The organism is Pseudomonas silesiensis (assembly GCF_001661075.1).
Taxonomy (GTDB): domain Bacteria; phylum Pseudomonadota; class Gammaproteobacteria; order Pseudomonadales; family Pseudomonadaceae; genus Aquipseudomonas; species Aquipseudomonas silesiensis.
Genome location: NZ_CP014870.1, coordinates 1,485,414 through 1,599,508 on the forward strand (window position 1 = coordinate 1,485,414; position 114,095 = coordinate 1,599,508).

At 60.0% G+C, this 114,095-nt stretch carries 99 protein-coding genes, 4 tRNA genes and 1 pseudogene (2 of these 104 cut by a window edge); 60 read left to right on the forward strand and 44 right to left on the reverse strand.

All coding sequences use genetic code 11. The annotated features are described in order from the left end of the window. From dgoD to PMA3_RS06765, 3 genes are all read left to right on the forward strand, one after another. Positions 1–692, forward strand: the 3' portion of a protein-coding gene (dgoD, locus tag PMA3_RS06755; RefSeq protein ID WP_064676433.1) for a galactonate dehydratase. It extends 457 nt beyond the left edge of the window; only the last 692 of its 1,149 coding nucleotides appear in the window; its start codon lies off the left edge, out of view; it ends in the stop codon at positions 690–692. Between the two features lie 169 nt (positions 693–861). Next, complete coding sequence (locus tag PMA3_RS06760) at positions 862–2,172, forward strand: MFS transporter (RefSeq protein ID WP_064676434.1); 1,311 nt, start codon at positions 862–864, stop codon at positions 2,170–2,172. A 60-nt stretch (positions 2,173–2,232) separates the two neighbouring features. After that, positions 2,233–3,036, forward strand: a complete 804-nt coding sequence (locus PMA3_RS06765; protein ID WP_064676435.1) for an IclR family transcriptional regulator — start codon at positions 2,233–2,235, stop codon at positions 3,034–3,036. Here the strand turns inward: PMA3_RS06765 and PMA3_RS06770 are convergent. After that, the gene (locus tag PMA3_RS06770; protein ID WP_064676436.1) at positions 3,033–4,085 is read right to left on the reverse strand and encodes an NAD(P)-dependent alcohol dehydrogenase; all 1,053 of its coding nucleotides are present in this window, start codon (positions 4,083–4,085) and stop codon (positions 3,033–3,035) included. The genes PMA3_RS06765 and PMA3_RS06770 overlap by 4 nt on opposite strands. Positions 4,086–4,287: 202 nt before the next feature. Here PMA3_RS06770 and PMA3_RS06775 point away from each other — a divergent pair, with 202 nt between their 5' ends. Beyond that, positions 4,288–5,178, forward strand: coding sequence for an AraC family transcriptional regulator (locus tag PMA3_RS06775; protein ID WP_064676437.1), 891 nt, complete (start codon positions 4,288–4,290; stop codon positions 5,176–5,178). A gap of 185 nt (positions 5,179–5,363) precedes the next feature. Here the strand turns inward: PMA3_RS06775 and PMA3_RS06780 are convergent, their stop codons facing one another. Beyond that, the gene (locus PMA3_RS06780; protein ID WP_064676438.1) at positions 5,364–7,028 is read right to left on the reverse strand and encodes an electron transfer flavoprotein-ubiquinone oxidoreductase; all 1,665 of its coding nucleotides are present in this window, start codon (positions 7,026–7,028) and stop codon (positions 5,364–5,366) included. Positions 7,029–7,577: 549 nt separating this feature from the next. Here PMA3_RS06780 and PMA3_RS06785 point away from each other — a divergent pair. The 10 genes from PMA3_RS06785 to PMA3_RS06830 all read left to right on the forward strand — a co-directional run bounded on the left by PMA3_RS06785 (position 7,578) and on the right by PMA3_RS06830 (position 17,352). Beyond that, positions 7,578–8,327, forward strand: coding sequence for an electron transfer flavoprotein subunit beta/FixA family protein (locus tag PMA3_RS06785; RefSeq protein ID WP_064676439.1), 750 nt, complete (start codon positions 7,578–7,580; stop codon positions 8,325–8,327). A 2-nt stretch (positions 8,328–8,329) separates the two neighbouring features. Next, positions 8,330–9,259 carry an electron transfer flavoprotein subunit alpha/FixB family protein gene (locus PMA3_RS06790; protein WP_064676440.1) on the forward strand — a complete coding sequence of 310 codons (930 nt, stop codon included), beginning with the start codon at positions 8,330–8,332 and terminating at the stop codon, positions 9,257–9,259. 212 nt (positions 9,260–9,471) lie between these two features. Further along, positions 9,472–10,296 (forward strand): substrate-binding periplasmic protein, encoded by an 825-nt coding sequence (locus PMA3_RS06795; protein ID WP_064676441.1) that lies wholly within the window; start codon positions 9,472–9,474, stop codon positions 10,294–10,296. Positions 10,297–10,305: 9 nt separating this feature from the next. Further along, positions 10,306–10,662 (forward strand): DUF4398 domain-containing protein, encoded by a 357-nt coding sequence (locus PMA3_RS06800; RefSeq protein WP_064676442.1) that lies wholly within the window; start codon positions 10,306–10,308, stop codon positions 10,660–10,662. Beyond that, entirely contained in the window at positions 10,659–11,471 is an 813-nt protein-coding gene (locus PMA3_RS06805) for an OmpA family protein (RefSeq protein ID WP_064676443.1), read from the forward strand. The genes PMA3_RS06800 and PMA3_RS06805 overlap by 4 nt, the downstream gene beginning before the upstream one ends. 211 nt (positions 11,472–11,682) lie before the next feature. Next, positions 11,683–13,122, forward strand: coding sequence for an aminotransferase-like domain-containing protein (locus tag PMA3_RS06810; protein ID WP_064676444.1), 1,440 nt, complete (start codon positions 11,683–11,685; stop codon positions 13,120–13,122). A 77-nt stretch (positions 13,123–13,199) separates the two neighbouring features. Next, entirely contained in the window at positions 13,200–13,679 is a 480-nt protein-coding gene (locus tag PMA3_RS06815; protein ID WP_064676445.1) for a hypothetical protein, read from the forward strand. 162 nt (positions 13,680–13,841) lie between these two features. Next, positions 13,842–14,096, forward strand: a complete 255-nt coding sequence (locus tag PMA3_RS06820) for a YkgJ family cysteine cluster protein (protein ID WP_064676446.1) — start codon at positions 13,842–13,844, stop codon at positions 14,094–14,096. Between the two features lie 41 nt (positions 14,097–14,137). Further along, complete coding sequence (locus tag PMA3_RS06825; RefSeq protein WP_064676447.1) at positions 14,138–14,743, forward strand: START domain-containing protein; 606 nt, start codon at positions 14,138–14,140, stop codon at positions 14,741–14,743. A gap of 497 nt (positions 14,744–15,240) precedes the next feature. Next, entirely contained in the window at positions 15,241–17,352 is a 2,112-nt protein-coding gene (locus PMA3_RS06830) for an LTA synthase family protein (RefSeq protein WP_064676448.1), read from the forward strand. A 46-nt stretch (positions 17,353–17,398) separates the two neighbouring features. Here the strand turns inward: PMA3_RS06830 and PMA3_RS06835 are convergent, their stop codons facing one another. Further along, positions 17,399–17,557, reverse strand: coding sequence for a DUF3309 family protein (locus PMA3_RS06835; RefSeq protein ID WP_178084746.1), 159 nt, complete (start codon positions 17,555–17,557; stop codon positions 17,399–17,401). Between the two features lie 279 nt (positions 17,558–17,836). On the opposite strand from PMA3_RS06835, the gene PMA3_RS06840 reads away from it, so the two are divergent. From PMA3_RS06840 to csrA, 3 genes are all read left to right on the forward strand, one after another. Then, complete coding sequence (locus PMA3_RS06840; RefSeq protein ID WP_064676449.1) at positions 17,837–18,652, forward strand: SDR family oxidoreductase; 816 nt, start codon at positions 17,837–17,839, stop codon at positions 18,650–18,652. Positions 18,653–18,716: 64 nt separating this feature from the next. After that, complete coding sequence (locus PMA3_RS06845) at positions 18,717–19,049, forward strand: YnfA family protein (RefSeq protein WP_064676450.1); 333 nt, start codon at positions 18,717–18,719, stop codon at positions 19,047–19,049. 154 nt (positions 19,050–19,203) lie between these two features. Then, a complete protein-coding gene (gene csrA, locus PMA3_RS06850; protein ID WP_064676451.1) occupies positions 19,204–19,395 on the forward strand; it encodes a carbon storage regulator CsrA in 192 nt (63 codons plus the stop codon). Positions 19,396–19,400: 5 nt separating this feature from the next. On the opposite strand, the gene PMA3_RS06855 is transcribed toward csrA, so the two are convergent. The 5 genes from PMA3_RS06855 to mnmC form a co-directional block, all read right to left on the reverse strand. Then, on the reverse strand, positions 19,401–19,628 hold the full coding sequence (locus PMA3_RS06855; RefSeq protein ID WP_003199186.1) for a YheU family protein: 228 nt from the start codon (positions 19,626–19,628) through the stop codon (positions 19,401–19,403). Between the two features lie 188 nt (positions 19,629–19,816). Next, positions 19,817–21,007, reverse strand: coding sequence for an osmoprotectant NAGGN system M42 family peptidase (locus PMA3_RS06860; RefSeq protein WP_064676452.1), 1,191 nt, complete (start codon positions 21,005–21,007; stop codon positions 19,817–19,819). Positions 21,008–21,171: 164 nt separating this feature from the next. After that, positions 21,172–22,920, reverse strand: a complete 1,749-nt coding sequence (ngg, locus tag PMA3_RS06865; protein ID WP_064676453.1) for an N-acetylglutaminylglutamine synthetase — start codon at positions 22,918–22,920, stop codon at positions 21,172–21,174. A gap of 3 nt (positions 22,921–22,923) precedes the next feature. Beyond that, positions 22,924–24,696 carry an N-acetylglutaminylglutamine amidotransferase gene (locus tag PMA3_RS06870; RefSeq protein ID WP_064676454.1) on the reverse strand — a complete coding sequence of 591 codons (1,773 nt, stop codon included), beginning with the start codon at positions 24,694–24,696 and terminating at the stop codon, positions 22,924–22,926. Positions 24,697–24,820: 124 nt separating this feature from the next. After that, positions 24,821–26,803 carry a bifunctional tRNA (5-methylaminomethyl-2-thiouridine)(34)-methyltransferase MnmC2/FAD-dependent 5-carboxymethylaminomethyl-2-thiouridine(34) oxidoreductase MnmC1 gene (mnmC, locus tag PMA3_RS06875; protein ID WP_064676455.1) on the reverse strand — a complete coding sequence of 661 codons (1,983 nt, stop codon included), beginning with the start codon at positions 26,801–26,803 and terminating at the stop codon, positions 24,821–24,823. Between the two features lie 237 nt (positions 26,804–27,040). Between mnmC and pap the strand changes: the two genes are divergently transcribed. Further along, entirely contained in the window at positions 27,041–28,555 is a 1,515-nt protein-coding gene (pap, locus tag PMA3_RS06880) for a polyphosphate:AMP phosphotransferase (protein ID WP_064676456.1), read from the forward strand. A 101-nt stretch (positions 28,556–28,656) separates the two neighbouring features. Next, complete coding sequence (locus tag PMA3_RS06885; RefSeq protein WP_064676457.1) at positions 28,657–29,841, forward strand: thiolase family protein; 1,185 nt, start codon at positions 28,657–28,659, stop codon at positions 29,839–29,841. Between the two features lie 177 nt (positions 29,842–30,018). On the opposite strand, the gene PMA3_RS06890 is transcribed toward PMA3_RS06885, so the two are convergent. After that, a complete protein-coding gene (locus PMA3_RS06890; RefSeq protein ID WP_064676458.1) occupies positions 30,019–30,213 on the reverse strand; it encodes a DUF6316 family protein in 195 nt (64 codons plus the stop codon). Positions 30,214–30,426: 213 nt separating this feature from the next. Between PMA3_RS06890 and PMA3_RS06895 the strand changes: the two genes are divergently transcribed. Further along, positions 30,427–31,389, forward strand: a complete 963-nt coding sequence (locus tag PMA3_RS06895; protein ID WP_064676459.1) for a DMT family transporter — start codon at positions 30,427–30,429, stop codon at positions 31,387–31,389. A 131-nt stretch (positions 31,390–31,520) separates the two neighbouring features. Here the strand turns inward: PMA3_RS06895 and PMA3_RS06900 are convergent, their stop codons facing one another. Next, positions 31,521–32,915 carry a class II fumarate hydratase gene (locus PMA3_RS06900; protein WP_064676460.1) on the reverse strand — a complete coding sequence of 465 codons (1,395 nt, stop codon included), beginning with the start codon at positions 32,913–32,915 and terminating at the stop codon, positions 31,521–31,523. A gap of 191 nt (positions 32,916–33,106) precedes the next feature. Here PMA3_RS06900 and PMA3_RS06905 point away from each other — a divergent pair, with 191 nt between their 5' ends. The 6 genes from PMA3_RS06905 to PMA3_RS06930 are packed head-to-tail and all read left to right on the forward strand — an operon-like array spanning position 33,107 to position 37,541. Next, positions 33,107–33,628, forward strand: coding sequence for a DUF2059 domain-containing protein (locus tag PMA3_RS06905; RefSeq protein WP_064676461.1), 522 nt, complete (start codon positions 33,107–33,109; stop codon positions 33,626–33,628). Between the two features lie 12 nt (positions 33,629–33,640). Beyond that, entirely contained in the window at positions 33,641–33,940 is a 300-nt protein-coding gene (locus PMA3_RS06910; protein ID WP_008060866.1) for a BolA family protein, read from the forward strand. Positions 33,941–33,965: 25 nt separating this feature from the next. Next, complete coding sequence (locus PMA3_RS32620; RefSeq protein ID WP_064676462.1) at positions 33,966–34,151, forward strand: hypothetical protein; 186 nt, start codon at positions 33,966–33,968, stop codon at positions 34,149–34,151. After that, positions 34,148–35,089 carry an oxygen-dependent tRNA uridine(34) hydroxylase TrhO gene (gene trhO / locus PMA3_RS06920; protein ID WP_064676463.1) on the forward strand — a complete coding sequence of 314 codons (942 nt, stop codon included), beginning with the start codon at positions 34,148–34,150 and terminating at the stop codon, positions 35,087–35,089. The genes PMA3_RS32620 and trhO overlap by 4 nt, the downstream gene beginning before the upstream one ends. A gap of 39 nt (positions 35,090–35,128) precedes the next feature. Beyond that, on the forward strand, positions 35,129–35,731 hold the full coding sequence (locus PMA3_RS06925) for a DsbA family protein (protein ID WP_191654161.1): 603 nt from the start codon (positions 35,129–35,131) through the stop codon (positions 35,729–35,731). After that, positions 35,724–37,541, forward strand: coding sequence for an ABC transporter ATP-binding protein (locus PMA3_RS06930; protein ID WP_064676465.1), 1,818 nt, complete (start codon positions 35,724–35,726; stop codon positions 37,539–37,541). The genes PMA3_RS06925 and PMA3_RS06930 overlap by 8 nt, the downstream gene beginning before the upstream one ends. Position 37,542: 1 nt before the next feature. Here PMA3_RS06930 and PMA3_RS06935 read toward each other — a convergent pair whose 3' ends face one another. Next, positions 37,543–42,213 carry a deaminase domain-containing protein gene (locus PMA3_RS06935; protein ID WP_064676466.1) on the reverse strand — a complete coding sequence of 1,557 codons (4,671 nt, stop codon included), beginning with the start codon at positions 42,211–42,213 and terminating at the stop codon, positions 37,543–37,545. Positions 42,214–42,459: 246 nt separating this feature from the next. Here PMA3_RS06935 and PMA3_RS06940 point away from each other — a divergent pair, with 246 nt between their 5' ends. Then, positions 42,460–44,919, forward strand: a complete 2,460-nt coding sequence (locus PMA3_RS06940) for an EAL domain-containing protein (protein ID WP_064676467.1) — start codon at positions 42,460–42,462, stop codon at positions 44,917–44,919. A gap of 79 nt (positions 44,920–44,998) precedes the next feature. Next, positions 44,999–45,760, forward strand: coding sequence for an iron-containing redox enzyme family protein (locus PMA3_RS06945; RefSeq protein WP_373459900.1), 762 nt, complete (start codon positions 44,999–45,001; stop codon positions 45,758–45,760). An 84-nt stretch (positions 45,761–45,844) separates the two neighbouring features. Here PMA3_RS06945 and sugE read toward each other — a convergent pair whose 3' ends face one another. The 3 genes from sugE to rdgC form a co-directional block, all read right to left on the reverse strand. Further along, positions 45,845–46,159, reverse strand: coding sequence for a quaternary ammonium compound efflux SMR transporter SugE (sugE, locus tag PMA3_RS06950; protein ID WP_027922462.1), 315 nt, complete (start codon positions 46,157–46,159; stop codon positions 45,845–45,847). 120 nt (positions 46,160–46,279) lie between these two features. After that, on the reverse strand, positions 46,280–47,245 hold the full coding sequence (locus PMA3_RS06955; protein WP_064676469.1) for a bile acid:sodium symporter family protein: 966 nt from the start codon (positions 47,243–47,245) through the stop codon (positions 46,280–46,282). A gap of 145 nt (positions 47,246–47,390) precedes the next feature. Further along, on the reverse strand, positions 47,391–48,311 hold the full coding sequence (rdgC, locus tag PMA3_RS06960) for a recombination-associated protein RdgC (RefSeq protein ID WP_064676470.1): 921 nt from the start codon (positions 48,309–48,311) through the stop codon (positions 47,391–47,393). A gap of 161 nt (positions 48,312–48,472) precedes the next feature. Between rdgC and PMA3_RS06965 the strand changes: the two genes are divergently transcribed. The 10 genes from PMA3_RS06965 to PMA3_RS07010 all read left to right on the forward strand — a co-directional run bounded on the left by PMA3_RS06965 (position 48,473) and on the right by PMA3_RS07010 (position 52,723). Beyond that, positions 48,473–48,548: transfer RNA gene (locus PMA3_RS06965), tRNA-Val, on the forward strand. 19 nt (positions 48,549–48,567) lie between these two features. Continuing rightward, positions 48,568–48,644: transfer RNA gene (locus tag PMA3_RS06970), tRNA-Asp, on the forward strand. Between the two features lie 187 nt (positions 48,645–48,831). Further along, positions 48,832–48,907 (forward strand) — tRNA-Val (locus PMA3_RS06975). Positions 48,908–48,922: 15 nt separating this feature from the next. Next, positions 48,923–48,999, forward strand: a tRNA-Asp gene (locus PMA3_RS06980). A gap of 290 nt (positions 49,000–49,289) precedes the next feature. Next, positions 49,290–50,006 (forward strand): BamJ family beta-barrel-assembly machinery protein, encoded by a 717-nt coding sequence (locus PMA3_RS06985; protein ID WP_064676471.1) that lies wholly within the window; start codon positions 49,290–49,292, stop codon positions 50,004–50,006. Between the two features lie 293 nt (positions 50,007–50,299). Next, positions 50,300–50,755: a YkvA family protein gene (locus tag PMA3_RS06990; RefSeq protein WP_064676472.1), complete on the forward strand. Its 456-nt coding sequence runs from the start codon at positions 50,300–50,302 to the stop codon at positions 50,753–50,755. Positions 50,756–50,868: 113 nt separating this feature from the next. After that, positions 50,869–51,210, forward strand: coding sequence for a helix-turn-helix domain-containing protein (locus tag PMA3_RS06995; RefSeq protein ID WP_064676473.1), 342 nt, complete (start codon positions 50,869–50,871; stop codon positions 51,208–51,210). Then, complete coding sequence (locus tag PMA3_RS07000; protein ID WP_003223109.1) at positions 51,207–51,578, forward strand: hypothetical protein; 372 nt, start codon at positions 51,207–51,209, stop codon at positions 51,576–51,578. Before PMA3_RS06995 ends, PMA3_RS07000 begins: the two co-directional genes overlap by 4 nt. After that, the gene (locus PMA3_RS07005) at positions 51,579–51,986 is read left to right on the forward strand and encodes an SEL1-like repeat protein (protein WP_064676474.1); all 408 of its coding nucleotides are present in this window, start codon (positions 51,579–51,581) and stop codon (positions 51,984–51,986) included. 410 nt (positions 51,987–52,396) lie between these two features. Further along, positions 52,397–52,723: a hypothetical protein gene (locus tag PMA3_RS07010; protein ID WP_064676475.1), complete on the forward strand. Its 327-nt coding sequence runs from the start codon at positions 52,397–52,399 to the stop codon at positions 52,721–52,723. Between the two features lie 209 nt (positions 52,724–52,932). Here PMA3_RS07010 and PMA3_RS07015 read toward each other — a convergent pair whose 3' ends face one another. Then, complete coding sequence (locus PMA3_RS07015) at positions 52,933–55,014, reverse strand: carboxy terminal-processing peptidase (protein WP_167355112.1); 2,082 nt, start codon at positions 55,012–55,014, stop codon at positions 52,933–52,935. 138 nt (positions 55,015–55,152) lie between these two features. Here PMA3_RS07015 and PMA3_RS07020 point away from each other — a divergent pair, with 138 nt between their 5' ends. Then, positions 55,153–56,115 (forward strand): zinc-binding dehydrogenase, encoded by a 963-nt coding sequence (locus PMA3_RS07020; protein WP_064676477.1) that lies wholly within the window; start codon positions 55,153–55,155, stop codon positions 56,113–56,115. 105 nt (positions 56,116–56,220) lie between these two features. Here the strand turns inward: PMA3_RS07020 and PMA3_RS07025 are convergent, their stop codons facing one another. The 6 genes from PMA3_RS07025 to PMA3_RS07050 all read right to left on the reverse strand — a co-directional run bounded on the left by PMA3_RS07025 (position 56,221) and on the right by PMA3_RS07050 (position 61,653). After that, positions 56,221–56,874: an HAD family hydrolase gene (locus PMA3_RS07025; RefSeq protein WP_064676478.1), complete on the reverse strand. Its 654-nt coding sequence runs from the start codon at positions 56,872–56,874 to the stop codon at positions 56,221–56,223. 114 nt (positions 56,875–56,988) lie between these two features. Continuing rightward, complete coding sequence (locus tag PMA3_RS07030; RefSeq protein WP_064676479.1) at positions 56,989–57,978, reverse strand: ABC transporter ATP-binding protein; 990 nt, start codon at positions 57,976–57,978, stop codon at positions 56,989–56,991. After that, a complete protein-coding gene (locus PMA3_RS07035) occupies positions 57,975–58,775 on the reverse strand; it encodes an ABC transporter permease (protein ID WP_064676480.1) in 801 nt (266 codons plus the stop codon). The genes PMA3_RS07030 and PMA3_RS07035 overlap by 4 nt, the downstream gene beginning before the upstream one ends. After that, positions 58,762–59,598: an ABC transporter permease gene (locus tag PMA3_RS07040; RefSeq protein WP_162493649.1), complete on the reverse strand. Its 837-nt coding sequence runs from the start codon at positions 59,596–59,598 to the stop codon at positions 58,762–58,764. The genes PMA3_RS07035 and PMA3_RS07040 overlap by 14 nt, the downstream gene beginning before the upstream one ends. 5 nt (positions 59,599–59,603) lie before the next feature. Then, on the reverse strand, positions 59,604–60,410 hold the full coding sequence (locus tag PMA3_RS07045; RefSeq protein WP_064676482.1) for an alkaline phosphatase family protein: 807 nt from the start codon (positions 60,408–60,410) through the stop codon (positions 59,604–59,606). 175 nt (positions 60,411–60,585) lie between these two features. Next, the gene (locus PMA3_RS07050; RefSeq protein ID WP_064676483.1) at positions 60,586–61,653 is read right to left on the reverse strand and encodes an ABC transporter substrate-binding protein; all 1,068 of its coding nucleotides are present in this window, start codon (positions 61,651–61,653) and stop codon (positions 60,586–60,588) included. 360 nt (positions 61,654–62,013) lie between these two features. Between PMA3_RS07050 and PMA3_RS07055 the strand changes: the two genes are divergently transcribed. Then, positions 62,014–62,727, forward strand: coding sequence for a UTRA domain-containing protein (locus tag PMA3_RS07055; RefSeq protein ID WP_064676484.1), 714 nt, complete (start codon positions 62,014–62,016; stop codon positions 62,725–62,727). A 32-nt stretch (positions 62,728–62,759) separates the two neighbouring features. On the opposite strand, the gene PMA3_RS07060 is transcribed toward PMA3_RS07055, so the two are convergent. Further along, positions 62,760–63,527: a DODA-type extradiol aromatic ring-opening family dioxygenase gene (locus tag PMA3_RS07060; protein ID WP_064676485.1), complete on the reverse strand. Its 768-nt coding sequence runs from the start codon at positions 63,525–63,527 to the stop codon at positions 62,760–62,762. A gap of 103 nt (positions 63,528–63,630) precedes the next feature. Between PMA3_RS07060 and PMA3_RS07065 the strand changes: the two genes are divergently transcribed. After that, positions 63,631–64,287: a thiopurine S-methyltransferase gene (locus tag PMA3_RS07065; protein WP_064676486.1), complete on the forward strand. Its 657-nt coding sequence runs from the start codon at positions 63,631–63,633 to the stop codon at positions 64,285–64,287. Between the two features lie 196 nt (positions 64,288–64,483). Here PMA3_RS07065 and htpX read toward each other — a convergent pair whose 3' ends face one another. Both htpX and PMA3_RS07075 read right to left on the reverse strand, forming a co-directional pair. Further along, positions 64,484–65,371, reverse strand: a complete 888-nt coding sequence (htpX, locus tag PMA3_RS07070) for a protease HtpX (protein ID WP_064676487.1) — start codon at positions 65,369–65,371, stop codon at positions 64,484–64,486. A 316-nt stretch (positions 65,372–65,687) separates the two neighbouring features. Then, positions 65,688–66,899: a pyridoxal phosphate-dependent aminotransferase gene (locus PMA3_RS07075; protein WP_064680628.1), complete on the reverse strand. Its 1,212-nt coding sequence runs from the start codon at positions 66,897–66,899 to the stop codon at positions 65,688–65,690. Positions 66,900–67,125: 226 nt separating this feature from the next. Between PMA3_RS07075 and msrB the strand changes: the two genes are divergently transcribed. The 3 genes from msrB to PMA3_RS07090 all read left to right on the forward strand — a co-directional run bounded on the left by msrB (position 67,126) and on the right by PMA3_RS07090 (position 68,746). Beyond that, positions 67,126–67,521 carry a peptide-methionine (R)-S-oxide reductase MsrB gene (gene msrB / locus PMA3_RS07080; RefSeq protein WP_064676488.1) on the forward strand — a complete coding sequence of 132 codons (396 nt, stop codon included), beginning with the start codon at positions 67,126–67,128 and terminating at the stop codon, positions 67,519–67,521. Between the two features lie 281 nt (positions 67,522–67,802). Next, the gene (locus tag PMA3_RS07085) at positions 67,803–68,288 is read left to right on the forward strand and encodes a glutathione peroxidase (RefSeq protein WP_064676489.1); all 486 of its coding nucleotides are present in this window, start codon (positions 67,803–67,805) and stop codon (positions 68,286–68,288) included. Beyond that, positions 68,285–68,746 (forward strand): MarR family winged helix-turn-helix transcriptional regulator, encoded by a 462-nt coding sequence (locus PMA3_RS07090; protein ID WP_064676490.1) that lies wholly within the window; start codon positions 68,285–68,287, stop codon positions 68,744–68,746. The genes PMA3_RS07085 and PMA3_RS07090 overlap by 4 nt, the downstream gene beginning before the upstream one ends. On the opposite strand, the gene PMA3_RS07095 is transcribed toward PMA3_RS07090, so the two are convergent. Further along, positions 68,730–71,051, reverse strand: coding sequence for a hybrid sensor histidine kinase/response regulator (locus PMA3_RS07095; RefSeq protein WP_064676491.1), 2,322 nt, complete (start codon positions 71,049–71,051; stop codon positions 68,730–68,732). The genes PMA3_RS07090 and PMA3_RS07095 overlap by 17 nt on opposite strands. A gap of 165 nt (positions 71,052–71,216) precedes the next feature. On the opposite strand from PMA3_RS07095, the gene PMA3_RS07100 reads away from it, so the two are divergent. Beyond that, entirely contained in the window at positions 71,217–72,107 is an 891-nt protein-coding gene (locus PMA3_RS07100) for an ATP-binding protein (RefSeq protein WP_064676492.1), read from the forward strand. After that, positions 72,104–72,586, forward strand: coding sequence for a GAF domain-containing protein (locus PMA3_RS07105; protein WP_064676493.1), 483 nt, complete (start codon positions 72,104–72,106; stop codon positions 72,584–72,586). The genes PMA3_RS07100 and PMA3_RS07105 overlap by 4 nt, the downstream gene beginning before the upstream one ends. A 10-nt stretch (positions 72,587–72,596) precedes the next feature. Here PMA3_RS07105 and PMA3_RS07110 read toward each other — a convergent pair whose 3' ends face one another. From PMA3_RS07110 to PMA3_RS07140, 7 genes are all read right to left on the reverse strand, one after another. Beyond that, on the reverse strand, positions 72,597–76,244 hold the full coding sequence (locus tag PMA3_RS07110) for a transporter substrate-binding domain-containing protein (protein ID WP_064676494.1): 3,648 nt from the start codon (positions 76,242–76,244) through the stop codon (positions 72,597–72,599). A gap of 8 nt (positions 76,245–76,252) precedes the next feature. Continuing rightward, positions 76,253–76,879, reverse strand: coding sequence for a response regulator transcription factor (locus tag PMA3_RS07115; protein ID WP_064676495.1), 627 nt, complete (start codon positions 76,877–76,879; stop codon positions 76,253–76,255). 254 nt (positions 76,880–77,133) lie between these two features. Continuing rightward, positions 77,134–77,526 carry a response regulator gene (locus PMA3_RS07120; RefSeq protein WP_064676496.1) on the reverse strand — a complete coding sequence of 131 codons (393 nt, stop codon included), beginning with the start codon at positions 77,524–77,526 and terminating at the stop codon, positions 77,134–77,136. Between the two features lie 179 nt (positions 77,527–77,705). Continuing rightward, on the reverse strand, positions 77,706–79,034 hold the full coding sequence (locus PMA3_RS07125) for a deoxyguanosinetriphosphate triphosphohydrolase (protein ID WP_064676497.1): 1,329 nt from the start codon (positions 79,032–79,034) through the stop codon (positions 77,706–77,708). 155 nt (positions 79,035–79,189) lie between these two features. Further along, positions 79,190–79,531, reverse strand: a complete 342-nt coding sequence (locus PMA3_RS07130) for a hypothetical protein (protein WP_064676498.1) — start codon at positions 79,529–79,531, stop codon at positions 79,190–79,192. After that, complete coding sequence (locus PMA3_RS07135; protein WP_064676499.1) at positions 79,528–79,917, reverse strand: phage holin family protein; 390 nt, start codon at positions 79,915–79,917, stop codon at positions 79,528–79,530. Before PMA3_RS07135 ends, PMA3_RS07130 begins: the two co-directional genes overlap by 4 nt. Before the next feature lie 2 nt (positions 79,918–79,919). Next, on the reverse strand, positions 79,920–80,234 hold the full coding sequence (locus PMA3_RS07140) for an ElaB/YgaM/YqjD family protein (RefSeq protein WP_064676500.1): 315 nt from the start codon (positions 80,232–80,234) through the stop codon (positions 79,920–79,922). A 304-nt stretch (positions 80,235–80,538) separates the two neighbouring features. Between PMA3_RS07140 and PMA3_RS07145 the strand changes: the two genes are divergently transcribed. Continuing rightward, positions 80,539–81,747 (forward strand): ammonium transporter, encoded by a 1,209-nt coding sequence (locus PMA3_RS07145; RefSeq protein ID WP_064676501.1) that lies wholly within the window; start codon positions 80,539–80,541, stop codon positions 81,745–81,747. 1 nt (position 81,748) lies between these two features. On the opposite strand, the gene PMA3_RS07150 is transcribed toward PMA3_RS07145, so the two are convergent. Continuing rightward, the gene (locus tag PMA3_RS07150) at positions 81,749–83,464 is read right to left on the reverse strand and encodes a cation:proton antiporter (protein ID WP_064676502.1); all 1,716 of its coding nucleotides are present in this window, start codon (positions 83,462–83,464) and stop codon (positions 81,749–81,751) included. 209 nt (positions 83,465–83,673) lie between these two features. Between PMA3_RS07150 and PMA3_RS07155 the strand changes: the two genes are divergently transcribed. The 3 genes from PMA3_RS07155 (at position 83,674) to PMA3_RS07165 (ending at position 85,349) form a co-directional block, all read left to right on the forward strand. After that, on the forward strand, positions 83,674–83,910 hold the full coding sequence (locus PMA3_RS07155) for a glutaredoxin family protein (protein ID WP_064676503.1): 237 nt from the start codon (positions 83,674–83,676) through the stop codon (positions 83,908–83,910). Positions 83,911–84,071: 161 nt separating this feature from the next. Further along, positions 84,072–84,392: a hypothetical protein gene (locus PMA3_RS07160; RefSeq protein ID WP_064680629.1), complete on the forward strand. Its 321-nt coding sequence runs from the start codon at positions 84,072–84,074 to the stop codon at positions 84,390–84,392. Positions 84,393–84,458: 66 nt separating this feature from the next. Then, complete coding sequence (locus tag PMA3_RS07165; protein WP_064676504.1) at positions 84,459–85,349, forward strand: pseudouridine synthase; 891 nt, start codon at positions 84,459–84,461, stop codon at positions 85,347–85,349. Positions 85,350–85,432: 83 nt separating this feature from the next. Here PMA3_RS07165 and PMA3_RS07170 read toward each other — a convergent pair whose 3' ends face one another. Together PMA3_RS07170 and mobA are read right to left on the reverse strand one after the other, a co-directional pair. Next, the gene (locus PMA3_RS07170; protein ID WP_064676505.1) at positions 85,433–85,654 is read right to left on the reverse strand and encodes a YgdI/YgdR family lipoprotein; all 222 of its coding nucleotides are present in this window, start codon (positions 85,652–85,654) and stop codon (positions 85,433–85,435) included. 79 nt (positions 85,655–85,733) lie between these two features. Further along, positions 85,734–86,336 (reverse strand): molybdenum cofactor guanylyltransferase MobA, encoded by a 603-nt coding sequence (gene mobA / locus PMA3_RS07175; protein WP_064676506.1) that lies wholly within the window; start codon positions 86,334–86,336, stop codon positions 85,734–85,736. An 81-nt stretch (positions 86,337–86,417) separates the two neighbouring features. Here mobA and moaB point away from each other — a divergent pair, with 81 nt between their 5' ends. Then, positions 86,418–86,957 carry a molybdenum cofactor biosynthesis protein B gene (gene moaB / locus PMA3_RS07180; protein WP_064676507.1) on the forward strand — a complete coding sequence of 180 codons (540 nt, stop codon included), beginning with the start codon at positions 86,418–86,420 and terminating at the stop codon, positions 86,955–86,957. After that, positions 86,941–88,167 carry a molybdopterin molybdotransferase MoeA gene (locus tag PMA3_RS07185; protein WP_064676508.1) on the forward strand — a complete coding sequence of 409 codons (1,227 nt, stop codon included), beginning with the start codon at positions 86,941–86,943 and terminating at the stop codon, positions 88,165–88,167. The genes moaB and PMA3_RS07185 overlap by 17 nt, the downstream gene beginning before the upstream one ends. Before the next feature lie 107 nt (positions 88,168–88,274). On the opposite strand, the gene PMA3_RS07190 is transcribed toward PMA3_RS07185, so the two are convergent. Next, positions 88,275–88,586 carry a hypothetical protein gene (locus tag PMA3_RS07190; protein ID WP_064676509.1) on the reverse strand — a complete coding sequence of 104 codons (312 nt, stop codon included), beginning with the start codon at positions 88,584–88,586 and terminating at the stop codon, positions 88,275–88,277. Positions 88,587–88,814: 228 nt separating this feature from the next. Here PMA3_RS07190 and yegS point away from each other — a divergent pair, with 228 nt between their 5' ends. The 3 genes from yegS (at position 88,815) to PMA3_RS07205 (ending at position 91,795) form a co-directional block, all read left to right on the forward strand. Continuing rightward, the gene (yegS, locus tag PMA3_RS07195) at positions 88,815–89,729 is read left to right on the forward strand and encodes a lipid kinase YegS (RefSeq protein ID WP_064676510.1); all 915 of its coding nucleotides are present in this window, start codon (positions 88,815–88,817) and stop codon (positions 89,727–89,729) included. Between the two features lie 119 nt (positions 89,730–89,848). Then, a complete protein-coding gene (locus tag PMA3_RS07200) occupies positions 89,849–90,787 on the forward strand; it encodes a chemotaxis protein CheV (protein WP_064676511.1) in 939 nt (312 codons plus the stop codon). 201 nt (positions 90,788–90,988) lie between these two features. After that, positions 90,989–91,795 (forward strand): MOSC domain-containing protein, encoded by an 807-nt coding sequence (locus PMA3_RS07205; protein WP_064676512.1) that lies wholly within the window; start codon positions 90,989–90,991, stop codon positions 91,793–91,795. Positions 91,796–91,862: 67 nt separating this feature from the next. Here PMA3_RS07205 and ppnP read toward each other — a convergent pair whose 3' ends face one another. The 7 genes from ppnP to PMA3_RS07240 all read right to left on the reverse strand — a co-directional run bounded on the left by ppnP (position 91,863) and on the right by PMA3_RS07240 (position 100,388). Further along, positions 91,863–92,147, reverse strand: a complete 285-nt coding sequence (ppnP, locus tag PMA3_RS07210) for a pyrimidine/purine nucleoside phosphorylase (RefSeq protein WP_054614024.1) — start codon at positions 92,145–92,147, stop codon at positions 91,863–91,865. Positions 92,148–92,216: 69 nt separating this feature from the next. Next, entirely contained in the window at positions 92,217–92,759 is a 543-nt protein-coding gene (locus PMA3_RS07215; RefSeq protein WP_064676513.1) for a 3'-5' exonuclease, read from the reverse strand. A 71-nt stretch (positions 92,760–92,830) separates the two neighbouring features. Further along, the gene (locus PMA3_RS07220; RefSeq protein ID WP_064676514.1) at positions 92,831–94,798 is read right to left on the reverse strand and encodes an acetyl/propionyl/methylcrotonyl-CoA carboxylase subunit alpha; all 1,968 of its coding nucleotides are present in this window, start codon (positions 94,796–94,798) and stop codon (positions 92,831–92,833) included. A 70-nt stretch (positions 94,799–94,868) separates the two neighbouring features. Then, positions 94,869–95,666, reverse strand: a complete 798-nt coding sequence (locus PMA3_RS07225; protein WP_064676515.1) for an enoyl-CoA hydratase/isomerase family protein — start codon at positions 95,664–95,666, stop codon at positions 94,869–94,871. Next, positions 95,663–96,820, reverse strand: coding sequence for a citronellyl-CoA dehydrogenase (gene atuD / locus PMA3_RS07230; RefSeq protein WP_064676516.1), 1,158 nt, complete (start codon positions 96,818–96,820; stop codon positions 95,663–95,665). The genes PMA3_RS07225 and atuD overlap by 4 nt, the downstream gene beginning before the upstream one ends. Before the next feature lie 26 nt (positions 96,821–96,846). Further along, the gene (gene atuC / locus PMA3_RS07235; RefSeq protein ID WP_064676517.1) at positions 96,847–98,463 is read right to left on the reverse strand and encodes a geranyl-CoA carboxylase subunit beta; all 1,617 of its coding nucleotides are present in this window, start codon (positions 98,461–98,463) and stop codon (positions 96,847–96,849) included. Positions 98,464–98,585: 122 nt separating this feature from the next. Further along, complete coding sequence (locus tag PMA3_RS07240) at positions 98,586–100,388, reverse strand: acyclic terpene utilization AtuA family protein (protein ID WP_064676518.1); 1,803 nt, start codon at positions 100,386–100,388, stop codon at positions 98,586–98,588. 178 nt (positions 100,389–100,566) lie between these two features. Here PMA3_RS07240 and PMA3_RS07245 point away from each other — a divergent pair, with 178 nt between their 5' ends. The 3 genes from PMA3_RS07245 (at position 100,567) to PMA3_RS07255 (ending at position 103,192) form a co-directional block, all read left to right on the forward strand. Continuing rightward, positions 100,567–101,214 (forward strand): TetR/AcrR family transcriptional regulator, encoded by a 648-nt coding sequence (locus tag PMA3_RS07245; protein WP_064676519.1) that lies wholly within the window; start codon positions 100,567–100,569, stop codon positions 101,212–101,214. A gap of 70 nt (positions 101,215–101,284) precedes the next feature. Further along, positions 101,285–102,079, forward strand: a complete 795-nt coding sequence (locus PMA3_RS07250) for a substrate-binding periplasmic protein (protein ID WP_191637781.1) — start codon at positions 101,285–101,287, stop codon at positions 102,077–102,079. Positions 102,080–102,178: 99 nt separating this feature from the next. After that, a complete protein-coding gene (locus PMA3_RS07255; protein WP_064676520.1) occupies positions 102,179–103,192 on the forward strand; it encodes a GNAT family N-acetyltransferase in 1,014 nt (337 codons plus the stop codon). A gap of 151 nt (positions 103,193–103,343) precedes the next feature. Here the strand turns inward: PMA3_RS07255 and PMA3_RS07260 are convergent, their stop codons facing one another. Beyond that, positions 103,344–103,892 carry an RNA polymerase factor sigma-70 gene (locus tag PMA3_RS07260; protein ID WP_064676521.1) on the reverse strand — a complete coding sequence of 183 codons (549 nt, stop codon included), beginning with the start codon at positions 103,890–103,892 and terminating at the stop codon, positions 103,344–103,346. A gap of 273 nt (positions 103,893–104,165) precedes the next feature. Here PMA3_RS07260 and PMA3_RS33015 point away from each other — a divergent pair. Together PMA3_RS33015 and PMA3_RS07265 are read left to right on the forward strand one after the other, a co-directional pair. Beyond that, a pseudogene (locus PMA3_RS33015) lies at positions 104,166–104,279 on the forward strand (outer membrane lipoprotein carrier protein LolA); the annotation flags it as partial. A gap of 23 nt (positions 104,280–104,302) precedes the next feature. Next, positions 104,303–114,095: the 5' portion of a non-ribosomal peptide synthetase gene (locus PMA3_RS07265; protein WP_064676522.1), read on the forward strand. It continues 3,185 nt past the right edge of the window; the window shows 9,793 of its 12,978 coding nt (coding positions 1–9,793); the start codon lies at positions 104,303–104,305; its stop codon lies off the right edge, out of view.

Genomic DNA, 114,095 nt, shown 5'->3' on the forward strand with positions numbered 1-114,095 from the left:
TCCTCGATTCCTTCGAGAAAGTCGACCTGGCCCTGGCCAACGTCGCCGCCGTGCGCGACGCGGTGGGCCCGAACGTCGGCATCGGCGTCGACTTTCATGGCCGGGTGCACAAGCCCATGGCCAAGGTGCTGATGAAGGAACTCGACCCGTACAAACTGATGTTCATCGAAGAGCCGGTGCTCAGCGAAAACTACGAAGCGCTGAAAGAATTGGCGCCGCTGACCAGCACCCCGATTGCCCTTGGCGAGCGCTTGTTCTCGCGCTGGGATTTCAAGCGCGTGCTCAGCGAAGGCTACGTCGACATCATCCAGCCCGATGCCTCCCACGCCGGCGGCATCACCGAAACCCGCAAGATCGCCAACATGGCCGAGGCCTACGACGTGGCACTGGCGCTGCATTGCCCGCTGGGCCCGATTGCGCTGGCGGCGTGCCTGCAACTGGACGCGGTCTGCTACAACGCGTTCATCCAGGAGCAGAGCCTGGGCATTCATTACAACGAGAGCAACGACCTGCTGGATTATGTCAAGGATCCACGGGTGTTCGACTACGACAAAGGCTTCGTCAAGATCCCCAACGGCCCGGGCCTGGGGATCGAGATCAACGAGGAATACGTGATCGAACGCGCGGCCGTCGGCCACCGCTGGCGCAACCCGATCTGGCGCCATGCCGATGGCAGTTTTGCCGAGTGGTGATCACGGCGTGATCCCCGTAGGAGCGAGGCTTGCCCGCGAAGGCCACGCCTCGGTCTATCTGACTGTCGGCGGCGCCATCACTGACGCCTTCGCGGGCAAGCCTCGCTCCTACAGGGGGCAGCGCAAATCTTCAGCACGATCTCAATAAATATAAAAAGAGGCACCCCCCATGCAACCGCAAACCCTCACCGGGCAGGCGTCGTTGGTGACGCCCAGCCGCAAGCGTTTTTTCATCATGGTCCTGCTGTTCATCACCGTGGTGATCAACTACCTGGACCGCAGCAACCTGTCGATTGCCGCCCCGGCGCTGACCAGCGACCTGGGCATCGATCCCATCCATGTCGGGCTGATCTTCTCCGCATTCGGCTGGACCTACGCCGCCATGCAGATCCCCGGCGGCTGGCTGGTGGATCGGGTCCCGCCACGGATTCTCTATAGTGTCGCGCTGTTGTTATGGTCGATCGCCACGGTGATGCTCGGCTTCGCCGCCAGCTTCATCGCACTGTTCGTCTTGCGCATGGCGGTCGGTGCGCTGGAAGCGCCTGCCTATCCGATCAACAGCCGTGTGGTCACTACCTGGTTTCCCGAACGCGAGCGCGCCACCGCCATCGGTTTCTATACCTCCGGGCAGTTTGTCGGCCTGGCCTTCCTCACCCCGGTACTGGCCTGGTTGCAGCACCGATACGGCTGGCACATGGTGTTTGTCAGCACCGGTGCGGTGGGCATTCTCTGGGCGGTGATCTGGTACGCGGTGTATCGCGAGCCACGGGATTTCAAGGGCGCCAACGAGGCTGAAATCGAGCTGATCCGCGAGGGCGGCGGGCTGGTGGATATCCAGGCCGAAACCGCGAAAGCCAAGGCGAAATTCAGCTGGGTCGACCTCGGCATTGTCCTGAGCAAGCGCAAGCTCTGGGGTATCTACCTCGGCCAGTTCTGCCTCAACTCGACACTGTGGTTTTTCCTGACGTGGTTCCCGACCTACCTGGTGAAATATCGCGGCATGGACTTCATCAAGTCCGGCCTGTTGGCGTCGCTGCCGTTTCTCGCCGCCTTTGTCGGCGTGCTGTGTTCGGGGTTTTTCTCTGACTGGTTGATCCGGCGCGGCTACACGGTGGGTTTTGCCCGCAAGTTGCCGATCATTGGCGGCCTGCTGATTTCCACCTCGATCATCGGCGCCAACTTCGTCGAGTCGACACCCCTGGTGATCGCCTTCCTCGCGCTGGCGTTTTTCGGTAACGGGCTGGCCTCGATCACCTGGTCGCTGGTGTCGACCCTGGCCCCGGCGCGTTTGTTGGGGCTGACCGGCGGGGTGTTCAACTTCATCGGCAACCTGTCGGCCATCACCACGCCTATCGTCATCGGCTTCCTCGCCACCGGCAATTCGTTCGCCCCGGCCATCACCTATATCTCGGTGCTGGCGTTGATTGGCGCACTTTCCTACATCTTGCTGGTGGGCAAGGTCGAGCGTATCAAGTTGTAGTTGCAGCCGTCGGGCGACCATAATGCCGCCCGTTCACTCGCTCAACGGTAAAGGCTGGATATGCAGGAAGACGCCCCGAAAATCGCCAAGGACGCCGCACCGACCGGCACCCAGACACTGCTTCGCGGCCTGGGTGTGGTTCAGGCCGTGGCCAGTGGCGCCCGTGATCTCAAGGAAATCGCCCGGCTGATCGGCACCACGCGCAGCACCACCCATCGTCTGGCCAGCTGTCTGGTGGATGAACGTTACCTGCGAGTGGTGCCGCAAATCGGCTATCTGTTGGGGCCGAAGCTGATCGAACTGGGGTTCCAGGCGCGCGAAGAACTGCCGTTGGTAACCCTGGCCGGGCCGTACCTGGATCAGCTGTCGGCATTGACCGGCGACACCATTCACCTGGCGATTCGCGAAGGCGACGAGGTGCTCTATCTGCACAAGAATCCGGGACGCAATGGCCCGGAAATGCGTTCGCGGGTCGGCCACCGCATGCCGTTGGCGCGTACCGGGATCGGCAAGGCGCTGATGCTGGATGACACGCAGGAAGAATGGCAGCGGCTGTACGAAGTCAGCCTGCCGGCAGGTGGGAAAAATCAGTTCTGGCCGCAGCACCCGGAGCAATCCTGGGAGCAGTTTCAGCAGCGCATGCTCGAGTATGTCGCGGGCGGTTACGCCTTCGATCTGGAAGACAACGAACCGTCGATCCGCTGTGTGGCGGCACCGATCCGCGATGCCAGCAAGCGCATCGTCGCTGGCGTCAGTATCGCCAGCACCGTGCCCTACATGCCGCTGGACAAAATGGCCGAGCTGATCCCCCTGATCAAAGGAGTCACAGCCCGGCTGTCGGCGGAGTTGGGCCTGAAGGTTTAGACCTTCAACGTCGCCATGTCGATCACGAAGCGGTACTTCACATCACCGGCGATCATGCGGCTGTAAGCCTCGTTGATCTGGCGGATGTCGAGCATTTCGATGTCACAGGTGATGGCGTGCTCGGCGCAGAAATCCAGCACTTCCTGGGTTTCGGCAATGCCACCGATCAGCGAGCCGGCCAGTACGCGACGGCTCATTACCAATTTGCCGGCATGCACCGGCGGCTCCACCGGTTCGATCAGGCCCACCAGAATGTGCACCCCGTCGAACCGCAGGGTGTCGAGGTAGGGATTGAGGTCGTGCTGCACCGGAATAGTGTCCAGCAGGAAGTCGAAATGACCGGCCGCCGCTTTCATCTGTTCGGCATCGGTGGACACGATCACATGGTCCGCACCCTGACGGCGAGCTTCTTCGGCCTTGCTTGCCGAGCGGGTGAACAGCGTCACTTCGGCGCCCATGGCCTTGGCGAACTTGATGCCCATGTGGCCGAGGCCGCCCATGCCGAGAATGCCGACCTTGTCGCCAGCCTTCACCCCGTAGTGCTTGAGTGGCGAGTAGGTGGTGATGCCGGCGCAAAGGATCGGCGCGGCGCTGGCCAGGTCGAGTTTTTCAGGGATGCGCACGACGAAGTGTTCGCTGACCACGATGCTGTCGGAATAGCCGCCCATGGTGTTGCTGCCATCGATCCGGTCCGGGGTGGCGTAGGTCATGGTCGGGCCTTCGAGGCAGTATTGCTCGAGATTCGACTGGCAGGCTTCGCAGTTGCGGCAGGAATCGACCATACAGCCGACGCCGACCAGATCGCCGACCTTGTGTCGGGTGACGTTCGCACCGATGGCGGTCACTTTGCCGACGATCTCGTGGCCGGGCATCAGCGGGTACACGGCAATACCCCACTCGTTGCGTGCCTGGTGGATGTCGGAATGGCACACGCCGCAGTAGAGAATATCGATGGCAACGTCGTCGGCCCGTGGGCTGCGGCGCTCGAATTTTACGGGGGCGAGGGGAGTGGTGGCCGATTGGGCGGCATATCCGATGGCGGTGTACATGAGGAACCTCGCATTAGCAGTGACAGGTGAGGTGGCGCATTTTGGGCGCCGGGCCTGCCACCGGCCATGGCGATTCCTCCGGGTGTCATGCCTAATCCTCCGGCTTGCGCCGCGGCGGACTCGCATTGGCCATCAGACCTGCGATGATGCTTTCATCCCGATTCCATGACTTTTTCTGCGACTTTTTTGTGAAGAGCGGCCCATGCTGTTGACCCGTCATCTCGATGCCAATGCCACCCTGGTTTCATTGATCCAGCCGCTGACCACTCGCGATGGTTTCGCGCCCACCCCATTGCCGGGTGTTCAGGTTTTGCGCGCCAGTTGCGATGTGGCCCGAGGCCCGCAGATCTACGAACCGAGCCTGGTCATCATCGCCCAGGGCAGCAAACTGGCGTATCTGGGGCCGCGTACGCTGGAGTACGGCGCCGGGCATTATTTGATTCAGGCCTTGCCGGTGCCGTTCGAGTGCGAGACGTTTTCGGCGCCAGATGGCCCGATGCTGGGCGTTTCCATCGCGATCGACCGTGTGTTGCTGGGCGAATTGGTATTGGCCATGGGGCTGGTGGCGGGACGCACGATTGCTGCGCAGACGCCGGAGTCCATGACCTCGGCAGTGCTCGATGATGCGATGCGCGGGTGTGTCGAGCGGCTGTTGCGTTGCCTGCACGATCCGCTGGAATGCCAGGTGATGGGACAGGCCCGATTGCGCGAATTGTTGTTTGTCGCCTTGCGCGGACCGCAAGCCGATGTGCTGCGGGCGCTGGTAGAGCAGCAGGGCCAGTTCGCCCGGATCGCGGCATCGCTCAGTCACCTGCATGCGCATTACACCGAGCCGTTGAACGTCGAAACCCTGGCCGGCTGCGCGAACATGAGTGCGTCGACCTTTCACGAGCATTTCAAGCGCAGCACCTTGTTGTCGCCGGTGCAGTACCTGAAGCGTTTGCGTTTGCTCAGGGCCCAGCAGTTGTTGCTGGGCGAAGGGTTGGGCGTAGCGCAGGTGGCGCATCGGGTGGGGTATCAGAGCACGTCGCAGTTCAGTCGTGAGTACAAGCGCTATTTCGAGCGCAGTCCCGGCGATGAACGCGCCGCCTGATACACCGATAATCCCCATGTGGGAGCGGGCTTGCTCGCGAAAGCGATGTGTCAGTCGACATCAATGTTGGATGATAAACCGCTTTCGCGAGCAAGCCCGCTCCCACATTGGTTTGGTGGTGATGCCTGGATTTCGGGCAACAAAAAGGCCCCCGTTTCGGGAGCCTTGATGTTCAGACGTTTGACTTACATGTTCGGATAAGTCGGTCCGCCGGAGCCTTCCGGCGCCACCCAGGTGATGTTCTGTGCAGGGTCCTTGATGTCGCAGGTCTTGCAGTGAACGCAGTTCTGGGCGTTGATCTGGAAGCGCTTCTCGCCGTCTTCTTTGGTCACCACTTCATACACACCGGCCGGGCAGTAACGCTGGGCAGGCTCATCGTACAGCGGCAGGTTCTTGGCGATCGGGATGCTCGGATCGGTCAGCTTCAGGTGGCAGGGCTGTTCTTCTTCATGGTTGGTACCGGAGATGAACACCGAGCTCAATTTGTCGAAGCTGAGCTTGCCGTCCGGTTTCGGGTAGTCGATCTTCTTGCAGTCCGCCGCGAGCTTCAGGCACGCGTAGTCCGGCTTGGTGTCGTGCAGGGTGAACGGCAGTTTGCCGCCGAAGATGTTCTGGTCGAGCCAGTTGAAGCCACCGCCGACGATCGCGCCGAATTTGTGGATCGCCGGGCCGAAGTTGCGGCTGGCGAACAGTTCCTCGTGCAGCCAGCTGTTCTTGAAGGCGTCAACGTAGGTGGTCAGCTCTTCGGTGCCGTCTTTTTCAGCAAACAGTGCGTCAGCCACGGATTCAGCGGCGAGCATGCCGGACTTCATGGCTGTGTGGCTGCCTTTGATCTTGGCGAAGTTCAGGGTGCCGAGATCGCAACCGATCAGCGCGCCGCCCTTGAACACCATTTTCGGCAGCGAGTTCAGGCCACCCTTGCAGATGGCGCGGGCGCCATAGCTGATGCGCTTGCCGCCTTCCAGGTACTGCTTGAGCACCGGGTGATGCTTGAGGCGCTGGAATTCGTCGAAGGGCGACAGGAAGGTGTTGCTATAGGACAGGTCGACGATCAGGCCGACCACCACCTGGTTGTTTTCCAGGTGATAGAGGAAGGAGCCACCGGTGTTCTCGGTGCCCATGATGTCCAGCGGCCAACCGGCGGTGTGCACCACCAGGCCAGGTTGATGCTTGGCCGGATCCACTTCCCAGATTTCTTTGAGGCCAATGCCGTAGTGCTGGGCGTCGGCCTCGCTGTCGAGGTTGAAACGCTTGATCAGTTGCTTGCCGATGTGGCCACGGCAACCTTCGGCGAACAGCGTGTACTTGCCGCGCAGTTCCATGCCCGGGGTGTACAGGCCTTCTTTCGGCTGACCTTCGCGGTCGACGCCCAGGTCGCCGGTGATGATCCCGCGCACCACGCCGTTCTCGTCGAACAGCGCTTCCTGGGCGGCGAAGCCCGGGTAGATTTCCACACCGAGGTTCTCGGCCTGCTGGGCCAGCCAGCGGCACAGGTTGCCCAGGGAGATGATGTAGTTGCCTTCGTTGTGCATGGTCTTGGGCACAAAGAAGTCAGGGATTTTCTGCGCGTTGTCGGCGTTCTTGAGTACGAAGATGTCATCGCGGGACACCGGCGTGTTCAGCGGCGCGCCCAGTTCCTTCCAGTCCGGGAACAGTTCGTTCAGGGCGCGGGGTTCGAAGATCGCGCCGGAGAGAATGTGTGCGCCGACTTCGGAGCCTTTTTCGACCACGCAGACGCTGATTTCCTTACCGGCTTCGGCGGCCTTCTGTTTCAAGCGGCAAGCGGCGGAAAGACCCGCGGGGCCGGCACCGACGATGACCACGTCGAATTCCATGTATTCGCGTTCCACAGGTTATCTCCTACTCAAGGCTCAACAGTTTTTTTTCTAATTGGAGGTTGGGTGTCGCATCCATGAATGCCTGCACGAGGCAGGAAAAGGACAATCGAATAAACCACCTTTCTCTCTAAGGTGGCGCATTATATCTACACCACTCCCAGCGTCCAATACAAACGTTTGTTTGAATCGGCGCAAAGCCAGAGAAATCAAAGTCACGCGGCTAATGACTGGCCATTTTGCCGTATTGACCGGAATAGGTGTTCCGGTCAAGATACGGGCGGTTTTGCGCTCGCCGTAGGCTGACTGTTGGTTTCAAGAGCACCTCTAAAGACAGGGCGGTGGCAAGTTCAAGGTGATGCGTTTGCGACCCCTGGGGCGCAGTTTACACGCCGCGATAACGAATGACTTGTCGGTCACCACTGACGAACGGTCTTCAACCTCGTGAGCAAGGTTCACCTGATTCACCTGCCAGCGTTTTTAGAGGTGCCCTTGCGCCGATGAGTAACAAACCGCCAGGTTCGCCTAGGCGACTTCTTTTCACCGGAGAGTAACGAGGAATCCATGAAGGTTCTTGTAGCTGTCAAACGCGTTGTGGATTACAACGTCAAGGTTCGCGTCAAGGCGGACAATTCCGGCGTCGACCTCGCCAACGTCAAGATGTCGATGAACCCGTTCTGCGAAATCGCAGTGGAAGAAGCCGTACGCCTGAAAGAGAAAGGTGTTGCGACTGAAATCGTCGTCGTCTCCATCGGCCCGACCACCGCTCAAGAGCAACTGCGCACCGCGCTGGCTCTGGGTGCCGATCGCGCCATCCTCGTCGAATCCGCTGAAGATCTGACTTCCCTGGCCGTTGCCAAGCTGCTCAAGGCGGTTGTCGATAAGGAACAGCCACAGCTGGTGATCCTTGGCAAACAAGCCATCGACAGCGACAACAACCAGACTGGCCAGATGCTCGCTGCACTGAGCGGCTACGGTCAGGGCACCTTCGCGTCGAAAGTCGAAATCAGCGGCGACTCCGTTGCTGTGACTCGCGAAGTCGACGGCGGCGCGCAGACGGTTTCCCTGAAACTGCCGGCCATCGTCACCACCGACCTGCGTTTGAACGAGCCGCGTTATGCGTCCCTGCCAAACATCATGAAAGCCAAGAAGAAGCCGCTCGAAGTGCTGACTCCGGACGCTTTGGGTGTTTCCACCGCCTCCACCAACAAGACCGTGAAAGTCGAAGCGCCGGCTGCACGCAGCGCGGGTATCAAGGTCAAGTCGGTGGCTGAACTGGTCGAGAAACTGAAAAACGAAGCGAAGGTAATCTAATCATGACTATCTTGGTAATCGCTGAACACGACAACAAGGTTGTGGCTCCTGCCACCCTGAATACCGTTGCTGCTGCCGCCAAAATTGGTGGCGACATTCACGTTCTGGTCGCTGGCCAGAATGTGGGTGCTGTTGCTGAAGCCGCTGCAAAAATCGCTGGCGTGGCTAAAGTGCTGGTGGCCGACAACGCTGCCTACGCTCATCAACTGCCGGAAAACGTTGCTCCTCTGGTTGCCGAGTTGGGCAAGGGCTACAGCCACATCCTGGCTGCCGCCACTTCCAACGGTAAAAACATCCTGCCGCGCGTTGCCGCTCAGCTGGACGTTGACCAGATCTCCGAGATTATCTCGGTAGAAAGCGCCGACACCTTCAAGCGCCCGATCTATGCCGGTAACGCCATTGCTACCGTTCAGTCCAACGCTGCGGTGAAAGTGATCACCGTGCGTGCTACCGGTTTCGACCCGGTTGCCGCTGAAGGTGGTTCGGCTGCCGTTGAAGCCGTTGCCGCTGCCCACGACGCTGCGATCTCCAGCTTCGTCGGCGAAGAACTGGCCAAGTCCGATCGTCCGGAACTGACCGCTGCCAAAATCGTCGTTTCCGGCGGCCGCGGCATGCAGAACGGCGACAACTTCAAACACCTGTACGCCCTGGCCGACAAGCTGGGCGCTGCCGTCGGTGCTTCCCGCGCCGCGGTCGACGCAGGTTTTGTACCCAACGACATGCAGGTCGGTCAGACCGGCAAGATCGTTGCTCCACAGCTGTACATCGCGGTCGGTATCTCCGGCGCGATCCAGCACCTGGCCGGCATGAAAGACTCCAAAGTGATCGTTGCGATCAACAAGGACGAAGAAGCGCCGATCTTCCAGGTGGCCGATTATGGCCTGGTGGCGGATCTGTTCGAAGCGATCCCTGAGCTGGAGAAGCTGGTCTAATCCAGCGGCTTCACTTATAAAGAGCCCGACCTTTTGGTCGGGCTTTTTTTTTCGCTTTTTTCCTGTGTAAGAGCAAGCTTGCTCGCGATGGACGTTAACGATAATGCGTTCTGTCTGAATAAACGCGTTGCCATTGAGACCATCGTCGGAACGCCGCCCGGAGCAAGCTCGCTCCTACAGGAGATATAACCGGGTTAGGGGAGTGTACCGCCATGGAATTGCGCCGCATGTTCAGTTGGTCAATGCTGTTGGGCCTGACGGTGTTGCCGATGCTGTCTGTTGCCGCAGGCAAGTGCGAACGCCTGGTCGTCACCGGCAGTCCGGACGCACCCCCTTACCTGTGGCAAGACCCGCAGCACCCCAAACGGCTGATCGGCGCTGGTGCCGATCTGTTGCAGCAGGTGGCGGGGGAGTTGGGGATCAAGGTCGAACTGCTGTACGCCGGCAAACGCTCCCAGGCTTGGGACGAAGTACGCAGTGGGCGCATGGACATGCTGGCCGATGCGCCGTTGACGGTCAGTGGGCTGGAATCCCTGGATTACATTCATCCGCCATTGCTGGAAAACGATTACCTGGTCTGGACCCGAAAAGACTCGGCACTGGTCTACAACCAGGTGCAGGACCTCCACGGTCATCCTGGCGCTTTATCGGAAAAGGCCCGTTTGACCCCGGCATTCGGCACCTTCGCCGAGCAGCAATTGACCCTCGCGCGCACGGCCAATCTGACCCAGGCTTTTCAGAAGTTGCTGTTGGGCGAGGTGGAATTCGTCCTGGCGGGACGCTATTCGGGCATGGCGGCCGCGCAGTCACTGAGCATGGCCAATGACCTGGTCGCGCGTCCTCAACCGGCCGACAAACCCGGTCTGTTCCTTGCGGTCTCCCACAACTCCGCCTGCAACGATCCGTGGTTACGCGGACAGCTGGCTAAAAAGATGACAGAATTGGCCGCGTCCGGACTGACGGAAGCTGCATTGCAACGCAATGTCGAGCGCTGGAAGCTGCAGCAGCAACGACCCGCCAGTACCCCAAAACAGTAGGGATTTTTAGTGAGTATCCGACCTCTTTTCGCTGCCCTGGCCGTTCTGGCTCTGGCGGGTTGTGCAGCCGATCCGGCGCCGAATGAACAAATACGCCTGACCGAACAGGCGCTTGTACAAGCAAAAGCCGTGGGTGCCACCGCCGACGATGTGCCGGAGTTGAAACTGGCTGAAGAAAAATTCAGCCGTGCCCAGGGCGACATGGTCGATCAATCCTACAAACATGCGCGCATGCGGGCCGAACAGGCCGAGCTGGATGCGCGCCTGGCCGAAGCCCGGGTCCTGACCCGCAAGAGTGAAGAACAGTTGAACGTGCTCAATACCCGCATCACCCGTTTGCGCAAGCAACTGGGAGATGCCCAATGAGCTTCGATTGCAAAGTACTCGGGGGTTTGCTCCTGGTAGCCTGTGCAGGCCTTCAGGGCTGTGCCGGTCAGCACAGCGAGGCCGCGTTGCAGCAGGCGGGCGTTGATTTCCAGAAGGTCAAGGAAGACTCCAACGTCCTGCGAATTGCGCCCAAGGACGTGATTCGCGCCGGTGAGTCCCTGGCCCGCGCCGATCGCCTGTCCAGTTACTGGGGCAGCGGATCCGACGTGCAGCATTACGCTTACCTGAGCCAGCGCTACAGCGAAATCGCCCGTGAACACACCAACCAGGTGCTCAACGAAGAGCGCGCGGCGAAGCTTGAGCTGGAGCGTCAGCGCCTGCAACTGGCCTTGCGCGAATCCAAATTGCTCAGCGTGCAACAACAGGGCAAGTGGCTCGAAGAACAGATTCTCGCACTGGCCACCACCCAGACCGACCGTGGCCTGGTGATGACCTTGGGCGATGTGCTGTTCGATACCGGCGAAGCGGAATTGAAAAGTTCGGCCAACCGCGTGGTGTTGAAGATCGTGCAGTTCCTGCAGCTCAACCCCAAGCGCGTCGTGCGCATCGAAGGCTACGCCGACAGTACTGGCGGCAAGCAGGAAAACCTCAAGCTGTCCCGCGACCGTGCGCAATCGGTGGCGAACGTGCTGATGGACCTGGGCATCGACGACAAACGCATCCAGGTCGAAGGCTACGGCGATGAATACCCGGTGGACGTGAATGCCTCGGAACGGGGGCGCGCGCAGAACCGTCGGGTGGAAATTGTGTTCTCCGATGAAAACGGCCAGCTGGGCGCTACCCGCTAAGGGTTGCGTTACTGGAAAGCCCGGCCTGCCCAGCAGCGCCGGGTTTTTTTGCGCCTGACAATCGTTAGCGCCATGCCAATAAAGCAGTACAGATTTTGCTGACACTGGACTGTACTGTCGACTATTGTGGCAACTGTCCCCGTACACTTCTAAACTGTTCCGGTATTGTTTCACACAAGAATAAAATGCCCGTGAAATCGAGTGCTGCGTCATGACCAATCTTTTGCTTTACCAACGTATTGCTCAACAACTGGCTGAAGACATCCGCCGGGGTGTCTATCAACCGGGGGAACGCGTGCCTTCGGTACGCAAGATGAGCTCGCAGCTCAACGTCAGCCATGCGACGGTGTTGCAGGCCTACGCCAATCTCGAGGATCAGGGGCTGATACGTGCCCGGCCGCAGTCGGGCTACTACGTGCACCAGACCCCCGCGCTGACCGCGCCGACGCCGGACATCGCCAGGGTCGAGCGGCCCGGCCTGGTCACCCGCAGCAGCATCATTCAGCAAGTGTTGGTCGAATCCCGCCGCGAGGGCGTGTTCCCCTTGGGCGCAGCGGTACCGAGCGTCGATTATCTACCGGTCAGGGCGCTGCACCAGCAGTTGGCCAAAGTCACCCGTTTCCATAGTCCGCGGGCATTCAGCTACATGTTCAGCCCCGGGTTCGAACCCTTGCGGCGCCAGGTGGCGATTCGCATGCGTGATGCCGGCGTGGTGGTCGATCCCTCGGAAGTGGTCATCACCCACGGCTGCGTCGACGCCCTGCAGATGTCTCTGCGCGTGCTGACCCGGCCGGGCGACTTGATCGCCGCCGAGTCGCCGACCTACTACGGCTTGTTGCAGCTGGCTGACTTGCTGGGCCTGAAGGTCATCGAGATTCCCAGCGATCCAGCAACCGGCATGAGTCTCGAAGCCCTGCAACTGGCAGCCAACCAGTGGTCGATCAAGGCGCTGGTGCTGACCACTCGTCTGAGCAATCCCTTGGGCGGCACCATGCCCGAAGAGCGCCAGAAGCAACTGCTGCGACTGGCCTCGGATTTCGATATCCAGGTGGTCGAAGACGATATCTACGGCGAACTGATGTTCGAGCAGGGTCGCACCAAGGCGCTCAAGGCCTACGATCGGCTGGATCGGGTGATCTATTGCTCGAGCTTCTCCAAAACCCTGTCGCCGGGCGTGCGAATCGGCTGGATGATTGCCGGCAAGTACCAACAGGAAATCCAGCGCTTGCAGACCTTCAGCACCCACTCGGCCTGCAGCGTCACCCAGATGGGCATTGCAGCGTATCTGGAGAACGGTGGTTACGACCGGCACTTGCGCTACATCCGGCAGGAGTACCGCAAGAACCTCAGCGCCTTCCAGTTGGCGGTGCAACAGCATTTTCCCGAAGGCACGCAGATGACCCGGCCGACCGGCGGCTTCATTCTGTGGGTCAGTTTGCCGGGAAGGGTCAACACTCAGGAACTGCATGTGCGCGCATTGCAACAGGGCATCAGCATCGCGCCAGGGCTGATTTTCAGTAACACCGAACAGTTCAATCACTGCATTCGCCTGAACTGCGGCATCCCCTGGAACCGTGAAGCCGAGCGTGCATTGATGACCCTGGGCATGCTCGCCACCCAACTCTGTCAGGAGATGGCCGGCGGTTTTTGACGGGTGGACAGGCTGTGCTTGTCTTGTTGCGTGCAACAGGCCAGCATATGACTCCTGCCGTTTGTGCCGTTGGGTCCATGAAAGCGATTTTCCCCGCCGTGTGGCTGTCGATATGCCTGCTGATGACGTTTCCGGTGGCAGGCATCATGGCAGCTCCCGTCCCGGAAAAACCGGCAGCCAGCGCCACCTCGAAACAACCGGCACCGACCAGGAAGGCCGCAGCGACCAAGGTCAAAAAGAAAGCGGCCAAAGTGAAGAAACGCGCGCCGATTGCCTCCAAGTCCAAATCCGCCAGTGAAGTGGCGAAGATCAGGCTGCCTTCGGCCGATCTGGATTTGAGCCTGCCCGAGGAGATGGCCGAGGAATTCAAACCCATCGGGTCGGTACCCTTGCCGCGGCGCGATCCCGTACTGCCGCAAATGTTCGGCGACAAGGCCGACAGCACACCGTTCCAACTCAACGGCAGGCTGATCAGTAACGAAATGCAGTTACAACTGCGTAATGAGGAGCGCCGGGACGTGGAAGGCGCTGCGCTGGAGTTCGAGTTCAAGAGGTAATTGCCGCCATCTGTGACCCGTTGGCCAGACACTTTGTCGGAGACTGGTCAGTCACGTTCGTTTGAGCGAAAAAACCGGATCCAGGTAATTTAAAACGACCGTTTTAGCGGTTACCCTGTGCCTCGTCTTTAACCCATCGCCCGTCGCGAGGAGCTCGTCGTCATGAAATGCCGTGAAGGCTGTGGCGCCTGTTGCATTGCCCCGTCCATCAGTTCAGCGATTCCCGGCATGCCCAATGGCAAGGCCGCGGGAGAACGCTGCGTTCAACTCTCTTCAGAAAACCTGTGCAGTATTTTCGGCAAGGCGGAACGTCCCGCCGTGTGTTCGGCATTTGCAGCCGATGCCGAAGTGTGCGGAAACAGCAGTGAGGAAGCGATCAAATTGCTGGGATGGTGGGAGCGAATGACGGCGGCGTGATGGGGTCAACGAACGGAACTTCAACAATAAGGAATAAGATTATGGGTTCGCTGCATCGTATGGCTGTGCTCTGTGGGTTGACGGTTGTGCTGGCCACATCGGTCGCCCAGGCCGAAGACTGGAAAGTCGCCAAGAACGAAGACGGGATCAAGATCTCTCTCAGTGAAGTGGCTGGCTCCGATTACAAGGCTTACCAGGGCGTCACCCTGATGAAGACCACCATTGCCAAACTGCGTGCCTTGCAGGAAGACCTGCCAGGCACTTGCGCCTGGATTCACGAATGCAAGAGCCTGAAGTTGCTCAAGCGCGAAGGCAATCAGAGCTGGACCTACACCCAGTTCAATACGCCCTGGCCGGTTACCCCGCGTGACTCGGTGATGCATGTCACCACAGTCGAGGGCGCCGATGGCAGCCTGACCCGTAAACTCGAAGGCGTTCCGAAGTACCTTCCTGAGGAAAAAGGCTTCGTGCGGGTCACCAAGGTCGACGGTTTCTGGAAGTTCGTGCCCAAAGGCGACCAGATCGAAGTGATTTATCAGGTGCACACAGAGCCGGGCGGCAGCATTCCGTCGATGGTGGCCAACAAGTTTGTGGTCGATGCACCGTTCAATACCTTGAAAGCCCTGAGAGAACGTGCCGAGAAGTAATGGCCGCGCTCTTGATATAACGCCCCGATTTTTTCGGAGCGTTTGTTATTTGAGATCGAGGGTTACTTGATTCCTCGCGGATGTACCCCGATCAAACTGTAGGAGCCCGGCTTGCCGGCGAAGGCACCCTCAAGCCTTGCATCGCCCACGAGAACGCCTTCGCCGGCAAGCCGGGCTCCTACAGGGTTCGGCGTTTTTTTGGGGGGGCGGAACCCTAGGTAGCCGTTACCGCAGCAACGGATATGTACACAATCAAAACGGCATCAGATCTGGGAACTTTATTTTGTTTCCAGATATACGTTGCACAAAATTTTCACAACGCCTCCAAGACAATTCGCCCCGCGCCGCGCACACCGGTCAGTAATCAATGGCAATGCCGCAGACGATCGTGCAACATTTGCGCACCGCGCAAGCCCCGGGGCCGACAACCTGGCCAACAGAGGGCAAGGCGCCGCCGTATCTTTGAAACTTCAACTTCCAATGGGTCCTAAAACGACATGGCAAACCCGGACGCCCTGAGTCAGCAGCGAGCTTCTAGTCGCCTGCTGCAACCGACCGTCAAATCGCATCTGGCCTACACGCTGTTGTGTGCCCTGGTCATGATGGTCATGTTCACCCTGCTGCGCGTCGCGCTGCTGGTCTACAACCGCGAGATGATCCTCGACACACCGGCCTCGACCTTTTTCGAAGCGTTCACCAACGGTCTGCGTTTCGACCTGCGACTGGTGGTCTACCTCAGCGTTCCGCTGGTGCTGGCACTGTTCAGCGCCCGGGCCATGGCCGCCCGCGGGTTCTTCCGTCTCTGGCTGACCGTCGTCTCGAGCATTGCATTGTTCCTCGGCCTGGTGGAGATGGACTTCTACCGCGAGTTCCACCAGCGCCTCAACGGCCTGGTCTTCCAGTACATCAAGGAAGACCCGAAGACCGTGTCCAGCATGCTCTGGTACGGTTTCCCGGTGGTCCGCTACCTGCTGGCCTGGGTCGTGGGCACGGTGATCCTGACCCTGGCGTTCAAAGGCGCCGACCGCGCCACCCGTCCTCGCGGTCCATTCAGCGGCGGCAGTGTCAGCACCCGCCAGATCGCCCCATGGTACTCGCGCATCGCGGTGTTCGTGGTCTGCCTGCTGGTCTGCGTAATCGCTGCCCGTGGCACCCTGCGCCAGGGTCCGCCGATGCGTTGGGGTGACGTCTACACCACCGACTCCAACTTCGCCAACCAGCTGGGCCTCAACGGTACATTGTCGCTGGTCGCCGCGGCCAAGAGCCGGATGTCCGAGGACCGCGACAACGTCTGGAAAGCCACGCTGCCGCAGCCGCAAGCCCAGCAAATCGTGCGTGACCTGCTGGTGATGCCGGATGACAAGCTGGTGGATGGCGAGACTGCCGCCGTGCGTCGCGATTACACGCCTCCGGCCGACAAGACCCTGCCGATCAAGAACGTCGTCGTGATCCTGATGGAAAGCATGGCAGGTCACTCGGTGGGCGCATTGGGTGCCCCAGGCAATATCACGCCATACCTCGACAAGCTGTCGAAGGAAGGCCTGCTGTTCGACCGTTTCTTCTCCAACGGCACCCATACCCACCAGGGTATGTTCGCCACCATGGCCTGCTTCCCGAACCTGCCGGGTTTCGAATACCTGATGCAAACGCCCGAGGGCAGTCACAAGCTGTCCGGCTTGCCGCAATTGCTCAGCGCCCGTGACTACGACGACGTGTACGTCTACAACGGTGACTTCGCCTGGGATAACCAGTCGGGTTTCTTCAGCAACCAGGGCATGACCAACTTCATTGGTCGTAACGACTTCGTCAATCCGGTGTTCTCCGATCCGACCTGGGGCGTGTCCGACCAGGACATGTTCGACCGTGGTCTGGTCGAGCTCAAGGCGCGGGAAAACGGCAAGCCGTTCTATGCACTGCTGCAAACCCTGTCCAACCACACGCCATACGCCTTGCCGACGCCCTTGCCGGTCGAGCGCGTCACCGATCGCGGTAGTCTGAACGAGCATTTGACCGCCATGCGCTACTCGGACTGGGCGCTCGGCCAGTTCTTTGAAAAGGCCCGCAAGGAGCCGTATTTCAAGGAGACGCTGTTTGTCGTCGTGGGTGACCACGGGTTTGGCAACGAGCGTCAGATCACCGAAATGGACCTGGGCCGCTTCAACGTGCCGATGCTGTTCATCGCCCCGGGCATCCAGGAAAAGTTCGGCCAGCGTGACCATACCGTGGGCACCCAGATCGACATCGTGCCGACCATCATGGGCCGGATCGGTGGCGAAGTGCGCCACCAGTGCTGGGGACGCGACCTGCTCAACCTTCCAGAGGGCGATACCGGTTTTGGTGTGATCAAGCCGTCGGGCAGCGAGCAGACCACGGCCATTATCACGGCCGACCAGGTTCTGGTGCTGCCCAAGGATAAGGACATGGCGCCGAAAATGTACCGCTATGAATTCGGTGCTACGCCGGGTGCCGAGGTGGTTGCGGATGCGCCGCGAACGGCGGAGCTGAAACTCAAGCTCGAAGCGTTCCTGCAAACGGCAACCAAGAGCCTGATCGACAACACCGCCGGTGTGGTCGACGGCAAGCCGGACGTAATAGTCGAAGCGAAATAAAAAAAAGAGGCCCTTGAAAGGGCCTCTTTTTTTGCCTGTTAAACCTTTATATCTTGCCCAGCAACAGCAGGATCAACAGCACCACCAACACCACGCCGATGATACCCGACGGCCCATAACCCCAACTTCTGGAGTGCGGGAAGACCGGTAAACCACCTACCAGCAGGAGGATCAGGATAATGATCAGAATTGTGCCCATGTTTATTTCCTTGTTGGAAGTGTTCTGGAACTACCTGGCGTTTAACGCTCAGCCGTGATGCTATAAACCAGGCTGCTTAATAAATCCGACTGTTGCACATGAAGGAAAATTCCAAGTTTTTTTAATGTTTTTCGGAGATAGGCTTATTTCTTTTTTACTCCATTATTTGGTTGCGGGCACTTCCCCGGTTTGCCTGAGCCATTCAGCAATCTGATGGAGTGTGGGTCGGGCAATGTCCTTCGCTACACTCGACACATCTTCCCCGGAACAACAAGGCTGTTCGCTATGCAAAACCGCATGATGATCACTGGCGCAGGTTCAGGCTTAGGTCGCGAAATCGCGTTGCGCTGGGCGCGTGAAGGCTGGCAACTGGCTTTGTCGGATGTCAGCGAGCCCGGTCTGCACGAAACCCTGAAACAGGTTCGCGAAGCCGGCGGCGACGGTTTCATCCAGCGTTGCGATGTACGCGATTACAGCCAGTTGACCGCCTTCGCCCAAGCCTGCGAAGAGAAACTGGGCGGCATCGATGTCATCGTCAACAACGCCGGCGTTGCTTCGGGCGGGTTCTTCAGTGAGCTGTCCCTGGAGGACTGGGACTGGCAGATCGCAATCAACCTGATGGGGGTGGTCAAGGGCTGCAAGGCCTTCCTGCCGCTGCTGGAAAAAAGCAAAGGCAAGATCATCAACATCGCATCGATGGCCGCGCTGATGCAAGGCCCGGCCATGAGCAACTACAACGTCGCCAAGGCGGGCGTGGTGGCCTTGTCCGAAAGCCTGCTGATCGAACTGGCGCAGCAGGAAGTCGGCGTGCATGTGGTGTGCCCTTCATTCTTCCAGACTAACCTGCTTGATTCCTTCCGCGGCCCGACGCCGGCCATGAAGGCCCAGGTCGGTAAATTGCTGGAAAGCTCGCCGATCAGCGCTGCCGACATTGCCGACTACATTTATCAACAGGTCGGCGCCGGCGAATTCATGATTCTGCCCCATGAACAGGGCCGCATGGCCTGGGCGCTCAAGCAGAAGAACCCGCAACTGCTCTACGACGAAATGATGGTCATGGCCGACAAGATGCGCGCCAAGGCCAAACAAACCGCAGGCTGAACTTGCCCCCGGGCATCACCGTCGCTAGGGTGGCCGCAACCGGCCATCCTCGCGAGACGTTTGCATGCTCAACTACCTGTGGTTTTTCCTCGCCGCGCTGTTTGAAATCGCCGGCTGCTTCGCCTTCTGGGTGTGGCTGCGCCAAGGCAAGAGTGCCTGGTGGATAGTGCCGGCGTTGCTCAGCCTGACGCTGTTTGCGTTGCTGCTGACCCGTATCGAAGCGACCTATGCCGGTCGCGCCTATGCCGCTTACGGTGGCATCTACATCATTGCGTCGATTGGCTGGCTGGCGGTGGTCGAGCGGATTCGTCCGTTGGGCTCCGACTGGGTCGGCGTGGCGCTGTGCGTGATCGGGGCGAGTGTCATCCTGTTCGGGCCGCGCTTTTACCCATCCTGACAGATAAGTCCTACAACGCCGGTGATTTGTCAGACCCTTCCTTCACCGGCTTGCTTGATGAGCTGTAGGGGAGGACTGATTTGCCGTCCTTGCATTGAACACCCGCCGTGGGCCGGGCATCTTCAGGGTCAAACAATCCTGAAGGACGAATGCCATGCTTATACTCAGTCGCGTTGTCGGCGAATTGATCTCTATCGGTGACGACATTTCTGTGCGCATTGTCGCGGTCAACGGCGGCACGGTGCGCTTCGGCGTCGAAGCGCCCGAGAGCGTCAACGTGCACCGGTCCGAGGTCTACGAACGCATCCAGCTCAAACTGCCGAAGAAGAAAAAACAGGCGCGCTGAAGGTCTCAGTCGAACAAGTGCTTGGGCACGTCGTGCTTGAGCATCAACTGGCATTGCTCGCTTTCCGGGTCGAAGACAATCAGCGCCTGACCCTTGGTCAAGGCCTGGCGAACACGCAGTACGCGGGTTTCGAGCGGCGTGTCATCACCGTTGTCGGTGCCGTCACGGGTGACGAAATCCTCGATCAGACGGGTCAGGGTGTCGACTTCAAGTTGGTCGTGGGGGATCAGCATGGGCACCTCGGCTAAACAATGGCGGGATGCTACGGCGAATGATTGATTTCGGCTAGCCTGCGGCTTATCTGTCGCCTGATCTACAGCTTTCGCGAGCAAGCCCGCTCCCACAGTTGACGGTGTACCCCTATGGGAGCGAGCTTGCTCGCGAAGGCGATGGTGCAAGCGCTATACATCTCAAAAGAGACTCAGCTCTCCGACCGCTGCCCCACCAGGCTATCCACCGACGGCACCCGGGTATCGCTTTCCATCTGCGTGTCATGTTCGATCTGATGACTGAACCTGTCCAGCGATCCCTTCGCCGGCTGGGCATCGCTGGCGAATACCGGCGGGCTGAGGATGTAGGCACCCAGCAAACGACTCAGCGCGGCGAGGCTGTCGATGTGGGTGCGTTCGTAGCCGTGGGTGGCGTCGCAACCGAAGGCGAGCAGGGCGGTGCGGATGTCGTGGCCGGCAGTTACCGCCGAATGCGCATCGCTGAAGTAATACCGGAACAGGTCGCGGCGCACCGGCAATTCATTGTCACTGGCCAGTCGCAGCAGGTGGCGCGACAGGTGATAGTCGTAAGGCCCGCCGGAGTCCTGCATCGCCACGCTCACCGCGTGTTCGCTGGAATGCTGGCCCGGCGCGACGGGAGCGATGTCGATGCCGACGAATTCGCTGACATCCCAGGGTAACGCTGCCGCCGCGCCACTGCCGGTTTCCTCAGTGATGGTGAACAGCGGATGACAGTCGATCATCAACTCTTCGCCGCTATCGACGATGGCTTTCATTGCCGCCAGCAAGGCGGCAACACCGGCCTTGTCGTCCAGGTGACGGGCGCTGATGTGGCCGCTTTCAGTGAACTCCGGCAAGGGGTCGAAGGCGACGAAATCGCCGACACTGATCCCCAGGGAGTCGCAATCGGCACGGGTGGCGCAATAGGCGTCCAGACGCAACTCGATATGATCCCAGCTGATCGGCATTTCATCCACGGCGGTATTGAAGGCATGCCCGGAAGCCATCAGCGGCAACACGCTGCCGCGGATCACCCCGTTATCGGTAAACAGGCTGACCCGGCTGCCCTCGGCAAACCGGCTGGACCAGCAGCCGACCGGGGCCAGGGTCAGGCGGCCGTTGTCCTTGATCGCGCGCACCGCCGCGCCGATGGTGTCCAGGTGCGCGGACACGGCCCGGTCCGGGCTGTTCTTCTTGCCTTTGAGCGTGGCACGGATGGTCCCGCGCCGGGTCATTTCAAAGGGAATGCCCAGTTCTTCAAGCCGTTCGGCGACGTAGCGCACGATGGTGTCGGTGAACCCGGTCGGGCTGGGAATGGCGAGCATTTCCAGCAGGACTTTTTGCAGGTAGTTGAGATCCGGTTCGGGAATTTTGCTGGTCATGGAAACTCCTGATGAGTAACGAACATCGATGGTTTCGATGAGGGGAAAGAATCCTGGTTGCCTGAACCGACGCCTTCGCGAGCAAGCCCGCTCCCACAGGGGAATGCGGTCAAAAGTGTGGGAGCGGGCTTGCTCGCGAAGGCGCCAGTCCGGGCACTACATCTCTAAGAGCCCGCCGGCTGACTATGGGGAAACAACAAATCCACAAACCGCTCCGCCGTCGGCTGCGGTTCATGGTTGGCCAGGCCGGCGCGCTCGTTGGCTTCGATAAACACATACTCCGGCTGATCGGCCGCGGGCACCATCAGGTCGAGCCCGACCATCGGAATATCCAGCGCCCGCGCCGCACGCACCGCCGCATCGATCAAGGTCGGATGCAGGATCGCCGTGACATCCTCGAGAATGCCGCCGGTATGCAGATTCGCCGTGCGCCGCACGAACAGATGCTCGCCAGCCGGCAGCACGCTCTCGTAGTCGTAACCTGCGGCCTGCAGGGTACGCTCGGTCTCATGATCCAGCGGGATTTTGCTTTCACCGCTGGTGGCGGCCTGACGCCGTCGACTCTGCGCTTCGATCAGCGCTCCGATGGCATGCTGACCGTCACCCACTACTTCGGCCGGTCGGCGGATCGCGGCGGCGACCACTTCGAAACCGATCACTACGATCCGCAGGTCGAGGCCTTCGTGGAAGCTTTCCAGCAGCACGCGGCTGTCGAACTGGCGGGCGGCCTCGATGGCTTGCTGGACCTCTTCGATGGTCCGCAAATCCACCGCGACCCCTTGACCCTGCTCGCCGTCCAGGGGTTTGACCACCACCCGTTCGTACTCATCGAGAAACGCCAGATTGTCGTCCGCGTTACCCGCCAGCTGTTGCGCCGGCAGGTTCAGGCCGGCCTTTTTCAGCGCCTTGTGGGTCAGGCTCTTGTCCTGGCACAGCGTCATGCTGATGGCACTGGTCAGGTCGCTCAAGGATTCGCGGCACCGTACCCGCCGACTGCCATGGATCAAGGTGAACAGACCGGCCTCGGCATCATCGACCTGCACGTCGATGCCGCGCCTGTGCGCTTCCTCGACGATGATCCGCGCATACGGATTGAACTCGGCTTCCGGTCCCGGACCGAGGAACAGCGGCTGATTGATGCTGTTCTTGCGCTTGATGGCGAAGGTCGACAGGTTGCGAAAACCCAGCTTGGCGTAAAGACTTTTCGCCTGGCGGTTGTCGTGCAGCACCGACAGGTCCAGGTAGCTCAAGCCGCGGCTCATGAAGTGTTCGATCAAGTGCCGCACCAGCACTTCACCAACACCCGGTCGCGAACATTGCGGATCGACGGCCAGGCACCAGAGGCTGCTGCCGTTTTCCGGGTCGTTGAACGCCTTGTGATGATCCAGACCCATGACGCTGCCGATGATCGCGCCGCTGTCCTCATCTTCGGCCAGCCAGAATACCGGGCCGCCTTGATGACGCGGGGTAAGCAGACTTGGGTCGATTGGCAGCATGCCGCGCAGTTGATACAGCTGATTGATCGCCGACCAGTCCGCATCGCTCTGGGCCCGGCGAATGCGAAACCCGCGAAACACCCGGGTGGACTGCCGATAATCGCTGAACCACAGACGCAAGGTGTCGGACGGGTCGAGAAACAGTTGTGCCGGCTCCAGCCCCAACACTTGCTGAGGCGCGGCAACGTAGAGGGCGATGTCGCGTTCGCCAGGCTGCTCGTTGAGCAACTCCCGGGCGAGGCTCGCCGGGTCGGCAAAGGTGTGGCCGATCAATAACCGGCCCCAGCCGCAATGCACGGCGATCGGCGCCGCGCCCAATTCGCTGCCGTCTTCGGCCAGGCGCGCCTGCAAGCGTTCGTAGGAGGGCGCCTGACCGCGCAACAAGCGTTGGCTATAAGCCGTGGCATGGGGTTTCATCGATCAGATTCCTTGTTCACTGAGCCACAGGTTCAGGGCCGCCAATTGCCACAGCTTGGAGCCGCGCAACGGGGTCAACTGGCCTTGCGGGTCGGTCAGCAGGCGATCGAGCATTTCTGGCTTGAACAGACCGCGATCCTGGCTGGGATCGAGCAGCAGTTCCCGCACCCAGTTCAGCGTGTCGCCCTGTAAGTGCTTCAGGCCCGGGACCGGAAAATAACCCTTCTTGCGGTCGATCACTTCACTCGGAATCACCAGCCGCGCCGCTTCTTTCAAGACTTGCTTGCCGCCATCCGGCAGTTTGAATTTGCCCGGCACCCGGGCCGACAATTCCACCAGGCGGTAGTCGAGGAACGGCGTGCGCGCTTCCAGGCCCCAGGCCATGGTCATGTTGTCCACGCGTTTGACCGGGTCGTCCACCAGCATCACCGTGCTGTCCAGGCGCAAGGCCTTGTCCACCGCGGCATCCGCGCCGGGCTGGGCGAAATGTTCTTTGACGAAGTCACCCGCTGCGTCATTGGCGGTCAGCCATTTCGGCTGCACGGTGGCGGCGTAATCGTCGTAGCTGCGGTCAAAAAATGCATCGCGATAGGCGGCATAAGGATCGGCGGCGCCGTCGACTTGCGGATACCAGTGGTATCCGGCAAACAACTCGTCCGCGCCCTGGCCGCTCTGCACCACCTTGCAGTGCTTGGCCACTTCCCCGGACAGCAGATAAAAGGCGATGCAGTCGTGGCTGACCATCGGCTCGCTCATGGCGCGGAACGCCGCAGGCAGTTGCTCGATGATCTCTTTTTCGTCGATGCGCAGTTGGTGGTGCTGCGTGTTGTAGTGCTTGGCGATCAGGTCCGAATACTGGAACTCGTCGCCGCGCTCGCCGCCGGCATCCTGGAAACCGATGGAAAAGGTCGACAGGTTTTCCACGCCGACTTCCCGCAACAGCCCGACCAGCATGCTCGAATCGACACCGCCGGACAGCAGCACGCCCACATCGACCGCCGCCCGTTGCCGAATCGCCACCGCATCGCGGGTGCTCTCGAGCACACGGTCGCGCCAGTCTTCGAGGGTCAGGTCCATCTCGTCGGCGTGGGGGCCGTAGGGCAGGGTCCACCAGGTTTTCTGCTCGGTGGTACCGTCCGCATCGATGCGCATCCAGGTCGCCGGTGGCAGTTTTTCGATGCCCGCCAGCAAGGTGCGCGGCGCCGGGACCACGGCGTGGAAGTTCAGATAATGGTTGAGCGCCACCGGATCGAGGATCGGGTTGATGTCGCCGCCCTTGAGCAACGCCGGCAGGGACGAGGCAAAGCGCAGGCGCTGGCCGGTGCGCGACAGGTACAGCGGCTTCACGCCCAGACGGTCGCGGGCGATGAACAGGCGTTTGGCGTCGCGTTCCCAGATGGCGAAGGCGAACATGCCATTGAGCTTGGGCAGCAGCGCTTCGCCCCAGGCGTGATAGCCCTTGAGCAGCACTTCGGTGTCACCGCCGGAATAGAAGGCGTAGCCCAGGCTTTCCAGTTCGGTACGCAGTTCCGGGAAATTGTAGATAGCGCCATTGAAGGCCAGGGACAAGCCCAGTTGGTTGTCGACCATCGGCTGCGCCGAGCCGTCCGACAGGTCCATGATTTTCAGGCGACGATGGCCCAGGGCAATCGGCCCTTGGGCCTGGAAGCCCCATGCGTCAGGGCCGCGAGGGGCCAGGTGATGGGTGATTCGTTCAACGGCTGCAAGGTCCGCAGGTTGATGATCAAAGCGTAACTCGCCAGCTAATCCGCACATAAAGTCCTTACCGGTTTTTCCGTTGGGGAGGGTCAAGCGATACCGCACCAAAAACGGTGGGTACTCAGAAACTGACCCGGGTGAATCCCCGTAGTTTTAGACCGATAAGTTATAAGACAAGATTTCAGACTTTTCCGCGGATCAATTGGCGCAGGGCAAAGCGGTTGGGATGACAGGCCTCTGCGACTGAACGGGGCAGGGGCAACGGTTCGTTTTCGATCCATGCCGCGAGCAATTCGCCCGACAGTGGCGCGGTGATCAAGCCGCGGGAACCGTGGCCGCTGTTGAGGTAAAAACCCTCGAGCCAGGGGCAGGGAACGTCCGGTACTTGCCGGGCGTCCTTGCTCAGTACGGCGTAGGCGTCGACGAACGCTGCTGGCTCGGCCAACGGGCCGACGATCGGCAGATAGTCCGGGCTGGTGCAACGGAACGCGGCGCGACCTTCTAGCTGCTGCGGGTCCAGTTCCCGAGCCTGCAGTCGAGTGGCCAGGTCGGGGGAGATCTCCTCGAGCAACGCCAGGTTGCCCAGGTGCTCGGCGAGCGTCGGGGTCAGGTCATCGCTCTTGAAGTCGAAGCTGGCACCGAGTGTGTGTTCACCCAGTCGAGCCGGCGCGACATAGCCGTCGGCGCAGACCACGGTGGTCAGGCTCTGGCTTTGCGCTGTTTGCGCCAGTCGGGTGATCTGGCCACGAATGCGTTTGAGGGGCAGCTCGGCACTTTGTGGAAAACGCTTGATCTCGGCGGCACCGGCCAGGATCACCACGGGGGCGCTGGCCAGCAACTCATCGCCGCCCCAGGCTTGCCACTGATCATCAACCTTGCGCAGTTCCAGTACATCGCGATGGGGCAGCCACTGGATGTTCGCCGAGGACGCCTGCCAATGGCACAGCGCTGGCGGATGAACCCAGCCACCTTCCGGGAAGAATAATCCGCCGTGCTCCAGGGCGATGCCGGCCCGTGCCTGGGCCAGCGGTTGATCGAGCAGATGCACCAGGTCAGGCGCAAAGGCGGTGGCCAATTGCGCCTGACGCTCGGCTTCCTTGGCGTTGAACGCCAGTTGCAGGACGCCACAATCGTCCCAGTCGACGCCCCGCTGTAAATGTTCAAGCAAGCGTCGGGTGTAGCCAAAGCCGCTGACGATCAATTGCGACAACGCCGTGCCATGGGCCGAAAGCTTGAGATACAGCACACCCTGAGGATTGCCCGACGCTTCCTGCGCCAGCGCATCGTGGCGTTCCAGCAGGCTGACTTGCCAACCCCGTGCAGCCAGGCTGGCGGCCGTCGCGCAACCAGCCAGGCCGGCGCCGATCACCAGCGCCCGACGCTCGCCAGTCAACGGTGCCGGGCGGGCGAACCAGGGTTTGGCCACCGCGGGTGCCTGGGTTTGTTCAGGCCAGCCGAGGAAGGTGCCGCGCAGGATCTCCCATTTGTGGCCGATGCCCGGGGTGCGCTTCATCTTGAAACCCGCGGCATTGAGCAACCGACGCACCCAACCGGTGCTGGTAAAGGTGCTGAGGGTCGAGCCAGGCGCGGCCAGGCGTGCCAGCTCCGCAAACAGTTCGGCGGTCCACATGTCGGGGTTTTTCGCCGGGGCGAAGCCGTCGAGAAACCAGGCGTCGACCTGTGCGTCCAGCTGCGGCAATTGCTCCAGGGCATCACCGATCAGCAAGGTCAGGACGACCCGGCCATTGTCCAGGATCAGCCGCTGGAGGCCTTGATGGATCGCCCTATACTGCGCCAGCAGTTGCTCGGCAAACGGTTTGAGCTCGGGCCACAAAGCCAGCGCCCGCTGCAGGTCCGGCAGGCTCAGCGGATACTTTTCGACACTCACGAAATGCAGCCGCGCACCCGCCACCGCGTGCTGTTCGAACAACTGCCAGGCGCAGAGAAAATTCAATCCGGTGCCGAAACCGGTCTCACCGATCACCAGCCTCCCGCCCACAGGCAACGCGGCAAAGCGTTCACGCAGATTGTTTTGCTCGAGGAAGACGTAACGGGTTTCATCAAGGCCCGACTTATCCGAAAAATAGACATCGTCGAACACCCGCGAACGCGGGAGGCCTTGGTCGTCCCAGTCGAGCTGGGCGTGGGGCAATAGAGGTTTCATGGCAGGCTCGGCAACGGCAAGGCGGCCATTCTAGCCTGTAGGAGCGAGCTTGCTCGCGATGGTCGCCAACGATAACGCGTATCTGCCGGATAACACGCGGTGTTCTGGAGTCCATCGTCGGAACGCCGCCCGGAGCAAGCTCGCTCCTACAAAGTCATTACGAAACCATAGGGAATTTTCTCTGCGGACTCATGGCCCAATCCGCTAGTCTTGCTCAATCCGGGAAGGGAGCCGTCCATGTTCGAATCTGCTGAAATCGGTCACGTCATCGACAAAGACACCTACGACGCTGAAGTGCCAGCCCTGCGCCAGGCGTTGCTTGAGGCGCAGTTCGAACTTCAGCAGCAGAAACGCTTCCCGGTGATCGTCCTGATCAACGGCATCGAAGGCGCGGGCAAGGGCGAGACGGTCAAGTTGCTCAACGAATGGATGGACCCGCGCCTGATCGAGGTGCGCACCTTCGATCAACAGACCGACGAAGAGCTGGCGCGGCCTCCGGCCTGGCGTTATTGGCGGATGCTTCCGGCCCAGGGTCGCATGGGGATTTTCTTCGGCAACTGGTACAGCCAGATGCTGCAAGACCGGGTCCATGGCGTGTTCAAGGATCCGCGGCTCGATCAAGCCATCAACGCCGCCGAGCGTCTGGAGAAGATGCTGTGCGACGAAGGGGCGCTGATCTTCAAGTTCTGGTTCCACCTCTCCAGGAAACAAATGCGCGCGCGGCTCAAGGCCCTGGCTGACGATCCCTTGCACAGTTGGCGCATCAGCCCGCTGGACTGGCAGCAGTCGCAGACCTACGACAAATTCGTCAAATACGGCGAACGCATCCTGCGTCGCACCAGCCGCGACTACGCGCCATGGCATGTGATCGCCGGGATGGACCCGCGCTATCGCAGCCTGGCGGTGGGCATGATTCTGCTCGAGGGCCTGCAAGGCGCCCTGAAGCGCCCAACGATTCACCCGGATAAAGTCAGCGCCGCGCCATTGGTCAGCAGTGTCGACCAGATGAACCTGCTCGACAGCCTGGACTTGAGCCTGAATCTGGACAAGGACGATTACGAAGAACAGCTGATCACCGAGCAGGCGCGGTTCTCCGGACTGATGCGTGATAAACGCATGCGCCGACACGCCCTGATCGCCGTGTTCGAAGGCAATGACGCGGCGGGCAAGGGCGGGGCCATTCGCCGGGTCGCCGCGGCGCTGGACCCACGCCAGTACAGCATCGTGCCGATCGCCGCGCCCACTGAAGAAGAGCGGGCGCATCCCTATATGTGGCGGTTCTGGCGCCATATTCCGGCGCGCGGCAAGTTCACCGTGTTCGACCGCTCCTGGTATGGCCGGGTGCTGGTGGAGCGCATCGAAGGTTTTTGCAGCGCGGCGGACTGGTTGCGTGCCTATGGTGAAATCAACGACTTCGAAGAGCAGATCGCCGATGCCGGGGTGATCGTGGTCAAGTTCTGGCTGTCCATCGACAAACAGACGCAAATGGAGCGATTCGAGGCGCGTGAACAGACGCCTTTCAAGCGTTTCAAGATCACCGAAGATGACTGGCGCAACCGGGACAAGTGGGACGACTATCGGGCTGCGGTCGGCGACATGGTCGATCGCACCAGCACCGAAATCTCGCCCTGGACCCTGGTGGAGGCCAATGACAAGCGCTGGGCCCGGGTCAAGGTGTTGCGCACGATCAATGAGGCGCTGGAAGAAGCGTTCAGGAAATCCGACAAGAAGGCGAAAAAGGACAAGGGGTGAGTCAATGGTTGCGCATACGCAAGGTGAATGATTGTCGCGGTTGGTCATTTGATGGACTTATGCTCGGTCCACTCCAACCGACAACAACAATGAGGTATGCCATGCGTGAAGTGGTGATCGTCGACAGCGTGCGGACCGGCCTGGCCAAGTCCTTTCGCGGCAAGTTCAACATGACCCGTCCGGACGATATGGCGGCACATTGTGTCGACGCCTTGTTGGCGCGCACGGGAATCGACCCGGCCAGTGTCGAGGACTGCATCGTCGGTGCCGGCTCCAACGAAGGCGCCCAGGGCTACAACATCGGGCGCAATGTCGCCGTGCTCTCGCGGTTGGGCGTCGGCTGTGCCGGCATGACCCTCAACCGGTTCTGCTCCTCTGGCTTGCAGGCGATCGCCATTGCTGCCAACCAGATCGCCTCGGGTTGCAGCGACATCATCGTCGCCGGCGGTGTCGAATCCATCAGCCTGACCATGAACAGCGTCAACACCGACAACCTGATCAACCCGTTGCTCAAGGAGCAAACGCCGGGCATCTACTTCCCCATGGGCCAGACTGCCGAAATCGTCGCACGTCGTTACCAGGTCAGCCGCGAACAACAGGACCTGTACGCCCTGCAAAGCCAGCAACGCACCGCCCAGGCCCAGGCCGCGGGATTGTTCGACGATGAAATCGTACCCATGGCGGTCAAGTATCGAGTTGAAGACAAGGCCACCGGGCAAGTGCAGATCCTCGACGGCATCGTCGATCAGGACGACTGCAACCGCCCGGACACCACGCTGGAAAGCCTGGCCGGATTGAAACCGGTGTTTGCCGAAGACGGCTCGGTGACTGCCGGCAATTCTTCGCAACTGTCCGATGGCGCCTCCATGACCCTGGTGATGAGCCTGGAAAAAGCCCTGGAACTGGGACTGAAGCCGAAAGCCTTTTTCCGCGGCTTTGCCGTGGCCGGGTGTGAGCCGGATGAAATGGGCATCGGCCCGGTGTTCTCGGTACCCAGGTTGCTTAAGGCGAAGGGCTTGCAGATAGCCGACATCGATCTGTGGGAGCTCAACGAAGCCTTCGCGTCCCAGTGCCTGTACAGCCGCAATCGGCTGGAGATCGATAACGACAAGTACAACGTCAATGGTGGCTCGATCTCTATTGGCCACCCGTTCGGCATGACCGGTTCGCGGCAGGTGGGACATCTGGTGCGTGAGTTGCAGCGGCGCGGGTTGCGTTACGGGATTGTCACTATGTGCGTGGGCGGGGGGATGGGGGCTACGGGGTTGTTTGAGGCGGTGCGCTAGATTCGAAAGATATATTGCCTGATCAACCGCATTCGTCGGAACGCCGCCCGGAGCAAGCCCGCTCCCACATTTTGACCGAGTTCTCACAGAGGATTGCGCTCAAAATGGAGGATTGCGCTCAAAATGTGGGAGCGGGCTTGCTCCGGGCGGCGTTCCGACGAATGCAGGCGCCGCGGTTTACAGGTTCATCCGCAACAGCAGCATCCGCTCTATATAAGCCTGAATCTGCACCTCAGCCGTCTCCATGTCTTCAAACGGCCCCTCCAGGGTGTTTTCCCGGGTGCTGAAATACAACTCCCCGTTCACACGGCACATCCGGTCACTGCGAAAGTGGGTGGCGGGGGCATTGTCCTGGGCGCGCATGCCGTACATGGCGGTCTCCTTTGGCGGTGTTGCCGTTGATGGATCCAATGAGCTTATGCATGAACCTCCGGCTATGCCTCGCCAACCGATCGACGGCCTGTCGGCCCATTGAATGTTGCGACCTGCACAGTTTCATTCGCGGCCAGTCGCCAACTGTCCCTGTGTGCCGAGCGGCTCTGCGCCTAGAATGACGGTTTTCGCCAATCGGCTTCGGGGTTTTTCATGCACGTTTCATCGGGTCGCTGGATTTATGGTCTGTTCCTGGCCTTGTTGACCGCGTTGCTGTGGGGAATCCTGCCGATCAAGCTCAAGCAAGTGCTGCTGGTGATGGATCCGGTGACGGTGACCTGGTTTCGTCTGATGGTGTCCGGCGGGTGCCTGTTCATATTCCTGGCGGCGACCCGGCGCCTGCCCAGTCGCAAAGTCCTCGGCCCGCGCGGTGGCTGGCTGGTATTGATGGCGGTGCTCGGGCTGGTGGGCAACTACGTGCTGTACCTGATGGGGTTGAACCTGCTCAGCCCCGGCACCGCGCAGCTGGTGGTGCAGACGGGGCCGATCATGCTGCTGATTGCCAGCCTGTTTGTGTTCAAGGAGCGGTTCAGCGTGGGGCAGGGGATTGGCCTGCTGGTGCTGCTGATCGGCTTCGGTCTGTTTTTCAACCAGCGGCTGGTCGAGTTGTTCACGTCCCTGACCGACTACACGACCGGCGTCCTGTTGGTGCTGTTGGCCTCCACCGTCTGGACCTTCTATGCCCTGGGGCAGAAGCAATTGCTGACGGTGTGGAATTCGTTTCAGGTGATGATGGTGATCTACCTGTTTTGCGGGTTGTTGCTGACGCCTTGGGTGCACCCACTGGAGGCACTGCAACTCAGCCCGTTGCAAGGCTGGCTGCTGCTGGCCTGCTGCATGAACACCCTGATTGCCTACGGCGCGTTTGCCGAGGCTTTGGCGCATTGGGAAGCTTCGCGAGTGAGTGCCACCCTGGCGATCACACCCTTGGTGACCTTTGCGGCGGTGGCGGTAGCGGCGTGGTGGTGGCCGGAATATGTGCATGCCGAGACGATCAATGGTCTGGGGTATGGCGGGGCGGTGCTGGTGGTGCTGGGGTCGGCGCTGGTGGCGTTGGGGCCTTCGTTGATGGCCGGGATCCGGGCGCGGCGGGTGCGGATGGCGGTGGGTCGTTAGACCGAGTCATCGTTCATCGCGGGCAAGCCTCGCTCCTACAGGAGTTGCATCGTTCACCGAAATAGTGGTCGACACAATACCTGTAGGAGCGAGACTTGCCCGCGAAGGCGGACGGTCAGGCGCTACGGAACTCAGCCCTTGGCCCCAGCCTCCAGCATATTCTCCGGCCTCACCCACGCATCGAACTCTTCATCGGTCAGGTACCCCAACTGCAACGCCGCTTCCCGCAACGTCAGCCCTTCGCCATAAGCCTTCTTGGCAATCTCCGCCGACTTGTCATACCCGATATGCGGATTCAGCGCCGTCACCAGCATCAGCCCGCGTTCCAGATGTTCCGCCATTTTCGCTGCATCCGGCTCCAGGCCGGCGATGCAATGCTGTTGGAAGTTGCTGCAGCCATCCCCCAGCAGCCTGATCGATTGCAGCAGGTTGTGAATGATCACCGGTTTGAACACGTTCAGTTGCAGGTGACCCTGACTCGCCGCAAAACCGATGGCGACGTCGTTGCCCAAGACCTGGCAAGCCAGCATCGACAGCGCTTCGCACTGGGTCGGATTGACCTTGCCGGGCATGATCGAACTGCCCGGCTCGTTGGCGGGCAGTTTCACCTCGGCAAAACCGGCCCGCGGTCCGGAACCCAGCAAGCGCAGGTCGTTGGCAATTTTCATCAGGGAGACGGCGAGGGTTTTCAGCGCGCCGGACAGGGTGGTCAGTGGTTCATGGCCGGCCAGTGCGGCGAACTTGTTCGGTGCGGTGACGAACGGCAGACCGGAAAGGGCGGCCAGTTCGGCGGCGATCGCTTCGCCGAAACCGTGGGGCGAGTTCAGGCCGGTACCGACTGCGGTGCCGCCCTGGGCCAGTTCGCAGACGGCAGGCAGCGCGCTGCGGATCGCCCGTTCCGCGTAATCCAGTTGCGCGATGAACGCCGACAGTTCCTGGCCGAAGGTGATGGGGGTCGCGTCCATCATGTGGGTGCGGCCAGTCTTGACCAGCTTCATGTGCCGGGCGGATAACTCGGCCAGCCCACCGGACAGTTCGCTGATCGCCGGCAGCAAATGCTGCTGCACCGCCTGCGCCGCGGCGATGTGCATCGCAGTGGGGAAGCAGTCGTTGGAGCTCTGGGAGCGATTGACGTGATCGTTGGGGTGCACCGGAGCCTTGCCGCCGCGCGGGTTGCCGGCCAGTTCATTGGCACGGCCGGCAATCACTTCGTTGACGTTCATGTTGCTCTGGGTGCCGCTGCCGGTCTGCCAGACCACCAGCGGGAACTGGTCGTCGTGGCTGCCGTCGAGCACTTCGTCGGCGGCCTGTTCGATCAGCCGGGCGATGTCGGCGGGGAGGTCACCGTTGCGGTCATTGACCCGCGCCGCGGCTTTCTTGATCAGCGCCAGCGCATGCAGCACCGCCAGCGGCATGCGTTCGTCGCCGATGGCGAAATTGATCAGCGAGCGTTGCGTCTGAGCGCCCCAGTAAGCTTCATCCGGGACTTCAACCTGGCCAAGGCTGTCGGTTTCGATACGGCTCATCATGCACACTCCTGTTGGTCTGATAGCGAGTTTAGGCCCTGTTCGCCGGCCGTGGTTCCATCAGTCTGGAATTTGACCGTTCACCCCCTCTAAATCAGGCCCGACAAGGCTTGGGGTTGAGCCACACGGTTTTTTAGGCGCAGAATGGTCGCCCTTGGGGTTTTACCTCGCCTGCTAGAAAAGGAAACTCGATGACTCGTCTTCGTGCCATCTGTACCGCGGTTGCACTGGTTTGCGCCAGCGGCCCTGTTTTTGCCGATACCGCCAGCCACAACGCCAGTGCCGAGGCTTTCCTGACCCTGGCGCACGCTGACAAATTGGGCACTCCGGTGTACATGCAAGTGCAGCAAATGTTCGCTCAGCGCTTTGAACAGACCAAAGCCCCCGAGTCGAAAAAAGCCCTGCTGGAAACCTACCAGGCCAAAGCCAACGCCGCTCTGGACCAAGCCATTGGCTGGAACAAGCTGAAGCCGGACATGGTCAAGCTCTACACCACCAACTTCAGTGAATCCGAGCTCAAGGACCTGGTCGCGTTCTACAAGTCGCCACTGGGCAAGAAAGTCCTGGAAAAAATGCCGCAGCTGACCCAGCAATCGGCCCAGATGACCCAGGCCAAGCTGGAAAGCGCAGTGCCTGTAGTCAACAAACTGCTGGCTGACATGACGGCCGAGCTGGAGCCAAAAGGCGCCGCTCCAGCCAAGAAAAAGCCGTAAGCGGAGTCCGGTATGACCATGCAACAACGCATCGAATCGACGCTGGGCCTGTTACAGCCCGAGCACCTGCAAGTGCTGGATGAAAGCCACATGCACAGCCGTGGGTTGCAGACCCACTTCAAGGCTGTGGTGGTGAGTGCGCAGTTCGAAGGGCTTAACCGCGTCAAGCGTCACCAGAAGGTCTACGGCACGCTCGGCGAGCTGATGGGCGAGTTCCATGCGTTGGCGCTGCATACCTACACGCCAGAGGAATGGGCACAGATCGACGCGGCCCCGGCCTCGCCGACCTGTGCTGGCGGCAGCAAATCCTGATACACCCTCCCTGCAGGAGCCAGGCTTGCCGGCGAAGAACGATTATGCGGTACAGCAGTTGCACCGCAGCGCCTGGTTCGCCGGCAAGCCTGGCTCCTACAGCGATGGCGTTATTTTTGCTAGAATCCGCAACGCGCCGCTCACCCGGCGCGTTTTTTTTCGTATCCGGTTCACCCCTTACGAGGGTAGCCACCTGGAGAATCACCCATGACACAACAGATTGTCGTGGCGGCACTGTATAAGTTCGTCACCCTGGAAGATTACGTCGCTTTGCGCGAGCCACTGCTGCAAGCGATGGTCGACAACGGCATCAAAGGCACCCTGCTGATCGCCGAGGAAGGCATCAACGGTACCGTGTCCGGCAGCCGCGAAGGCATTGACGGGCTGATGGCCTGGCTTAAGAACGACCCGCGCATGGACGACATCGACCACAAAGAGTCGTACTGCGACGACCAGCCGTTCTATCGCACCAAAGTCAAACTCAAGAAAGAAATCGTCACCCTCGGCGTCGAAGGCGTGGACCCGAACAAAAAGGTCGGCACCTACGTCGACCCGCAAAACTGGAACGCGCTGATCAGCGATCCGGAAGTGCTGTTGATCGACACCCGCAACGACTACGAAGTCTCGATCGGCACCTTCGAAGGCGCCATCGACCCCAAGACCGCCAGTTTTCGCGAATTCCCCGACTACATCAAAGCCCATTTCGACCCGGCCGTGCACAAGAAAGTCGCGATGTTCTGCACCGGCGGCATTCGTTGTGAAAAGGCGTCGAGCTATATGCTCAGCCAGGGTTTCGACGAGGTTTATCACCTCAAGGGCGGCATTCTGAAGTACCTGGAAGAGGTACCGCAGGAAGAAACCAAATGGCAGGGCGACTGCTTCGTGTTCGATAACCGCGTGACCGTACGCCATGACCTCAGCGAAGGCGACTACGATCAATGTCATGCCTGTCGCACACCGATCAGCGCCTCCGACCGCGCATCCGAGCACTACGTGGCCGGCATCAGTTGCCCGCACTGCTGGGATAAGCTGAGCGAGAAGACCCGTCGCAGTGCCATCGACCGGCAAAAGCAGATCGAACTGGCCAAGGCGCGCAACCTGCCTCACCCGATCGGCTACAACTACAAGCAAACCCCTTCCGAGGCCTGAACCATGTCTGCGCAACGCCTGCTCTATGTGATGGACCCGATGTGTTCCTGGTGCTGGGGCTTCGCCCCGGTGGCCAATGCGCTGGTCGAGCAGGCGCGCGCAGCGGGGGTAGAGGTGCATCTGGTGGTCGGCGGTTTGCGCACCGGCAGTGGCTCCGCGCTGGAGCCAACCACCCGGCGCTACATCCTTGAGCATTGGCAAGCGGTCACCGAAGCCACGGGTCAACCGTTCAAGCTGGAAGGCGCGTTGCCCGACGGGTTTGTCTACGACACCGAACCTGCCTGTCGGGCGCTGGTGACCGCGCGCAGCCTGGCGCCGGATTGCGCGTGGACACTGCTCGGGCTGATTCAGCACGCGTTTTACGCCGAAGGGCGCGACGTCACGCACGCCAGTGTGCTGGTGGAGTTGGCGGAGCAGGCCGGTCTGCCGCGTATCGAATTCGCCGCCGCGTTCGACCGTGCGGATCAGCATGCCGCGACGGCGGCCGATTTCACCTGGGTCCAGGACCTGGGCATCGCCGGTTTCCCGACCTTGCTGGCTGAGCGTGATGGTCAGTTGGCGCTGTTGACCAATGGCTATCAACCGCTGAGTGTGCTGTCCCCGTTGCTCGGCCGCTGGCTGGAGCGCGCGGCCTGTGCATGACCTGCCCGATGACGCGCCAGTCCCCAAGCGCGTCGATCGACTGAGCTGGGCGGAAATCCGGCGGCTGGCCCTTCAGCATAAAAAGTCCCTGTGGATCGCCAACGGCGTGGCCGTACTGGCGACCCTGTGCAGCGTGCCGATCCCCTTGCTGTTGCCGCTGCTGGTGGACGAAGTGTTGCTGGGCCACGGCGACACCGCGCTGAAAATCATGAACCACGCGCTGCCCGACGTCTGGCAGAAAGCCGCGGGCTACATAGGCTTGATGCTTTTCGTGACCTTGGGCCTGCGTTGCGCTGCGCTGCTGTTCAACGTGGTGCAGGCGAAGTTGTTCGCCGCGCTGGCCAAGGACATCGTGTACCGCATTCGTGTACGCCTGATCGAACGACTCAAGCGCATCTCGTTGGGCGAATATGAAAGTCTGGGCAGCGGCACGGTGACCACGCACCTGGTCACCGATCTGGACACGCTGGACAAGTTCGTCGGCGAAACCCTCAGCCGTTTCCTCGTGGCCATGTTGACCCTGGTTGGCACCGCGGGCATTTTGATGTGGATGCACTGGAAACTGGCGCTGTTGATTCTGCTGTTCAACCCGCTGGTGATCTACGCCACGGTGCAGTTGGGCAAGCGGGTCAAGCACCTGAAGAAACTCGAGAACGACAGCACCTCGCGCTTCACCCAGGCACTCACCGAAACCCTCGATTCGATCCAGGAAGTGCGCGCCGGCAACCGTCAGGGTTTTTTCCTCGGGCGCCTTGGCCAACGGGCTCGCGAAGTGCGCGACTACGCGGTGAGTTCGCAGTGGAAAACCGATGCGTCGAACCGTGCCAGCGGCCTGTTGTTCCAGTTTGGCATCGATATTTTCCGTGCCGCCGCCATGCTCACCGTGCTGTTTTCCGACCTGTCGATCGGGCAGATGCTGGCGGTGTTCAGCTACCTGTGGTTCATGATCGGCCCGGTGGAACAGCTGTTGAATCTGCAATACGCTTTTTACGCCGCCGGTGGCGCACTGTCGCGGATCAACGAGTTGCTGGCCCGGGCCGACGAGCCTGAATACCCGGGTGGCGTCGACCCGTTCAACGGCCGCGAAACCGTCGGCATCGAAGTCCAGGGATTGAGTTTCGGCTACGGCGACGAACTGGTGTTGAACCAGATGAACCTGTCGATCGCCCCCGGCGAAAAGGTCGCGATTGTCGGCGCCAGCGGTGGCGGTAAAAGCACCTTGGTGCAGCTGTTGCTGGGCCTGTACACGCCGCTCGCCGGGACCATCCGCTTCGGTGGTTCGACCCAGCAGGAGATCGGCCTGGAAACCGTGCGGGAAAACGTCGCCGTAGTCCTGCAGCACCCGGCGCTGTTCAACGACACCGTGCGCGCCAACCTGACCATGGGCCGCGAACGCAGCGACGAGGCGTGCTGGCAGGCGCTGGAAATTGCACAGCTGCACGCCACGATTCGTGAATTGCCCAATGGCCTGGACAGTATCGTCGGCCGTTCCGGCGTGCGCCTGTCCGGTGGCCAGCGTCAACGCCTGGCGATTGCGCGGATGGTGCTGGCCGAGCCCAAAGTGGTGATTCTCGACGAGGCCACCTCCGCCCTGGACGCGGCCACCGAATACAACCTGCACCAGGCATTGGCGCGCTTCCTGAGCAATCGCACCACCTTGATCATTGCGCACCGGTTGTCGGCCGTGAAGCAGGCCGACCGGGTGCTGGTGTTCGATGGAGGGCAAATCGCCGAGGATGGCGACCATCAGCAATTGATTGCCGACGGTGGGTTGTACGCCAAGTTATATGGGCATTTGCAGCAGATGTAGGTCAGTTCCAGAGCACCTGAAGTGAGTCTTCCGCTCCATCATGTCCGAATTGTTTCATTACCACCGAGCACGACTCACAGGGGCGCATGGTCGTCGCTATATCGACGGAGCGGATTTCCGATGGGTCGGGATACTTCTCACGAATAACGTTGATCAATTTGCTTTCGCTGTCCAGCGATGTCGGCTTGGTCATCTGTCTCGGTTTATAGGTGTTGATATCCTTGATAGTGATGGGGATGGCCAATATCTTTCCCTCGGGCGTGACTTTGAGGTTCGTTATCGGGAAAGCCTGATTGAAATCAATATTGATGTAGGTCGTATCACCTATTCGTACATGATTGGCGCCCAAATGCCGGAACAGCGGCAAACGGGTGGTGCTACCCTGAGCCCCGGAAACGCTGACGTAGATTTCTCTATGCCCGGAAGTGGTCATCACCTCGGCGAAGGCAATGTTTCTGGGATTGGCCCGTTGCACGTTCCGGGGCAGTAGTCTTTGCAGTTTTCCCATCGCTAGTTCTATCTGTAATGCCGCGTCGGCATTTCTGGGGCTGATGGTCGGCGACAGAAAAAGCGTATCGAAGATTTCTGCTGTTTTTTGCCTAAAAGCTTGTGGCGCTTCCTTACTGCGTGTCCAGGCAGCAGCCCCTTCCGGTAGCCGGGTGACGATCATTCGGGTTGAATGATCGAACATCAAGGCCTCCCCTGGGCTGGTGTCCACCTTGACCCATTTCATATTGCTGGCCGGTGTACCCGTTGTACCAAGAGGAATCGCGATATCTTCCATGGTTTTTAAAGCGCGATCGACGGCCTCGATCCCGTGGATTCGGGCAGTGTTGTTCGCGTGCAGCGAGCCGGTATATACCCGTACCAGTTCCTCGCCGAGCGTGCCGTCGGCCATCTCGGTACTCTTCAGGCGTTTGAATACCAGTGGCTGGCTCAAACTGTTGTCCTTGGGTACCGTCGCGAGATAGTACTGGTCAGTGTTGACCCGGGTGAAAACATGGACAGCCTTATCATCGATGGCGGGAACCACAATGGCCCCGACCCGATGAATGTCTTGGGCACCCTCATAGGTTCCAAGGGCATTAATGCGAGCGTAGATGCCTTTTCGAAACTCTATAGTGGCGGTGATGTTCTGGCGGGGCACCAGACGGCTATGGGCGAAACCCAGGGATTTCAGATTGCCATGAAAGCGGCGCGCCACATTGTCCGTAACTCGGTAGACCGCGCCATCGAGCGTGAGGTACTGATGTTGCCGCCATGTTTCCGGTGTAGAGAGCCGGTCGCCAAACCACAATGCATAACCCTTACTTTCGTCGACTAAGCCGATCGAGGGGGCCGGAGCGGGAGTTGCACTGACATAACTATTGATGCAGACGGTTTCCCCTGGCGCTCGGCGAGGACGGCAGGGAACCAGTTTCAGTGCTTCACTATCATCGATCAGATGGACTCGGCGAAAGATGTCGCCATCCAGCCGGTAGGCGACGTCATCGAGATACACCGTGGTTCGGCCATCGACTTCAGGCAATTCTCGAATACGGGTATTTTCAGAAACCTCGACTATCGCGTGACCGTTATTATTTTCCAGGATGCTGTAATGGGATCTCCCCAACGAAATTTCGCCAGAATTGGTGGATAATGCCGGACCGTAGGGCTTTGAAGTTAATGGATCCAGAAGGCGATAATCGGGGTTGCCAACGGCGGCAATGTTGCGCATTGATACATTGTCGATTCCCTTGACCGAGGCTAACTGATCGCCGACTGCCAACGGCTTCCAGTTACTCACGTCGCTCAACTGAGCCAAGCTGCGCACGTACTTGTAGGGTTGACCTGTTCCCGTCAGCTTGGCTGTGTTAATGGCGAAGTTGCCTATTCCGCGCAATCCGTTTCCCAGACCTCTGAGTAATGAGGGAATGACATCAAGCGGATTTGCGGCCCTCAAAGTTGAGATCAACAGTTTTCTCGTCAGCGAGCTGAACGCTGGAAGGGCGGCGCCAGTGCCGATTTGGCCTGCGGTATTTATCAGTCTTACTGAACCTGCTGCAAATTTACCCATTGGAATAGCGAATGAAAGTATATCGAAGAAAATACCGATTGCTCCCCATTTTTGTCTACTTCTGTCGCCGGACAACAGGTCGTCAATACTGCCCCAGAAAGGCACGAACGATGTGAAAATTTTTACCACTTTTTCAAATTGTGCTCGCTGACGATCAATTTCGGTTTGTCCAAAGGCGTAACTACGAAGCGCTGTCGGATCAACGTACAATAGTTCGGTTGCGATATGATGGCTGATGTCCACTGAGCGACTGGACGATAGCGTTAGTGGGGTGGTTTGTGAATGTTGGGTTGTTTCTGGCACGGCGGCAAATGCACTGCCCAGCATTTCGACAATCGCCCCGCAGTGGGCATTTTTTCTTGGCGGGCTGCCGGTCGAATGAGCGTCCCAGTCAAAGGGTAACTCCTTTGCGGCTAACATATATAATTCAGTGCCATCAAGACGTCTGCCCTTTGGATGAACGACTCCTCCTATCATCGCGGAATTAAAATAGTCGAGACGGCGAATCACGCCTGCCTTGGGCAGTAGTTCATAATAAAGGCTTGTTCCCCTATGGGTCGCTTGTAGTATCAGACCATTACGCGTTCTAAGCGCAAGAATTTGTTCTGCGGTCTCCTCATGGGCATAGGTGTACTGGGTTTGTCCTCGCAGGCTGTAGACCTGCACCTCACCAAACTCCAACGCTTGACGATCGGTAAGTGGAAGCGAAGCCAGCAGCGTTCTGATCAGTGTTTCATAAGCTGCAGTGATCGATTCCAGATGGCGCTTGAAATCGGTGTCGAACAGCGCCCGCACATCGGGCATTTCAGCGTATGGTGACAAGACTGTTTTTCGACCATTCAAACTCGATATAACCCATAGTCCCTCGGTCCTTATAGATCGGTTTTTATCTATCATGATCCATCGATCGGTACGGGTAATACCATCGCCTTCTGTTACCCACCATTTTTGTTTAACGCCGAATCTGTCGGAGGCCAGGATGTCGACAATTGAGTATTTGAGGTATCCGCTAGCAGGACGGGCACCAACGGAAGGCTTTTTGCTCGCCAGTTTTCGACCTTTCGATAACAAGTCGCATTCTTTAAAGAGTTTTTTGATTTCTGCCTCGGCAATGGACAGCCGCTTGGGCGGCTCTTCATTGATTTGGGTAATTGCTGCATTGAGTGCGGCGGTGTGCTTATCCAGTTCGGATAGCGCTCGTTCAGTTTCGGCCTGTGTGTATTCTTCATAGGGTTTTTGAGGAATGACGCCTTGGGTTACCGCCCAGTCCACTGCTGGTAACAGCCTCGCCAGACTCACTGCGTGCAAGTGCTCTTCCGGCGCACCCTCACTGAGCTTCAGAGGCAAGTTAACTAACTTTTGAAAATTTTGTCTGTAGAGCGCCTTGGGGCTGGCAGAGTGGACAAGCGTTACCCCGGTCATAAAATTGACCCAAACAACGGAGCCTCTATAAGACAGTTCCGACGGAATGTCGGTGATGCAAAATTCGGCTGGAAACTGACAGAGGAACAATTTTGCAAGAACGGTGGCCTCTTTCTCGGAAGATGCCCGATTTGATATTAATAAATGATTTTCAAATTCCTTCCATATACTATTATAACTCTTTCCCCAGTTTGAGAGAGATTGCAGGTCGTAGCCGGCGATCCTGTCGGGATACTCGACGAGTCGCGAATGGAACCAGATACGCAGTGCGTTGGCGACCACTTTGACTCGAATGTGAGGCGCAGTCTCTTCACCGGGTTTCCCGCCGTACCAATTCAACATTGAAAGCAAGCAATCTCCCAGCTTTCTGGCTTCGACGCTTTGCAGGATTTTTTTTAGAAAAACCGTTGGCTGGGCACGAACCCTTTCAGGCTCGGCCGACACAAGAACGTCATTGGCCAGATAGGTCAGCGGGGATGTGACTCCCTCAGGCAGAAACGTCTGTATGACTCTTTTGACTTCGTTCGTTATGAATTGCCGTTGCATTTCTTCTTGAGAATCGGCGAGGATACCTTTAATAGAAACTTGGCGAAGTTTGTTGGTAAGATCTGCCTTCAGGTCCAGTAAGTTGAAATCTTCTTCAAGCCCCAGCTGATAGCTTGCGATCTTTTCTCGCAGAGCGTCGATAGCGGCCTGATGTTCAGCCGGTTGGGTCGGATCCCACGGGATCATTCCGTAAAAAATGGCAATCCTGGATGCCGAGATAAGTCTGTCATAGCGAATTTGTCCTCCCAACAAAGGGACAGACTGTTCGATCAGGGTACGCAGTGCTTGCCATTTCTCGTTTCCCGTCAGGTCCAGTTCGGTCTTGTTTACACCGTCTTGATTTGAAGTTTCATAAACAAAAGCTCCCTCTTTCATGGTGACGGTAAGGTAGTCCGGGGACACATTGTTGTATGCGCACAGCGCCCGGTAATCGGGGTCCTCAAGCAATTGCTGCAACGCGCCTTGCCCGGTTTCGTGTTCCTGGTCCAAGGGTGAAAAAGTGCTCGGCTTGAGCAGCATTTGTGAAAAATCATCCAGCGAACCAGAATACGCGCGCAGAACCGTTACCAGCAGTTCAAAGTCCTCGAGTTGACCCTGATGAACTTGAGCGGTGGTGGGGAATGAGACGCGAGGGGCGTTTGTTTGCATGATGTTGCTCTCTTGTCATGTTTTGGGCGTTCCCTGTGGTTCTACAGGGGGGATTGCTGCCGATTACAACGACTTGGAAGAGAGTCCGTGCGGTACATATGTGTCGCGAGGGGCTGGGGGGGGTATTAATGCGGGCACTTGCTGGTAACGATAGGTTCTCACTTGCAGGGACGTAGAACGCACCCTAGTCTAGCTGTAGCGATTTCGTCCGGACGACGAACGGGCAGTGCTAATGCAAGGGACCTCATGAATCAGACACGGACTCTCGGAACACCCCGGCTATTGGGCATCGTCTGGCCTTTTATCGCCGTCGTGCTGTTTCAGGCGCTGCTGGGGGGCGTCAGTCTGTACATGCTTTCCGCGGTTCGCGGCTACGTGGCCGGTGAAAGCCTGTGGTCCAAGGGCCAGAAAGACGCCATTTATTACCTCAATCTCTACGCCGACAGTCGTGACGAGGCGATATTCAACAAATACCAGAGTGCGATTGCCGTGCCTCAGGGTGGGCATGAGTTGCGTGTGGCGCTGGATCAACAGCCTCCGAATATCGAAGCCGCGCGCGTGGCGATCCTCAAGGGTGGCAACCACCCGGATGACATCGACGGTGTGATCTGGCTCTACCTGAATTTCCGGCACTTCCGTTACCACGAGAAAGCCATCGACCTCTGGAGGGTGGGCGATGCATACCTGGTGCAACTCGATGCCATTGCGCGGGAGATGCATCAGCGCATCACCACCGGCCACGCCTCCGATGCCGATATCAAGCGCTGGAAGGATCAGATATTCGCCATCAACGAAAATGTGACACCGGCGGCGAAGGCCTTCAGTGACGCCTTGGGCGAAGGCTCGCGGGTGATCCTGCGGCTGTTGTTGGTGATCAATCTCGCCACGGCCCTGGGCTTGATCGTCCTGGCGCTGATGCGCACCCACAAGCTGCTCAAGCAGCGCCATGCATTCGCCGACGCGCTGCAACTGGAGAAAGACCGGGCGCAGATCACGCTGCAATCGATTGGCGACGGTGTAATCACCACGGATGTCGAAGGCGCGATCGCCTACATGAACCCGGCCGCCGAGGCGTTGACGCACTGGAAGGCCGAGCAGGCGACAGGTTTGCCCCTGGCAGCACTGTTCAATCTGCTGGACGAGAATGCTCAGGCTGACGGTTTTACCTTGATCGAGCACATTTTGAGCGGGCAGCTCAGCGGTGGCAGCGAACATTCCAAATTGATTCAACGCCTGGACGGCAGCACGGTGTCGGTCACGCTGGTCGGTGCGCCGATCCGCAATGCCGGCAAAGTCAGCGGCACCGTGCTGGTGTTGCACGACATGACCCAGGAGCGCCAATACATTGCCAATCTGTCCTGGCAGGCGACCCATGATGCCCTGACCGGGCTGGCCAACCGCCGCGAGTTCGAGTATCGCCTGGAGCAGGCGCTGCACAACCTGACGCGGCTTTCAGGGCGCCATGCGCTGATGTTCCTAGACCTGGATCAGTTCAAACTGGTCAACGATACCTGCGGTCATGCGGCCGGTGACGAATTGCTGCGGCATATCTGTGCGTTGTTGCAATCCGGCCTGCGCGAGGGCGATACCCTGGCCCGATTGGGTGGCGACGAGTTTGGCATCCTGCTGGAAAACTGTGCCCCGCAAGCCGCGGAGAAAATTGCCGAGGTATTGCGCCAAACCGTACAGAACCTGCATTTTGTCTGGAAAGGCCGCCCGTTCGTGACCACGGTGAGCATCGGCCTGGTGCATGTCACGCAGAACCCGACCACCCTCGAAGCCTCGCTGCGCGCTGCGGACATGGCCTGCTACATGGCCAAGGAAAAGGGGCGCAATCGGGTTCAGGTCTATCATGCCGATGATTCTGAACTGTCCCTGCGCTTTGGCGAGATGGCCTGGGTGCAACGCTTGCACATGGCGCTGGAAGACAACCGCTTCTGTTTATACGCCCAGGAAATTGCGCCCCTTGGCCCTACGGAATCAGGCGGCGGGCATATCGAAATCCTGTTGCGCCTGCATGACGAATCCGGGCGGATGATTTTGCCCGACAGTTTTATTCCGGCGGCCGAACGTTACGGGCTGATGACGTCTCTCGACCGCTGGGTTGTGGAGAACGTGTTCAAGATCATTGCCCAGTGCATGGCTGAAAAGCGCAATTGTCCGTTGGCGATGTGTGCGATCAATCTGTCAGGCACCACGATCGGCGACGAGGCGTTCCTCGACTTCCTGCGGGAACAATTTGTTGCGTATGCGATCCCGCCTGAAATGATTTGTTTTGAAATCACAGAGACGAGCGCGATTTCCAATCTCGGGAGCGCAATAAAATTTATCAATGAACTCAAAGGGTTAGGTTGCCATTTTTCGCTCGACGATTTTTGTGCCGGAATGTCCTCATTCGCGTATTTGAAACATTTGCCTGTAGACTTCCTGAAGATCGACGGGAGTTTCGTAAAGGATATGCTGGACGACCCGATTAACCGCGCCATGGTCGAAGTGATCAATCACATCGGTCATGTCATGGGTAAGCGCACGATTGCCGAGTTTGTTGAGACACCCCAGATCGAGCAGGCATTGCTGGAGATCGGGGTGGATTACGCTCAAGGGTATGTGATTGAACGCCCGCATCCGTTTACCTGCGATAGTCTGCAACGTCGTCCTGCCCGGCCCCGGCCTTTGTTATTCAAGGCGCCTGGTACGTTCCGCTGAAAATCTCCCGCTGGTCCTTACAATCACAATCAAAAGGAGCCCGACAGTGATCGACACATTCATCAGAACCGGACCACTCATGGAAGCTGCAAGTTATCCCGCCTGGGCTCAGCGCCTGATCCAGGATTGCAGCGCGAGTAAGCGCCGGGTTGTCGAACACGAACTGTACCAGCGACTGCGTGATAACAAGCTCAGTGCAAAGACCATGCGCCACTACCTGATCGGTGGTTGGCCCGTGGTCGAACAGTTCGCTTTATACATGGCACAGAACCTGACCAAGACCCGCTTTGCCCGCCATCCAGGCGAAGACATGGCGCGTCGCTGGCTGATGCGCAATATCCGCGTGGAACTCAATCACGCAGATTACTGGGTGCACTGGAGCCGTGCCCACGGTGTCAGCCTGGAAGATCTGCAAGCGCAACAGGTTGCCCCGGAACTGCATGCCTTGAGCCATTGGTGCTGGCACACCAGTTCCGCGGATTCGCTGATCGTTGCCATTGCCGCCACCAACTACGCCATCGAAGGCGCGACGGGGGAGTGGTCGGCGCTGGTGTGTTCCAGTGGCGTCTATGCGGCGTCGTTCCCCGAGGAAGATCGCAAGCGGGCCATGAAGTGGCTGAAGATGCATGCCCAGTATGACGATGCCCATCCGTGGGAGGCGCTGGAAATCATCTGCACGTTGGCGGGCATGAACCCGAGCAAGTCCTTGCAAGTGGAGTTGCGTCAGGCCGTCTGCAAGAGCTACGACTACATGTTCCTGTTCCTGGAGCGCTGTATGCAGCTTGAGCATGCCGAGCGGGCCCCGGTAATGCGTGAGCGGATGGCGCTGGCGGAAAGCTGATCGGTTATTCGCTGCATTGAAAAAGCCCGCTCCCCCTGTCCGTTTCGCCAGGGGGGCGGGCTTTTTAGTGGCCGCTGCAAATGGCTAGGCGCTGACTTTCAGTCCAACCAGTCCGGCAATGATCAGCGCCACGCTGGCCAGTCGGAACAGCGCCATGGATTCGCCAAAGAGAATGATGCCGGCGATCACTGTCCCCACTGCCCCCACACCCGTCCAGATCGCATAGGCCGTGCCCAGCGGCAGTTCCTTCATGGCGAGACCCAGCAAGCCAAGGCTGATGGCCATGGCGGCAACGGTCAACGCGGTAGGGAGAGGGCGGCTGAACCCATCGGTGTACTTGAGGCCGACAGCCCAGCCGACTTCGAACAGGCCGGCGAAAAACAGAATGATCCAGGACATGAGAGACCTCCATCGATTGACGGGGTCGTCCCCAGATTAAATGACTCGATCGAGCCGCGAGGTCGTCCTCGCGTTGCGCAGAATAGTGCCCATTATTAACCCGGGGATCAAGTTCATGGATCAGTCAGTGGCCGCTTTGGCCGCTGTTGCTCTGTCTGCTTTCTCGCTCATGCGCCGGAAATACGTCGAGAGCAGCGCCCCGGAAATGTTGTGCCAGACGCTGAACAATGCGCTCGGCACCGCCGCCAGCGGCGAGAAGTGCGCGCTGGCCAGGGCGGCACCCAGTCCGGAGTTTTGCATGCCGACCTCCAGCGCCAGGGATTTACGCTGGGCCAGGGGCAACTTGAACAGCCGGCCGGTGAAGTAACCCAGCAGGTAGCCGAAGCTGTTGTGCAGCATCACCACGGCCATGATCAACAGGCCGGACTCGGCGATCTTCGCCTGGCTGGCGGCGACCACCGCGGTGACGATGATCACGATGCTGACCACAGACACCAACGGCAACACTTCCACTGCGTGGCGAACCCGATCACCGAGCACCCGCTGGGCGAGCACGCCGAGTACGATCGGCAGCAGCACCACTTGCAGGATCGACCAGAACAGCTCCATGAACGACACCGGCAACCACGCCGAGGCCAGCAGCCAGATCAGTGCCGGGGTCAGCAGCGGAGCGAGGAGGGTGGTGACGGCGGCGATGGCCACCGACAGCGCCAGATCGCCCCGGGCCAGCCAGGTCATCACGTTCGACGAAGTGCCGCTAGGGCAGCAACCGACCAGAATCACGCCGACAGCGATTTCCGGCGGCAAGTGGAACACTTGGCAGAGCAACCACGCCACACCGGGCATGATCACGAAATGGGCAACCACGCCCAAGGCCACGCGCCACGGATGGCGGGCGACTTCGGCGAAGTCTTCAAGCTTGAGGGTCAGGCCCATGCCGAACATCACCAGCCCCAGCAACGGGACGATGGCGCCCTTGAGGCCGATGAACCACGTCGGTTGCAGGAATGCCACGACGGCGAAAATCAGAACCCAGTAAGCGAAGGTGTTGCCGACAAAACGACTCAATGCAGCCAGTGCGCGCATGGCCCGATCCTTGTTATTTAGTAGCACCACCGATCGAATGTGGGAGCGGGCTTGCTCGCGAAAGCGGAGTGTCAGTCAACCTCATCGCTGAATGTCAGTCCCTATTCGCGAGCAAGCCCGCTCCCACATTATCAATCACCAACCTTTAGATCCCTTGCGGCATCTCTTCCCCGCCCAGCGCTTCAACCAGCGCCGGCAGGAAGTCGCCAAACGTCAGCATCATCAGGGTGAAGCTGGCATCCAGTTGGCCCAGGGCTTCTTCGCCACCGTCCTGTTCCGCCTGGTCTTGCAGCAGGTCTTCGAACTTCAGGCGCTTGACCACCATCTTGTCGTCGAGGACGAACGACAGCTTGTCTTGCCAGGCCAGCGACAATTGAGTGACCACTTTGCCGGTGCTCAGGTGCAGCTGGATTTCTTCGCTGGTCAGGTCCTGGCGCTTGCAACGCACGATGCCACCGTCTTCATGGGTGTCACGCAGCTCGCACTCGTCCAGCACGAAGAAGTCGTCTGCGGCTTTCTGGGTGGTGACCCACTCCGTCATGGTTGCCGTCGGGGACATCTTCACGGTCAGTGGGCGCACCGGCAGCGTACCGATCACTTCACGCAGGGTGGACAGCAAGTCTTCGGCACGTTTCGGGCTGGCCGAGTTGACCAGGATCAGGCCCTGTTTCGGCGCGATGGCGGCAAAGGTCGACGAACGACGAATAAACGCCCGTGGCAGGAAGGCCTGGATGATTTCATCCTTGATCTGGTCGCGTTCCTTTTTGTAGACCTTGCGCATTTGCTCGGCTTCGATCTCTTCGACCTTTTCCTTCACCGCGTCGCGCACGACGCTGCCCGGCAGAATGCGTTCTTCCTTGCGGGCGCTGATCAGCAGGAAATCACCGCTGACGTGCACCAGCGGTGCATCTTCGCCCTTGCCGAACGGCGCGACGAAACCGTAGGTGGTCAACTCCTGGCTTGCACACGGACGCGCCAGTTTGGTGGCCAGTGCAGCTTCCAACGCCTCGGCATCAACAGGCAGATCTTGGGTCAGGCGATAGAGAAGCAGGTTTTTGAACCACATGGGGTGAGTCTCTCCTTATATACAAAGGGGGGCATTATTCTCTTCGCGGCGCCATAGGCCAACCCTTAGCTAAGCCTTTGGAAGGCCTGCAAAAATTATTTAAAAAAGTGCTTGCCAGAGGTGGGGGTGCTCCGTAGAATGCGCGCCACACCGAACGTGAAGGGTGATTAGCTCAGCTGGGAGAGCGTCTGCCTTACAAGCAGAATGTCGGCGGTTCGATCCCGTCATCACCCACCATTCGCATTCAGTGTTACGCGCAGCGGTAGTTCAGTCGGTTAGAATACCGGCCTGTCACGCCGGGGGTCGCGGGTTCGAGTCCCGTCCGCTGCGCCATATTCGGTTACCTGGAACGCTGAACGCCAGGTCACCACGGAAAAGCCCGCTCACGCGGGTTTTTTTCTGTCCGAAGTTCCTGCAGGAAGCGTTGTTTCACCGGTTTTTAGATTTTTTTGATAATTTATCAATTAAATCAACACTTTATAAAAACCTGTGGCATAATGTGCCCCGCAACGAAGGTAAAGGGTGATTAGCTCAGCTGGGAGAGCGTCTGCCTTACAAGCAGAATGTCGGCGGTTCGATCCCGTCATCACCCACCACTTTCAACGCTACGCGCAGCGGTAGTTCAGTCGGTTAGAATACCGGCCTGTCACGCCGGGGGTCGCGGGTTCGAGTCCCGTCCGCTGCGCCATATTCGGTTATCTGGAATGCTGAACGCCAGATCACCAAACAGAAAGCCCGCCTAGTGCGGGCTTTCTGCTGTCTGGAGATTGGCTTTTTCGCTTTTCCCCCTGTAGGAGCAAGCTCGCTCCTACAGGGCGAAGATGACAGACTCTTCATCCTCCAATTCTAGAAATGCGTTGAAACACCTGAACTTATCAGGCATTTCCTGCTCTCATGCCGGTAGCCATTGGTCGTGGCCGCCTGATAAGCTCGCGGCTTTACTCGATTGCCCTTTAGGCGCATGAACAAGGAAATAGCATGAAACAGCATCGGTTGGCGGCGGCGGTGGCCCTGGTTGGCCTGGTACTAGCGGGTTGTGATTCGCAGACCAGCGTAGAGCTCAAAACCCCGGCGCAAAAAGCTTCCTACGGGATTGGCCTGAACATGGGCAAGAGCCTGGCTCAGGAAGGCATGGATGACCTGGACTCCAAAGCCGTTGCCCAGGGCATCGAAGATGCCGTCGGCAAGAAAGAACAGAAGCTGAAAGACGAAGAGCTGGTCGAAGCCTTCGCAGCTCTGCAAAAGCGTGCTGAAGAGCGTATGGCCAAGATGAGCGAGGAGTCGGCAACCGCCGGCAAGAAATTCCTCGAAGACAACGCCAAGAAAGCCGGTGTCACCACCACTGCTTCGGGCCTGCAGTACGAAGTGGTCAAGAAAGCCGATGGCGCACAGCCTAAGCCGACCGATGTAGTGACCGTTCACTACACCGGCACCCTGACCAACGGCACCGTGTTCGACAGCTCCGTCGAGCGTGGCAGCCCGATCGATCTGCCGGTCAGCGGTGTAATCCCGGGTTGGGTCGAAGGCCTGCAACTGATGCACGTTGGCGAGAAGTACAAACTGTACATTCCTAGCGAGCTGGCTTACGGCGCCCAGAGCCCGAGCCCGGCGATTCCAGCCAACTCGGTGCTGGTATTCGACCTGGAGCTGATGGGGATCAAGGACCCGGCAAAACAGGACGACGCTGCCAAGTAATCGGCGTCTGTTACAACGACAACGCCTCGCTTATGCGAGGCGTTGTTGCATCTGGCGTTCAGCAAGGGTAAACAAAGCGAACGGATGCTGAACGCTGGAGTCATAGCCATTGAGGGCGCCCGTGCTATCCGCGCCAGAGCGCCAAGTCAATGAAATCTTGGGTTTTTTTAGGTGAGTAAAAAACGCCCGATCTGAGCTCAGCCCTTATGAAACGGGGCCTTCAGCCGCGAAATGCAGCTCTGTTCACAAGGTTATCCACAATTTGTGTGGATAACATTTCAGCGGGAGAATTTATGAAAGCGCCCTGGAATTTCGCTCGTTTTCTACCACTCGCCGGACGTCTGCTCGCCCGTGGACGTTTGCCGACCTTGCTGTTCGCTGTCGCCAGCAAAGGTGCCACCCAAGGCAACCGGCTGGGCAAGCTCAAGGATGATCTGCGCTTGTTACAAGCGCTGTGCCTGGCCTATTGGCGAGGCGAGTACCGCGCCATCAGCCCGAAAGCGCTGATATCGGTGGTCGCAGGCTTAATGTATTTCCTCAGTCCGGTGGATGCAATTCCTGACTTCATTCCAATGTTCGGCATGCTCGATGACATCGCCGTGCTGGCCTGGCTGATGAAAGTCCTCGACGACGAACTTAACGCCTTCCGCGCCTGGCGCAAACGCCAGCTACCGGAGAAGCTCGCCATTGTCGAGCGCCTGCCCGATACCCCGGAGCAACTCAAGCTTCAGCACCCGAAAAAGCACTGAGCCCCTTCAAGACGTCCTTATATTCAAACCCCTCGCGACCTTAGCCGCTGTTAGGATTACACTTCTAGGGAAAAGTGCCGACTCGCTAAGTGTCGTTGTCCTACGGGGAAGTCATGGATATCCAGATAATCACACGCGAAGGCGAGCCCGAGTATGCAGTTCTGCCGTGGGCTCAGTATCAGGCTCTACTGAAAGCAGCAGGCATCAACCAGCAACCGCCGCAGATCGCCCCAGAGCGTCATGGGGCATCACCCGACCCGACGCTTCCGGGTCTGGATCAACTACGCAGTTTGCGCGAAGGGAAGGGCATCGCCATCGAGGCGCTGGCCCGCACGGTAGGCATCAGCCCGTCTTATCTGGCCTTGATCGAAAGTGGCGAGCGTCAACCCGACGCTGCGATTCGCCGCAGCCTGGCCTGGGAAATGACGGTGCCAGGGTGGAGGGATGAATCGTGAGCGTACGCATCAGTCGTCAACATTGGGATGGATTACTCGGCGAGCTGGATCAGGCCCGTCGTCAACGTCACCTTCTGACTTATCGCGCATTGCTGGAGCGTCTGCAGCTGCCGACGCCGGCCATGCAAACCTTGACCGCCGCCCTTGAGCACCTGGCCGCGCTGGATGCCAAGGCCGAACAGCCTTTGCGCAGTTCGCTGGTGATCAGCCAGGGCGCCAGTCGCCTGCCGCGCACCGGCTTTTTTGAATGCGTGGAACGTCTGGGGCGTTTTTCCGGACCATCCGATGGCGTCGCCGCCGCATCCTGGCATGCCTCGGAAGTGGTGCGAGTGTTCGAGTACGAATACCCCGAATCGGCGGAAGCCTGAGTGTTCCTGCGACTCAAGGCGCGGGCCGGTTACTGGCTGGCCCGGCGTTTGTTTCACTGGTCATGGTTCGTCCGCCAGCCCCGAGGCTGGAGCTGGCTCGAGGGCCAGTTTGCACGCATGGCCAACCTGGGGGACGTTGGCGCTCAAAGCTTCTACGGGCACATCCTGACCTTTCGCGGTGTTGGCCTTGGTGCTCGTGAGGAAGGCGTGCGCTTGTTGCGCCTGGCGGCGTTGGCGGGCGATGGCAAGGCGGCGTACCAGGTGGGTGTGATCAGCCTGGCGGGAACGGCGAGCAAGGCGCCGGATCCGGTTGAGGCGGCGCGGTTCTGGGAGATGGCGGCGAAGGCGGGGCATCCGTTGGCCGAGATCAAGCTTAAAGCGTTGGCGACACGCGGTTGTGCCGATTAGCCACCTGCGTATCTGGCAAACAAACATTGTGTCAGAGATACCTCTCGCCACGTTTTGCGTTTAGGTAGCGAAATTTCTGGGCAAGGTTGTCGGAAGTTTCCTTCAAAACGCGGCGACTTTCGTGAACTGGTGCGCGATGAGTTCAGTCGTTAGGCTTTGGGGGTCGCTGCATATCCAGCGGCAGGGTGTAGGAACCCTTCAAGACTTTTAAGGTGACATTGGCGTCGATACTTGATTGCGGCCGTTGAAATGCGTCCGTAAAATTCGTTGCGGCGGCTATGTGTGGGCACGCTTCGGCGTGGTCGAGTTTTCGCCCTAAAAGTCTCGATATTCCTACCCCACGCATAGCTGCCACCCTAACCAGTAGGAAGGTGGATGGCAGTTCCTATCTTCACTTTTAGGGTTTCCATATGACCACATTGCATCCCGATCCACCTTACGAAAAACCAACTCCTCATCCCGAAAACCGCTTCATGGCACTCACCAGCAACTGCGACGACATGCCCACGTTGTTCGTCGATACCCACGCGTCACTTGATGTTTTGTATGACACGGCCCACTACCGAATCCGCGCGGTAACCCAAGTGCTGGAGAACCTCTCCATGCGCGGTTCGATCGACTGTGAGTCGTTCATCCTCAGTGACTTTGCCTTACTCTGTGCCATTCCACTGCGCGATGGCTGCGATGTGCTGGATGTGATTGGGCGGCGGTTGCGGGCTCGGTCAGCGGCGAATTAGTTCAGCGATTTGTAGTGTCTGAGCTGGCCTCTTCGCGGGCTTGCCCGCGATGACTTCCGCCCAATCAGCGCTGCCCATCAGCAATTCACCCTCTCGCCCAGGCACCGCCTGGCAATAAAAAAAGGACTGAGTGCAAAAATGCACTCAGTCCTTTCTTCACGACTTTATGAAGACGCTCCTGGGAGCGTCAGTATTAAATCGCCATCACCTCAGTGCTTGGCCACCGCCGTATTGAGCTTCAAGTAATCCAGCAGAATCCGCCCGGTCTCGCTCAGGTAGGCATCGTCTTCTGGCTTGGTCTTGTCCGGCTCGGCTGCGATCAGGTCTTCATCTTCTTTCTTCAGCTCTTTGAGCGGCTCTTCGCCCTTGGCCTTGCGACGCAGATTCTCCATGGTCAGCTGCTTGGCTTCGATATCGGCGTGCTGGGCACGACGGTCGGCTTCATTGAGGCTGACGGTTTTCTCCGCCATCAACTTCTGCGCCAGGGCCAGCTTGTCGCGGATGAACACGAACTCCGCGTCCTTGGCCGTACGCACGTCATGCTCGGACTGGAGCTGGGTGATGTAGGGTTTGAACGGGTCGAGCGCAGGCTTGATCGCCGCCCGGATGGTGTCCCACGGCATGGCTTCCGGCAGGGCGCTTTCGCCGATTTCCTTGGTGTCGATGATCGACGGGTAGTCGATGTCCGGCAGTACGCCCTGATGCTGGGTGCTCTGGCCGGATACCCGGTAGAACTTGGCCAGGGTCAGTTTCAGCTCGCCATGGTTCAGCGGCTGGATGGTCTGCACGGTGCCTTTGCCGAAGGTCTGGCCGCCGATGATCAAGGCGCGGTGGTAGTCCTGCATGGCGCCGGCAAAAATCTCCGAGGCCGAGGCCGACAAGCGGTTGACCAGCAGAGCCATCGGGCCTTTGTAGAACGCCCCCGGATTTTCATCTTCAAGCACGTCGACCCGGCCATCGGCATTACGCACGAGAACGGTCGGCCCTTTGTCGATGAACAGGCTGGTGAGCTCGGTGGCTTCCTGCAGGGAGCCGCCGCCATTGTTGCGCAGGTCGATGACCACGCCGTCGACCTTTTCTTTCTGCAACTCGGTCAGCAGTTTCTTGACGTCGCGAGTGGTGCTCTTGTAGTCCGGATCACCGGCACGGAAGGCCTTGAAGTCCAGGTAGAACGCCGGGATCTCGATGACGCCGAGCTTGTAATCCTTGCCATCCTGCTTGAGCTTGAGGACTGACTTCTTCACCGCCTGGTCTTCAAGCTTCACCGCTTCGCGGGTGATCGGCACGATCTTGGTGGTCTGGTCGTTCGGCGCATTGCTGGCCGGGATCACTTCCAGGCGCACCACGGTGCCTTTTGGACCACGGATCAACTTGACCACTTCATCCAGGCGCCAGCCGACCACGTCGACCATTTCCTTGTTGCCCTGGGCCACACCGATGATCTTGTCGGCCGGAGCAACCATTTTGGTCTTGTCGGCCGGGCCTGCCGGCACCAGGCGCACGACTTTCACCTGGTCGTTGTCGCTCTGCAACACGGCGCCGATGCCCTCGAGGGACAGGCTCATGTTGATGTCGAAGTTCTCCGCGTTATCCGGCGACAGATAGTTGGTGTGCGGGTCGTAGGACATGGCGAAGGTGTTGATGTACGCCTGGAAGATGTCCTCTGCACGGGTCTGGTCCAGGCGCGCCGCCTGGTTCTTGTAGCGCTTGGTCAGGGTTTCCTGGATCTGCTTGGAATCCTTGCCGGCGATCTTCATCCGCAGGACTTCATCCTTGACGCGTTTGCGCCACAGTTCGTCGAGGTCCGCGGTGGATTTGAGCCAAGGGGCATCCTTGCGATCGATCAGCAAGGTTTCCTTGGTGGTGAAGTCGATTTTGTCGACGCCTTTGTTCAGCTCGACGAGGGCGAAGTCCAGACGCGCCTTGACGCGGTCCAGGTAGCGCTTGTAGATGGTGAACCCGGCGTTCAGGTCGCCGCTCTTGAGGAAGTCGTCGAACTGGGTTTTCCACTTATCGAATTCGGCAATGTCGCTGGCCATGAAATAGCTGCGCGACGGATCCAGCAGCTTGAGGTAGCTGTCATAGATGATGACCGAGCGCGCATCATCGAGCGGCGGCTTGCTGTAGTGGTGGCGCTTGAGCAATTCGACGACATTCAGACTGGCGATCACTTCGTCACGATCAGGCTGAAGATTGTCCCAGCTATTGGCTGCGAATGTATTGCTCGACATCGGCATCAGGCCGATACCAATTAACAGGGCTAGGGCGGTGCTGGGGAACAAATGCTTCATGCTGATTCGACGCGGGGACAATTGATAACGCATATTAGGCCGTCTTTGAAGTCGCCGGTTCCGTAAAGGCCGGTCGCATAATGCAAAAAGCCCGGCGCTACAGCTACGGGCTCAGTCCAGACTCACTATGGAGGCACTGTGAAAGCATTGCAAGGCGTGGAAGGTCGAGTGGAGTGGGTGCAAGAGCCGAGTCCTACGTGTGATGTAGGACAAGTCCGCATTCGTGTGGCGGCAGCGGGTCTCAATCGCGCCGATTTGTTGCAGAAGGCAGGTCTTTACCCGCCACCGCCGGGAGCCAGTCAGGTACTGGGTCTTGAGTGTTCGGGGGTGATCAGCGAGGTCGGTCCGGGCTCGTCCTGGCAGGTCGGAGATCGGGTCTGCGCCTTGCTGGCCGGGGGCGGGATGGCCGAAGAGGTGGTTGTCGACGGACGGCATGTGTTGCCGGTTCCCGACGGAATGTCGCTGGCCGAGGCGGCTGCGCTGCCCGAAGTGTACGCGACCGTCTGGCTGAATTTGTTTCAATTGGCTGCGCTCAAGCCGGGTGAGAAAGTTCTTCTGCACGCCGGGGCAAGTGGAATCGGTTCAGCTGCCATTCAGCTGTGCAAGGCGTTTGGCAACCCGTGCTGGGTCAGCGTCGGTTCCGCCGAGCGCCTGGCTTACTGCGAAGCGCTCGGCGCCCAAGGCGGCGTGGTGCGCAACGGTGATCTGGACAGCTTGAGGGACCTGGGGCCGTTCGATGTGATCCTCGACCCGGTCGGTGGCAACTATGCCGAGCTGAATCTGAAAGTGTCGGCGCTGGATGGCCGTTGGGTATTGATCGGGCTGATGGGCGGGCGTGAGGCCAAGCTGGATCTGGCGCAAGTGCTCGGCAAGCGCGTGCAATTGTTGGGTTCGACCCTGCGCAGTCGCGACGATCGGTTCAAGGCTGATTTGTTCAGTGACTTGAGACAGCATGTCTGGCCGTTGTTTGCCGAAGGGCGTTTGAGTGCGCAACTGGCGAAGACGTTTGCGATCAAGGATGCTGAGGCGGCGTTTGCGGAGCTGGCGAGCAATAAGGTGGCGGGGAAGTTGGTGTTGCTGATCGACGCGAGCTTGAGGTAACCCCCCTGTAGGAGCGAGGCTTGCCCGCGAAGGGCGCAATGCGGTCTGACAGACATACCGTGTCGCGCCCTTCGCGGGCAAGCCTCGCTCCTACAGGGGTTTGGGTTATTTCCAGATATGGATCGGCCAGCCGGCTTTTTCGGCGTGTTCGAGCAACACCGGATCCGGATTCACCACGTGCGGGAAATCCACCTTTAGCAGCAGCGGCAGATCGTTGCGTGAATCCGAATAGAAACTCGCGCCTTCCAGGTTTTCCTCCTCCGCATCCAGCCATTCCAGCAACCGCGTGATCTTGCCTTCGCGGTAGGTCAGGGTGCCGAGGGTCTTGCCGCTATACACCCCGTGCGTGACTTCCAGTTCGATGGCGAGTATTTCGTCGATACCCAGGCGTTCGGCAATGGGCCCGACCAAATGCGTACCTGAGGCGGAAATCACCAGGATGCGGTCGCCAGCCTTACGGTGGGCTGCAATGGCTTTGGTGGCATCGCTGTAGATGATCGGCTCGATGAAGTCTTCCACCCAAGGTGCCACCAAGTGTTCGAGCTCTTGCGGTGTGCGGCCGATCATCGGCTCGAGGCTGAAGTCCATGTACTCTTCCATGCACAATTTGCCATGGCTGTAGGCGTCCATCAGTTCGTTGTTGCGACGCATGAACGACTCGGGATCGACCCAGCCCAGGCGGCCCATTTGTTCGCTCCAGAGGGTGGCGCAGTCGCCGTGGATCAGGGTGTCGTCCAGATCAAAAATTGCCAGGGCCATTAGTGCGGTTCTCTCCGAGAACAGCTTCAAGCTATAAGCTTCAAGCTGCAAGAAGTGGATTCAGGGTCAGCAGTCTACAACTTGAAGCTTGCCGCTTGAAGCTTGCCGCTGCTTTCAAGCCACCTCACACAGGGCCGTCGGATCGATGGAAAGCGCCAGGCGCTGACCATCGGGATGCAGGTCGGCCGCCGAGCGATTCAGCACATCCACCACCAATTCCACGCCCCGGGCTTCGATACGGTAGCGAATCACATTGCCCAGCAGGCTGTGGCTGCGGACCTGCGCGTCGAGTTCGCCATGGAGGCTCAGCTCGATGGCTTCCGGGCGAATCGCGATGCGATGGGTGACCGGCCGCTGCAGCAATTTCGAGGCGCTGTCGGCGTCCAGCAGGTTGTAGTTGCCGATGAAGCCGGCGGCAAAGGCGTCGACTGGCGCCGTGTAAAGCGTCTCTGCATCGCCGCTCTGTACGATTTTTCCCTGATTCATCAGGAAAATGCGGTCGGACATGGTCAGCGCTTCCTCCTGATCGTGTGTGACGAAGATCGTGGTCAGGCCGAGTTCGCGCTGGATCTGCCGGATCTGTTCGCGCAGGTGCTTGCGAATTCGTGCGTCGAGCGCCGACAGCGGTTCGTCGAGCAGCAACAGGCGCGGACGGGTCACCAGGGAGCGGGCCAGGGCGACACGCTGGCATTGGCCACCGGACAGTTGATGCGGATAACGGGCGGCGAAGTCGTTCAGCTCCACCAGTTGCAGCACTTCGGCGACGCGCTTGTGGCTGTCGTCGGCGTTGACCTTCTGCATGCGCAGACCGAAGGCGACATTCTGTTGCACCGTCATGTTGGGGAATAGCGCGTAACTCTGGAACACCATGCCGATCCCACGTTTCTGCGGGCTCAGCGGAACGAGGTTGTGATCGTCGAGCAGTATCTTGCCGCCGTCCACCGGCGTCAGCCCGGCGATGCAACGCAGCAGCGTGGACTTGCCGCAACCGGACGGGCCGAGGAGGGTGACGAATTCCCCCTTGCTGATTTCACAGTTGATGTCGCTGAAGACCGTGGTGCCCAAATAGCTCTTTTGGAGGTGTTGGACGCTGACGTAGCTCATTCGCTTTTGTCCTTGTTCAAGATATTGGCCACCCATGTCAGCACCAGCACAAAGAAGAAGTAGGAAACCACCAGCGCGCTGGTGAAGTGGCCGCTGCTGTTGCGCATGTTGTTGAGGTAGACCTGCAGGGTTTCGTAGCGCGTGCCGACGAGAATATTGGCAAACACGAACTCGCCGAACAGGAACGAGAACGACAGCAGCAACGCCACCATCAAGCCCTTGCGCAAGTTTGGCAGCACCACCAGGAACGCCGCTTGAAAGGTGCTGGCACCGAGCAGTTGGGCTGAGTCCATCAGGTCACGCAGGTTGATCGCTTGCAGGTTGTTGGTGATCGCCCGGTACATGAACGGCAGCGCCACGGTGAAGTAACAGCCAATCAGAATCCACGGTGTCCCGACCATTGCGAACGGTCCCGAACCGTAAAGCTGCAACAGGCCCACCGATGACACCACCGGTGGCACCGCGAACGGCAGCAGGATCAGGATGTTCATCAGCGCATCGAGTTTCGGGAAGTGGTAATGCACCACGAACAGCAACGGCAGAATCAGCACCACCGACAGCATCAGTGCACCCACGCACACCAGCAACGATTGGCCGAAGGCATGAAGAAAACGTGGGTCGCTCCACAGTTGCACGTACCACTTGAAGGTAAAGCCGCTGGGCAAAATGGTGGCCGACCAGCTGCTGGAAATCGAGTAGATCAGCGTCCCGATCAGGGGCAGCAATAGAATGGCGAACAGCAGGTACACCACCACCCGGTGGTAGATACCGGCAGGGCCCGGTTCAGCGCGAGACATGGTAGCTCCTCTTCAACAGCAGCTGATGCACGATGGTCACCAGGGTCATCAACGCCACCAGCACCACGGCCAGGGCGCTGGCCAGGTTCGGATCCAGGGAAATATCACCGGAGACCATGGCCGCGATGCGGATCGTCAGCACGTTGAAGTTGCCGGTGGTCAGCGCATAAACCGTGGCATAGGCACCCAGGGCGTTGGCCAGCAGGATCACGAAAGTGCCCAGCAGCGCCGGCGTCAGCACGGGCAAGCCGATGTGCCGCCAGTACTGCCAGCCGCTGGCGCCGAGCAATTCGGCGGACTCGCGCCAGTCTTCGCGCAAGGCGTCGAAAGCCGGGTAAAGCAGCAGCACGCCGAGGGGAATCTGGAAGTAGGTGTAGAGAATGATCAGCCCGGTTTTCGAGTACAGGTTGAAGTCCTGAATGATCCCGGCCTGCTTGAGCATGAGGGTGAAGCTGCCGTTGAAGCCCAGCAGGATGATGAACGCGAAGGCCAGGGGGACGCCGGAAAAGTTGCTGGTCATGTTGGCGAAGGCGTTGACGAAGTTGCGCAGTTTCGAGTCGACGCGGCGCAGGGAGTAAGCGCCAAGGATGGCGATGATGATCCCGAACACGCTGGACCAGAAACTGATCTCGAGGCTGTACTGGATCGCCTGCAAATAGAACTTCGAGTTGAAGATCCTGGTGAAGTTGGTCAGGCCCCAGCCGAACTCTTCCGATTCCAGGCTGTTGATCATCACCCACGCCAGCGGGGCGATCTGGAACACGATGAAAAACAGCGTGAACGGCACCAGGCACAGCACCGCCAGCCATTTGCCGCGAGTCATGGCGTTCACTTGAGCAACTCCCGGCACAGCGGTTTATCGTGAGCCACGCCGAGCAGTTCGCAGACGGTGCCGCAGATTTCAGTCTGTTTCGGTGCGGCGTTGGCGTTGAAACTGAAGGCCTCGCCGAGAACGAACAGCGGCACTTCGCGTTCCTCGGGCAGCAGGCCGTTGTGGGAGCGGTCGTTGTTCATGCCGTGGTCGGCGGTCACCAGAACCTGATATCCCGAATCGAGCCAGCCTTGCAGGTAGTCGGCGAGGATGATGTCCGCCGAGCGGGCGCTGTTGCGGTATTGCGCGGTGTCGAGACCGTGCTTGTGCCCGGCGTCGTCGATGTTCATGGGATGGACCAGGAGAAAATTCGGCGAATGCCGCAGGCGCAGGTTCTCTGCGTCGGCGAACAGGTGCGAGTCCGGGTAGTGATCGCTCCAATAGAAATGGCCGTGCTGGATCGGCAAGTCCGGATCGTCGGTGTGACGATCCCGGGCCGTCACGAACGGCGAACGGTTATACAGCTCGCTGACCCAGTGATAGGCCGCGGCGGCAGTGACAAGGCCGGCGTCGGTGGCGTAGTGATAGATGCTGCGCTGGCTGGACAGGCGCGAGACGTTGTTATGGACGATGCCGCTGTCGATCGGCGTGACGCCGGTCAGGATGCATTCATACAGCGGTCGGGACAGGGCCGGCAGTTCGCACTCCAGTTTATAGAGCGCCGCGCGTCCTGCGCCGACGTAAGCCTGCAGGTGCCCCATGGCGTGACGCGCGACTTCGTAATTGAGGCCGTCGAGCACGACAAGGATGACGTTGTGCTTCATAGGGGCGGAACTCCGCAATACAGATAGTCGGATTCACTCGGTCCAGTGTGGGAGCGGGCTTGCTCGCGAAGGCGGGGTTTCACTCAACACATGTGTTGAATGCAAGTCCGCTTTCGCGAGTAAACCCGCTCCCACAGGGGATCTCCATCAGGCATCCAATCTGGGATCTACCGCGTCATTTCATCTCGACGATGACTTCTTCGTTCCACTTCTGCGGCAGGGCCTTGGAGGTTTTTTCCCAGGCGTCCGCATCCTTGATCGGCGTCACTTTCTTGTATTGCTCGTTCGGCAGCAGTTTGGCCTGAACCTCTTCCGGCAGTTTTATATGTTCGGCGCGGATCGGACGGGCATTGCCGCGCGCCAGGTTGATCTGGCCGGCATCGCTGAAGATGTACTCGCGCGCCAGCTTGGCGGCGTTCGGGTGCTTGGCGTACTTGTTGATGATGGTGGTGTAGCCGGAGATCACCGAGCCGTCGGATGGAATCAGCACCGTGTAGTCATCAGGATTGGCCATCTTGGCCTTGTAGCTCAGGCCGTTGAAGTCCCAGACCACGCCGACTTCGACTTCACCCTTCTCCATGGTAGCGATCACCGGGTCCGACATCGACAGGCGACCTTGCTTGGCGATTTCGGCAAACATCAACAGGGCCGGCTGCAGGTTCTTCTCGTCGCCGCCATTGGCAATGGCGGCGGCCAGTACGCCGTTGGCGGCTTGGGCGGCAGTGCTCACGTCACCGATGGTCACCTTGTATTTGCCCGTCTTGAGGTCGGCCCATTTGGTCGGCGCCTCGGAACCGTGCAGCAGCTTGTTGTTGATAATGAAGGCAATGGTGCCGGTGTAGGCCAGGGCCCAATGGCCATCCTCATCCTTCGCCCATGACGGGATCTGCTCCCAGGTGCTTGGCTTGTAGGGTTGCGAAACGCCTTGCTTGACCGCGATCGGACCGAAGGCGGCACCGACGTCGCCGATGTCGGCAGTGGCATTGTCTTTTTCGGCTTTGAACTTGGCGATTTCCTGGGCCGAGCTCATGTCCGTGTCGATATGTTTGAGGCCATAAAGCTTGGCCAGATCGTCCCAGGTGCCTTTCCAGTTCGCCCAGTTATCGGGCATGCCGACACTGTTGACCTCACCTTCCGCTTTCGCCGCGGCCTCCAGGGTTTTCAGATCGGTGTCAGCGGCCATGGCGGCGGTGCACATGGCAATGGTCGAGCCTAACAGTGATGCCAGGAAAAGCTTTTTCATCCGAAGCTCCTTTGGGCGTTTTCAACGCTGCGATTGCGGTCATGTTGGTCTAGGTCAGCAATACCTGAGCCAATCTAGGCGGCCTGGATGACATTTTGATGTCGAACGCCGGCCTGCCCAGGTTTCCTGCTCTGGATACCTCAGGGTTGGAGATAAGCGTAGACCATGGCTAAAGACCTGAAATGAAAGGACTTGGTCATGTAGTTGCAGGTGCAAGTGCAAGTGTCCGGAGCAACCGTTCGGCAACTTTGTCATCTGGCAGTCATGTGCAGTGCCTAGGCTTGCAGAGAGTTGTTGCAGCGATTTCAAGCGCGTTTCTGCCGCGGATCGGTGCTGGTCTAGTCCAGATAGGTAACGTTGATGCGCATCGAGACAACCAAAGCGGTGACAGCGATCGGGCAGGTCCTGCAGGAACAGCTCGACCATGGCCTGTTGGCGCCCGGGAGCAAGTTGCCGGCCGAGCGCAAGCTCAGTGAATTGTTCGGTACCACCCGGATCACCGTACGTGAGGCGTTGTTACAGCTGGAAGCCCAGGGCCAGATTTATCGGGAGGAGCGTCGTGGCTGGTTCGTATCGCCACCGCGCCTGGCGTACAACCTGATGCAGCGCAGTCACTTTCACGCCATGGTCAGCGCCCAGGGGCGAGTGCCGTCCACCGAGGTGATTTCGGCGCGGCTACAGCCGGCATCGGCGGCGGTCTGTGCCTGGTTGCAATTGCCGGCATTGTCGAGCGTGATCCAGATTTGCCGGGCGCGGCGCATTGATGAACGGTTGGTGTTGTATGTCGAGCACTATTTGAATCCGCACTATTTTCCGGGGATTCTGCAGTTTGATTTGAATCAGTCGATGACCGAGCTGTATGCCCGGCATTACGATTTGCATTATGGGCGGGTGCGTTTCGAGATCGTGCCGACGGCGCTGTCGGTGGATGCGGCGGCGGCTTTACGGGTGTCGGTGGGCAGCCCGGGGCTGCGGATCGCCCGGGTCAACTACGATCAGCATCAACGGCTGATCGATTGTGACCTGGAGTTCTGGCGGCATGATGCCATTCATGTGGGGGTCGATGTGGTCTGAGCCTGGCCGCCGCCGGTTGTGAGTTTTATGGGTCATCCGAAGCGATAAATATCCATGCCCAGGGCGCCCAGGGTGAATCCCGCGTGGCTCACGCTGAATTTGCCTCCGGCTCCGCGGGCAAAGTACAACGGTAACAAATGTTCATCGCTCGGATGGTTGCGCACGGCGTTCGGCGCTTGCCGACGATAATCGTGCAACGCGACTTCATCCTGCGCCTCGAGTTTCTCGACCATCCAGTCGCGAAATTCCCTGGCCCAGGGTTCGACGCTTTCCGGGCCGGCGTGCCAGTCCAGTTCGCGCAGGTTGTGAGTAATGCTGCCGGACCCGATCAGCAGCACGCCGAGTTCCCGTAAACCGGCCAGGGCTTGACCTACCCGGGTTTGCAGGGCCGCGCCGCCGTGGGTGGGCAGCGAGACTTGCACAATCGGGATGTCGGCTTGCGGATACATCAACGACAAGGGCACCCAGACACCGTGGTCGAACGGCCGTTTTGGGTCGATGCGCGCGTGCAGGCCAGCGTGCTCCAGCCGTTCGGCAACCTCTGCCGCCATGAGTGGGTCGCCGGGCGCCGGGTATTGCACCTCGAACAAGGCCTGTGGAAACCCGCCGAAGTCATGCCAGGTGTCGGGTTGTGGGTTGCCGCTGACCAGCAGTTCGTTGCTTTCCCAATGCGCGGATACAATTACGATGGCCTTGGGTTTCGGCCATTCAGCGGCCAGGCGAGCCAGGGCGGGCCCGCTGGCGCCCGGTTCAAGTGCCAACATGGGCGAGCCATGGGATATGTACAGGCTGGGGAACATGAATGAGCTCCTGAGGGGTAAGATGGCATCATCTTCAGTCAGATCATTGATCTAAATCTAATATAAGTTTTAGGGTCTTTTGATCGAATATTCGGGATTAATTATGCAGCCGGAGTTTTGGCACAAGCGGTGGACGTCGAATCAGATCGGCTTTCACCTGCCGGAAGTGAATCCATATCTGCAACGGTACTGGCCGCAGCTGGGCCTGGAAGAGGGCTCGCGCGTATTGGTGCCGTTATGTGGGAAAAGCCTGGATCTGCTGTGGCTGGCAAAATGCGGTCACGAGGTGTTGGGCGTCGAATTGTCGGAAAAAGCGGTGGAAGACTTTTTCCACGAGCATCAATTTGACCCGGACGTCAGCGACCAAGGCCCCTTCACTGTCTATCGGGCGGGCTCGATCGAGATCTGGTGTGGTGATTTCTTCGCATTGACGGCCGGCGATGTCGCTGATTGCAGTGCGCTGTACGACCGCGCTGCATTGATCGCCTTGCCGCCGAAAATGCGCGAGCAATACGCCGAGCATCTGAAGCGGATTCTTCCGAAGGATTCACTGGGGCTGCTGATTACCCTGGATTACGACCAGGCACAGATGGAGGGACCGCCGTTTGCGGTGTTGGATGATGAAGTGCAGCGGTTGTTCGGGGCGACCTGGGCGCTGAAGGTACTGGAAGACCAGGACGTGCTGGGTGAGAGCTGGAAGTTTGTCGAGAGTGGCGTCACGCGGCTTGAAGAGCGGGTTTACCGGGTTTCCAGTCGGTAAGTTGTGTTGATTGTTCTGGCCCCATCGCGGGCAAGCCCGCTCCCACAGGTTTTGTGTCGTTCGCCAATATTGTGAGCAACACAAAACCTGTGGGAGCGGGCTTGCCCGCGATGAGGCCAGGAATAACACCACAAAAATCAGCAGATAAAAAAAGGCCCGCATTCACTGCGGGCCTTTTCTTTTACTGCGGAAGCTATCAGCCCCGACGACGCAATGCGTCAATGCGCTCTTCCAGCGGCGGGTGGCTCATGAACATGCGGGCAAACCCTTGCTTGATGCCACCGTTGATGCCGAAGGCATTCAGGGTGTCCGGCATGTGCACCGGCAGTCCCTGTTCCGCCCGCAGGCGTTGCAGGGCGCCGATCATTGCACTGGTGCCGGCCAGGCGTGCACCGGCTTCGTCGGCACGAAATTCCCGTTTGCGCGAGAACCACATGACGATGGAGCTGGCCAGGATGCCCAGGACCAGTTCGGCAAAGATGGTCGCCACGTAGTAGGCGATGCCCTGGCCTTCTTCATTCTTGAAGATCACTTTGTCGACAAAGTTGCCGATGATCCGTGCAAAGAACATCACGAAGGTGTTCACCACGCCCTGGATCAGCGCCAGGGTGACCATGTCGCCATTGGCCACGTGGCCGATCTCGTGGGCCAGTACGGCCTTGACTTCATCCGGCGAGAATCGCTCGAGCAAGCCCTGGCTGACCGCGACCAGCGCGTCGTTCTTGTTCCAGCCGGTGGCGAAGGCGTTCGCCTCGTAGGCCGGGAAAATCCCGACCTCCGGCATCTTGATGCCGGCTTCCCGGGACAATTGCTCAACGGTTTGCAGCAGCCATTGCTCGTGACGTGTGCGCGGCTGGGTGATGATCTGGGTGCTGGTACTCATTTTCGCCATCCACTTGGAGATGAACAGCGAGAACAGGGAACCGGCGAAACCAAAGACCGCACAGAAAATCAGCAGCTGATTGAGGTTGAGATCAACCCCGTTGGCCGCCATGAACCCGTTGAAGCCGAAAAGGCTCAGGGTGATGCTGGCAATCAGCACGACCGCCAGGTTAGTGGCCAAAAACAGCAGGATGCGCATCATGGTTGTAGAAATCTCCTCATGCTAAAGATGTAGCGTACTGCGGGGTATATAAGGTGCTGCACCGGGCTATTCAACCGAGTGACTATTTCAAACTGTGTCCTACAACGAAAGTCTAGCTGGTTGAAGGACATTTCCGACGCTGATGGGGGAAAGGGTTTGTCAGCCAATTGACCTCGCAGGCCCCGTCGTTGTTAGGCGCGAGCAAGCAACCTGTCCTCGGTCAGCCGTGGCAGGCGTGATGGAAGACAGGGCGCAAAGATATGTTGCTGAATCAATCACCCGGCGACTTCAGGACGCGCCGCTGGGTGATATCCGCTTATTGGCGATAGGATTTGAGGAAATTGCCGATACGTCCGATGGCCATGTCCAGGTCGTCGACCCGCGGCAGGGTCACGACCCGGAAATGGTCCGGCCATGGCCAGTTGAAGGCCGTGCCTTGCACCACCAGCAGCTTTTCGGAGAGCAGCAGGTCGAGCACGAATTTTTCGTCGTTGTGGATCGGGCAGACTTTCGGATCGATCCGCGGAAAGGCATACAGTGCGCCCATCGGCTTGACGCAGCTCACGCCCGGAATGTCGTTGAGCAATTCCCAGGTACGGTTGCGCTGTTCCAGCAGGCGACCGTGCGGCAGCACCAGGTCATTGATGCTCTGATAACCGCCGAGGGCGGTCTGGATCGCATGCTGGCTCGGCACGTTGGCACACAGACGCATGTTGGCCAGTATGTCGATGCCTTCGATGTAGCTCTGGGCGTGGTGTTTCGGGCCGGAAATGGCGATCCAGCCAGAGCGGAATCCGGCCACGCGGTAGGACTTGGACAGACCGTTGAAGGTCAGGCACAGCAGGTCCGGCGCGAGCGAAGCGGTGCAGATGTGCACGGCATCGTCGTACAGGATCTTGTCGTAGATTTCGTCGGAGAACACCACCAGGTTGTGCTGACGGGCCAGTTCCAGCATGCCCAGCAGGACTTCTTTCGAATACACGGCACCCGTCGGATTGTTCGGGTTGATGATCACCAGCGCCTTGGTATTCGGGGTGATCTTGGCCTTGATGTCGGCCAGGTCCGGCCACCAGTTGGCCTGTTCGTCGCACAGGTAATGCACCGGGTTGCCGCCCGACAGGCTCACCGCGGCGGTCCACAGCGGGTAGTCAGGGGCCGGCACCAGCACTTCGTCGCCATTGTTGAGCAGGGCCTGCATCGACATCACGATCAGCTCGGAAACGCCGTTGCCCAGGTAGATGTCTTCGATGCCGACGCCTTCCACCTGCTTTTGCTGGTAGTACTGCATGACGGCCTTGCGCGCACTGAACAGGCCTTTGGAGTCGCTATAACCCTGGGCGGTCGGCAAGTTGCGGATCACGTCCTGGAGAATTTCATCCGGCGCTTCGAAACCAAAGGGCGCCGGGTTGCCGATGTTCAGCTTGAGGATGCGATGGCCTTCCTCTTCCAGGCGCTTGGCGTGCTTGAGCACTGGGCCGCGAATGTCGTAGCAGACGTTGGCGAGCTTGTTCGATTTGCTGACCTGCATGGCGATGTGTTCCCGAAAATGAACGATCCAGGCGGCGTGTGAACGACCGTGCTGGGAATCCTGCGTATTCACACAGGTCTGACGCCTTGAGATGCAGCACCCATAAATCCGTTTGAATGCGCGTGGTCTGGCTGCCAGACTGGCGTTTGACGAGGCGCAATCATACGTGCCGCCCGATCCGTGGAAAAGGTACAGATCGGGCTTTTTCAGCCGCTGAGGTGTGACAATGGAAAAGTTGGAAAAAACCCTGGAAGAATGGAAGGCGATGCTCGATCCGGAGCAGTACAACGTTTGCCGCCTCAAGGGCACCGAACGTCCGTTTTCCGGCAAATACAATGACAGCAAGGTTGACGGCATTTATCACTGCATTTGCTGCAACGAGCCGCTGTTCGATTCCAAGACCAAATTCGACTCCGGTTGTGGCTGGCCGAGTTTCTACGCGCCGATCGGCGACAGCGCCATGGTGGAGATCCGTGATGTCAGCCATGGGATGATTCGCACCGAGGTGGTTTGCGCCAAATGCGAGGCGCACCTGGGGCATGTGTTCCCGGATGGTCCGCCGCCGACCGGGCTGCGGTATTGCATCAACTCGGTGTGTCTGGATCTGGTGCCGCGCGAGTAACACCGGGCTAGTGGACCTAATGCCAGCCAGTCAAGGAAACTGTAGGAGCGAGCTCGCTCGCGATGTACTCGAGAGCGCCGCGTTTAGCCAGTAAACACGCGTCATCGTTAACGACCATCGTCGGAACGCCGCCCGGAGCAAGCTCGCTCCCACAGGAATCGAGTCCAGTTTGGAAGATTCGGTTGTACCTGACAGACACCCAACAATCGATTTATTAAATTGCACACAATTCAATTGCTCGCTATCTTTATCGGACCTGCCCTACCTTCTGAGTCCAGATCATGAGCGACAACCTGCTGAGCATTCCCTGCACCACCATCAAAGGCGAGCAAAAGACCCTGGCGGATTACGCCGGCAAAGCCGTACTGGTGGTCAACACCGCGAGCAAATGTGGCTTCACACCACAGTACAAAGGGCTGGAAGAGCTGTGGCAGACCTACAAGGACCAAGGCCTGGTGGTGCTCGGCTTTCCCTGCAACCAGTTCGGCCAGCAGGAGCCAGGTAACGAAGGGGCGATCACCGAGTTCTGCGAATTGAACTACGGCGTCAGCTTCCCGCTGTTCAAAAAGATCGAAGTCAACGGTGCAGACGCCCATCCGCTGTTCGTGCAATTGAAAAAGCGCGCACCGGGCGTACTGGGTTCCCAGGGCATCAAGTGGAACTTCACCAAATTCCTGATCGGCAAGGACGGCCAGTTGGTCAAGCGCTTCGCGCCGGCGACCAAGCCGCAGGACCTGAGCCGCGAGATCGAAGCCCTGCTCAAATGAATACCTTGTCCGTCGATTCCCTGAAGCTCGACAGCCAGCTCTGCTTCAAATTGTATGCCGCTTCCCGGGCGGTCATCCGCGCCTATAAGCCGATGCTCGATCAGCTCGGCCTGACTTATCCGCAATACCTGGCGATGCTGGTGCTGTGGGAATGGCAGGAAGCGACCCCGGAGCAGCCGACGGTCAAGGCATTGGGCGAACGCCTGGCGCTGGACTCCGGCACGTTGACGCCGCTGCTCAAGCGGCTTGAGCAGTTGCAGTTGGTGCAGCGCCAGCGTTCGGCGCGGGATGAGCGTGAAGTGCACCTGAGCCTGTCACCCCATGGCCAGGCGTTGCGCGCGCGAGTGGGACCGCTCAAGGCACGTCTGTTGTGTGACAGCGGTGTCGATCTGGATCGCCTGAATAATCTGCGTGAAGGTCTCGATCATCTGTTGGGCCAGATCAAGGCACTGTCGTAGTCGGCATCCACAAATCCAGCAGGGCGGCCAGTTCTTCGCGGCGGAACGGTTTGGCCAGGTAGTCGCTCATGCCCGCTGCACGGCAGCGTTCGCGTTCTTCGGACATCGCATTGGCGGTCAAGGCGACAATGGGCAGCTGTGGCCAGCGTCCGCTGCGCCGGATCTGCCGGCTGGCTTCGTAACCGTCCATCACCGGCATGTTGCAGTCCATCAGCACCAGATCGAACTCATCGTGCTCGAGTTGATCCAGGGCCTCGGCACCGTGAGCGGCGACGATCACCTCGCAGCCAAGTTTGCCAAGCATGCCCTTTGCCACCAGTTGATTGACCGGATTGTCCTCCACCAGCAGCACCCGTCCGCGTCGCAACAGTGAGCGATTGTCGAGTCGGGCATCGTTGATGGTGTTGATATCCGGATGCAGCACCCGCCGCAGAGTCTGGTATAGCGCATTACGCGCCAGAGGTCGTGCCTGTTGCTGCAACGGCGCCAGGGCGCTGGCTTCTTCGCTGGGCAGGAAACTGCCGTAGGCGGTCACCAGCAAAATCGGTGCACTGCAGGTGGGGCGCAGGACGAACAGGCATTCGGGGCAGTCGGTGATCACCACATCCGGGTCGAGTCCGATCAAGGAGTCGTCCATCGATCGTTGCTGATACTCCAGGCCCCAACCCGGCAACAGGCTCTTGAGTAGTTCCGCCAGGCCGCTGCTGGCGGCGGTGATCGCGATGACCTTGCCCGTTAACTTTGCCGGCGCCAGGGCGCGGGTGTGGCAAGGCAGCGGCAGGTCGGCGCAGAACTGGCTGCCGAAACCGGCTTCGGAGCTGATGGTGAGGCGTCCTTGCATGGCTTCGCAAAGGTTGTAGGTCAGTGCCAGGCCCAGGCCAGTGCCGCCGAATTGCCGGGTAATGCCGGCACCCGCCTGGGTGAAGGGCTGGAAGATCTTGACCTGGGCTTCCTGGGCGATACCGATGCCGGTGTCGCAGACCTCGATTCTGACGCCGTCCCCGAACGTGGAAAGGCGCACATCGACCCGACCAAACCGGGTGAACTTGAGGGCGTTGGACAACAGGTTGCTGACAATCTGCCGGACCCGGGTCGGGTCACCGAGCACCAGCGCCGGAAAGTGCGGGTCGATCAGGCAGGTCAGCTCGACGCTCGGTGCCGCGTTCTGCGACAGCAGGTTGGCGGTGTCTTCGATCAGCGAGCCGAGATCGAATGGAATGTGTTCGAGTTCAAGCTGACCGGCGTCGAATTTCGACAGGTCGAGGATATCGTTGAGCAATTCCACCAGCACTTTGCCCGAGTCGTGGGCAATGGACAGCTGTTGCTGTTGCTCGGCATTGAGGGGGCCATCCAGTGATAGCGCGATCATCCCCAGCAATCCGTTGAGGGGGGTACGGATTTCGTGGCTCATGTTGGCCAGAAACGCCGAGCGCGCTTCGGCCATGTCCAGGGCGGTGCGGCGGGCGACTTCCAATTCCTCGTTGGACTGGCTGAGCCGGGTGTTGATGGCCTTGAGTTCCGCGGTCCGGGCCGACACGATGTTTTCCAGTTGTCCGAGGTAGTCGGTCAGACGGTTTTCGGCATTGCGTCGCTGATGGATTTCGGTGGCGATGTTTTCGAATTGCTTGTTGGCAACTTTGACCAGCACGCCGATCTCATCGTTTTCATGACCGGCGGGACACTCCAGCCACGTCGGTTCGACACCGCGCGGATCACGGCCGCTGAGTTCACGAATCACCCGTACCAGGGGTTTGGTCAGCATGACATAGAACAGCGCCAGCAGAATGCCGGTCAGCAGCAGACTACGGGCGAAGCCGTTGAGCAAGGTGACTTCGGCCCTACGCAGGAACCGGCTGCCAAATGAATAGGTGTCGACGTCCAGGCGCAGGGTGCCGAGGGATTCGGACGGTAAATGATCCAGGTACAGGCGGTCTTCGAAGTGCCGGTTGGCGCCAAACAGGAAGTCGCTGATCAGCCGGTACCCGCTTTGCAGGCCAGGGCGTTTGACTTTGGCCAGCACCGTGCCGTTGTTGTCGGTCAATTGCGCGCCGATGATGGCGGGCGAGCGCAGCAGGCCCAGGGTCAGTTCCTGGGCGAGTTCGGCGTCGATGTTGTAGGCGATGCGCGAAGCGGGGTTATGACTGATTTCCAGCAGTGACTGGATTTCGCGGTTGATGGAGGCGTCTTCACTGGCATAATCGATGCCTATTTGCAGCAGACTGAGCAGCGTGCCCAGAATGAAACCAACCAGCACGGTCAGCCGGGCTTGCTTGTAGGACAGCCGGTTGGTGAACTTGATATCCATGGGGTGTTGAACCACTTCCGTTTCCCTTCGCTGCTCAAGCATAGTCGATCATGCATGGATCCCGATGGTCCTGTGTAACCCTTGTTCAAGGGCTAAACGGGACATCGTACGCTGTGTTGGGTCGCTGTAACGCATCATTACTGTGAACGTGTCCGAGGAGAAGACGTGGATTCCCGATTGAATGCTTTTCTTGAACGCGCCGATGCCGTGCTGGCCCGTATCGAACCGCTGCTGCCCGCACCCCGGCAAACCATCGACTGGACACACTGCCTGGCCGCACGCTGGCAACGTGAAGGGCGCAGCGGTTTTCTGTTGCCGCTGCACGTCAGCCTCGACACGCGGTTGTCCGACCTGATCGGCGTCGACCGGCAAGTGGAGCAACTGGGGCGCAATACCCAACAGTTCCTCGACGGCATGCCGGCCAACCACGCCTTGCTCTGGGGCTCGCGCGGCACCGGCAAATCGTCCCTGGTGCGCGCCTTGCTGGCCGAACACGCCCAGGCGGGGCTGCGGCTGATCGAGATCGAACGCGATCATCTGGCGGACTTGCCACGCATTGTCGAACAGGTCGCCAAACTGCCCCAGCGCTTCGTGCTGTTCTGCGATGACCTGTCGTTCGAATCGGGCGAGGGCGATTATCGCGTGCTCAAAAGTGTGCTGGACGGTTCTCTCGAGCAGGCACCGGATAACGTGTTGCTCTACGCGACCTCCAATCGTCGGCACCTGGTGCCGGAAAAGGAAAGCGATAACGAAAACTGGAAAAGGGTCGACGGTGAACTCCATCCCAGCGAGGCGGTGGAAGACAAGATCGCCCTGTCGGACCGTTTTGGCTTGTGGCTGTCGTTCTACCCGTTTACCCAGGAGCACTTCCTCAACGTCGTCGAACACTGGATTGGTCAATTGGCCGACAAGGCCGGCCTCGAGTGGCAACGCAATGAAGAGCTGGACATTCTCGCCGTGCGCTGGGCCACAGGCCGGGGCAATCGCAACGGACGATGTGCCTATCAATTTGCCCGCTATTGGGTCGGGCTCAAGCTGTTGGAGCATAAGGCATGATCGATTTGCAAAAAAGCGGCCAGGGCCTCGAAGGCTACGGGATGCTGTGGGCTCAGCTGGAATCATTGCTGGCGGATGAACGTGATTTCATTGCCAACGCGGCGCAGTTTTCGGCATTCCTGTACAACCAGCTCGATGATTTGAACTGGGCCGGTTTCTACCTCAATCGCAATGAAGAGCTGGTACTGGGCCCGTTTCAAGGCCAGATCGCCTGCGTGCGAATTCCGTTCGGCCGCGGTGTGTGCGGGACTGCGGCGGCGTCCTTGCGCACCCAATTGGTCGAAGACGTGCACGCGTTCCCGGGGCATATCGCCTGCGACAGCGCGTCCAATAGCGAGCTGGTCGTGCCGCTGGTCAAAAACGGTCGGTTGATTGGCGTGCTGGACCTCGACAGCCCGAAGCTCGCGCGGTTTACCGCTGAAGATCAAGCGGGTATCGAACAACTGGCGGCGATTTTCCTGCGCCTGACTGACTGCTGATCATGCAGGGTTAAGCCTCTTTCATTTTGCTGTCGTCGTTTTGTCGAAGTTGCTGTTGCAGCGCCTGCTCCAATTCGAGCAGGGCACTCCCTACGGCATTGCTGCATTCAATGACGTTGGCGCGATGGAACACTTCATGGCAGGCGCTCTCCAGCGCCTCGCAGCTGTCGATCAAGCGGGAGGCCTGGACAATGCGGGCTGCGCCCTTGATTTTGTGGGCAATATCGAGGAATGACTGCCGGTCCCCGGAGGGGGTCAATGCCAGCAGCGCTTGTCGGTCCGACCGGTTGCTGTTGAACAGCTCGGTCAACAGTCGCCGCTCCAGAACCGGGTTGCCCCCTGTCAACTGGTGCAGCCCTTTCACGCTGAAGGCCGGATCGCGGACGGTGGGCTCGATGCGTTCAACCCATTGGCTCAAGGCCGACAGCGTCAGGGGCTTGAACAGGCAGTCGTCCATGCCGGCTTGTTTGCAGCGCTGTATTTCTTCCGGCTGTGCGTTGGCAGTGAACCCCAGAATGGTGCAGGGAGGGCGTGACGTTTTTTGTTCCTGTCGGCGAATGGCGCCGGCCAATTCGTAGCCATTCATGATCGGCATGTTGCAATCGACAATGACCAGATCGAACGTCTGCGCTTGCCACGTTTCGAAACCTGCCTCGCCATCCGCCGCGACACTGAATCGATGCCCCAGAAACTCAAGCTGCTGGCACATGAGCAAGCGATTGGCCGGGTGATCGTCCACCACCAGGACGTTCAGGGGCGACCTTGTGGCATGGATGGGCGCTTCAACAACCTCAGGGAGCTGCTCGCATGGCAGCGTTGCCAGGCAAAGCGAAACCTGGACCTGAGTGCCGACACCCGGCTGGCTGCTCAATTGCAGGCTGCCGCCCATCATCTCGCACAGACTGCGACTGATCACCAGGCCCAGTCCTGCGCCACCTCTGCTTGACTGTTCACAATGATCGGCTTGGGCGAAAGGTTCGAATAACCGTTGCCGATCCTGTTCGCTGATGCCGATGCCACTGTCCTGAACGTGCAACAACATCCGGATGTGCCCGGGCTCGTCGGAGGGTTGCAGCTCCACGCTGATCCTGACCTGACCAAGCTCTGTGAACTTGATGGCGTTGCTGATCAGGTTGGACAACACCTGCTTGAAGCGCAACGGGTCCAAAACGACATCGACCCGCGGATTGGCAGGGTGAAATTCCAACAGCAGTTCAAGATTTTTCTGACGTGCCAGTCCTTCGAAAATCCGAATCACCGAGGTCACGATCTCACGTGGGTTGACGCGTTCCGGGCTCAGGCTCAGGCGGCCGGACTCGATCCGCGCGATGTCGAGAATGTCTCCGATCAGCTCGAGCAAGTCTTTTGCCGAGTTGTACGCCACATCGATGGCCGGACGGTCCGGGTGCCGGTGATCGATACGCTTGAGCGTCAGTTCGAGCATACCGATGACCGCGTTCATCGGCGTGCGGATCTCATGGCTCATGGTCGCCAGGAACGTGCTCTTGGCCCGGTTGGCTTCATCGGCCCGTTCTTTCGCGAAGCGCAGCTCATCGAGCAATTGCCGCCGCTCGCTGATGTCGATCCAGCCGCCAATGATGCCCCGCACTTCACCGCTCGAATCGCGGTAGGGGATAATCCAGTGGTAGATCGTCAGTCTGCGGCCTCCGATGTGCAGCGGCCGGTCGAGAATCAGCGGCATGCCTTCGGCCACGACGCGCTGGTAGTCGGCCTGGTATTCCCGTGCTTCGAAAGCGTTGCTCATGTTGCCCTGCATGACGCTTTTGCCGATGACCTGTTCACGTTTCGCGCAGAAGGCTTGCAGGTAGCTGTCGTTGCAGCTTTGCAGCAGCCCTTGGCGATCGCGCACATAGATGGGATGCGGTGTGCCGTTGACCAGCGATCGCATGAATTCGAATTGATCGTTCAACGCACGCTCGGCCGCCTTGCGCTGTTTGATCTGGCGACGCATATAAGCGTTCCAGGCAACGGAAATCAGCAGGAGCACGCCGGCGCCGATGACGATCTGGAAAAACAGTCGGTGATAATTGCGCCAGGGATTTTGCGAGGTCGCCGAATAACCACGCCAGCGACTGTTGATGATGCCCAGTTCTTCCGGCGTGATGCTCAGCAGCGCCTTGTCGAGGATGGCGTTCAGCTCGCGGGCGTCCCGGCCGGTCGCCAGGGAAAATGCAGCCTGCCGGGTTCCCAGGGTGCTGCTGATTCGCAGGGTGTGTTCGAAAACCCGCGATGACAGGAAGTAGTTGGCAACCACCAACGAGCTCACCGCACCCTGTACCTTGCCTTCGGCCAGCAGTTCCGCGGCGCTGAAGGTGTCCGGGGTTTCAATCAACTTGATCTGCGGGAACTCGCGGCGCAAGTCATCCACCATAGGATTGCCTTGAGCGATCGCCAGGCGTTTGTTCTGCAATTGAGCAAGGCTGGTCGGGCTATTGGCGGATTTGCGGGTCAGCAGGACGTAGGAGTTTTGCAGGTATGGGCGGGTGAAGCTCAGGCTCGCTTCACGTTGGGCGCTGGGAAGCAGGGCGGCGATCAGGTCGGCTTGTCGGGTGTTGACCTGCTCGATCATCTCGCCATCGCTGCGGCTGCGCTGGATGTCGAAGCGCAAACCGGTACGCAGCCTGATCAGTTCCAGCAAGTCTGCGGTAATGCCTCGAAAGTTGCCGTCATTGTCGAAAAACGTCAGCGGCGCAAACGCCTCATTGACCACCACCCGCACCACCGGATGTTGCGCCAGCCAGCGTTCTTCGATGTCACTGAGCTGCAGTTTTTGATCGGTGAGCAGAATGTCGCTGCCCGCGCTCCAGCGCTTGGCAATGCTTTCTCGCTCGCCGGTGGAAACAGCCTTGAGCATCGCATTGATAATCCCGAGCAGTTCGGGGTTGTTCCTGTTCACGGCAAAGCTGAAACCTTGCGCTTCGTGTTTGCCGAAATTGGCCATGCGGATGTTGTTCAGGTAGCCCTTGTTGATCATGTAGTGGGTTGAAATCGTATCGCCGAGGAAGACGTCGGCCTGGTCGAAAGCCACGGCATTGATCGCATTCTGATAGGACGGATAGGACGTGATGATCGCCTGGGGATAAACGGCCTTGACTTCCTCCAGCGGCAAATAGTGATACACCATGCTCAGCCGCAAACCGGCGAGACCATCGCTCAGGGACCTGCTTTCGTCTTCCCGGGTCACCAGCACCGGTTGATCGACGGCGTAGGGTTCGGACAGTACGATATCCAGGGCATTGTGAGCTTCGAACCCGTTGGCGGAACCGAGCAGGTCCACCTCGCCGTTTTCAAGTGCCAGGATCGCCGCCCCCCGGGATTCGAACCGCTGGACCTTGATCGCCAAGCCGGTGGACTCGCCCAGGATACCGGCATAGTCGGCGGTGTAACCTTCATACTCGTGACCGCTGACGGTCAGATCGAAGGGTGGATAATCCGGGGCGGACGTGCCGAGAATCAGTTCACGCTTGTTCTTGATCCATTGTCGCTGGGATTGATCCAGTTGCACTTCCAGGTGTGCGGCCGACGAACGACTGAGCAGGGTGAGACTTTCACTGGAGGTGTGTGCGGCGGGCACCGAGGTGCTCAGGCTTAAACCAGCGGCCATGAGTATCAGATAGTCCTTTATGCGGCTGGGCATCCTGCTTCTCACACTAATGCGTTACGTTTTGCCATCTCGATGAGCTCAACCAGAGATTTGGCCTTGAGTTTTTGCATGAGTCGTTTTTTATAAGTGCTGACCGTCTTGTTGCTCAAAAACATGCCTTTGGCAATGTCCTTGTTGGTGCGGCCCTGGGCAAAAAGTTGCATGACCATCAGTTCGCGATCGTTGACGGCCTTGAACAACTCCAGTTCGGCAAAGTGCACATCATCGCCACGAACAGGATTCAGGGCCTGGCTCGGATAATAGTTGTAACCTGATAATACCGCTTTGATGGCGCTGACCAGTTCACTCAACTCTTCCTGTTTGCATACATAGCCGGCTGCGCCGGACTGCATGCAGCGAATACCGAAAAGTTTCGGGCATTGGGCGGTGAGTACCAGTGTCTTTATCGGCGTACACATTTGGTTGAAACGAGCGAGAACTTCCAGTCCGTCCAGTTTGGGAATACTGATATCGAGAATGACCAGGTCAGGCATGCATTCGCGAACCATCTGCATGGCATCGACCCCGTTATCTGTTTCGCCGACGACATTGTAACCTTCATGTTCGAGCAGCATTCGGACGGCAAGACGGATGACGGGGTGATCGTCGACGATAAAAACGGAGTTCATAATCAAATCCCATACGAGCGCGAATAAAGCGCGCACCTTAGCTCAGATAGTTGAGGCGACGCATGAGCTGACGGACCTGCTGCAGCAATATAGGAAGATTCCTACAAGTGAAAAAGATTAGGACTACGTATCAACTGGATTTTTTGTGAAGATGGTGTCAGCGGCATGCGTTTAGACGAGGTGTTTGAACTGCTGTTTTTGAAGTTTCAAATTGTGTTCCAGTAGGGTTTTTAGTATCTGGGTTTCAACGTTGTTTATAGTGAGGTCAAGGTCAACAGATTTAAAAATTCTGATTGTTTCAATGGCTTGGCCAGACAACCCAATAAGGGCAATCGATGTTCGTTGGCCAAATGTTTTAATTCGTCCAGTTCAACGGGTGTCAGGCTGCTTAGAAGTATGGCTTGCCTGATCATCCCCCGGTGGCTGGCGTACTCGATCAGCTCGAGGCCGGGAAGATCGGGCAAGCATTGATCGCACAACAGGATATCGAAGGGTCGCGCCGCCCTGAACATATGTTGTATCGCGCCTTCGGCACTGGCGGCGGGGGTCAATTGAGTGAAGCCGTAACTCTCGAGCAGGCACTGGGTCGCCCTGAGCTGAAAAGGGTGATCTTCTACCAGCAGGATGCGCAGATTGTCTTCGAACATGGAATTACTCACGCTTCATCTGTCGAGCACAGTGGAGTGTGATTATTGAGTGAGAATCCCGGATAGACGATCAGAACACTTACCACGAGCTGTAGGGGGATTCAGCGAGCGTTGAATGTACTTGGATTTTCAAGCGCTGATCGGCCATTTCGGGCGTCGAAATGGCCGATCGGCTCGCGTCAATGGTTGGAGCGACCGGTCATTTCCAGTGCCATGTCGCTGGCATAGCTGTCGGTCATGCCCGCGATGAAATCGATCATGCGCAGAAACGAGGTGTGCAAGGGACCGCAAGGATCGGGCGCATTGTTACCCAACAGATCGAGGATGCGCCGGCTCTTGAAGGAAGGCGTGCGTCCGTTGTGCTGTTCCAGCGCCGCGCCGCAGAAGGCGTTGAGCAGGATTTCCAGCGTGGTGTAGGCGCCGATTTCGTGCAGGGTCTTGCGCTTGTCCTGGAAGATCTTTTTGCGCGCCATGTCCTTCGCATTCAACACGCATCGCTTGGCGGGGCCATGCATGTGCTCCACCAGATCGCCGGGCAGCAGGCCCGCCAGCAACGCGTCCTGTTGCTCGACAAAGGCGCGGGCCGCGGCATTGGTCAGGTGTTCGATGGCTTTGCCCCGCAGGATCGCCAGTTTGCGCCGGCGCGAATCCTGCGGACCGAGCTGGCGATAGGTTTCAGGCAAATCGTCACCCACCAGGTCCAGCAGCAGCGATTCGACTTCGGCATACTCCAGCAACTCCATCTCCAGGCCGTCTTCCAGGTCAATGAGCGCGTAGCAGATGTCGTCGGCAGCCTCCATCAGGTACACCAGTGGATGACGCGCCCAGCGCTGTTCCTCGAGTTGCGGCAGGCCGAGTTTTTGGGCGATCTGCTCCAGCAGCGGCAATTCACTCTGGTAGCAGCCGAACTTGTGCTTCTTGTAGCCCAGTGAGTCCGCGTGTTTTGCCGTCCATGGATACTTCAGATACGTCCCCAGGGTGGCGTAGGTCAGCCGGGTGCCGCCGTCGAACTGGTGATATTCCAGCTGCGTGAGTACCCGGAAGCCTTGGGCGTTGCCTTCGAAATTGAGGAAATCATCGCGTTCGACTTCGCTCATGGCATCCAGCCAGCCACGGCCGGCTGCTTGCTGGAACCAGTGCCTGATGGCGTCTTCGCCGGAGTGGCCGAAGGGCGGGTTGCCGATGTCATGGGCCAGGCAGGCCGATTGCACGACCATCCCCAGGTCACTGGGGTCGCACCAGTCGGGCAGGGCACTGCGGATGGTTTCACCGACGCGCATGCCCAGCGAGCGGCCGACGCAACTGACTTCCAGCGAATGGGTCAGGCGCGTATGGATGTGATCGTTACTGGTGACGGGATGAACCTGTGTCTTGCGCCCGAGGCGGCGAAACGCTCCCGAAAAAATGATGCGGTCATGGTCTTTGTGAAAAGGGCTGCGGCCGAGTTCTTCCGGGCTGTGCAGAGGCTTTCCGAGGCGTTCGCGAGTAAGCAAAGTTTGCCAATCCAAGGCTCGTTCTCTCCGTCAGGTGACTGAATCCCTAAGCTTCCGGGTTCGCGCCATGGCCTGCAAGGGAAAAACACCCACAGGCTCGCCGGGATGAACCCCCCGCTAAAGAGGGTCATCCCGGTGCCGTGGCAAGCATGCAGCCAGCCAGCCATGGCCTAAGGGTTGCGCGAGGAACCTTGCATGACCAGCTTGATCAGCGGACCCAGTGTGGTCCCCAATCGAACCAGGCGGGTCAGGCTGCTGGTGCCGCCACTCCTGGCGCCCTTGCCGGTCAGAAAGCCCAGCAACGTCACGGCCGCCATGCCCCAGAGCGGGGCGTGTTTGATGCCGAAACCACCCTGCAGATTTTGCGTCATCCCGCGCACACGCTGCAGGGGTTGCAGCAGTTGCGCGGATTCGTGGCGGATTTCCTGGCGATGCATTTCCATGCGCAGGCGGATCAAGGCCTTGCGCATTTCCGTACGCGAGTTGTTATGAGGCAATGCAGGCAGGCTCATGGCAGCAGGCGCTCCCGATCATTGGCCAATTCTTCCAGCGTGCCGTGAAAGGGCGAGGATTCATCGAAAATCGCCGCTCTCAAGCGCATCCCGCAGAAGATGGCCGCGAGGGTATAAAACACGCAAAGCCCGATGATGGCCGGCAGGCGATAGGTGTCCCAAAACAGGATCAACACCAGCGTCGACAAGCCCACCAGCAACAGCAAGGCAAACACCAGCGCCAGGCCGGCAAACAGCAACAGGCTGACGGTGCGGGCCTTTTGCTCCTGCAACTCAATGCCGAACAGTTCGACATGGCTGTGCAGCAGTCCAAGAAAAGCGGCACCGAGGCGTCGCGGTGAGGAGCTTGGGCCCGTCGCGGACGAGCCGGATTCGCCGATCGCCATAATCAGCGCCGAGTGGCCAGCAGGCCAATCAGGAAGCCCACGCCCGCCGCTATCCCGACCGATTGCCATGGGTTGGCCTGAACATAGTCTTCAGTGGCGGTAACGGCGGCCTTGCCGCGCTCGCGCAGGGAGTCTTCGGTCAGTTTCAAGGTTTCCCGGGCACGCAGCAGGCTGTCATGGATTTGCGAGCGCAATTCATCGGCCTGATCCCCGGCCAGCGTCGCCGTGTGTTCCAGCAACCGCTCGGTGTCGCTGACCAGTGTTTGAAAGTCATTCATCAGAACTTCTTGAGCAGTCTTTGCCTTGATACTGGCCATTGTGGATCTCCGTAGGTGGCGTCTGTTGCGTTCGAGTATGAGCCTTGGGTGAAGGTTCAGTACAAATGACTGGTACAACTTTTGCTACGTCGTGGTGCGTCCGCCTGCGCCGTCGCGCTGTTGTCGGGCATGATTTGAGCGAAACCTTATCTCAAATAAACAAAACTCGCGCAAAGGTTCCAACCTTGTGCGCCAAAGTGGCTCATCGGATCCCTGTAATGATCCGAAAAGGTTACAACTTGGTGCATGAATTCTCTTTGCGAACTGCTTTGGTGCTTTTTTAGCCTTCAGGTCTGCCAATCCCATGGAAAATCTGCAAAGCGCTGTGGACACTCTGATCCATAGCTCCAACACGTTGTTCATTCTCGGCGGCGCGGTCATGGTGCTGGCCATGCACGCCGGTTTTGCCTTCCTGGAAGTAGGCACGGTCCGGCAAAAGAATCAGGTCAACGCCCTGGCGAAAATCCTCAGCGACTTCGCGATTTCGACCCTGGCCTATTTCTTTATAGGCTATTGGATTGCCTATGGGGTCAGCTTCATGCAACCGGCCGCGGTGATCAACGCCGATCACGGCTACGGGTTGGTGAAGTTTTTCTTTCTGCTGACGTTCGCCGCGGCGATCCCGGCGATCATTTCCGGCGGGATCGCCGAGCGAGCCCGGTTTGTCCCGCAGTTGTGCGCGACGGCCTTGATCGTGGCGTTCATCTATCCGTTTTTCGAAGGCATGATCTGGAACGGCAACTTTGGCGTGCAAGCCTGGTTGCTGGAACGCTTTGGCGCCAGCTTCCATGATTTCGCAGGCTCGGTGGTGGTCCACGCCATGGGTGGCTGGCTGGCACTGGCGGCGGTGTTGTTGCTCGGGCCACGGGATGGGCGGTATCGCGACGGAAAACTGGTCGCGTTCGCACCCTCGAGCATTCCTTTCCTGGCATTGGGTTCGTGGATCCTGATCGTCGGCTGGTTCGGTTTCAACGTGATGAGTGCGCAAACCCTGCAAGGTCTCAGTGGACTGGTGGCGGTGAATTCGCTGATGGCCATGGTCGGTGGCACCGTGGCCGCGCTGATCGTCGGGCGTAATGACCCGGGCTTTCTGCATAACGGCCCGTTGGCAGGGTTGGTGGCAATCTGCGCCGGCTCCGATCTGATGCATCCGGTGGGGGCGCTGGTGACCGGTGTCGTTGCCGGTGCGCTGTTTGTCGGGTGCTTTACCGCCGCCCAAGTCAAATGGAAGATCGACGATGTCCTGGGGGTGTGGCCGTTGCATGGCCTGTGCGGCGTCTGGGGTGGAATCGCCTGCGGCATTTTCGGCCAGGTCACATTGGGTGGTCTGGGCGGGGTCAGCCTGATCAGCCAATTGATCGGTACTGCGCTGGGGGTGGTGGTGGCGCTGGTCGGTGGCTTTGCCGTGTATGGCGTGATCAAGGCGTTCCATGGCCTGCGTCTGAGTCAGGAAGAAGAGTATTACGGCGCGGACTTGTCGGTGCACAAGATCGGCGCGGTCAGCCAGGACTGAGTCAATGCTCTTCATCGTCTGCTGCGCCGGGATAAATACCGTGCAACAGGCGATAGCGGTCGTGCCGGATCTGGTCGGCGCGCTCCTGCACCTGATGGGCGGGTAACCCCACCATGATCAGTGCGTGGGAGACGAGCATCAGGCTTGACTCCAGCAGTTCCGGCACCACTTCGCTGGCGCCGGAGGCCTTCAGCTCGGCCAGTTGGCTGTCGTCGCGCGTGCGCACCAGAATCGGCACGGACGCATTGAGTCGCCGCGCTTCCTTGAGGATCAGTAAGGCGATGTCAGTCTGGTCCACGGCGATCACCAGCAGCCTGGCGCGCTCCAGCCCTATCGCGACCAGCATTTCACCGCGGCGCGAGTCGCCATAATGCACGCAGGTTTCATCCACGGCGGCTTCCTGGACACGCACCGGGTCAGTGTCCAGGGCGATATAGGGTTGCTGCGCATTGCGCAGTGCGCGTCCGATTGACTGGCCGACACGACCATAGCCACAGATCACTACATGCTGATGCAGGTCGGCGTTGAGTGCGCTGATTTCCTCGAGTTTCGCTTCTTCGTTGGGCTTGCGGTGCAGGTAGATTGCGATGCGGGGCGCTGCACGCAACAGCAAGGGCGTCAGCAGCATCGAGCAGAAAGTGGCGGCAAGCAGCAGGCCGCCAAAATCGGCGGGCATCAGTTTGTTCTGCTGCATCTGCGCCATCAGCGCAAAGCAGAACTCTCCGCCCTGGGCCAATGCCAGGCCGCTGCGCCAGGCGGTTTCACCATCGCTGCCACGCCATTTGACCAGGAGCGCAACCACGCTGCCCTTGAGCAGCAACAGCCCAAGGGTCAGGCCGAATATCAGCAGGCCGTGGCTGGCGAACAACTGCAGGTCGATGAGCATGCCGATGCTGACAAAGAACACACCGAGCAGAATGTCGCGAAACGGACGGATGTCGGCTTCGATCTGGTGCCGGTAGTGGCTTTCCCCCAACAGCATGCCGGCCAGGAATGCACCCAGGGCCGGGGAGAGGCCGAGCAGGTGGGTCAACCAGGCCGTCAGCAGCACGATGACCAGCGCCAGCAGCACGAACAACTCGGCGGAGCGGGCTGCCGCTACTTCATGGAACAGCCGTGGCAGGATCCAGCGACTGACCAGCAGCAGGCCGACGAACAACACCCCTGTCTTGCCCAGTGTCAGTGGCAGCGCCCAGTACCAGGCCTGATCGCTGCTGCCGGCGAACACCGGCACCATCGTCAGCAGCAACACCGCCACCACGTCCTGGAACAGCAGCACGGCGATTGCATTCTGGCCGTGGCTGCTGAAAATTTCGCCGAGACTGCTCAGCTCCTTGCTGACGATGGCGGTGGAGGACAACGACAAGCCGGCACCGAGCAACAACGCCGGTGTGGTCGACACGCCGAGCAACATCAGCAATCCCCCAAGCAGTATGGCGGTGCCCAACACCTGCAGGCTGCCGAGGCCAAATACCACTTGACGCAACGCGAGCATCTTCGTCAGGGAAAACTCCAACCCCAAGGAGAACAGCAGGAACACCACCCCCAGTTCGGCGAGGTCCGGCAAGTCTTCGCTTTCATTGACCCAGTCGAATGCGGTCGGCCCGATCATCAGCCCCACGCACAGGTAGCCCAGCACCGGCGGCAAGCGCAGGCGCTGGAACAGTGCAATCACCACCAGGGAGGCGGCGAAGATGATCAACAGGTTGGCGAACACACAAAACTCCGACAATGGGTCTGGCTACTCAAGCGTAGAAGCAAAAAAGCCGCGAGCATCGCGCAAGTGTCATTCTGCACAGATGATTTGAGTCAGCGGTTTGCCGACATTTCCTGACATTCACCGTTGCTCGAACTCGTGGTTCATTGGCTCGACGGCTTTTGATCACCGGCCTAGAATGAACCCCTACTTTGTCGGGTCTTGTCGTCATGCCTCCTGAATGTCAGCTGTTCGGCACCGTTGGGTGCCATCTGTGTGAAGTGGCCGAAGCCATGCTGATGGAATTTGTCGAGCGCGGCCTGCTGGTGGAACTGGTGGATATCGTTAAAGACGAAACCTGGTACGAAGCCTACAGCCTGCGTATTCCGGTGTTACGACGGGTGGATACCGGCGCGGAGCTGGGCTGGCCGTTCAGTGCCGATCAGGTGGTGGCGTTCTTGCGTTGAGCGGACGCTATCGGCGACGGCCCACCCGTCGCCGTTCGTTTCTTCCATTGGCGAAAAGCAGGTTAATCGGCTACTGTATGTGCATACAGCTATTCCGGTTGCCTGCCACGCGCCCCTTCTGCGAGATTGGGCAGGCGATCCCCGAAGTGAGAGGGATGAACTTGGTCAATGTCGAACAATTGAAGAACAGCGTGAACCGGATGTCGGCGGACGTGGTGCGCGAGGCCGTCATCGAATTGCGTCTGGATGGCCTGGTCACCGAAGGAAAAACCCCCTTCAACAAACTGCATTTCAACACCTGCTTCGCCGAAATCGAAGCCTTGTTCCAGCGCGCTGGCTATCACAGGCAGCTGGATGTCGTGGGTTATCAGGGGTTGTTGTATGCCCTGTATGATCCGGGTCGCTGGGAGGCGGTCGACGTATTGCGCTGGCTCAAGGAGTTCACCGACGCGGCAGCGCAGACCCGGTCCATTCCGGCTTGAGGACACTAGGTTCTATCCGGCTGCTGTCGGATAATGCCGCCTTGTATCGAGGGTCGGAACGTTCGTATGTCCATTTCATCTTTTACTGCAGCACACACCCAGGCCAGCACGCTCTACCTGCCGCCGGGGTCGTGGCAGACCGTGCTCGATTGCCTGTGTGAACACTTCAGCGCCATTGGCCGTGAACAATGGCTGGACAGGATCGCCCGTGGGCGGGTCCTCGACGGGCATGGCGCACCGATTGCCCTTGATCTGGCGTACAAGGAAGGTCTGCGGATCCACTATTTTCGAGAGGTGCCGGACGAAAAGCCGATCCCTGTGGTCGAGTCGATCCTGTACGCCGACGATCATCTGGTGGTGGCGGACAAACCGCATTTCCTGCCAGTGACCCCGGCCGGCGAATATGTGGAACAGACCCTGCTGCGACGGTTGATTCGCCGCCTGGATAACCCGCACCTGGTGCCCTTGCACCGCATCGACCGGCACACGGCGGGGCTGGTGCTGTTTTCAGCCAACCCTGGGAGCCGGTCGGCGTATCAGTCGTTGTTTCCCGCACGGCAGATCGAAAAGCGCTACGAGGCGATTGCCAAAGCATTGCCTGACCTGTGCTTTCCATTGGTGCACAAGAGCCGGCTCATCGATGGCGAGCCTTTCTTCCGCATGCAGGAAGGTCCGGGCCCCAGCAATACCGAGACGGCCGTCGAGGTTCGGGAGAAGAATGGGGATCTGTGGCGGTATGCGCTGTACCCGGTGACGGGCAAGAAGCATCAATTGCGCGTGCACATGACCGCCCTGGGCGCGAGCATCTGCAACGATCCGTTCTATCCTCAGGTGCTCAAGGGCGTCGTGGATGATTATGCCAATCCCTTGAAGCTGCTCGCCCAGGGACTGCGGTTTGTCGATCCGGTGAGCGGGCAGGAAAGAACCTTCGAAAGCGCGATCACGCTGCAGTGGTAAGCAGCGCTTCTTGGGAACGAAAAGTGTCCACGAAAAAGCCCGCATAAAGCGGGCTTTTTAGTATCCGGTCGTCACCGCAAGGATTACAACTCCTTGACGGTACGCACCTGGTCCTTGTTCACGCGGTTATGCTTGCCATCCAGTTGTTCGAATTCGTAGAAACCTGATTCGTCATCGTATTTAGGTGCGTCGACGGCCTGTATTTCGCGACCGTCATTCAAGGTGATCACTGTCGGCGAGGCGCAACCGGCAAGGGTGGCGAGGCCCAGTGCGAGCATGAAAGTGGCAACGGTCCGTTGAGTCATGGGTGTGTCTCCGAATTTTGAATTCTTTTGGTTACTGAGCTTGAGACGTATGCAACGAGTGCAAGTTCCGTCGGTGGTGTCAGTCTGACACAGTGTTGTGAGTACTTAACAGTTCAGGGGTATTGAGGTTGGCCAGGCGAGGGTCATGGTCGGGGCATTGAAGGGCCTGGGCTCCCAGCTTGCGCATGAGGCGGCCCGGGCTGCGTTCACCGTCGTGCCAGGCACTTTCAAAAGCGCTGGAGAGTGCCACGGGGATGATGCACAGCAAGGGCTCCCAATGTTCGCCCTGGCGCAGCATCAAAGGCTTGTCCGGATGCTGACTGGCGGTTTCGCGCATGCCCTGGAGCAACGCGGCGTCAATGCGGGGGACGTCACAAGGCAATATCATCAGCTGCGCATGCCTGGCAGCCTTCAGGCCAGCGCGGATACCGGCCAAAGGCCCCGGGAAGTCCCCTTCGTCATCATGGACCAGCCGGTCGGCGTAGGGTGCGTACTGTTGCGGATTCCTGTTGCAGGAGATGATCAGATCATCGGTCAATGCTCGGGTCTTGCGATGCAGATGAGCAATCAGTGGTTCACCCTGCCATTGCAGCAACCCTTTATCCTGACCGCCCATGCGTTGGCCACGGCCACCTGCCAGGAGCAGAATGGAGCAGGGCGGCAAATCCATAGTCGAGGTCATGGCAGGTCTCCATGGGGGCGGCGAAAAAATGAAGCGCTGTGATATAACACCGGGCTGTTTCTCCTACAACTGGACGAGCCTATGAAAGCCAAGGCTGATGTACCTTTTGCACCGCTCAACATCGCGGTGTTGACGGTCAGCGACACCCGTACCCTGGAAACCGACACGTCAGGCCAGGTCTTCGTCGACCGCCTGATTGCCGCCGGCCACAACCTGGCGGCCCGGGTATTGCTCAAAGATGACCTTTACAAAATTCGTGCGCAAGTCGCCAACTGGATTGCCGACGATGTCGTGCAGGTCGTGCTGATCACCGGTGGCACTGGTTTTACCGGGCGCGACAGCACCCCTGAAGCCGTGAGCTGCCTGCTGGACAAGCAGGTCGACGGCTTTGGTGAGCTGTTCCGGCAGATATCGGTGGCCGATATCGGCACCTCGACCGTGCAGTCCCGGGCCCTGGCCGGTCTGGCCAATGGCACGCTGGTCTGCTGCTTGCCCGGTTCGACCAATGCCGTGCGTACCGGTTGGGACGGCATTCTCGCCGAACAACTGGATGCGCGGCATCGCCCGTGCAATTTCGTGCCTCATCTGAAACAGGCGGCACCCTGTGAATCCCGCGGGTAAGCCGGGCAAGACCGGCAGCCTGATGGCGGTCGAGGTGGCCCTGGCCCGCTTGCTCGAAATGGCCGAAGCCGCACCGATTCGCGAGCGTGAACGCTTGCCGTTGGCGCAGGTAGAGGGCCGGGTATTGGCCGCTGACCTGGTGTCGACGCTTGACCTGCCACCGTGGCCCAACAGTGCCATGGACGGTTATGCCTTGCGCGTGTCCGACTGGACGGGAGAACCGTTGCCGGTCAGTCAGAAGATTTTCGCAGGCAAGGCTCCGGATCCCTTGGAGCCAGGCACTTGTGCACGAATCTTTACCGGAGCGCCGGTTCCCGCCGGGGCCGATTGCGTCGAGATGCAGGAAAACGCCGAGGTCCAGGCAGATGAACGCGTGCGTTTCATCGAATCCATGTCCCCGGGACAAAACATCCGTCCGCAAGGCCAGGAAACCACGGTCGGTGAACTGATTCTGCCTGCTGGCACACGCCTGGGGCCGATCGAGCAGGGGTTGGCGGCCTCGTTGGGTTGCGCAGAGCTGGAGGTGATTCGCAAGGTTCGCGTTGCGGTGTTGTCTACGGGGGATGAGTTGCTTGAGCCGGGTCAGGCGCTGGGGCCGGGACAGATCTACAACAGCAATCGGGTATTGCTGTGCAGCTGGTTGCAACGCCTGGGTTGTGAAGTGATTGATGCCGGTATTCTTGTTGACGATCTGGCGACCACTCGCGCCCGCCTGGGTGAGTTGAAAGATGTCGACCTGATCCTATCGACAGGCGGCGTCTCGGTCGGTGAAGCCGATTTTCTCGGGATCGCCTTGCGGGAAGAGGGCGAGCTGACCTTGTGGAAGCTGGCCATCAAGCCGGGCAAACCGTTGACTTTCGGGCATTTTCGCGGCGTCCCGGTGATCGGTTTGCCCGGCAACCCGGCGTCGACCCTGGTGACCTTTGCCCTGTTGGCAAGACCCTATCTGATGCGCCGTATGGGCGTGAAGGACGTCGAGCCCCTGAAGTTTCAGGTTCCGGCAGGGTTTGACTGGCCGAAAGCCGGCAATCGGCGCGAGTACTTGCGCGGGCGGCTGGAGAAGGGGCGGGCGATTATCTACAGGAATCAGAGTTCCGGGGTGCTGCGTAGTGCCGCCTGGGCGGATGGTCTGGTTGAAGTGCTGGAAGATCGCACGCTGGTCGAGGGCGACTGGGTCGGCTTTATCCCGTTGAGTGAAGTCCTGGGCTGAGATCCGCGCGCGGCCGACCCGGCATCCATGCCGGGTTGCCCCCTGCGTCCGCCGCCCTTTTTCGGGTTGACCTCAACCCCGGCGGATTTTGCGTTCATGGCCAATCCTTATCGACCCAGAAGCAGTGTCACGAGCTGGTCGAAACGGCTATTGCCGATCCACACCAGAAGCCCCAGGACCACGGCTGTTCCGCCAGCCGAATAAACCAGCCGGTGCTTGATGGATTGGACGTTGTCACGCACTTCATCCATGTCTCTACGAATGTTTTGGAGGTGCTTCTCCAATTCGGTGACGCGAGGGTCGATGGCAACCCCTGCGGTGGGCGCTGCGCTGTTTTTTAATTCAGCCTGTTGATGGGCACGTTTTTCTGCGAGTGGTGTGACCGGAATGAGCGGTGACCTGAGGTCATGATTTTTCATGGGCACGTCCCTGTTTGTTTCTGCTGATGACTGATAATTGCAGTCGCCACGTTGTACCAATCACGGCAGCCTGGTCAATTGAGCCGATTCCTAACGTTTTGTAAGAAAATTCCTTGTTGCAGGGCGCAAGACGGCTCAATTTGAATTAATTCAATTCCCATCGACTTTTCTGAAGGGCAGTGAGGTCATATCTCCCGTACGGAATTCAATTTCTTGGGAGTGAGCACAATGAGCGAACGCAGGGCGCTATTGATTCTGCATGGCAAGCAGGCGCTCAACGAGTCGGTTCGCGCCGCCGTCGAGGGCAAGCGCCAACAGGGTTGGGAACTGGCCGTTCGACTGACCTGGGAAGCCGGGGACGCGCAACGACTGGTGGAAGAGGCATTGGCGGCAGGCTATGGGCAAATCATCGCCGGCGGCGGTGATGGCACCTTGCGTGATATCGCCGAGGCCATGGCTGCACATCCGACGCAGGCCAGCCTGGTATTGATGCCCCTGGGGACGGCCAATGATTTTGCCCGGGCCGCCGGTGTGCCACTGGAGCCTGATCAGGCACTGGATCTTTTGGACACGGCACCGAGCGCCATCGATCTGGGCGAAGTGGGCGGACAGGTATTTTTGAATATGGCCACGGGTGGCTTTGGCAGCCAGGTGACGGCCAATACCTCGGAGGATCTGAAAAAAATTCTCGGCGGGGCGGCTTATCTATTCACCGGTTTATCTCGCTTCAGTGAGTTGCATGCGGCCTACGGCGAGTTGCAGGGCCCTGATTTCCAATGGAGTGGCGAGCTCCTGGCATTGGGTATCGGCAATGGCCGGCAGGCTGGAGGTGGGCATGTGTTGTGCCCGGATGCACTGGCCGACGATGGCCTGCTGGATATCAGCATCCTGCCTGCGCCGCAGGAACTGGTGGGCACCTTGAAAACCCTGTTGGCTGACGGTTTCGGTATCGACAACATGTTTGTGCGCGCCCGATTGCCCTGGGTCGAGATCAAGGTCGCGGAAGGTCTTTATATCAACCTCGATGGCGAACCGCTGGAAGGCGACAGTCTGCGGTTCTCTGCCCGGGCGGCGGCACTGCGGGTGCACCTGCCGGAAAACTCGCCGCTGCTCGGCGGTACTCGAACGACTGAGGTCCAATAAGGTTTGACGTAACAAGCAGCGATGCCTGGTCGTGGTGTTCTACCTGGGGGTCAAGGTCCGAGAGGAACAGCCGATAACTTCCTTTAGTGAATTCATCGGAACAAACCCAGGAGTCCTTGATGGCCGGCATTCTCGACACGGTAGACCAACGCACGCAACTGGTGGGTGAGAATCGCCTGGAAATTCTCATGTTTCGACTGGCCGGACGGCAATTGTTCGCGATCAACGTGTTCAAGGTTCAGGAAGTGCTGCAACTGCCCAAACTGACCTTGATGCCCCAGCGCCACCCGTTTGTCTGCGGCGTGATCAATCTGCGTGGCCAGACCCTGCCGGTGATCGACCTGTCCCAGGCCATCGGTATGCGTGCGCTGGTGCCAAGCCCTGCCAGTACCATCATCGTCACCGAGTACAACCGTTCGGTGCAGGCGTTCCTGGTCGGGGGCGTGGACCGCATCGTCAACATGAACTGGGAAGCCATCCTGCCACCGCCGACCAGCGCTGGTCGCCAGCACTACCTGACCGCTATCAGCAAGGTCGACGACCAATTGGTGGAAATCATCGACGTCGAAAAAGTCCTCGCCGAAATTGTTCCGTACAACGCCAAGGTGTCCCGGGAAAAGCTCGACGATCCGGTGCTGGAACACGCCCGGGGTCGTGAAGTGCTGCTGGTGGATGACTCCAACGTGGCGATCTCGCAGTTGCGCGACACCCTGGGGCAACTGGGCGTGAAGATGCATGTGGCCAGCGACGGCCTGAAGGCGTTGAACCTGCTCAAGGGCTGGGCCGATACCGGCGTGAACATGACCGACAAGTTGCTGATGGTCTTCACCGATGCGGAAATGCCGGAAATGGACGGTTACCGCCTGACCACTGAAATCCGTAACGACCCGCGCCTGCGTGGCCTTTATGTGGTGCTGCACACCTCCTTGTCCGGCAGCTTCAACGACTCGATGGTCAAGAAGGTCGGCTGCGATAACTTCCTCTCCAAATTCCAGCCGGACAAACTGGTCGACGTGGTGCGCCAGCGCCTGATGCTCGACCAGGTCCTTGCTGGATAGCCTTTCAAAGGCTATCGGCGATCAATATGTGGGAGCGGGCTTGCTCGCGAAGGCGGTGGATCAGTCGATATTGATGTCGACTGACACTCCGCTTTCGCGAGCAAGCCCGCTCCCACATGTTGACCGCGTCCGATTCTCAGCCTTTGATTCGCCGATCAAGGTCGTATAGGGTGGCGTTTTTCACCCTCCAGGGAGCTGGCCATGCTGCGTTTGAGCGCGCTTTATCGTTATCCGTTGAAATCCGGCAAGGGTGAGATCCTGCAGCAGGCCGGCCTGGACAAGCTTGGGCTGGAGGGGGATCGACGCTGGATGTTGGTGGACGAGGCCAGCGGGCGGTTCCTGAGCCAGCGCGTAGTGGGGCAGATGAGTCAGCTGTCGGCGTTGTGGAACGCCCAAGGCGGCTTGACCCTTGGGGCGCCGGGCCGCTCACCGATTGATATCGCCTTGCCTGGCAATGACGCTGAACTGCGGGGCGTCACCATCTTTCGCGACAGTTTGCGGGTGCCCGATGCCGGTGATGAGGCAGGGGCCTGGGTCAGTGAATTCATTGGCAAGCCGACTCGCCTGGTGCAAATACCGCTCGAGCGCGCGCGGATCACCCAGGCGGGCTACGGCAAGGATGACGATCGGGTGGCTTTCGCCGACGGCTTTCCGCTGTTGCTGATCGGGCAGGCGTCCCTTGAGGATCTCTCGCAAAAAGTCGGGCAAGAGCTGGAGATGCTGCGTTTTCGTCCGAATCTGGTGATCGAGGGCACGCACGCCTACGCCGAAGATAGCTGGAAGCGTATCCGTATCGGCGATGTCGAGTTTCGCGTGGTCAAGCCTTGTTCGCGCTGCATCCTGACCACCGTCGACCCGCAAACCGGCCTACGCAGCGATGATCGTGAACCTCTGGCGACTTTGCAGAAATACCGGGCCCAGGAAGAGGGCGCCATGTTCGGCCAGAATCTGGTCAATGATGGCAATGGCCAGCTCGAAGTCGGCATGCCGGTGACGATCCTGGAATAATCGCGACAATTAAAAATGCCCGTGTCCTGGGACACGGGCATTTTTTTGCGCCAGGAAACCCTGGGGTTTAGCCGCGGTATTCGCACAGGTAAGCGGTGTCGACAGCCACTTTCAACTGGAACTTGCTGTTGGCGGGTACGTTGAACTGGCTGCCCGCGGCGAAGGTTTCCCAATCGCTGCTGTCGGGCAGTTTGACGGTCAGGGCGCCGGTCACCACATGCATGATTTCACGCTGGCTGGTGCCGAACTCATATTCGCCCGGCGCCATGACGCCGATGGTCGCCGGACCTTCTGCGGTGCCAAAGGCGATCGACTTGACGGTGCCGTCGAAGTACTCGTTGACTTTAAACATGGGCGATTCCTCGAAAAAGGGCTGAAAAAGGCTGGCCAGTATGCACAAGGCCCTTGGCGCCGTCACGCTCTAGGCGGGGAAAACCAAGGGTAGAAGGCGTGCAGTATTGCGCGCATCCTCCAGCGCCCGGTGTTGCTGCCCGATGAATTGCATGCCCGCCAGTTGCAGGGCGCCGTTGAGCCCCAGGGGGCGTTCCAGCCGACGGGCCTTGGCAAAGCGCTGCTTGAGGTTCATGTGTGGCACCCGGCTCAGGATGCTGTCGAGTTGCAGGTGCTGCCATTCCTGCACCAGTTGTTTGCGGTCGTAGTCGCCCCAGCTGGCCCAGCCTTCCAGCCGCGCCTGATGCTGGTCGAGCCAGCGTTCGAACGACGGCCAGACTTCGCCGAGCGGCTCGGCCCCATCGACGTTGGCCTGGGTGATGTGGGTCAATTCCCGGCAGAACGGTGTCAGCAAGGGCCGCCGCAGTGGCCGCACGAAGCGCTGGAATGAATCCAGTTCTCGCCCCTTGCGATCCACCAGCGTGGCACCGATTTCAATGATTTCCATTTCCGTTACTGGCCAGCCACCCTCATCGGTGGTGGCCTCCAGATCAATGACCAGCCAGTGAGGCATCGCAGGGTTCCTAGTATCCGCGTCCTGATAGCGCTTGAGCGTAGCCAAACCTGGCGGATCCGCCTAGCGGCTTATTCGACCTCCAACAATATCTGACGATTTTTCACCTGGTCGCCGACCCTGACCTGCAAGCGTTTGAGCACGCCGTCGATGCCTGACTTGAGGGGATGCTCCATTTTCATGGCCTCCAGCACCACCAACAACTGACCTTTACTGACCGGGCTGCCTTCAGCGACCAGCACATCGACGATCGCACCGTCCATCGGTGCCTTGAGCGTGCCGGAGCTGACGCTGACGCTGGCCTGACTGCCGGCCAGGGCCTGGGTTCGATCCACCAGTCGCAGGCTGCCGGGCCGGGTGAACAGCCAGAGTTGTGCGGGTTCGAGACGATAGGCATGACGTTGGCGGATGCCATCGATTTCCAGGGTGGCCCAGCGTCCGTCGCACTGCACAACCTTCAAGTCGAGGGTCCGGGTGGCGACTTGAATCCGGTAGGGTTCGCCAGGCACTGCGTGCAATTGCACCGGCCAATGCTGGTCTTCCAGGCCGATGCGATAGTGCAACGGCACACTGGCATTGTTGCGCCAACCGGCCAGGGGCGCGTGGTGAGCCTGCGCCGATGCCTGATAAAGCAGGGCGGCTGCGATCGCCAGTTCTTCAGCTGAGGGTACCGGGGAACGCAGGCAGTCATGGTCGGCAAAATACCTGGGGATGAAGCCGGTATCGAACTCGCCGCTGACGAACCGGGGGTGTTGCAGCAAGCTGGCGAGCAGGCGCTGATTGCTCTGTACGCCCAGCAACACGCTGTCCTGCACGGCGCGCAACAACTTGCGCCGGGCTTCTTCGCGGGTGGCGCCGTGGGCGATGAGCTTGCCCAGCAGCGGGTCGTAGAAGGCGCTGATGCCCTGGCCTTCGATCAGGCCATGGTCGATCCGCACGCCGTCCTGCAAGGCGGGCTCCCAGGTTGCGATGCGCCCGGTCTGGGGCAGAAACCCCTGGGCCGGGTCTTCGGCATACAGGCGCACTTCCATGGCATGGCCGTTGAGTTGCAGTTGCTCCTGACGCAGCGGCAGTGGCATCCCTGCGGCAACCTGCAGCTGCCAGGCCACCAAGTCTAGGCCGGTGATCAATTCGGTCACCGGGTTTTCCACCTGCAACCGGGTGTTCATCTCCAGAAAGTAAAACTGTCCATTGGCATCCAGCAGGAATTCCACGGTGCCAGCGCCGACATAACTCACCGCGCGCCCCGCCTTGAGCGCTGCCTCACCCATGGCCTGGCGCAGTTCGGTGGTCATCACCGGGCAGGGCGCTTCTTCGATGACTTTCTGATGGCGACGCTGGATCGAACAGTCGCGCTCGCCAAGGTAGATCAGGTTGCCGTGCCGGTCGCCGAATAGCTGAACCTCGACGTGCCGGGGATCGATCAACGCCTGTTCGAGGATCAGCTCGTCACTGCCAAACCCGTGCAGCGCTTCGGAGCGTGCGCTGCGGATCTGCTCCAGCAGATCAGCGGCGTCCTGGACCAGGCGCATGCCGCGCCCGCCACCGCCGGCACTGGCCTTGATCATCAGCGGGTAACCAATGCGCCCGGCTTCGCGACTCAGGGTCGCATCATCCTGTTCGGCGCCCTGATAGCCTTTTATGCAGGGCACGCCGGCCTTGAGCATGGCGAGTTTCGACAGGCGTTTGCTGCCCATCAACTCGATCGCGTCGGGGCTGGGGCCGATGAAGGTGATGCCGGCGTGCTGGCAGGCGAGGGCGAAACCGGCGTTTTCCGAGAGGAAACCGTAGCCGGGGTGGATCGCGTCGGCTCCGGTGCGGCGGGCGGCGTCGATGATTGCCGGGATGTTCAGGTAAGACTGCTGTACCGGTGCCGGGCCGATGTTCACCGCTTCGTCGGCCATCTGCACGTGCAGGGCATCGGCGTCGGCTTCGCTGAAAACGGCGACGGTGCGATAGCCCAGGGTTTGGGCGGTGCGCTGGATGCGGCAGGCGATTTCACCGCGGTTGGCGATGAGGATTTTGCTGAATCCGGGCATGGTCTGGTCCCTTGGTTTTGCGGTGGTTTTGCGGTGATTTTGAGGGCCTCTTCGCGGGCAAGCCTCGCTCCTACAGGGCCCATCCCGGCTTGCGCTTTTGCACAAAAGCCTGGGTCCCCTCGACCCCTTCAGCCCCGGTCACCGCGTCGCTGAACCACCCGGCCGCTTCATCGAGCAACGCATCCGCCGGCTGCCCCGCACTCGCCAGCAACAGCTGCTTGGTCCGCGCATTAGCCTCCGGTGCGCAGCACAACACATGGGCCAACACCTCCTCGAGCCGTTCGGCGAGAGCTTGCGCGTCATGTTCGACAAAATGCACCAGGCCGATCCGCTTGGCCTGGGTGCCATCGAAGCGCGCCGCCGTCAGGGCGAGCCGACGAGCCTGGGTCAGGCCGATGCGCTGGACCACGAACGGCGCGATCTGCGCGGGCAGCAAACCGAGACTGGTTTCCGGCAGGCCGAATTGCGCCTGATGATCGGCCAGGGCGACGTCGCTGACGCAGGCCAGGCCCAAGCCACCGCCGAGCACCGCGCCTTGCAGCACCGTGATGACCACTTGTGGCGCGTGCTGCACGGCTTGCAGCAGCGTGCCGAACGCACGGTTCAATTCTCGGCAGGCGGTGGGGCCTTGAACGTGGGCGTGGGCCATGTCCTTGATGTCGCCGCCGGCACAGAAATGTCCGCCGGCACCGCCGATGACCAGCGCACGCACCGTCCGGTCTTCGTGTACCGCTGTCAGCACCGCGCGCAGTTCGCCGACCATCTGCAGGCTCATGGCGTTACGGCTGTCGGGGCGGTTGAGGGTGATGTGCAGGACGCCGTTGTGCAGTTCCAGCAGCAGGGTCTGGCAAACCGGCAAGGTGCTCATTGTTTTTTCCCCGGCAGGATGCCCATGAGTTTGCAGATGATCCCCAGCATGATCTCGTCGGCCCCGCCGCCGATCGACACCAGCCGCACATCGCGGTAGGCCCGGGCCACCGGGTTGTCCCACATGAAGCCCATGCCGCCCCAGTATTGCAAGCAACTGTCGCTGACTTCGCGGCCCAGGCGACCGGCCTTGAGTTTGGCCATCGACGCCAGGCGGGTGACGTCCTGGCCTTTGATGTATTGCTCGGTGGCCTGATAGACCAAGGCTCGCAGGCATTCGATTTCGGTTTGCAGCTCGGCCAGGCGGAAGTGAATCACCTGGTTGTCGATCAGTGCGTTGCCGAAGGTCTTGCGCTCCTTGCAGTACTCGATGGTGCTGTCGATGCAGTATTCCAGACCCTTGATCATGTTGGCCGCGCCGAACAGGCGTTCTTCCTGGAACTGCAGCATCTGCATCATGAAGCCCGCGCCTTCGTGGCCGATGCGGTTGCGTTGCGGTACGCGCACGTTGTCGAAAAACACCTGGGCGGTTTCCGAACTGCGCATGCCGAGCTTGTCCAGGTTCGAACCGAGGCTGATCCCGGGGCTGTTCATCGGCACCATGATCAGCGATTTGTTGAGGTGCGGTTTGTCGTCCGAGGTGTTGGCCAGCAGGCACATGAAATCGGCGCTCGGCGAATTGGTGATCCACATCTTGGCGCCATTGATCACGTAGTCATCGCCGTCCTTGCGGGCGCTGGTTTTCAATCCCGCCACGTCGGAACCGGCGCCGACTTCGGAGACGCCGATGCAGCCGACCTGCTCGCCGGTGATCGCCGGGCGGAGGAATTCTTCGCGCAGTTCATCGGAACCGAAACGCGCCAGCGCCGGGGTGCACATGTCGGTCTGCACCCCGATGGACATCGGGATGCCGCCGCAATGAATAGTGCCGAACGCTTCGGCGGCGACGATCGAGTAGCTGTAGTCGAGCCCCATGCCACCGAATTTTTCCGGCTTGGAGATCCCCAGCAAGCCGAGCTCGCCAGCCTTGCGGAAAACCTCGTGGATGGGAAAGCGCCCGGCCCTTTCCCATTCCTCGACGTGAGGGTTGATCTCGTGGTCGACGAATTGGCGGACGGTGCGGCGCAGTGCTTCGTGTTCCTGGGTGAAGATCATTTTTTATTGTTCTCCTCTGATCGCCCTTAGAAGCGGGCTACGCCAAAACTGTTGGCTTGCAGTGATCGCACTTCGGCTTCATGACAAATATCCAGCAAGTACCCGAGCAACGTCCGGGTATCCCGCGGATCGATCAACCCGTCGTCCCACAGACTGGCACTGCCATACAGCGCGGTCGACTGGCTGTCGAGCTTTTGCGCGGTGACCTTCTCCAGCATGTCGAGCATTGTCGGATCGGGCACCAACCCGTCCTTGAGCTGTTTGGCTTCGGTGACGATCCGCAACACTTTGCCGGCCTGGGCGCCACCCATGACCGCGGTGCGGCTGTTGGGCCAGGCAAAGATGAAGCGCGGGTCGAGGCCGCGGCCGCACATCGCGTAATTGCCGGCGCCATAGGAGCCGCCGACGACAATGGTCAGTTTCGGCACCCGGGCATTGGCCACCGCCTGGATCATCTTGGCGCCGTGCTTGATCACGCCTTGTTGTTCCGCTTCGGTGCCGACCATGAACCCGGTGGTGTTGTGGAAAAACAGCAACGGCGCCTGGCTCTGGTCGCAGAGCTGGATGAACTGCGCCGCCTTGCTCGCACCCTTGGGGGTGATCGGGCCGTTGTTGCCGATGAAGCCACAGGCGCGGCCCTGGATCTGCAGATGACCGCAGACGGTTTGCTGATCGAACTCGCCCTTGAATTCGAGGAAGTTCGAACCGTCGGCAACCCGTGCGATGATTTCACGCACGTCGTAAGGTTTTTTCGGATCGTCCGGGATCAGCCCCAACAGTTCATCGATGGGGTAGAGCGGTTCTTCCCAGTGTCGCGCCACCGTTGAAGGCAGCCGGGAATTCCAGGGCAACAACCGGACGATCTCCCGCACCTGGCGCACGCCATCGGCATCGTTCTCGGCCAGGTATTCAGCGGTGCCGGCGATTTGCGCGTGCATCCGGGCGCCACCCAGTTCTTCATCCGTGGCGATTTCGCCGGTGGCCGCCTTGAGCAGCGGCGGGCCAGCCAGAAACAGCTTGGCCTTGCCGCGCACCACCACGACGTAATCCGACAGCCCCGGTTGATACGCCCCGCCAGCGGTCGCCGAACCGTGAACCACGGTGATCTGTGGCAGGCCCATGGCCGACATCCGCGCCTGGTTGGCAAAGCTGCGCGCGCCCTCGACGAAAATCTCCGCCGCGTAATTGAGGTTGGCGCCGCCGCTTTCGGCAAGTGTGATCACCGGCAGTTTGTTTTCCATGGCGATCTGTTGCAGGCGCAGGGATTTTTTCAGACCGCTGGGGGAAATGGTCCCCCCCTTGATCGCACTGTTGTTCGCCACCACCAGCACCCGCACCCCGGACACATAACCGATCCCGGCGATCAGGCCGCCACCGGCCGAGCTGCCATCCTTGTCGTCGTGCAACTTGTAGCCGGCCAGGCTCGCCAGTTCGAGGAAGGGGGCACCGGGGTCGAGCAGCAGGTTGAGGCGTTCGCGGGGCAGCAGTTGGCCGCGCTTCTCGAACCTGGCTTTGGCCTGGGCGGCTTTATCCAGCAGGTTCTGTTCGAGCTGGCGGACGTGCTCGATGCCCACCAGCATCGCCGCACGATTGCGGGCGAACGGGGCGCTGCAGGGGTCCACTTGCGACTGGATCACCGGCATGGCTTGTTCCTTGTTCTTGAGCACATCGGGCCGCGCTTGCGGATCAGTTGGCTGACCGGATTGTGTTGGCCGGCAAACACATCGGTTTTGAAGATCGAATCGTGGGCCACGGCGGCTGTCCTCTAGTTGACCTGGTCGGCGATGTGCTGCGGCACCGGAATCTGGATGTCCAGCAGTTGTTGGGCAAAAGCCTTGCCTTGCGGATCGATGCGCAGGCTGGCCACACCGCCTCCACCCAGAGCATTTTCCAGCAGAAAGTTAAGGCTGTGGGTGGCGGGCAGGTACCAGCGCTCGACTCGCCCATGGACCGGGTCGAGGACATGGCTCATCCAGTCGACGATCACTTCCGGGGTCAAGGCTTCGGCGATCCATGGCAGGTAGTCGGGGTCGCGCGCCATGACCCCGATATTGCTGTGATTGCCCTTGTCGCCGGAGCGCGCCACCGCGAGCTTGATCAGGGGGACGCTGGCGTCGGCCAGGCCGGTGGGTTTGGGCGGGTCCAGGGGGATGGGCAAATTCGCGGTGTCGAGTCTGTCGACGGCGGGCAGGGCACACGGATGGCGCTGGCCGGCGAGGTCGATCTGCAGGGGACAGGCGCTTTTGTCGATGAGGAACGAGAACAGCCGGATCAGCGGATACACGGTCGGTCGCCCGCCGACGATCCCGGTCAGCCCCGGCGCCATGCCGGTGGCGGCCTGGGCGATTTCCCGGGAGAACAGGGTCAGTGCCTGTTTGTCCGGATGGCGTACGGCGAGCTTGATCACCACTTCGCGGCTGTCCTGGCGCTGGCCATGGGGACCATAGGTGGCCTCGCTGCCCAGCAGTTCGATGTTGACCTCAGTGTAAGGTGCCCAGCCGCGCTGGCTGAACATTTGCGCGGTCTTGTCGATGATCGCTGCGCTGACCCGGCGCGCCTTGTCGACCGCATCGATCCCGGCGATCAGGCAACTGGCGGTGCAACGGAAACCGTCCGGGTAAGTCGCGCTGACCTTGTACTGACCGGTCGGTGGCAAGCCCTTGGCGCCGTGCACCTGAACCGCGTTCTTGCCTTGTTGCACCAGTTTGACCTGAGTGAAATCACAGACCACGTCTGGCAGCAGATAAGCCTGCGGGTCGCCGATTTCATACAGCAATTGCTCACCGACGGTCAGTGGCGTGACCAGGCCGCCGGAGCCTTCGGGTTTGCTGACGATGAACTGGCTGTCGGCGCTGACTTCAACGATGGGAAAGCCGATATGTTCGTAGTTGGGCACATCGCGCCAATCGGTGAAGTTGCCACCGGTGCACTGGGCGCCGCATTCGATGAGGTGGCCAGCCAGCGCCGCCTGGGCGAGTTTGTCGTAGTCGTGCCAGGACCAGCCGAATTCGTGCACCAGCGCGGCACTGACCACGGCGCTGTCGACTACGCGCCCGGTAATCACGATGTCCGCGCCCAGGCGCAGCGCCTCGACTATGCCCGGCGCGCCGAGGTAGGCGTTGGTCGAGACGAACATCGGTGGCAGGGGGGCGCCGCTGAACATTTCCTGCAGGCCAAGGCCGCTCAGCTGTTTGAACTGCGGTTGCAGGTCGTCACCCAGCAGCACGGCGATTTTCAGCGCCACCCCGGCCTGGTCGCAGGCTGCCTGCAGGGCAGCGGCGCAAGCGTGTGGGTTGACCCCGCCGGCATTGCTGATGACGCGAATGTTCTGTTCGGCGAGCTGAGCGAGCAGCGGGCTGAGGATTTCGATGAAGTCGCTGGCGTAACCGGCCCGGGGGTCTTTCATCCGTGCGCCGGCCATGATCGACATCGTGACCTCGGCCAGGTAGTCGAACACCAGATAGTCCAGGCGCCCCCCTGTCACCAGTTGCGCGGCGGCGGTGGAGGTGTCGCCCCAGAAGGCGCTGGCGCAACCGATGCGAAGTGTTTTGGAGCCCGTCAACGCCATAGCCACCTCCGTCAGAAGAACATCGAGACTACCAAGCAAGCGCTTGGTTTGTAAACGGCTAAACTATCTTCTGCCCGAGCGCTTGCTTGGTGGCCCCCCGCCAGCTTAAATTGCCCGCGCAACCCGCTGGTTTCGCGGTGAGCGGCGTCTTGGATTGATCGACTGTAGGAGAGAATGGGTGGACGAGCAAAAAGCCCTTAGGGTGATGCGCGAATTGGTCGACAACGGCCAATTGACCGACCCGGACAGCGCCCGCGGCAATCTGCTGCAAGTGGCGGCCCACCTGTTTCGCAACAAAGGCTACGAGCGCACCACCGTGCGTGATCTGGCCAGTGCCGTCGGCATCCAGTCCGGCAGTATTTTTCATCACTTCAAAAGCAAGGACGAGATCCTGCGGGCGGTGATGGAGGAGACCATTCGCTATAACACGGCGTTGATGCGCGCGGAACTGGCCGAGGCTACCAGCGTGCGCGAGCGGGTGCTGGCACTGATTCGGTGCGAATTGCAGTCGATCATGGGCGGCAGCGGCGAGGCCATGGCGGTGCTGGTGTATGAATGGCGTTCGCTCTCCGAAGCAGGGCAGGCGCAGGTGCTGGCCCTGCGCGACATCTACGAAGATCTGTGGCTGCAGGTGCTGGGGGAGGCCAAGGACGCCGGGTTTATCCGCGGCGATGTGTTCATTACCCGGCGGTTCCTGACCGGTGCACTGTCCTGGACCACCACCTGGTTTCGCGCCGGCGGCAGCCTGAGCCTCGATCAATTGGCCGATGAAGCGTTGATTCTGGTGCTGGCAGAGAAACATCAGGATTGTCCGAAACACGACTAGACTGGTGAAGTGGCTGAAACCACCTGACTTGAATGCATTCAAGCGTATTTTCTTGGGAGTGGGTTGTTTGATGTCATCGCCAATTCGGACGGCCTCGGTAGTTTTACTGGCGGCGCTTTCGTCATTATGGATAGTGCCATCCCAGGCTGCGCAACTGGTGCGCATTGGCGCCGCGCATTTCCCGCCCTACACGGTGCGCCCGGAAACCGGTGCCGACACGGGCCTGTTGCCGCAATTGGTCGAGGCGCTCAATGCCTTGCAAAGCGACTATCAATTTGTCCTGGTGCCGACTTCCATTCCCCGACGCTTCGGTGACTTCAAACAAGCCCGGGTGGACATGGCGATCTTCGAGAACCCGGACTGGGGCTGGAAGGACATTCCCCACATCACCGTCGACATGGGCCTGGAAGACGCCGAGATTTTTGTAGCGCAACGCGAGCCCGGCCGTCAGCAAAGCTATTTTGCCAATCTCGCCGGTAAACGCCTGGCGCTGTTCAGCGGCTATCACTACGAATTTTCCAATTTCAATGCCGACCCGAAATTTCTCGCGCAGAACTACAACGCCACGCTGACCTATTCCCATGACAGCAACCTGTTGATGGTGCTGCGCGGGCGAGCGGACATTGCCCTCGTGACGCGCTCGTATTTAAGCGACTACCTGCTGCGCAACCAGCAGGTCGCCGATCAGTTGCTGGTGTCGCAGCGGGTCGACCAGATCTATCACCACTACGCCATCCTCCGCCCGACGGCGCCCATCAGTGGCGCTGCATTTGGCGAGTTGCTGCAAGACTTGCGCGAGAACGGCCAGATGCTGAAGATTTTTGAACCGTACAGAATTGCCGTGGTGCCGGTGCCCGGTAACTGAAATCGCGCCACAGGTCGCAATTGAGCGACTTCTCTTAAATTTCTCGCCTTGGCTCACGTCACCTCGTTGAACTGTCGACGATTAACGTGAGCCCGACCCATGTCCATTCCGAATGACCTGACTGCCCTGGCGTTGCCCACCGGCAGTCGTCTCGTAGCTGATGAAACCGAAAGCCGGCTGAGCCTCGACCTGGACGGAGAGCCGCTGATCAGGTTGCATCTGGCCAGTGAGCCCGAACTGTTGGTGCAGCTGGAGCAAGGCTTCGACCACCCCGATGGCGATGCGCTGCACACAGCCTGTTATTGGCTGTTTGCCCGCGATCCTGCCTGTCAGCGCCTGACCTGGCAGCTGGATGAAGTCCCTGTTGATGCCTTGCGCAACGGCTTGCTGGTCGCCACCGGTACCTCGGGCCAGTATCGCTGCGAACGCACGCTGTTCTGGCAGTTGCCGCAACCCTGGCTCGGGCAATCTCTGGCCAGCAGCTATCCGCAGCAAATGGTCATCAGTAGCGGCAAACGTCATCCGTTGCGACCAGTGAAACCTCGGGGCGAGGTGTATCGACGTTTCGATGCCCGGTTGGGCGCGTGGATTTCCCTGCGCACGCTGGACATCGACCATGATCTTGAGCGGTTCAATCGTTGGCAGAACAGTGCGCGGGTCGCGAGTTTCTGGCAGGAGGAGGGCAGTCTCGAGCAGCATCGCGAGTACCTGGACAAACTCGAGGCCGATCCCCACACCCTGACCCTGATCGGCTGTTTCGATGATCAGCCGTTTGCCTATTTCGAGGCCTATTGGGCCAAGGAAGATCGCATCGCGCCTTTTTATGAAGCGCATGATTACGACCGGGGTATTCATATGCTGGTCGGTGAAGAACATCACCGCGGCCCGCACAAGGTGGCGAGCTGGTTATCGGCGCTGGTGCATTACCTGTTGCTCGATGATCCGCGTACCCAACGAGTGGTTGCCGAGCCTCGGGCCGACAACGGCAAGATGATCGGGTATATGCAGGGCCAGGGCTTTTATTGCGAGAAAGAGTTTGATTTTCCGCATAAGCGTGCGGCGTTGATGGTGTTGGGGCGGGAGCGGTTTTTTGAGCGGTGTGAGTTGGCTTGAGGCGTAAGGCTCAAGACCTTTTTCGGTCTTGAGTCCGCCTTCGCGAGCAAGCTCCCACAGTGGATTTCCTGCGTACAGGCAATTTGTGTACGCCAGAGATCAATTGTGGGAGCGAGCCTGCTCGCGATGGGGGCGACGAAAATTTCAGATATCAACGGCGGGCAAAGGTATCCACCCGACTCCCCGACACCTTCCGGCAGTGCACCAGCGCATCGCGAATCATGAAGTTCACCAGGGTCGGCGAGACCCCGAGTTCCTTGGCGATGTCTTTCTGCGGCACGCCATGCAGGCGGTACATCTCGAAAGCGTAACGGGTGCGGCTGGGCAACTCCGTCAGCGCGTCGGCTATGTTTTCCAGGGTCGAGAAGTTCATGTGCGAGGTTTCCGGCGAAGCGCCCGGGATCACCACGTTCAGGCCTTCTTCCTCTGGCCCTGAATATTTCTGCTCCAGCGCCTGCTTACGGTAGTGATCGATCGCCAGGTTGCGCACGATCTGGAACAGGTAGCTGAGTTGAGCCTTGAACGAAGACGTGATCTGCGGCGCCGACTGCAGGCGGAAGAATGCGTCCTGTACCACGTCTTCGGCACGCGAGCGGCAGCCGGTGATCCGGGCTGCAATCTTGACCAGAATCAGTCGATTGTCGACGAATGCCTGAAGTAGCGGTGAATCGCACCTGCTTGTGGACACTTGTTCCGTCATGGAAATCACCCTGCTGCAAATAGGTTAGTGGGACGCCCGGGAACACCGGTGCCGTCCTACACATCGAGCGACAAATTATGCTGAATGATAATGATTGTCAATTGAGAAAGAGAATTAATGCTCCCCAAAGGTGCGAAGTGAGAACTGCGACACGCTGTTGCGCTCGCGCGCTTGCGACGCTCCCTTGCAATGCCGCAGCGGCGCTGGCGATCCGGCCAGTCGACTAATTATTTGCGGACGTCATCCGTTCTCATTGGTGAATAGCACAGCGCAATCCCTCATACCCCTGTAGGAGCGAGCTCGCTCGCGAAGGTCGTTAACGATGACGATGGGCACCTGACACCCCGCGGCGTTCTCCGGTTCTTCGCGAGCAAGCTCGCTCCTACAGCCGAATTCAGGCAGGAAACCCCATGACCGACGCGTTCGAACTCCCCAGCACCCTGGTCCAAGCTCTCCAGCGCCGCGCGGCCCTGACGCCGGACCGGGTGGCCTTGCGTTTTCTCGCCGAAACCGAGGATCAGGCTGTGGTGCTCAGTTATCGCGAACTGGATCAGCGGGCACGCCTCATTGCCGGCGCATTGCAGGCCGAGGCCGAGTTCGGCGATCGCGCGGTGCTGCTGTTCCCCAGTGGCCCGGATTATGTCGCGGCCTTCTTTGGTTGCCTGTATGCGGGGGTCATCGCGGTGCCGGCTTATCCACCGGAATCGACCCGTCGTCATCATCAGGAACGCCTGCTGTCGATCATCAGCGATGCCGAGCCGCGTCTGTTGCTGACCAGCGCCGGCCTGGAAGATTCGTTGGCGCACATCGAAGGCGCGCCGCCGTTGTTGTGCGTGGATACCCTGGATAGCGTGCTGGCCGAACGTTGGGTCGCGCCGGACCTGCAGGACGACCACATCGCCTTCTTGCAGTACACCTCCGGCTCCACCGCCTTGCCGAAAGGTGTGCAGGTCAGCCACGGCAATCTGGTGGCGAACGAATTGCTGATTCGCCACGGCTTCGGCATCGATCTGAACCCGGACGACGTGATCGTCAGCTGGTTGCCGCTGTACCACGACATGGGCCTGATCGGTGGCCTGTTGCAACCCATCTTCAGTGGCGTGCCGTGCATCCTGATGTCGCCGGGCTACTTCCTCGGCCGGCCGTTGCGCTGGCTGGAAGCGATCAGCGAGTACGGCGGCACCATCAGCGGCGGGCCGGATTTTGCCTATCGGCTGTGCAGCGAGCGGGTCAGCGAATCGGCCCTGGAGCGCCTCGACCTGAGCGGCTGGCGCGTGGCGTATTCCGGCTCCGAACCGATTCGCCTCGACACGCTGGAACGCTTTGCCGAGAAGTTCGACGTTTGCGGTTTCAATCCAGACAGTTTCATGGCGTCCTATGGCCTGGCCGAAGCCACGCTGTTCGTCGCCGGCAGCCCTCGCGGCCAGGGTATCGGCAACCTGCGGGTGGATGATCAGGCCCTGGCGCAAAACCGTGTCGAGCCGGGGGAGGGCAGCGCGATCATGAGCTGCGGCGTCGGCCAACCGGATCACGCGGTACTGATCGTCGATCCCTCGGCGCGCAACGAACTGGCGGACAACAGCGTCGGCGAGGTCTGGGCTTGCGGCCCGAGCATCGCCCACGGCTATTGGCGCAACCCCGAAGCGTCCGCCAAGACCTTCGTCCAGCACGCCGGCCGTACCTGGCTACGCACAGGCGACCTGGGCTTCATGCGCAACGGCGAGCTGTTCATCACCGGGCGCCTGAAGGACCTGCTGATCGTGCGCGGGCACAACCTCTATCCGCAGGACATCGAACAGACTGTCGAGCGCGAAGTGGACGTGGTGCGCAAAGGGCGCGTCGCCGCCTTCGCCGTGAACATCGACGGGCAGGAAGGCATCGGCATCGCGGCGGAAATCAGCCGCAGCGTGCAAAAAATCCTCGCGCCCGACGCGTTGATCAAAGCCATTCGCCAAGCGGTGGCCGAGGCGTATCAGGAGGCGCCGGGCGTGGTGGTGCTGCTCAATCCGGGGGCGCTGCCCAAGACGTCCAGCGGCAAACTGCAACGCTCGGCGTGCCGCGATCGGCTGGCGGACGGCAGCCTCGACAGTTATGCGCAGTTCCCGACGGTGGCCAGCGAGCATGAGGCGAAAACCGAATCCGGCTCCGGGCTGCAAACCCTGATCGGCCAGATCTGGTGCGAGCAACTGCAGATCGGACAGGTCAATGCCGACGATCACTTTTTCCTGTTGGGCGGCAACTCTATTGCCGCTACGCAAGTGGTCGCGCGTCTGCGCGAAGAACTAGGCCTGGAACTGAACCTGCGCCTGTTGTTCGAAGCGCCAACTCTCGGTGCGTTTACCGCTGCATTGGTTGAACGGCAACAGGACGGTGGCCTGGCCCAAGGCTCGATCACCCCACTGTCGCGCACCGAAGCCATGCCGCAATCCCTGGCGCAAAACCGTCTGTGGATCACCTGGCAACTGGACCCGCAAAGCAGCGCCTATAACATTCCCGGTGCCTTGCGCCTGCGCGGCGAGCTGGATCAAGACGCCTTGCGCGCCAGTTTCCAGCAACTGATCGAGCGTCACGAATCCTTGCGCACACGCTTCTTCGAACGTGACGGCGTAGCACTGCAACAGATCGACTCCGCCGCCGAATTCAACCTGCAATTGATCGACATCAGCGACCTGCCAGCCGTCGAGCGCGAAGCCCGCGCCTTGCAAATTCGTGAGGACGAAGCCCGCACCCAATTCGACCTGGAGAAAGGTCCACTGCTCTGGGTGACCCTGGTGCGCCTCGATGATGAGGATCACCAGTTGCTGGTGACGCTGCACCACATCATCGCCGATGGCTGGTCGCTGAACGTGCTGATCGACGAGTTCTCGCGTCTTTATGCCGCCGCGTCCCAGGGCCAGACCGCGACGTTGGCGGCACTGCCAACGCACTACGCCGACTACGGCGGCTGGCAGCGCCAATGGCTGGCGCAAGGGGAGGGCGAGCGGCAACTGGCCTACTGGAAAGCACAGTTGGGCGATGAGCATCCGACACTGACTCTGGCCACCGACCACTCGCGCTCGACGCAACACAGCCACAGTGCTGCCCGTCATTCCATCAAGCTTGGCGCAACGTTGAGCGATGCCATTCGCCAGACCGCCCAGGCCCATGAATCGACGACCTTCATGCTGTTGCTCACCGCCTTCCGGAGCCTGCTGCACCGCTACAGCGGCCAGCGCGACATCCGCATCGGCGTGCCCAACGCCAACCGTCCGCGCCTGGAAACCCAGGGCCTGATCGGCTTTTTCATCAACACCCAGGTGCTGCGCACCGAGGTCGATCCGCGACAGCCATTCGTTGACTTGCTGGCGCAGGTCCGTCAGGCGGCGTTGGGCGCACAAGTGCATCAGGACCTGCCGTTCGAACAACTGCTCGAAGCCTTTCCGCAGGCTCGGGAACAAGGCCTGTTCCAGGTCATGTTCAACCATCAGCAACGGGACCTCAGCGCATTGAAACGTCTGCCCGGGCTGCTCGCCGAAGAACTGCCATGGCACAGCCGCGAAGCCAAGTTCGATCTGCAACTGCACAGTGAGGAAGACCAAAAGGGTCGCCTGAGCCTGTCCTTCGACTACGCCAGCGAACTGTTCGACGCCGCCACCATCGAGCGGCTGGCCGAGCATTTCAGCAACCTGCTGCGGGCGGTTTGCGCACAGCCGCACGCCCTGATTGCCGACCTGCCATTACTGACGTCGAGTGAGCTCGATCAGCAAGCAAACTGGAGCGCAGCACCCTGCAAGCCGGCCAGCCAATGGTTGCCAGAGCTGCTCCACGAACAGGCGCGCCTGACGCCCGAGCGCATCGCGTTGATCTGGGACGGCGGCCAACTCGACTTCGCCGAACTGCACAGTCAGGCCAACCGCCTGGCCCATTACCTGCGCGACAAGGGCGTCGGTCCGGATGTCTGCGTGGCCATCGCCGCCGAGCGTTCGCCACAGTTGCTGATCGGCCTGCTGGCGATCATCAAGGCCGGTGGCGCCTACGTGCCGCTGGACCCGGACTACCCGGCCGAACGCCTGGCCTACATGCTCAACGACAGCGGTGTCGAATTGCTGCTGACCCAGACCCCATTGCTTGACCAACTGCCCGCCAGCGACGGTGTCAGCGTAATCGCCATGGACGCTTTGCATCTGGATGGCTGGCCGAGCCATGCGCCGGGCCTGCACCTGCACGGCGACAACCTTGCCTACGTGATTTATACCTCCGGTTCCACCGGTCAGCCCAAGGGTGTCGGCAACACCCACGCCGCCCTCGCCGAACGCCTGCAATGGATGCAGGACACCTATCGCCTGAACGACACTGACGTGTTGATGCAAAAGGCGCCGATCAGTTTTGATGTATCGGTGTGGGAGTGTTTCTGGCCCTTGATCACCGGCAGTCGGTTGCTGCTCGCCGGTCCCGGCGAACACCGCGACCCGCACCGCATTGCGCAACTCGTTCAAACCTACGGCGTGACCACGCTGCACTTCGTGCCACCCTTGCTGGCGCTGTTCATCGACGAACCGCTGACCGCCGGCTGTGCCAGCCTGCGGCGTGTGTTCTGCGGCGGTGAAGCCTTGCCTGCCGAGTTGCGCAATCGGGTACTGGAACAATGGCCGGCGGTGCAATTGCACAACCGCTATGGCCCGACGGAAACAGCGATCAACGTCACTCACTGGCAGTGCACCACCGCCGATGGCGAACGTTCGCCGATCGGGCGTCCGCTGGGCAACGTGGTGTGCCGCGTGCTGGACGGTGATCTCAATCCGGTTCCGGTCGGTGTACCGGGTGAATTGTGCATCAGCGGCATCGGCCTGGCACGAGGGTATCTGGGGCGCCCGGGCCTGACCGCCGAGCGCTTCGTCGTCGATCCGCTGGGCGAGCAGGGTGCGCGTCTGTACCGCACCGGCGACCGTGTCCGCTGGACTGCCGATGGCGTGATCGACTACCTCGGTCGCCTCGATCAGCAGGTCAAACTGCGCGGCTTCCGGGTTGAGCCGGAAGAAATCGAAGCGCGGCTGCTGATCCAGGCGGGCGTTGCACAAGCCGTGGTGCTGGTGCGTGAAACGGCGGCCGGCGGACAGTTGATCGGTTACTACACCACCAGCGATTCTTCTGAAGACATTGATGCTCAAACCGCGCGCCTGAAAACCGCACTGGCCGCCGAGTTACCTGAATACATGGTCCCGGCGCAGCTGATGCGTCTGGACGAAATGCCCCTGAGTCCAAGCGGCAAGCTCGACCGTCGCGCCTTGCCCGAACCCCAGTGGCAAGTTCGCGAACACGTCGCGCCGGTCACTGCGCTGGAACAGCAAATCGCCGGTATCTGGCGCGAGGTCCTGGGCCTTGCGCAGATCGGTCTGCGCGACGATTTCTTCGCCCTCGGCGGCCACTCGCTGCTGGCCACGCAAACCATTTCCCGCACCCGCCAGGCCTGCGACGTCGAGTTGCCGCTACGGGCGCTGTTCGAGCACAGTGAACTGGGCGCGTTTGTCGACCAGGTGCAGTCGATTCAGGCCAGCGGCAACACCAACAAACAGCCACCGATCGAGACAGTCGACCGGAGCCAGGTGGTGCCGTTGTCCTATTCCCAGCAACGCATGTGGTTCCTCTGGCAGATGGAACCGGACAGCCCGGCCTACAACGTCGGGGGCATGGCGCGGCTGCGCGGGGTGCTCGACGTCGGGCGTTTTGAAGCGGCGTTGCAGGCGCTGATCATGCGCCACGAAACCCTGCGCACGACCTTCCCGAGCGTTGACGGCGTGGCCCGGCAACAGGTTCATGCAGAAACCGGCCTGCGCATGGACTGCAAGGATTCCTCGACGCTGGATGCCGACAGCCGTGAGCAACGGGTGCAGCAACTGGCCGACAGCGAAGCCCACACGCCATTCGATCTGGAAACCGGACCGCTGCTGCGCGCCTGCCTGGTCAAGACCGCCGAACAGGAACACTACCTGGTGCTGACCCTGCACCACATCGTCACCGAAGGCTGGGCGATGGACATTTTCGCCCGGGAGCTGAGCGCGCTGTACGAAGCCTTTGTCGAGGACCGCGAATCGCCGCTGGCACCGCTGCCGGTGCAGTACCTGGATTACAGCGTGTGGCAGCGCCAGTGGCTGGAATCCGGCGAACGCCAGCGCCAGCTCGACTACTGGACCACACAGCTGGGGCGCGAACATCCGCTGCTGGAATTGCCCGCCGACCGTCCGCGGCCGCCGGTGCAAAGTCATCAGGGCGAACTGTTTCGCTTCGACCTCAGCGATGAGCTTGCCGCCCGGGTTCGCGCCTTCAACGCAGCCCACGGCCTGACCCTGTTCATGACCATGACTGCCGCGCTGGCCGTGCTGCTCTACCGCTACAGCGGCCAGACCGACCTGCGCATCGGTGCCCCTGTCGCCAACCGGATCCGTCCGGAAAGCGAAGGGTTGATCGGTGCGTTCCTCAACACCCAGGTACTGCGCTGCCAGCTCGACGGCCAGATGTCCGTCGGCGAGTTGTTCGAGCAGGTTCGCCACACGGTGATCGAGGGCCAGTCCCATCAGGACCTGCCATTCGACCATCTGGTCGAGGCCTTGCAGCCACCGCGCAGCGCTGCGTACAACCCACTGTTCCAGGTGATGTGCAACGTGCAACGCTGGGAATTCCAGCAGAGCCGTACCCTGGCCGGCATGACCGTCGAATACCTGGCCAACGATGCCCGGGCGACCAAGTTCGACCTCAACCTGGAAGTCACTGACCTCGATCACCGCCTGGGGTGCTGCCTGACCTACAGCACCGACCTGTTCGACGAACCGCGCATTGCGCGCATGGCCGGGCATTGGCGCAATGTGCTCGAAGCGCTGCTGGCCGATCCGCAACAGCGTCTCAGTGAGCTGCCGTTGCTGGACGCGAGCGAACAGCAACACCTGCTCGACAGCCTCGGCGTCGAACCGGGCGAGCATCGCCTGGATCAGTGTATTCATCATCTGTTCAGCGAGCAGGCGCTGGTGCGCAAGGATGCTCCGGCACTGACCTTTGCCGGCAAAACCCTGAGCTACGCCGAACTCGACAGCCGCGCCAATCGCCTGGCCTGGATGCTCCGCGAACGTGGGGTCGGCCCGCAGGTCCGGGTGGGCCTGGCGCTTGAGCGTTCGCTGGAAATGGTCGTCGGCCTGCTGGCGATCCTCAAGGCAGGCGGCGCCTACGTGCCGCTGGACCCGGAATACCCGCTGGATCGTCTGCACTACATGATCGAAGACAGCGGCATCGGTTTGCTGCTCAGCGATGCGGCGATGTTCGACGCACTGGGTGAGTTGCCTTCCACTGTCGCCCGCTGGTGCCTGGAAGAAGACTCTGCCGAACTGCTCAACTATCCTGCCAGCGAGCTGCCATTTATCAGCCTGCCGCAACATCAGGCCTACCTGATCTACACCTCCGGCTCCACCGGCAAGCCCAAAGGCGTGGTGGTGTCCCACGGTGAAATCGCCATGCACTGCCGCGCCGTGATCGAGCGCTTCGGCATGCGCCCGGACGATTGCGAACTGCACTTCTATTCGATCAACTTCGACGCCGCCACCGAACGCTTGCTCGTGCCTTTGCTGAGTGGTGCCCAGGTTATCCTGCGTGCCCAGGGCCAGTGGGACGCGGAAGAAATCTGCGGTCTTATCCGCCGTCACCACATCAACATCCTTGGCTTCACCCCGAGCTACGGCAGCCAGTTGGCCCAATGGCTGGCGACCCGGAACGAGACGCTACCGGTGCGCATGTGCATCACCGGCGGCGAAGCCCTGACCGGCGAACACCTGCAGCGAATCCGCGCGGCGTTCAAGCCGAGCCTGTTCTTCAACGCCTACGGCCCGACCGAAACCGTGGTCATGCCGCTGGCCAGCCTGGCGCCGGAACAGTTGGCAGAAGGCCTGGGCAGCGTGCCGATCGGCAGTGTGATCGGCGCTCGCGTGGCTTACATCCTCGACGCCGACCTGGCGCTGGTGCCGCAGGGCGCGACGGGGGAGTTGTATGTCGGCGGCGCCGGTCTGGCCCAGGGTTATCACCAGCGTCCGGGGATGACGGCCGAGCGTTTTGTCGCCGACCCGTTCGCCGCCGATGGCGGGCGTCTGTACCGCACCGGCGACCTGGTGCGTCAGCGCGCCGATGGTCTGGTGGAATACCTTGGGCGTATTGACCATCAAGTGAAAATTCGCGGGTTCCGCATCGAGCTGGGCGAAATCGAAACCCGACTGCTGGAACACGCAGCGGTCCGTGAAGCGGTGGTGTTGGCGCTCGATGCACCCAGTGGCAAGCAACTGGTCGGCTACGTGGTCACCGAGCTCGCCGAACAGGACGAAACGCAACAAGCCGAACTGCGCGAATCCCTCAAGGTTCACCTCAAGTCGCAACTGCCGGACTACATGGTGCCCACGCACCTGATCCTGCTGGCTCAGTGGCCGCTGACCGCCAACGGCAAACTCGACCGCCGCGCACTGCCGGCACCGGACCCGGAACTGAACCGCCAGCAGTACGTGGCGCCGGGCAACGCGCTTGAACTGACCCTGACCGACATCTGGTGCGAGGTCCTGAACGTAGGGCAGGTGGGGCTCAACGACAACTTCTTCGAACTGGGTGGCGACTCGATTCTGTCGATCCAGGTGGTCAGCCGGGCCCGCCAGCAGGGCATCCACTTCAGCCCGCGGGACTTGTTCCAGCACCAGACCGTGCAGACCCTGGCCGCCGTGGCGACCCGTGTCGAGCAGCTGCGCGCTGAACAAGGCCTGATCACCGGCGAGTCGCGGTTGACGCCGATCCAGCACTGGTTCTTCGACACTGAAATCCCACAGCGTCAGCACTGGAACCAGGCATTGCTGCTGGAACCGACCGTGCCCCTGGAACCCCATTGCCTTGAAGCGGCGCTGCTGGCCGTGATCGAACAACACGACGCCTTGCGCCTGCGTTTCACTGAAGTCCCAGGGCAATGGACCGCCGAACACCAGCCGGTCTGCGAAACACCGGTGCTCTGGCAAGTGCGCGTGCCCTCCATGGATAAATGCACCGCACTGTTTGCCGATGCCCAGCGCAGCCTCGACCTCGAACAGGGCCCGCTGGTACGCGCCCTGCTGGTCGATGCGCCCGGCGACCAGCAACGGCTGTTCATCGTCATTCATCACCTGGTGGTGGACGGGGTTTCCTGGCGGGTGCTGCTGGACGATCTGCAAACCGCGTATCGCCAACTGGCCACGCACCAGTCGGTCAAATTGCCGGCGAAAACCAGTGCCTTCAAGGAGTGGTCCGCACGCCTGCAGGCGTATGCCGGCAGCGAATCACTGCGTGAAGAGCTGGGCTGGTGGCAGTCGCAACTGGCGGGGCCGACCGCTGATTTGCCGTGCGAACGCCCCGAGGGCGGTCGGCAGAATCGCCATGCACAGACCGTCAGCGTACGCCTCGACAGCGAACGCACCCGCCAATTGCTGCAACAGGCACCGAGTGCCTATCGCACCCAGGTCAACGACTTGTTGCTGACCGCGTTGGCGCGGGTGTTGTGCCGCTGGAGCGGGCAGCAATCGGCGCTCATTCAACTCGAAGGCCACGGCCGCGAAACCCTGTTCGACGAGATCGACCTGACCCGCACCGTTGGCTGGTTCACCAGCGCTTATCCACTGCGCCTGATGCCAATGCAAGAGCAGGGCGCCTCGATCAAGGCGATCAAGGAGCAATTGCGCGCAGTGCCACACAAAGGTCTGGGGTATGGCGTGTTGCGCTACCTGGCCGATGAGCCGTGCCGCCAGTCCATGGCTGCACTGCCGATGGCGCCGATTACCTTCAACTACCTCGGCCAGTTCGACCAGAGCTTCGGCAACGATGCGTTGTTCCATCCGCTGGATGAGCCGGTCGGCGCCGCACACGATCCGAAAGCGCCGCTGCCCAACGAGCTGAGCGTCGACAGTCAGGTGTACGGCGGTGAGCTGGTGCTGCGCTGGACCTTCAGCGCCGAACGCCATGATCGGCAAACCATCACCGATTTGGCGGACGCTTACCTTGGCGAATTGCAGAGCCTGGTCGAGCATTGCCTGCAGGACAACGCGGGCGGCCTGACACCGTCGGACTTCCCGCTGGCCAGGCTGACCCAGCCGCAACTCGATGCGCTGCCGGTGCCGGCTGCGGTCATTGAAGACGTCTACCCGCTGACACCGATGCAGGAAGGCATGCTGCTGCACACCC

What these genes read in the sequence shown, in the direction of transcription:
- PMA3_RS06760 (WP_064676434.1), top strand. Translation starts at nt 862, where the DNA reads ATGCAACCGCAAACCCTCACCGGGCAGGCGTCGTTGGTGACGCCCAGC.
- PMA3_RS06765 (WP_064676435.1), top strand. Translation starts at nt 2,233, where the DNA reads ATGCAGGAAGACGCCCCGAAAATCGCCAAGGACGCCGCACCGACCGGC.
- PMA3_RS06770 (WP_064676436.1), bottom strand. Translation starts at nt 4,085, where the DNA reads ATGTACACCGCCATCGGATATGCCGCCCAATCGGCCACCACTCCCCTC.
- PMA3_RS06775 (WP_064676437.1), top strand. Translation starts at nt 4,288, where the DNA reads ATGCTGTTGACCCGTCATCTCGATGCCAATGCCACCCTGGTTTCATTG.
- PMA3_RS06785 (WP_064676439.1), top strand. Translation starts at nt 7,578, where the DNA reads ATGAAGGTTCTTGTAGCTGTCAAACGCGTTGTGGATTACAACGTCAAG.
- PMA3_RS06790 (WP_064676440.1), top strand. Translation starts at nt 8,330, where the DNA reads ATGACTATCTTGGTAATCGCTGAACACGACAACAAGGTTGTGGCTCCT.
- PMA3_RS06795 (WP_064676441.1), top strand. Translation starts at nt 9,472, where the DNA reads ATGGAATTGCGCCGCATGTTCAGTTGGTCAATGCTGTTGGGCCTGACG.
- PMA3_RS06805 (WP_064676443.1), top strand. Translation starts at nt 10,659, where the DNA reads ATGAGCTTCGATTGCAAAGTACTCGGGGGTTTGCTCCTGGTAGCCTGT.
- PMA3_RS06810 (WP_064676444.1), top strand. Translation starts at nt 11,683, where the DNA reads ATGACCAATCTTTTGCTTTACCAACGTATTGCTCAACAACTGGCTGAA.
- PMA3_RS06815 (WP_064676445.1), top strand. Translation starts at nt 13,200, where the DNA reads ATGAAAGCGATTTTCCCCGCCGTGTGGCTGTCGATATGCCTGCTGATG.
- PMA3_RS06820 (WP_064676446.1), top strand. Translation starts at nt 13,842, where the DNA reads ATGAAATGCCGTGAAGGCTGTGGCGCCTGTTGCATTGCCCCGTCCATC.
- PMA3_RS06825 (WP_064676447.1), top strand. Translation starts at nt 14,138, where the DNA reads ATGGGTTCGCTGCATCGTATGGCTGTGCTCTGTGGGTTGACGGTTGTG.
- PMA3_RS06830 (WP_064676448.1), top strand. Translation starts at nt 15,241, where the DNA reads ATGGCAAACCCGGACGCCCTGAGTCAGCAGCGAGCTTCTAGTCGCCTG.
- PMA3_RS06840 (WP_064676449.1), top strand. Translation starts at nt 17,837, where the DNA reads ATGCAAAACCGCATGATGATCACTGGCGCAGGTTCAGGCTTAGGTCGC.
- PMA3_RS06845 (WP_064676450.1), top strand. Translation starts at nt 18,717, where the DNA reads ATGCTCAACTACCTGTGGTTTTTCCTCGCCGCGCTGTTTGAAATCGCC.
- csrA (WP_064676451.1), top strand. Translation starts at nt 19,204, where the DNA reads ATGCTTATACTCAGTCGCGTTGTCGGCGAATTGATCTCTATCGGTGAC.
- PMA3_RS06855 (WP_003199186.1), bottom strand. Translation starts at nt 19,628, where the DNA reads ATGCTGATCCCCCACGACCAACTTGAAGTCGACACCCTGACCCGTCTG.
- PMA3_RS06860 (WP_064676452.1), bottom strand. Translation starts at nt 21,007, where the DNA reads ATGACCAGCAAAATTCCCGAACCGGATCTCAACTACCTGCAAAAAGTC.
- ngg (WP_064676453.1), bottom strand. Translation starts at nt 22,920, where the DNA reads ATGAAACCCCATGCCACGGCTTATAGCCAACGCTTGTTGCGCGGTCAG.
- PMA3_RS06870 (WP_064676454.1), bottom strand. Translation starts at nt 24,696, where the DNA reads ATGTGCGGATTAGCTGGCGAGTTACGCTTTGATCATCAACCTGCGGAC.
- mnmC (WP_064676455.1), bottom strand. Translation starts at nt 26,803, where the DNA reads ATGAAACCTCTATTGCCCCACGCCCAGCTCGACTGGGACGACCAAGGC.
- pap (WP_064676456.1), top strand. Translation starts at nt 27,041, where the DNA reads ATGTTCGAATCTGCTGAAATCGGTCACGTCATCGACAAAGACACCTAC.
- PMA3_RS06885 (WP_064676457.1), top strand. Translation starts at nt 28,657, where the DNA reads ATGCGTGAAGTGGTGATCGTCGACAGCGTGCGGACCGGCCTGGCCAAG.
- PMA3_RS06890 (WP_064676458.1), bottom strand. Translation starts at nt 30,213, where the DNA reads ATGTACGGCATGCGCGCCCAGGACAATGCCCCCGCCACCCACTTTCGC.
- PMA3_RS06895 (WP_064676459.1), top strand. Translation starts at nt 30,427, where the DNA reads ATGCACGTTTCATCGGGTCGCTGGATTTATGGTCTGTTCCTGGCCTTG.
- PMA3_RS06900 (WP_064676460.1), bottom strand. Translation starts at nt 32,915, where the DNA reads ATGAGCCGTATCGAAACCGACAGCCTTGGCCAGGTTGAAGTCCCGGAT.
- PMA3_RS06905 (WP_064676461.1), top strand. Translation starts at nt 33,107, where the DNA reads ATGACTCGTCTTCGTGCCATCTGTACCGCGGTTGCACTGGTTTGCGCC.
- PMA3_RS06910 (WP_008060866.1), top strand. Translation starts at nt 33,641, where the DNA reads ATGACCATGCAACAACGCATCGAATCGACGCTGGGCCTGTTACAGCCC.
- trhO (WP_064676463.1), top strand. Translation starts at nt 34,148, where the DNA reads ATGACACAACAGATTGTCGTGGCGGCACTGTATAAGTTCGTCACCCTG.
- PMA3_RS06925 (WP_191654161.1), top strand. Translation starts at nt 35,129, where the DNA reads ATGTGTTCCTGGTGCTGGGGCTTCGCCCCGGTGGCCAATGCGCTGGTC.
- PMA3_RS06935 (WP_064676466.1), bottom strand. Translation starts at nt 42,213, where the DNA reads ATGCAAACAAACGCCCCTCGCGTCTCATTCCCCACCACCGCTCAAGTT.
- PMA3_RS06940 (WP_064676467.1), top strand. Translation starts at nt 42,460, where the DNA reads ATGAATCAGACACGGACTCTCGGAACACCCCGGCTATTGGGCATCGTC.
- PMA3_RS06945 (WP_373459900.1), top strand. Translation starts at nt 44,999, where the DNA reads ATGGAAGCTGCAAGTTATCCCGCCTGGGCTCAGCGCCTGATCCAGGAT.
- sugE (WP_027922462.1), bottom strand. Translation starts at nt 46,159, where the DNA reads ATGTCCTGGATCATTCTGTTTTTCGCCGGCCTGTTCGAAGTCGGCTGG.
- PMA3_RS06955 (WP_064676469.1), bottom strand. Translation starts at nt 47,245, where the DNA reads ATGCGCGCACTGGCTGCATTGAGTCGTTTTGTCGGCAACACCTTCGCT.
- rdgC (WP_064676470.1), bottom strand. Translation starts at nt 48,311, where the DNA reads ATGTGGTTCAAAAACCTGCTTCTCTATCGCCTGACCCAAGATCTGCCT.
- PMA3_RS06985 (WP_064676471.1), top strand. Translation starts at nt 49,290, where the DNA reads ATGAAACAGCATCGGTTGGCGGCGGCGGTGGCCCTGGTTGGCCTGGTA.
- PMA3_RS06990 (WP_064676472.1), top strand. Translation starts at nt 50,300, where the DNA reads ATGAAAGCGCCCTGGAATTTCGCTCGTTTTCTACCACTCGCCGGACGT.
- PMA3_RS06995 (WP_064676473.1), top strand. Translation starts at nt 50,869, where the DNA reads ATGGATATCCAGATAATCACACGCGAAGGCGAGCCCGAGTATGCAGTT.
- PMA3_RS07010 (WP_064676475.1), top strand. Translation starts at nt 52,397, where the DNA reads ATGACCACATTGCATCCCGATCCACCTTACGAAAAACCAACTCCTCAT.
- PMA3_RS07015 (WP_167355112.1), bottom strand. Translation starts at nt 55,014, where the DNA reads ATGAAGCATTTGTTCCCCAGCACCGCCCTAGCCCTGTTAATTGGTATC.
- PMA3_RS07025 (WP_064676478.1), bottom strand. Translation starts at nt 56,874, where the DNA reads ATGGCCCTGGCAATTTTTGATCTGGACGACACCCTGATCCACGGCGAC.
- PMA3_RS07030 (WP_064676479.1), bottom strand. Translation starts at nt 57,978, where the DNA reads ATGAGCTACGTCAGCGTCCAACACCTCCAAAAGAGCTATTTGGGCACC.
- PMA3_RS07035 (WP_064676480.1), bottom strand. Translation starts at nt 58,775, where the DNA reads ATGTCTCGCGCTGAACCGGGCCCTGCCGGTATCTACCACCGGGTGGTG.
- PMA3_RS07040 (WP_162493649.1), bottom strand. Translation starts at nt 59,598, where the DNA reads ATGACTCGCGGCAAATGGCTGGCGGTGCTGTGCCTGGTGCCGTTCACG.
- PMA3_RS07045 (WP_064676482.1), bottom strand. Translation starts at nt 60,410, where the DNA reads ATGAAGCACAACGTCATCCTTGTCGTGCTCGACGGCCTCAATTACGAA.
- PMA3_RS07050 (WP_064676483.1), bottom strand. Translation starts at nt 61,653, where the DNA reads ATGAAAAAGCTTTTCCTGGCATCACTGTTAGGCTCGACCATTGCCATG.
- PMA3_RS07055 (WP_064676484.1), top strand. Translation starts at nt 62,014, where the DNA reads ATGCGCATCGAGACAACCAAAGCGGTGACAGCGATCGGGCAGGTCCTG.
- PMA3_RS07060 (WP_064676485.1), bottom strand. Translation starts at nt 63,527, where the DNA reads ATGTTCCCCAGCCTGTACATATCCCATGGCTCGCCCATGTTGGCACTT.
- PMA3_RS07065 (WP_064676486.1), top strand. Translation starts at nt 63,631, where the DNA reads ATGCAGCCGGAGTTTTGGCACAAGCGGTGGACGTCGAATCAGATCGGC.
- htpX (WP_064676487.1), bottom strand. Translation starts at nt 65,371, where the DNA reads ATGATGCGCATCCTGCTGTTTTTGGCCACTAACCTGGCGGTCGTGCTG.
- PMA3_RS07075 (WP_064680628.1), bottom strand. Translation starts at nt 66,899, where the DNA reads ATGCAGGTCAGCAAATCGAACAAGCTCGCCAACGTCTGCTACGACATT.
- msrB (WP_064676488.1), top strand. Translation starts at nt 67,126, where the DNA reads ATGGAAAAGTTGGAAAAAACCCTGGAAGAATGGAAGGCGATGCTCGAT.
- PMA3_RS07085 (WP_064676489.1), top strand. Translation starts at nt 67,803, where the DNA reads ATGAGCGACAACCTGCTGAGCATTCCCTGCACCACCATCAAAGGCGAG.
- PMA3_RS07090 (WP_064676490.1), top strand. Translation starts at nt 68,285, where the DNA reads ATGAATACCTTGTCCGTCGATTCCCTGAAGCTCGACAGCCAGCTCTGC.
- PMA3_RS07095 (WP_064676491.1), bottom strand. Translation starts at nt 71,051, where the DNA reads ATGGATATCAAGTTCACCAACCGGCTGTCCTACAAGCAAGCCCGGCTG.
- PMA3_RS07105 (WP_064676493.1), top strand. Translation starts at nt 72,104, where the DNA reads ATGATCGATTTGCAAAAAAGCGGCCAGGGCCTCGAAGGCTACGGGATG.
- PMA3_RS07110 (WP_064676494.1), bottom strand. Translation starts at nt 76,244, where the DNA reads ATGCCCAGCCGCATAAAGGACTATCTGATACTCATGGCCGCTGGTTTA.
- PMA3_RS07115 (WP_064676495.1), bottom strand. Translation starts at nt 76,879, where the DNA reads ATGAACTCCGTTTTTATCGTCGACGATCACCCCGTCATCCGTCTTGCC.
- PMA3_RS07120 (WP_064676496.1), bottom strand. Translation starts at nt 77,526, where the DNA reads ATGTTCGAAGACAATCTGCGCATCCTGCTGGTAGAAGATCACCCTTTT.
- PMA3_RS07130 (WP_064676498.1), bottom strand. Translation starts at nt 79,531, where the DNA reads ATGAGCCTGCCTGCATTGCCTCATAACAACTCGCGTACGGAAATGCGC.
- PMA3_RS07135 (WP_064676499.1), bottom strand. Translation starts at nt 79,917, where the DNA reads ATGGCGATCGGCGAATCCGGCTCGTCCGCGACGGGCCCAAGCTCCTCA.
- PMA3_RS07140 (WP_064676500.1), bottom strand. Translation starts at nt 80,234, where the DNA reads ATGGCCAGTATCAAGGCAAAGACTGCTCAAGAAGTTCTGATGAATGAC.
- PMA3_RS07145 (WP_064676501.1), top strand. Translation starts at nt 80,539, where the DNA reads ATGGAAAATCTGCAAAGCGCTGTGGACACTCTGATCCATAGCTCCAAC.
- PMA3_RS07155 (WP_064676503.1), top strand. Translation starts at nt 83,674, where the DNA reads ATGCCTCCTGAATGTCAGCTGTTCGGCACCGTTGGGTGCCATCTGTGT.
- PMA3_RS07165 (WP_064676504.1), top strand. Translation starts at nt 84,459, where the DNA reads ATGTCCATTTCATCTTTTACTGCAGCACACACCCAGGCCAGCACGCTC.
- PMA3_RS07170 (WP_064676505.1), bottom strand. Translation starts at nt 85,654, where the DNA reads ATGACTCAACGGACCGTTGCCACTTTCATGCTCGCACTGGGCCTCGCC.
- mobA (WP_064676506.1), bottom strand. Translation starts at nt 86,336, where the DNA reads ATGACCTCGACTATGGATTTGCCGCCCTGCTCCATTCTGCTCCTGGCA.
- moaB (WP_064676507.1), top strand. Translation starts at nt 86,418, where the DNA reads ATGAAAGCCAAGGCTGATGTACCTTTTGCACCGCTCAACATCGCGGTG.
- PMA3_RS07190 (WP_064676509.1), bottom strand. Translation starts at nt 88,586, where the DNA reads ATGAAAAATCATGACCTCAGGTCACCGCTCATTCCGGTCACACCACTC.
- yegS (WP_064676510.1), top strand. Translation starts at nt 88,815, where the DNA reads ATGAGCGAACGCAGGGCGCTATTGATTCTGCATGGCAAGCAGGCGCTC.
- PMA3_RS07200 (WP_064676511.1), top strand. Translation starts at nt 89,849, where the DNA reads ATGGCCGGCATTCTCGACACGGTAGACCAACGCACGCAACTGGTGGGT.
- PMA3_RS07205 (WP_064676512.1), top strand. Translation starts at nt 90,989, where the DNA reads ATGCTGCGTTTGAGCGCGCTTTATCGTTATCCGTTGAAATCCGGCAAG.
- ppnP (WP_054614024.1), bottom strand. Translation starts at nt 92,147, where the DNA reads ATGTTTAAAGTCAACGAGTACTTCGACGGCACCGTCAAGTCGATCGCC.
- PMA3_RS07215 (WP_064676513.1), bottom strand. Translation starts at nt 92,759, where the DNA reads ATGCCTCACTGGCTGGTCATTGATCTGGAGGCCACCACCGATGAGGGT.
- PMA3_RS07220 (WP_064676514.1), bottom strand. Translation starts at nt 94,798, where the DNA reads ATGCCCGGATTCAGCAAAATCCTCATCGCCAACCGCGGTGAAATCGCC.
- PMA3_RS07225 (WP_064676515.1), bottom strand. Translation starts at nt 95,666, where the DNA reads ATGAGCACCTTGCCGGTTTGCCAGACCCTGCTGCTGGAACTGCACAAC.
- atuD (WP_064676516.1), bottom strand. Translation starts at nt 96,820, where the DNA reads ATGATCTTCACCCAGGAACACGAAGCACTGCGCCGCACCGTCCGCCAA.
- atuC (WP_064676517.1), bottom strand. Translation starts at nt 98,463, where the DNA reads ATGCCGGTGATCCAGTCGCAAGTGGACCCCTGCAGCGCCCCGTTCGCC.
- PMA3_RS07240 (WP_064676518.1), bottom strand. Translation starts at nt 100,388, where the DNA reads ATGGCGTTGACGGGCTCCAAAACACTTCGCATCGGTTGCGCCAGCGCC.
- PMA3_RS07250 (WP_191637781.1), top strand. Translation starts at nt 101,285, where the DNA reads ATGTCATCGCCAATTCGGACGGCCTCGGTAGTTTTACTGGCGGCGCTT.
- PMA3_RS07255 (WP_064676520.1), top strand. Translation starts at nt 102,179, where the DNA reads ATGTCCATTCCGAATGACCTGACTGCCCTGGCGTTGCCCACCGGCAGT.
- PMA3_RS07260 (WP_064676521.1), bottom strand. Translation starts at nt 103,892, where the DNA reads ATGACGGAACAAGTGTCCACAAGCAGGTGCGATTCACCGCTACTTCAG.